100 protein-coding genes, 1 other RNA gene and 2 pseudogenes (1 of these 103 only partly in view) are annotated in these 114,036 nt (G+C 60.6%); 67 read left to right on the plus strand and 36 right to left on the minus strand.

What is annotated here, in order from left to right:
- The first annotated feature begins 66 nt into the window (after positions 1 to 66).
- The 4 genes from FHW75_RS03665 (at position 67) to FHW75_RS03680 (ending at position 6,140) form a co-directional block, all read left to right on the plus strand.
- On the plus strand, positions 67 to 2,055 hold the full coding sequence (locus FHW75_RS03665) for a hybrid sensor histidine kinase/response regulator (protein WP_027610066.1): 1,989 nt from the start codon (positions 67 to 69) through the stop codon (positions 2,053 to 2,055).
- Between the two features lie 154 nt (positions 2,056 to 2,209).
- Positions 2,210 to 3,862: an acyl-CoA dehydrogenase family protein gene (locus tag FHW75_RS03670; protein ID WP_089229909.1), complete on the plus strand. Its 1,653-nt coding sequence runs from the start codon at positions 2,210 to 2,212 to the stop codon at positions 3,860 to 3,862.
- Positions 3,863 to 4,037: 175 nt separating this feature from the next.
- A complete protein-coding gene (gene amn, locus FHW75_RS03675) occupies positions 4,038 to 5,501 on the plus strand; it encodes an AMP nucleosidase (protein ID WP_016712161.1) in 1,464 nt (487 codons plus the stop codon).
- Positions 5,502 to 5,507: 6 nt separating this feature from the next.
- Positions 5,508 to 6,140, plus strand: a complete 633-nt coding sequence (locus FHW75_RS03680; RefSeq protein ID WP_019098010.1) for a pseudouridine synthase — start codon at positions 5,508 to 5,510, stop codon at positions 6,138 to 6,140.
- Positions 6,141 to 6,152: 12 nt separating this feature from the next.
- Here the strand turns inward: FHW75_RS03680 and FHW75_RS03685 are convergent, their stop codons facing one another.
- Complete coding sequence (locus FHW75_RS03685) at positions 6,153 to 6,356, minus strand: DUF2788 domain-containing protein (protein ID WP_003249787.1); 204 nt, start codon at positions 6,354 to 6,356, stop codon at positions 6,153 to 6,155.
- A gap of 54 nt (positions 6,357 to 6,410) precedes the next feature.
- Positions 6,411 to 6,887 (minus strand): Lrp/AsnC family transcriptional regulator, encoded by a 477-nt coding sequence (locus FHW75_RS03690; RefSeq protein ID WP_016712159.1) that lies wholly within the window; start codon positions 6,885 to 6,887, stop codon positions 6,411 to 6,413.
- 396 nt (positions 6,888 to 7,283) lie between these two features.
- On the opposite strand from FHW75_RS03690, the gene FHW75_RS03695 reads away from it, so the two are divergent.
- On the plus strand, positions 7,284 to 8,114 hold the full coding sequence (locus tag FHW75_RS03695) for a DUF6515 family protein (protein ID WP_019098009.1): 831 nt from the start codon (positions 7,284 to 7,286) through the stop codon (positions 8,112 to 8,114).
- A 3-nt stretch (positions 8,115 to 8,117) separates the two neighbouring features.
- Here the strand turns inward: FHW75_RS03695 and FHW75_RS03700 are convergent, their stop codons facing one another.
- Positions 8,118 to 8,987 carry a cation diffusion facilitator family transporter gene (locus tag FHW75_RS03700; RefSeq protein WP_025754314.1) on the minus strand — a complete coding sequence of 290 codons (870 nt, stop codon included), beginning with the start codon at positions 8,985 to 8,987 and terminating at the stop codon, positions 8,118 to 8,120.
- Positions 8,988 to 9,011: 24 nt separating this feature from the next.
- On the minus strand, positions 9,012 to 9,431 hold the full coding sequence (locus FHW75_RS03705; RefSeq protein WP_019097005.1) for a hypothetical protein: 420 nt from the start codon (positions 9,429 to 9,431) through the stop codon (positions 9,012 to 9,014).
- Positions 9,432 to 9,548: 117 nt separating this feature from the next.
- Here FHW75_RS03705 and hrpB point away from each other — a divergent pair.
- Positions 9,549 to 12,076 (plus strand): annotated as a pseudogene (gene hrpB / locus FHW75_RS03710) (ATP-dependent helicase HrpB).
- 18 nt (positions 12,077 to 12,094) lie between these two features.
- Here hrpB and FHW75_RS03715 read toward each other — a convergent pair.
- Both FHW75_RS03715 and FHW75_RS03720 read right to left on the minus strand, forming a co-directional pair.
- Entirely contained in the window at positions 12,095 to 12,586 is a 492-nt protein-coding gene (locus tag FHW75_RS03715) for a hypothetical protein (RefSeq protein WP_019097500.1), read from the minus strand.
- Positions 12,587 to 12,670: 84 nt separating this feature from the next.
- On the minus strand, positions 12,671 to 13,327 hold the full coding sequence (locus FHW75_RS03720; RefSeq protein WP_016712138.1) for a YciC family protein: 657 nt from the start codon (positions 13,325 to 13,327) through the stop codon (positions 12,671 to 12,673).
- A 167-nt stretch (positions 13,328 to 13,494) separates the two neighbouring features.
- Here FHW75_RS03720 and FHW75_RS03725 point away from each other — a divergent pair, with 167 nt between their 5' ends.
- The 5 genes from FHW75_RS03725 (at position 13,495) to FHW75_RS03745 (ending at position 17,858) form a co-directional block, all read left to right on the plus strand.
- Positions 13,495 to 14,253, plus strand: a complete 759-nt coding sequence (locus FHW75_RS03725; RefSeq protein WP_027614889.1) for a DUF2076 domain-containing protein — start codon at positions 13,495 to 13,497, stop codon at positions 14,251 to 14,253.
- A 65-nt stretch (positions 14,254 to 14,318) separates the two neighbouring features.
- Complete coding sequence (locus tag FHW75_RS03730) at positions 14,319 to 14,810, plus strand: NYN domain-containing protein (protein ID WP_020371263.1); 492 nt, start codon at positions 14,319 to 14,321, stop codon at positions 14,808 to 14,810.
- 9 nt (positions 14,811 to 14,819) lie between these two features.
- On the plus strand, positions 14,820 to 15,425 hold the full coding sequence (locus FHW75_RS03735) for a PolC-type DNA polymerase III (RefSeq protein ID WP_019097498.1): 606 nt from the start codon (positions 14,820 to 14,822) through the stop codon (positions 15,423 to 15,425).
- Between the two features lie 125 nt (positions 15,426 to 15,550).
- Positions 15,551 to 16,471 carry a drug/metabolite exporter YedA gene (gene yedA, locus FHW75_RS03740; RefSeq protein WP_016712134.1) on the plus strand — a complete coding sequence of 307 codons (921 nt, stop codon included), beginning with the start codon at positions 15,551 to 15,553 and terminating at the stop codon, positions 16,469 to 16,471.
- A 55-nt stretch (positions 16,472 to 16,526) separates the two neighbouring features.
- The gene (locus FHW75_RS03745) at positions 16,527 to 17,858 is read left to right on the plus strand and encodes a DEAD/DEAH box helicase (protein WP_016712133.1); all 1,332 of its coding nucleotides are present in this window, start codon (positions 16,527 to 16,529) and stop codon (positions 17,856 to 17,858) included.
- Between the two features lie 35 nt (positions 17,859 to 17,893).
- Here FHW75_RS03745 and FHW75_RS03750 read toward each other — a convergent pair whose 3' ends face one another.
- The 3 genes from FHW75_RS03750 to FHW75_RS03760 form a co-directional block, all read right to left on the minus strand.
- Positions 17,894 to 19,135: a TIGR03862 family flavoprotein gene (locus tag FHW75_RS03750; RefSeq protein WP_084296665.1), complete on the minus strand. Its 1,242-nt coding sequence runs from the start codon at positions 19,133 to 19,135 to the stop codon at positions 17,894 to 17,896.
- A gap of 148 nt (positions 19,136 to 19,283) precedes the next feature.
- Positions 19,284 to 20,198 (minus strand): histone deacetylase, encoded by a 915-nt coding sequence (locus tag FHW75_RS03755; protein WP_019097496.1) that lies wholly within the window; start codon positions 20,196 to 20,198, stop codon positions 19,284 to 19,286.
- Between the two features lie 38 nt (positions 20,199 to 20,236).
- Positions 20,237 to 20,923: a histidine phosphatase family protein gene (locus tag FHW75_RS03760; protein ID WP_019097495.1), complete on the minus strand. Its 687-nt coding sequence runs from the start codon at positions 20,921 to 20,923 to the stop codon at positions 20,237 to 20,239.
- A gap of 180 nt (positions 20,924 to 21,103) precedes the next feature.
- Here FHW75_RS03760 and FHW75_RS03765 point away from each other — a divergent pair, with 180 nt between their 5' ends.
- The 4 genes from FHW75_RS03765 to FHW75_RS03780 all read left to right on the plus strand — a co-directional run bounded on the left by FHW75_RS03765 (position 21,104) and on the right by FHW75_RS03780 (position 24,340).
- Positions 21,104 to 21,673 carry a GNAT family N-acetyltransferase gene (locus FHW75_RS03765; RefSeq protein ID WP_019097494.1) on the plus strand — a complete coding sequence of 190 codons (570 nt, stop codon included), beginning with the start codon at positions 21,104 to 21,106 and terminating at the stop codon, positions 21,671 to 21,673.
- Between the two features lie 97 nt (positions 21,674 to 21,770).
- Positions 21,771 to 22,640: an acyl-CoA thioesterase II gene (gene tesB / locus FHW75_RS03770; protein WP_027610071.1), complete on the plus strand. Its 870-nt coding sequence runs from the start codon at positions 21,771 to 21,773 to the stop codon at positions 22,638 to 22,640.
- A complete protein-coding gene (locus FHW75_RS03775; protein ID WP_027610072.1) occupies positions 22,637 to 23,227 on the plus strand; it encodes an HAD family hydrolase in 591 nt (196 codons plus the stop codon). Before tesB ends, FHW75_RS03775 begins: the two co-directional genes overlap by 4 nt.
- A 102-nt stretch (positions 23,228 to 23,329) precedes the next feature.
- On the plus strand, positions 23,330 to 24,340 hold the full coding sequence (locus FHW75_RS03780; RefSeq protein ID WP_183673137.1) for an NAD(P)-dependent alcohol dehydrogenase: 1,011 nt from the start codon (positions 23,330 to 23,332) through the stop codon (positions 24,338 to 24,340).
- Between the two features lie 40 nt (positions 24,341 to 24,380).
- On the opposite strand, the gene FHW75_RS03785 is transcribed toward FHW75_RS03780, so the two are convergent.
- Complete coding sequence (locus tag FHW75_RS03785; RefSeq protein ID WP_019097491.1) at positions 24,381 to 25,082, minus strand: FadR/GntR family transcriptional regulator; 702 nt, start codon at positions 25,080 to 25,082, stop codon at positions 24,381 to 24,383.
- A 260-nt stretch (positions 25,083 to 25,342) separates the two neighbouring features.
- On the opposite strand from FHW75_RS03785, the gene FHW75_RS03790 reads away from it, so the two are divergent.
- Both FHW75_RS03790 and gudD read left to right on the plus strand, forming a co-directional pair.
- Entirely contained in the window at positions 25,343 to 26,695 is a 1,353-nt protein-coding gene (locus tag FHW75_RS03790) for an MFS transporter (RefSeq protein ID WP_016712123.1), read from the plus strand.
- Between the two features lie 19 nt (positions 26,696 to 26,714).
- Positions 26,715 to 28,070, plus strand: a complete 1,356-nt coding sequence (gene gudD, locus FHW75_RS03795; RefSeq protein ID WP_019097490.1) for a glucarate dehydratase — start codon at positions 26,715 to 26,717, stop codon at positions 28,068 to 28,070.
- A gap of 47 nt (positions 28,071 to 28,117) precedes the next feature.
- Here gudD and FHW75_RS03800 read toward each other — a convergent pair whose 3' ends face one another.
- The gene (locus tag FHW75_RS03800; protein ID WP_028699928.1) at positions 28,118 to 29,005 is read right to left on the minus strand and encodes a LysR substrate-binding domain-containing protein; all 888 of its coding nucleotides are present in this window, start codon (positions 29,003 to 29,005) and stop codon (positions 28,118 to 28,120) included.
- A gap of 99 nt (positions 29,006 to 29,104) precedes the next feature.
- On the opposite strand from FHW75_RS03800, the gene FHW75_RS03805 reads away from it, so the two are divergent.
- The 25 genes from FHW75_RS03805 (at position 29,105) to FHW75_RS03925 (ending at position 56,287) form a co-directional block, all read left to right on the plus strand.
- Entirely contained in the window at positions 29,105 to 30,055 is a 951-nt protein-coding gene (locus FHW75_RS03805; RefSeq protein ID WP_025754304.1) for a 2-hydroxyacid dehydrogenase, read from the plus strand.
- 114 nt (positions 30,056 to 30,169) lie between these two features.
- Entirely contained in the window at positions 30,170 to 31,513 is a 1,344-nt protein-coding gene (locus tag FHW75_RS03810) for an MFS transporter (protein WP_025754303.1), read from the plus strand.
- A gap of 382 nt (positions 31,514 to 31,895) precedes the next feature.
- On the plus strand, positions 31,896 to 33,287 hold the full coding sequence (gene gabP / locus FHW75_RS03815; RefSeq protein WP_019097486.1) for a GABA permease: 1,392 nt from the start codon (positions 31,896 to 31,898) through the stop codon (positions 33,285 to 33,287).
- 996 nt (positions 33,288 to 34,283) lie between these two features.
- Positions 34,284 to 34,550 carry a hypothetical protein gene (locus tag FHW75_RS03820; protein ID WP_019097485.1) on the plus strand — a complete coding sequence of 89 codons (267 nt, stop codon included), beginning with the start codon at positions 34,284 to 34,286 and terminating at the stop codon, positions 34,548 to 34,550.
- Positions 34,540 to 35,304: a DotI/IcmL family type IV secretion protein gene (locus tag FHW75_RS03825; RefSeq protein WP_183673139.1), complete on the plus strand. Its 765-nt coding sequence runs from the start codon at positions 34,540 to 34,542 to the stop codon at positions 35,302 to 35,304. Before FHW75_RS03820 ends, FHW75_RS03825 begins: the two co-directional genes overlap by 11 nt.
- Positions 35,305 to 35,306: 2 nt before the next feature.
- Entirely contained in the window at positions 35,307 to 36,320 is a 1,014-nt protein-coding gene (locus tag FHW75_RS03830; RefSeq protein ID WP_019097483.1) for a DotH/IcmK family type IV secretion protein, read from the plus strand.
- Complete coding sequence (locus FHW75_RS03835) at positions 36,317 to 37,747, plus strand: DotG/IcmE/VirB10 family protein (protein ID WP_027614895.1); 1,431 nt, start codon at positions 36,317 to 36,319, stop codon at positions 37,745 to 37,747. Before FHW75_RS03830 ends, FHW75_RS03835 begins: the two co-directional genes overlap by 4 nt.
- Positions 37,748 to 37,757: 10 nt before the next feature.
- On the plus strand, positions 37,758 to 38,381 hold the full coding sequence (locus tag FHW75_RS03840; RefSeq protein WP_019097481.1) for a hypothetical protein: 624 nt from the start codon (positions 37,758 to 37,760) through the stop codon (positions 38,379 to 38,381).
- Positions 38,382 to 38,395: 14 nt separating this feature from the next.
- Positions 38,396 to 38,980: a hypothetical protein gene (locus FHW75_RS03845; RefSeq protein WP_019097480.1), complete on the plus strand. Its 585-nt coding sequence runs from the start codon at positions 38,396 to 38,398 to the stop codon at positions 38,978 to 38,980.
- A 37-nt stretch (positions 38,981 to 39,017) separates the two neighbouring features.
- Positions 39,018 to 39,398 (plus strand): hypothetical protein, encoded by a 381-nt coding sequence (locus tag FHW75_RS03850; protein ID WP_019097479.1) that lies wholly within the window; start codon positions 39,018 to 39,020, stop codon positions 39,396 to 39,398.
- Positions 39,399 to 39,470: 72 nt separating this feature from the next.
- Positions 39,471 to 40,217, plus strand: coding sequence for an HNH endonuclease (locus FHW75_RS03855; RefSeq protein ID WP_027610075.1), 747 nt, complete (start codon positions 39,471 to 39,473; stop codon positions 40,215 to 40,217).
- Positions 40,218 to 40,280: 63 nt separating this feature from the next.
- Positions 40,281 to 43,343 (plus strand): type IV secretion system protein IcmB/DotO, encoded by a 3,063-nt coding sequence (locus tag FHW75_RS03860; RefSeq protein ID WP_019097477.1) that lies wholly within the window; start codon positions 40,281 to 40,283, stop codon positions 43,341 to 43,343.
- 11 nt (positions 43,344 to 43,354) lie between these two features.
- Positions 43,355 to 46,288 carry a type IV secretion protein DotL gene (locus FHW75_RS03865; protein WP_183673141.1) on the plus strand — a complete coding sequence of 978 codons (2,934 nt, stop codon included), beginning with the start codon at positions 43,355 to 43,357 and terminating at the stop codon, positions 46,286 to 46,288.
- A gap of 117 nt (positions 46,289 to 46,405) precedes the next feature.
- Entirely contained in the window at positions 46,406 to 47,023 is a 618-nt protein-coding gene (locus FHW75_RS03870; protein ID WP_019097475.1) for a hypothetical protein, read from the plus strand.
- 2 nt (positions 47,024 to 47,025) lie between these two features.
- Complete coding sequence (locus FHW75_RS03875) at positions 47,026 to 47,550, plus strand: transglycosylase SLT domain-containing protein (protein ID WP_019097474.1); 525 nt, start codon at positions 47,026 to 47,028, stop codon at positions 47,548 to 47,550.
- A 59-nt stretch (positions 47,551 to 47,609) separates the two neighbouring features.
- A complete protein-coding gene (locus FHW75_RS03880) occupies positions 47,610 to 48,110 on the plus strand; it encodes a DotD/TraH family lipoprotein (protein WP_232062836.1) in 501 nt (166 codons plus the stop codon).
- Between the two features lie 14 nt (positions 48,111 to 48,124).
- Positions 48,125 to 49,069, plus strand: a complete 945-nt coding sequence (locus tag FHW75_RS03885; RefSeq protein ID WP_232062834.1) for a type IV secretory system conjugative DNA transfer family protein — start codon at positions 48,125 to 48,127, stop codon at positions 49,067 to 49,069.
- Entirely contained in the window at positions 49,066 to 50,265 is a 1,200-nt protein-coding gene (locus FHW75_RS03890) for an ATPase, T2SS/T4P/T4SS family (RefSeq protein ID WP_019097471.1), read from the plus strand. Before FHW75_RS03885 ends, FHW75_RS03890 begins: the two co-directional genes overlap by 4 nt.
- A gap of 102 nt (positions 50,266 to 50,367) precedes the next feature.
- Positions 50,368 to 50,586 (plus strand): hypothetical protein, encoded by a 219-nt coding sequence (locus FHW75_RS03895; protein WP_019097470.1) that lies wholly within the window; start codon positions 50,368 to 50,370, stop codon positions 50,584 to 50,586.
- Positions 50,587 to 50,635: 49 nt separating this feature from the next.
- A complete protein-coding gene (locus FHW75_RS03900; RefSeq protein ID WP_183673143.1) occupies positions 50,636 to 51,946 on the plus strand; it encodes a type IV secretion protein in 1,311 nt (436 codons plus the stop codon).
- A 132-nt stretch (positions 51,947 to 52,078) separates the two neighbouring features.
- On the plus strand, positions 52,079 to 53,056 hold the full coding sequence (locus FHW75_RS03905) for a hypothetical protein (protein ID WP_025754295.1): 978 nt from the start codon (positions 52,079 to 52,081) through the stop codon (positions 53,054 to 53,056).
- 12 nt (positions 53,057 to 53,068) lie between these two features.
- Positions 53,069 to 53,866: a hypothetical protein gene (locus FHW75_RS03910; protein WP_183673145.1), complete on the plus strand. Its 798-nt coding sequence runs from the start codon at positions 53,069 to 53,071 to the stop codon at positions 53,864 to 53,866.
- A gap of 114 nt (positions 53,867 to 53,980) precedes the next feature.
- The gene (locus FHW75_RS03915) at positions 53,981 to 54,823 is read left to right on the plus strand and encodes a hypothetical protein (protein ID WP_019097465.1); all 843 of its coding nucleotides are present in this window, start codon (positions 53,981 to 53,983) and stop codon (positions 54,821 to 54,823) included.
- Positions 54,823 to 55,401, plus strand: a complete 579-nt coding sequence (locus FHW75_RS03920) for a hypothetical protein (protein ID WP_025754292.1) — start codon at positions 54,823 to 54,825, stop codon at positions 55,399 to 55,401. Before FHW75_RS03915 ends, FHW75_RS03920 begins: the two co-directional genes overlap by 1 nt.
- 37 nt (positions 55,402 to 55,438) lie before the next feature.
- On the plus strand, positions 55,439 to 56,287 hold the full coding sequence (locus tag FHW75_RS03925) for a hypothetical protein (protein ID WP_084296672.1): 849 nt from the start codon (positions 55,439 to 55,441) through the stop codon (positions 56,285 to 56,287).
- A gap of 86 nt (positions 56,288 to 56,373) precedes the next feature.
- Here the strand turns inward: FHW75_RS03925 and FHW75_RS03930 are convergent, their stop codons facing one another.
- On the minus strand, positions 56,374 to 56,727 hold the full coding sequence (locus FHW75_RS03930) for a hypothetical protein (RefSeq protein ID WP_019097462.1): 354 nt from the start codon (positions 56,725 to 56,727) through the stop codon (positions 56,374 to 56,376).
- 12 nt (positions 56,728 to 56,739) lie between these two features.
- The gene (locus FHW75_RS03935; protein ID WP_232062831.1) at positions 56,740 to 57,303 is read right to left on the minus strand and encodes a hypothetical protein; all 564 of its coding nucleotides are present in this window, start codon (positions 57,301 to 57,303) and stop codon (positions 56,740 to 56,742) included.
- Positions 57,304 to 58,148: 845 nt separating this feature from the next.
- On the opposite strand from FHW75_RS03935, the gene FHW75_RS03940 reads away from it, so the two are divergent.
- The 5 genes from FHW75_RS03940 (at position 58,149) to FHW75_RS03960 (ending at position 64,576) form a co-directional block, all read left to right on the plus strand.
- The gene (locus FHW75_RS03940) at positions 58,149 to 61,091 is read left to right on the plus strand and encodes a DotA/TraY family protein (protein WP_183673147.1); all 2,943 of its coding nucleotides are present in this window, start codon (positions 58,149 to 58,151) and stop codon (positions 61,089 to 61,091) included.
- Positions 61,092 to 61,216: 125 nt separating this feature from the next.
- Positions 61,217 to 61,612, plus strand: a complete 396-nt coding sequence (locus FHW75_RS03945; RefSeq protein ID WP_019097458.1) for a hypothetical protein — start codon at positions 61,217 to 61,219, stop codon at positions 61,610 to 61,612.
- A 112-nt stretch (positions 61,613 to 61,724) separates the two neighbouring features.
- Positions 61,725 to 62,177: a hypothetical protein gene (locus FHW75_RS03950; RefSeq protein WP_019097457.1), complete on the plus strand. Its 453-nt coding sequence runs from the start codon at positions 61,725 to 61,727 to the stop codon at positions 62,175 to 62,177.
- A 27-nt stretch (positions 62,178 to 62,204) separates the two neighbouring features.
- Positions 62,205 to 64,010: a DUF2235 domain-containing protein gene (locus FHW75_RS03955; protein WP_183673149.1), complete on the plus strand. Its 1,806-nt coding sequence runs from the start codon at positions 62,205 to 62,207 to the stop codon at positions 64,008 to 64,010.
- A 131-nt stretch (positions 64,011 to 64,141) separates the two neighbouring features.
- Positions 64,142 to 64,576 (plus strand): hypothetical protein, encoded by a 435-nt coding sequence (locus tag FHW75_RS03960; protein ID WP_027610084.1) that lies wholly within the window; start codon positions 64,142 to 64,144, stop codon positions 64,574 to 64,576.
- A gap of 40 nt (positions 64,577 to 64,616) precedes the next feature.
- Here the strand turns inward: FHW75_RS03960 and FHW75_RS03965 are convergent, their stop codons facing one another.
- Together FHW75_RS03965 and FHW75_RS03970 are read right to left on the minus strand one after the other, a co-directional pair.
- Positions 64,617 to 65,858, minus strand: a complete 1,242-nt coding sequence (locus tag FHW75_RS03965; protein ID WP_183673151.1) for a DUF6685 family protein — start codon at positions 65,856 to 65,858, stop codon at positions 64,617 to 64,619.
- Between the two features lie 36 nt (positions 65,859 to 65,894).
- A complete protein-coding gene (locus FHW75_RS03970; protein WP_019097453.1) occupies positions 65,895 to 66,428 on the minus strand; it encodes a hypothetical protein in 534 nt (177 codons plus the stop codon).
- Between the two features lie 303 nt (positions 66,429 to 66,731).
- Here FHW75_RS03970 and FHW75_RS03975 point away from each other — a divergent pair, with 303 nt between their 5' ends.
- Entirely contained in the window at positions 66,732 to 67,223 is a 492-nt protein-coding gene (locus tag FHW75_RS03975; protein WP_019097452.1) for a hypothetical protein, read from the plus strand.
- A complete protein-coding gene (locus tag FHW75_RS03980) occupies positions 67,220 to 67,873 on the plus strand; it encodes an OmpA family protein (RefSeq protein WP_025754286.1) in 654 nt (217 codons plus the stop codon). The genes FHW75_RS03975 and FHW75_RS03980 overlap by 4 nt, the downstream gene beginning before the upstream one ends.
- Positions 67,874 to 67,894: 21 nt before the next feature.
- Here the strand turns inward: FHW75_RS03980 and FHW75_RS03985 are convergent, their stop codons facing one another.
- The gene (locus tag FHW75_RS03985) at positions 67,895 to 68,242 is read right to left on the minus strand and encodes a hypothetical protein (protein WP_019097451.1); all 348 of its coding nucleotides are present in this window, start codon (positions 68,240 to 68,242) and stop codon (positions 67,895 to 67,897) included.
- 114 nt (positions 68,243 to 68,356) lie between these two features.
- Here FHW75_RS03985 and FHW75_RS03990 point away from each other — a divergent pair, with 114 nt between their 5' ends.
- Both FHW75_RS03990 and FHW75_RS03995 read left to right on the plus strand, forming a co-directional pair.
- On the plus strand, positions 68,357 to 68,968 hold the full coding sequence (locus FHW75_RS03990; RefSeq protein ID WP_019097450.1) for a hypothetical protein: 612 nt from the start codon (positions 68,357 to 68,359) through the stop codon (positions 68,966 to 68,968).
- Positions 68,969 to 69,037: 69 nt separating this feature from the next.
- The gene (locus tag FHW75_RS03995; protein WP_161990164.1) at positions 69,038 to 69,790 is read left to right on the plus strand and encodes a hypothetical protein; all 753 of its coding nucleotides are present in this window, start codon (positions 69,038 to 69,040) and stop codon (positions 69,788 to 69,790) included.
- 41 nt (positions 69,791 to 69,831) lie between these two features.
- Here FHW75_RS03995 and FHW75_RS04000 read toward each other — a convergent pair whose 3' ends face one another.
- The 10 genes from FHW75_RS04000 to FHW75_RS04045 form a co-directional block, all read right to left on the minus strand.
- The gene (locus FHW75_RS04000) at positions 69,832 to 70,266 is read right to left on the minus strand and encodes a hypothetical protein (protein WP_019097448.1); all 435 of its coding nucleotides are present in this window, start codon (positions 70,264 to 70,266) and stop codon (positions 69,832 to 69,834) included.
- Between the two features lie 14 nt (positions 70,267 to 70,280).
- On the minus strand, positions 70,281 to 70,706 hold the full coding sequence (locus tag FHW75_RS04005) for a hypothetical protein (protein WP_019097447.1): 426 nt from the start codon (positions 70,704 to 70,706) through the stop codon (positions 70,281 to 70,283).
- 78 nt (positions 70,707 to 70,784) lie between these two features.
- Positions 70,785 to 71,987, minus strand: coding sequence for a hypothetical protein (locus FHW75_RS04010; protein WP_183673153.1), 1,203 nt, complete (start codon positions 71,985 to 71,987; stop codon positions 70,785 to 70,787).
- Between the two features lie 144 nt (positions 71,988 to 72,131).
- Positions 72,132 to 73,223 (minus strand): M23 family metallopeptidase, encoded by a 1,092-nt coding sequence (locus FHW75_RS04015; RefSeq protein ID WP_232062873.1) that lies wholly within the window; start codon positions 73,221 to 73,223, stop codon positions 72,132 to 72,134.
- 55 nt (positions 73,224 to 73,278) lie between these two features.
- Positions 73,279 to 74,448, minus strand: a complete 1,170-nt coding sequence (locus FHW75_RS04020; protein ID WP_019097443.1) for a hypothetical protein — start codon at positions 74,446 to 74,448, stop codon at positions 73,279 to 73,281.
- Positions 74,449 to 74,455: 7 nt separating this feature from the next.
- On the minus strand, positions 74,456 to 75,592 hold the full coding sequence (locus FHW75_RS04025) for a hypothetical protein (RefSeq protein ID WP_025754281.1): 1,137 nt from the start codon (positions 75,590 to 75,592) through the stop codon (positions 74,456 to 74,458).
- A 1-nt stretch (position 75,593) separates the two neighbouring features.
- A complete protein-coding gene (locus FHW75_RS04030; protein WP_019097441.1) occupies positions 75,594 to 76,349 on the minus strand; it encodes a hypothetical protein in 756 nt (251 codons plus the stop codon).
- Positions 76,350 to 76,361: 12 nt separating this feature from the next.
- A complete protein-coding gene (locus FHW75_RS04035; RefSeq protein ID WP_183673155.1) occupies positions 76,362 to 77,207 on the minus strand; it encodes a hypothetical protein in 846 nt (281 codons plus the stop codon).
- Entirely contained in the window at positions 77,200 to 77,718 is a 519-nt protein-coding gene (locus tag FHW75_RS04040; RefSeq protein WP_183673157.1) for a type IV secretion protein IcmW, read from the minus strand. Before FHW75_RS04040 ends, FHW75_RS04035 begins: the two co-directional genes overlap by 8 nt.
- Positions 77,719 to 77,954: 236 nt before the next feature.
- Entirely contained in the window at positions 77,955 to 78,725 is a 771-nt protein-coding gene (locus FHW75_RS04045) for a nuclease-related domain-containing protein (protein WP_028614213.1), read from the minus strand.
- A gap of 206 nt (positions 78,726 to 78,931) precedes the next feature.
- On the opposite strand from FHW75_RS04045, the gene FHW75_RS04050 reads away from it, so the two are divergent.
- Entirely contained in the window at positions 78,932 to 81,325 is a 2,394-nt protein-coding gene (locus FHW75_RS04050; RefSeq protein WP_183673159.1) for a TonB-dependent siderophore receptor, read from the plus strand.
- Between the two features lie 66 nt (positions 81,326 to 81,391).
- Here the strand turns inward: FHW75_RS04050 and FHW75_RS04055 are convergent, their stop codons facing one another.
- Positions 81,392 to 82,267: a WYL domain-containing protein gene (locus FHW75_RS04055; RefSeq protein WP_027614904.1), complete on the minus strand. Its 876-nt coding sequence runs from the start codon at positions 82,265 to 82,267 to the stop codon at positions 81,392 to 81,394.
- 119 nt (positions 82,268 to 82,386) lie between these two features.
- Here FHW75_RS04055 and FHW75_RS04060 point away from each other — a divergent pair, with 119 nt between their 5' ends.
- The 13 genes and pseudogenes from FHW75_RS04060 to FHW75_RS04115 all read left to right on the plus strand — a co-directional run bounded on the left by FHW75_RS04060 (position 82,387) and on the right by FHW75_RS04115 (position 101,347).
- A complete protein-coding gene (locus tag FHW75_RS04060; RefSeq protein ID WP_183673161.1) occupies positions 82,387 to 82,644 on the plus strand; it encodes a hypothetical protein in 258 nt (85 codons plus the stop codon).
- A gap of 281 nt (positions 82,645 to 82,925) precedes the next feature.
- Positions 82,926 to 85,346: a dynamin family protein gene (locus tag FHW75_RS04065; RefSeq protein WP_183673163.1), complete on the plus strand. Its 2,421-nt coding sequence runs from the start codon at positions 82,926 to 82,928 to the stop codon at positions 85,344 to 85,346.
- Entirely contained in the window at positions 85,343 to 86,251 is a 909-nt protein-coding gene (locus tag FHW75_RS04070) for a diguanylate cyclase regulator RdcB family protein (RefSeq protein ID WP_183673165.1), read from the plus strand. The genes FHW75_RS04065 and FHW75_RS04070 overlap by 4 nt, the downstream gene beginning before the upstream one ends.
- A complete protein-coding gene (locus tag FHW75_RS04075) occupies positions 86,248 to 87,327 on the plus strand; it encodes a patatin-like phospholipase family protein (RefSeq protein ID WP_183673167.1) in 1,080 nt (359 codons plus the stop codon). Before FHW75_RS04070 ends, FHW75_RS04075 begins: the two co-directional genes overlap by 4 nt.
- Before the next feature lie 645 nt (positions 87,328 to 87,972).
- Positions 87,973 to 89,907 carry a class I SAM-dependent DNA methyltransferase gene (locus tag FHW75_RS04080; protein WP_183673169.1) on the plus strand — a complete coding sequence of 645 codons (1,935 nt, stop codon included), beginning with the start codon at positions 87,973 to 87,975 and terminating at the stop codon, positions 89,905 to 89,907.
- Positions 89,897 to 91,222, plus strand: coding sequence for a restriction endonuclease subunit S (locus FHW75_RS04085; RefSeq protein ID WP_183673171.1), 1,326 nt, complete (start codon positions 89,897 to 89,899; stop codon positions 91,220 to 91,222). The genes FHW75_RS04080 and FHW75_RS04085 overlap by 11 nt, the downstream gene beginning before the upstream one ends.
- A 74-nt stretch (positions 91,223 to 91,296) precedes the next feature.
- Positions 91,297 to 93,780, plus strand: coding sequence for an AAA family ATPase (locus FHW75_RS26720; protein WP_260308730.1), 2,484 nt, complete (start codon positions 91,297 to 91,299; stop codon positions 93,778 to 93,780).
- Positions 93,777 to 95,096, plus strand: a complete 1,320-nt coding sequence (locus FHW75_RS04095) for an McrC family protein (protein WP_183673173.1) — start codon at positions 93,777 to 93,779, stop codon at positions 95,094 to 95,096. The genes FHW75_RS26720 and FHW75_RS04095 overlap by 4 nt, the downstream gene beginning before the upstream one ends.
- A gap of 169 nt (positions 95,097 to 95,265) precedes the next feature.
- Positions 95,266 to 96,543, plus strand: coding sequence for an AAA family ATPase (locus FHW75_RS04100; protein WP_183673175.1), 1,278 nt, complete (start codon positions 95,266 to 95,268; stop codon positions 96,541 to 96,543).
- The gene (locus FHW75_RS04105) at positions 96,540 to 97,142 is read left to right on the plus strand and encodes a hypothetical protein (RefSeq protein WP_183673177.1); all 603 of its coding nucleotides are present in this window, start codon (positions 96,540 to 96,542) and stop codon (positions 97,140 to 97,142) included. Before FHW75_RS04100 ends, FHW75_RS04105 begins: the two co-directional genes overlap by 4 nt.
- Positions 97,143 to 97,242: 100 nt before the next feature.
- Entirely contained in the window at positions 97,243 to 100,344 is a 3,102-nt protein-coding gene (locus FHW75_RS04110) for a type I restriction endonuclease subunit R (RefSeq protein ID WP_183673179.1), read from the plus strand.
- A gap of 100 nt (positions 100,345 to 100,444) precedes the next feature.
- Positions 100,445 to 100,594: pseudogene (locus FHW75_RS27080) on the plus strand (HNH endonuclease); the annotation flags it as partial.
- Positions 100,595 to 100,705: 111 nt separating this feature from the next.
- On the plus strand, positions 100,706 to 101,347 hold the full coding sequence (locus FHW75_RS04115) for a hypothetical protein (RefSeq protein WP_260308732.1): 642 nt from the start codon (positions 100,706 to 100,708) through the stop codon (positions 101,345 to 101,347).
- Between the two features lie 339 nt (positions 101,348 to 101,686).
- Here the strand turns inward: FHW75_RS04115 and FHW75_RS04120 are convergent, their stop codons facing one another.
- The 8 genes from FHW75_RS04120 to FHW75_RS04155 form a co-directional block, all read right to left on the minus strand.
- Positions 101,687 to 101,962, minus strand: coding sequence for a hypothetical protein (locus tag FHW75_RS04120; protein ID WP_183673183.1), 276 nt, complete (start codon positions 101,960 to 101,962; stop codon positions 101,687 to 101,689).
- Positions 101,959 to 102,939, minus strand: coding sequence for an integrase domain-containing protein (locus tag FHW75_RS04125; protein ID WP_183673185.1), 981 nt, complete (start codon positions 102,937 to 102,939; stop codon positions 101,959 to 101,961). Before FHW75_RS04125 ends, FHW75_RS04120 begins: the two co-directional genes overlap by 4 nt.
- A gap of 941 nt (positions 102,940 to 103,880) precedes the next feature.
- Positions 103,881 to 105,137 carry an integrase domain-containing protein gene (locus tag FHW75_RS04130; RefSeq protein ID WP_183673207.1) on the minus strand — a complete coding sequence of 419 codons (1,257 nt, stop codon included), beginning with the start codon at positions 105,135 to 105,137 and terminating at the stop codon, positions 103,881 to 103,883.
- 187 nt (positions 105,138 to 105,324) lie between these two features.
- Positions 105,325 to 105,723, minus strand: a transfer-messenger RNA (tmRNA) gene (gene ssrA, locus FHW75_RS04135).
- A gap of 99 nt (positions 105,724 to 105,822) precedes the next feature.
- Positions 105,823 to 106,113, minus strand: coding sequence for a hypothetical protein (locus tag FHW75_RS04140; protein ID WP_012274266.1), 291 nt, complete (start codon positions 106,111 to 106,113; stop codon positions 105,823 to 105,825).
- Positions 106,114 to 106,493: 380 nt separating this feature from the next.
- Positions 106,494 to 109,304, minus strand: a complete 2,811-nt coding sequence (locus FHW75_RS04145) for an FAD-binding and (Fe-S)-binding domain-containing protein (protein ID WP_025754270.1) — start codon at positions 109,302 to 109,304, stop codon at positions 106,494 to 106,496.
- A gap of 75 nt (positions 109,305 to 109,379) precedes the next feature.
- On the minus strand, positions 109,380 to 110,525 hold the full coding sequence (lldD, locus tag FHW75_RS04150) for an FMN-dependent L-lactate dehydrogenase LldD (protein ID WP_025754269.1): 1,146 nt from the start codon (positions 110,523 to 110,525) through the stop codon (positions 109,380 to 109,382).
- Positions 110,526 to 110,588: 63 nt separating this feature from the next.
- Entirely contained in the window at positions 110,589 to 112,259 is a 1,671-nt protein-coding gene (locus FHW75_RS04155) for a lactate permease LctP family transporter (RefSeq protein ID WP_019098165.1), read from the minus strand.
- Positions 112,260 to 112,514: 255 nt separating this feature from the next.
- Here FHW75_RS04155 and FHW75_RS04160 point away from each other — a divergent pair, with 255 nt between their 5' ends.
- Positions 112,515 to 113,282, plus strand: coding sequence for an FCD domain-containing protein (locus tag FHW75_RS04160; protein ID WP_019098164.1), 768 nt, complete (start codon positions 112,515 to 112,517; stop codon positions 113,280 to 113,282).
- A gap of 70 nt (positions 113,283 to 113,352) precedes the next feature.
- On the opposite strand, the gene smpB is transcribed toward FHW75_RS04160, so the two are convergent.
- Complete coding sequence (gene smpB / locus FHW75_RS04165) at positions 113,353 to 113,835, minus strand: SsrA-binding protein SmpB (RefSeq protein ID WP_012274261.1); 483 nt, start codon at positions 113,833 to 113,835, stop codon at positions 113,353 to 113,355.
- Positions 113,836 to 113,998: 163 nt separating this feature from the next.
- Here smpB and FHW75_RS04170 point away from each other — a divergent pair, with 163 nt between their 5' ends.
- On the plus strand, positions 113,999 to 114,036 hold the beginning of the coding sequence (locus tag FHW75_RS04170; protein ID WP_016712097.1) for a type II toxin-antitoxin system RatA family toxin. The gene runs 397 nt beyond the window's last position; only the first 38 of its 435 coding nucleotides appear in the window; the start codon lies at positions 113,999 to 114,001; its stop codon lies off the right edge, out of view.

The raw sequence follows: 114,036 nt of genomic DNA on the forward strand, positions 1-114,036 counted from the left end.
GATCACGTCGTCTCAAACGGATGGGAGGCAACCGCGACGCGACCGAGCAGGCCATGCTGGGGCTGTATGCGCTATTTGCTGATTGTGCTTCTGGGCTTGCTGCCCGTGCTGGCTGGAGCGGTCGATTTCGACAGCGCTACGCAGCACCTTCCATTGGGCAAGGCCATGCAGGTGTATGAAGACCTTGATGGCAGTGCCAGCATCGCCCAGGTCAGTGCCCCCGGGTTTGCCAAACATTTCCGCCCCCACGATAAAGACGTGCTGAATGCCGGTTATTCCACCTCGGTGTTCTGGCTCAAGGTCGAGCTGCGCCCGGTTGCCGCGCCCGGCGCTGCCCCTCGGCAGTGGCTACTTGAGCTGGCTTACCCGCCGCTGGACCACCTGGAGCTGTACTTGCCTGATAGCGGCGGTGTCTACCGCCTGGCGCAGCGCACCGGCGATGCCTTGCCCTACGACAGCCGGCAGATCCGGCAGAACAACTACCTGTTCGAGCTGCAGTTGCCGCCAGGCGAGGTGACTACTGCCTACCTGCGCCTGCACAGCCAGGGCTCGGTGCAGGCACCGCTGGCGCTGTGGTCCCCTGAAGCCTATATGGAAGAGCAGCCCACGCGCCTGTATGTGCTGGGGATGATCTACGGCGTGTTGTTGGTGATGCTGGTGTACAACCTGTTCATCTACCTCAGCGTGCGGGACGTCAGCTACCTCTATTACATCCTTTACATTGCCTCGTTCGGTTTCTATCAGGTGTCGGTGAACGGTGCGGGTGTCGCTTATTTCTGGCCGGACAGCCCCTGGTGGGCGAATGCCTCGACACCACTGTTCATCGGTGCGGCAGGCTTGTTCGGTTGCCAGTTTGCCCGGCATTTCCTGCAATTGGGCAACATCAGCCGCGGCTTTGACCGTTTGCTGCAACTGCTGATGCTGGGTGGCGCGCTGGTCATGGTAATGGCGGTGAGCGTGCCCTATGGCATTGCCCTGCGCATGGCCACGCTGCTGGCCTTGCTGTTTACCGTGAGCATCTTCAGTGCGGGGCTGTACGCCTGGTGGCGGGGCTTGCGCGTGGCGCGTTGGTTCATCATCGCCTGGACGGCCTTCCTGCTCGGTGGCCTGGTCAACACCCTGATGGTGCTGGGCTACCTGCCGAACCTGTTCATCACCATGTATGCCAGCCAGCTGGGTTCGGCGCTGGAGGTGGCACTGCTGTCGCTGGCGCTGGCCGACCGCATCAACAGCCTGCGCGAGCAGCAGGCGCAAACCTTGCGCGAATCCGGACGCACGCTGGAGCAGTTGAACCTGCAACTGGCCAGAAGCAACCGGTTGAAGGATGAGTTTCTGGCCAGTGTGACCCACGAACTGCGCACCCCGATGAATGGTGTGATCGGCTCGCTGGAACTGATGCACACCCTGCCGATGGAGGCCGAGATGGCCCAGTATCACCGCACGGCGGTGGGGTCTGCGCAGGGGATGATGGACATGGTCGATGCCATTCTCACCTTGTCTGAATTGCAGGCCGGTCGCCTGCGTGCGCAGCCGGCGCCGTTCAGCCTGCGCACACTGCTGCAGGGTTTGCGCGCCGGTTATGCCGGGCAGGCCTTGGGCAAAGGCTTGTACCTGAGCCTGGATATCCCGGCTGACCTGCCGGATGCGCTGGAGGGCGATGGAGAGAAATTGGCCCGCTGCCTTGGCTGTCTGGTGGAGAACGGGTTGAAGTTCACCCACCAGGGCGGGGTGATGATCCAGGTGCGCGGGCGCCGGGTAGGGCCGGGGGATCTGGCGTTGACCTTTACGGTCAGTGACAGCGGGATTGGTTTTGACGACCTTGAGCAGTCGACCCTGTACCAGCGGTTCTTCCAGGTGGATGGGTCGATGACCCGGCGCTATGGCGGGTTGGGGATTGGCTTGTCGATCTGCCGACAGATGGGGGAATTGCTCGGCGCGCGGTTGGCGCATGAGTCGACGCGCGGGCTGGGGAGCCGGTTCGAGTTGAGCTTGAACATGGCGATTTCGCAGGTGCAGGTGAGCCCGAGCATGCTGCAGGCGCGGCGTTCGCTTTGAAGGTGTGGGATTGGGGCAGGGCGGACACCTGTCAGCCCTGACACATCCTCAAACCATGCTCCCACCCCACGTTTAGTCATTAATGCCCCTTTGACTCCCCCGCAACCAGTGCTTCACTGGGTCTCTCAAGCCTACCCGGATCCAGGAGCCCCCGATGAACCTGCACCAGTACGCTGAAACCCACGAAGTCACCAACCAGCCTCCGCCCCTCGACGGCGCCAACCTCTACCGCCTCGACCTGCCGCTGCAGGACTGGTCCCGGCGTTTTGGCGCAGGCTGGGCCGAGTCGCGGATCGACGCCTATGGTGCCTTGGCTGGCGGCCCGCTGATGCAGGCCGGTTTCCTGGCCAACGCACACAAACCCGAATTCGTCAGCCACGACCGCTATGGTCATCGCATCGACCTGGTCGAGTTTCACCCCGCCTACCACGAGCTGATGCGCACCGCCGTCGAACACGGCCTGCCTTCTTTGCCCTGGGCCGAGGCCCGTGCTGGCGCCCATGTGGCGCGGGCTTCCATGACCTACCTGCACAGCCAGGCCGAGGCCGGGACCGGCTGCCCGCTGACCATGACCTTCGCCGCCGTGCCGGCGTTGCGCCTGCAACCCGAGCTGGCCGAGTACTGGCTGCCGAAAATCCTGGCCTGCGAATATGACCCTCGCAACATCGGCGACCGGCACAAGGCCGGGGTTACCCTGGGCATGGCCATGACCGAGAAGCAGGGCGGCACCGATGTGCGCGCCAATACCACGCGGGCCTATCCGGTGGGCGCTCCCGGCCCGGGCCAGGCCTACGAGCTGGTGGGGCACAAGTGGTTCTGCTCGGCGCCCATGTGTGATGCCTTCCTGACTTTGGCCCAGACCGAAAAAGGCCTGAGCTGCTTCCTGCTGCCGCGTCATCGCCCGGACGACAACCGCAATCAGTTCTACATCCAGCGGCTGAAGAACAAGCTCGGCAACAGCTCCAATGCCTCCAGCGAGGTGGAGTTCCGGGGGGCGCTGGCATGGATGATTGGCGAGGAAGGGCGGGGCGTGCCGACCATCATCGAGATGGTGGCCATGACCCGCTTCGACTGCATGGTCGGCTCCAGCGCCTTGATGCGCCAGGCGCTGACTCAGGCGGCTCACCACTGCGCGCACCGCAAGGTCGGTGGCCGGGTGTTGAACGAACAACCGCTGATGCAGAACGTGCTGGCCGACCTGGCGCTGGAAAGCGAGGCCGCGCTGGCCCTGAGCCTGCGCATGGGGCAGGCGCTGGAGCAGCTCGACGACCCGCAGCAGGCGCATTTCGCACGGCTGGTCACGGCCGTGGGCAAGTACTGGATCTGCAAGCGAGCGCCGGCCATGATCAACGAGGCAGCCGAATGCCTGGGCGGTGCGGGTTATGTGGAGGACAGCATCCTGCCGCGGCTGTACCGCGAAGCACCGGTCAACTCGACCTGGGAAGGCTCGGGCAATGTGCAATGCCTGGATGTGTTGCGGGCGTTGTCCAAGGAGCCGGGTGTGCTGGACGCGTTGTTCGCCGAACTGGGCGACGGGCATGGCGACCCACGGTTGGCCGCGCACATCGGTAACCTCAAAGGGGCGTTTGCCGACACGGGCGACATGCAGTACCGGGCGCGGCAGTTGACTGAGGACATTGCCCTGGCGTTGCAGGCCAAGCTGTTGCTGGAGGCGGGGAATGCGGTGGTGAGTGATGCGTTTATCGGAAGCCGGCTGACAGGTGGTGGCCGGGTGTATGGCGCATTGCCGCGGGGCGTGGATGTGGAGGCGTTGGTGGCCAGAGCAACACCAGTCTGGGAGGGCTGAGTTGGCTTCTTCGCGGGCGCGCCCGCTCCCATAGATACCGTGCTGATCTCAGGGTTGCGCATATCCTGTGGGGGTGGGTGTGCCCGCGAAGAAGCCAACACCGATCAATGGGGATGTTTTTACCCAAGAAGGCAGGCAAGATGGTCCACATGCATGTCCAGACAGGAAGCACAGTGTGAGCCACGCTTTTGTAGTCGTTGATACTCCCGAACAGGCCGTCGACCGTCTGGCGGCCTTGCATGAACAGGCCACCGGGGCCCTGAGCCAGGCCCTCAAGCGTTACCTGAAGGACCGTACCGAGCCGGGCGCCGATGAGCGGGACCTGTTCCGCTACCCGGCACTGCGCCTGACCTACCACAGCCACGGCGAAGTGGCCGCCACCACGCGGGCCTATGCCAAGGTCCAGGTGGCCGGCACCTACAGCGTTACCGTCACCCAGCCAGCCGCGTTCCGTAGCTACCTGCTGGAGCAATTGCGCCCATTGATGCACGACTACACCGTCACGGTAGAGGTCGGCGTCAGCGAACAGAACATCCCTTACCCCTACGTGGTCGACCAGGGCGACGAGCTGGCCGGCAGCGGTATTACCGCCGCGCAACTGGCGCGGGTGTTCCCCAGCACCGACCTTTCGGCCGCCACCGACAATATCGCCGATGGCCTGTACGACTGGGACCGTGCCGAAATTTTTCCGCTGGCACTGTTCGACGCCGCCCGCGTCGACTTCTCGCTGCGCCGCCTGGTGCACTACACCGGCAGCGACTGGCGCCATGTGCAGCCATGGATACTGCTGACCAACTATCACCGCTATGTCGACCAGTTCATCAGCCATGGCCTGGAGCAGCTGCGTGACGACCCGCGTTTCGTGCGCATGGTGCTCCCGGGCAATGTGGTGATCGAAAAGGGCATGGACCACGGTGAAACCCAGGCGCTGGTGGCCAGCGTGATCTGGCACCGCTACCAGATGCCGGCCTACCACCTGATCGCCGCCGACGGCGACGGCGTTACCTTGGTCAACATTGGTGTCGGCCCGTCCAACGCCAAGAACATCACCGACCACCTGGCCGTGCTGCGCCCGCACTGCTGGCTGATGATCGGCCACTGCGGCGGGCTGCGGCAATCGCAAACCATCGGCGACTATGTGCTGGCCCACGCCTACATGCGCCGTGACGGCATTCTCGACCGGGTGGTGCCGCCGAACATCCCGATTCCGGCCCTGGCCGAAGTGCAGCTGGCCTTGCAGGAGGCGGCTGCGCAGGTTACCGGCGAGCGTGGCGAACAGTTGAAGAAGCGCCTGCGCACCGGCACCGTGCTGACCTACGACGACCGCAACTGGGAGCTGCGCTGGGCTCAGGAACGCCCGCTCATCAACCTGTCGCGTGCCGTGGCGGTGGACATGGAAAGCGGTACCATCGCCGCCCAGGGTTACCGCCTGCGTGTGCCGTACGGCACCTTGCTGTGTGTGTCCGACAAGCCGCTGCACAGCGAGATCAAGCTGCCGGGCTCGGCCAACGCCTTCTACAACCGGGCGGTGAGCCAGCATCTGAAGATCGGCATTGCCGCCCTCGACCTGCTGCGCACCGAGCTCAACTCGCTGCACTCGCGTAAACTGCGCAGCTTCGATGAGCCGCCGTTCCGCTGAGGATCCATGTCACTGCCACCCCGTAACAAGCCGCGCCGTCCCCAGGCGCGGCCTGCCGCCGGCCCACGTCGCCAGCCGAAGGCGCCACCGGCCGAGCCGCGCCTGATCCTGTTCAACAAACCGTTCGACGTGCTGACCCAGTTCAGCGACGGCGACGGGCGGGCGACGCTCAAGGACTTCATCGACATCCCGGGTGTGTACCCGGCAGGGCGGCTGGACCGCGACAGTGAAGGCTTGCTGTTGCTCACCAACGATGGCGGGCTGCAGGCGCGCATTGCCGACCCCAAGCACAAGCTGGCCAAAACGTACTGGGTGCAGGTGGAGGGGGAACCGAGCGACGAGCAGTTGCAGCGCTTGCGTAATGGCGTGGAGCTGAACGATGGGCCTACCTTGCCCGCCGAGGCACGGCGGCTGGACGAACCCGAGCTGTGGCCGCGCAACCCGCCGGTACGGTTTCGCAAGAGCGTGCCAACCAGCTGGCTGGAGCTGGTGATACGCGAAGGGCGTAACCGCCAGGTGCGGCGGATGACGGCGGCGGTGGGGCTGCCGACCTTGCGTCTGGTGCGGGTACGGATCGGGGATTGGGCGCTGGATGGGTTGGAGCAGGGCTGCTGGCGCGACGTCCCCGCCAGGCTTTAGGCCCTGAAGGTTCTACACGCCTTCCAGAAACCCCACCACCACGCTCTTGATGATAAAGGCCAACACCCCCAGCCCCAACACGAAGAACAGGATCAACGTACCGAACTTTCCGGCCTTGGACTTTTTCGCCAGGTCCCAGACGATGAAACCCATGAAACCGATCAACACGGTGACCAGGATGATCATCATCCATTCTTCGAATACGGCGGGATCCATCGGTGTTCTCCAGGCAGTCTGAGCAGCCGATCATACGCCGGCTGCCATGGGCAATTAACGCAGGTGGGTCAATGGCATCTCGGTACTGGCCAGCACCTGGTTGAGCACGAAACTCGAACGCACGCTGGTGACGCCTTCGATACGCGTCAGGCTGCCTAGAAGCAGTTTCTGGTAGTGGTCCATGTCGGGTACCACCACCTTAAGCTGATAGTCGGCATCCATGCCGGTGACCAGGCTGCATTCGAGCACCTGTGGCAGGTTGCGGATGGCTGCCTCGAAGGTTTCGAAGCGCTCCGGGGTGTGGCGGTCCATGCCGATCAGCACGTAGGCGGTCAGGCTCAGGCCCAGCTTTTTGCGGTCGAGCAGGGCCACCTGGCGCGAGATGTAGCCGTCGTCCTCCAGTTGCTTGACCCGACGCGAGCATGGCGAAGGCGACAGGCCGATGCGTTCGGCCAGCTCCTGGTTGGAAATGCGCGCATCGCGCTGCAGTTCGGCGAGGATGCTCAGGTCGTAACGGTCAAGTTTGCTCATGGCATTTGCCCTTTTCTGTTCGTATTGCGGCGAATTATCAATCCAGGGTGAAAAATTGCGCAAGTGCTATTTATCCGAGCAATCTTCGCAATCCTCTGCCGCAACCTGTCCGGTATCTTTATCACCAGAATCACTGCCCGGACATCAGTCCACGGCGACGCGCCCTAGGCGGGCGGTCGCGGCCAGCCATCCAACAGGATCTGCAGGCCCCCGGGCTACACACCCTCCAGAAGACGGTGTGAGGTGAGCCGGCGCCACAAGTGCCGAGCACGGACGACAATTCCTGAAGGGAGGCCCTGCGGCCTCCCTTTTTTCATGTCTGGAAATTTAATTGGCCTGTGTGACGGGCGCGGTAGACTGGCTGTGGTTGCTGTATTTTCTACCGAGAGGAATACCATGAAGTCGCGCATCTGGCAGTTGGCAGGTGTTGGTTTGCTGGGTTTGAGCATCAGCCTCGGGGTACTGGCCGAGGGGCCGGGCGAGGGGCATGGCGAACGCGGCCAGCAGGTGCAAGGCGAGGGCGGGCCAGGCCGCTCGCTCAACTCGCGCGATGAAGTGCGCCAGACCCAGCCGCCGCGCCAGGGTTATTACCAGGACATTCCCCATCGCCATGGCGACGACCACCACTGGCAAGCCGGTGGCCCACGGCCCGGCGGTGACTGGCAGGGGCGCCCGGATGGCCATGGCAATGGCTGGGGGCCTGGGCCGCAGTATCGCCCGGGCCACACCATTGATCATTTGCCCGACCGTTACTGGAAGGTGCCCTACCGTGGCGCGGATTACTTCTATTCTGGTGGCTACTGGTACCGCCCACACGGTGGCAGTTACATCGTGGTGGCCCCGCCCTACGGCGTACGGGTCAGTTACCTGCCTTCCTATGCGCGTGAGGTCTGGCTGGGAGGGGCGCTGTTCTTCCTGGTGGCCGATACCTATTACCAGTACCTGGCGGACAGCCAGGAGTACGTGGTGGTCAACCCGCCGGTCGGCGTACCGGCGCCCGTGCCGGTGGCACCGGCAAACGGCGGCTATGACGTGGTGGCTTACCCGATGTATGGGCAGGGGCAACAGCAGCAGGACCAGGACCGCTACCAGTGCCATCGCTGGGCGGTGAGCCAGTCTGGCTTCGACCCCGCGACGGCGACGTATGCGCCACCTGCCAATGTGCTGGACAACTACCGGCGGGCGCTGGGGGCTTGCTTCAGTGGGCGAGGCTACAGCATCAACTGATCGCTATACCGGGTCTGCGTGCACCATCACATCCGCCTGTGGATAACGCTGGCGGATTACCTTTGATGCCTCAACGCACAACCCGTGCGCCTCATGCAGCGGCAGCTGCCCCGGCAGCTCCAGGTGCAACTGCACGAACCACTGGTTGCCCGATACCCGCGTGCGCAAGTCGTGCACGCCTTTCACGCCGGGAATGGCCAGTACCAGTGCGGCCATGCCTTCACCAACATCGCCGGGCAGTTCCTTGTCCATCAGGATCGCCGTACTTTCGCGGGCAATCTGCAGCGCGCTCCAGAGGATGTAGCAGGCTATGCCAAGGCCGAACAGCGCATCCAGTTGCGGCCAGCCAAAACGCGCCAGCAACAGGGCCAACAGGATGCTGCCGTTCAGCAGCAGGTCCGAGCGGTAGTGCAGGGAGTCGGCCCGCACGGCGGTGGAGCCGGTCAGGCGAATGACCTTGCGCTGCAATGCCAGCAGGGCAAGGGTCAGCACCAGTGACAGCAGCATCACGGCAATGCCGATACCGGTATCGCCCAAGGGTTGCGGTGTATGCAGGCGTTCGGCTGCCTGCACGCCGATCAGCACCGCACTGACGGCGATGAACAGCGCCTGCGCCATGCCTGCCAGCGCTTCGGCTTTGCCGTGGCCAAAGCGGTGGTCGTCGTCGGCCGGTCGCAGGGCGTAATGCACCGCCAGCAAGTTGAGAAACGAGGCAACGGCATCCAGTGCCGAGTCGGTCAGCCCGGCCAGCAAGCTCACCGAGCCGCTCAGCCACCAGGCCAGCGCCTTGCTCAGTACAAGGATGCTGGCCACCGTCAGTGATGCGCGGGTGGCCAGGCGTAGCAGGCGCTGGTGTTCAGCCGGGGTGATCATCCGTGGTCAATGTCCGTGGGGGTTTCAGGCTGCCGGCACCAGGCCAAGGCTGGCCAGTTGCTCGACGCTGCCGCGGTGCTGGATCAGCCTCGGGTCGTTCAGCGGCAGGCGTTGGCCCAGCTCGCTTTCAAGAATGGCCTGCAGCTTCAGGTTGTCGACCTTGCCGTCGGGGCTGACGGCTTCTTGCAGTTTGGTCGGGTCGACCTGGGCGGTGCGGCCACCCGGGTAGTAGATGGCGCCCGTGGCGAAGTCGATGCCGAAGGCGATCAGGCCCGGGATCACGTAGAACAGGATGCCAATGGCGTCCATTGCGGCAACCACAGGGTCGATCTTGCCGCCGATCTGGCCGCGCCGGTCTGGATAGAAAATGGTGCCGCAGGCCGTCAGTTGGGTCAGCAGGGTGGCGATGAGGGCGCCACCGATGACGCGGGTCGAGATGCGCATGTAAATCTCCGAGAAGGTATTCAGCAGGGCAAGCGAAGCGCCTGCGCCTGAAGCTTAAGACCATGATAGAGCAGGCTGGGTTCGCCGTTATACTCGCGAGACTGTTCGAGGACCACCATGATTTCATTACCGATCGATGCCGTCTTGCCCGCCTTGCGCCAAGCCCTGGAAAAACGTGACGAAGCGGTGCTTGAAGCACCACCAGGCGCCGGCAAGACCACCCGCGTGCCGCTGGCGCTGCTGAACGAGCCGTGGCTGGCCGGGCAGACCATTCTCATGCTGGAACCCCGGCGTCTGGCCGCGCGGGCGGCTGCCGAGCGGCTGGCCAGCGAACTGGGCGAGCAGGTGGGCCAGACCGTGGGCTACCGCATTCGCCTGGACAGCAAGGTCGGGCCGAACACCCGCATCGAAGTGGTAACCGAAGGTATCCTCACTCGCCGCCTGCAGGCCGACCCGGCGCTGGAAGGCGTAGGCTTGCTGATCTTCGATGAGTTTCATGAGCGTAGCCTGGATGCCGACCTTGCCCTTGCGCTGAGTCTTAATGGCCGCGAACTGCTGCGTGATGACCGCCGCTGAAAATGCTGCTGATGTCTGCCACCCTGGAGGGCGAGCGGCTGTCGCGGCTGCTGGACGATGCCCCGGTGGTTCGCAGTGAAGGGCGCATGCATCCGGTGGACATCCGCTGGGGGCGGCCGTTTCAGCCGGGCGAATTCATCGAGCCACGGGTGGTGGACAGCGTGTTGCAGGCGCTGGCCGACCAGGCTGGCAGCGTGCTGGTATTCCTGCCCGGCCAGGCGGAGATCCGCCGGGTGCACCAAAGCCTTCAGGAGGCGCTGGGTGAGCGCCCCGAGATCCTGTTGTGCCCGCTGCACGGCGAACTCGACCTCAATGCCCAGCGTGCCGCCATCGACCCTCCGCCCCAGGGCCTGCGCAAGGTGGTGCTGGCCACGAACATCGCCGAAACCAGCCTGACCATCGACGGCGTGCGGGTGGTGATCGATGCCGGCCTGGCCCGCGTGCCGCGCTTCGACCCCGGGAGCGGCATGACCCGCCTGGACACCCAGCGCATTTCCCGCGCCAGTGCCACCCAGCGCGCCGGGCGTGCCGGCCGCCTGGAGCCTGGTGTCTGCTACCGCCTGTGGTCCGAGGCCCAGCATGACCAGCTGGCCGCCTATGGCAGTGCCGAGATCCTTCAGGCCGACCTGGCCGGCCTGGCCCTGCAACTGGCGCGCTGGGGCGTTACCCCCGAGCAGTTGTGCTGGCTCGACCAGCCGCCGCCTGCTGCATTCGCCCAGGCCCAGGACCTGCTGGCGCGGCTCAATGCCTTCAAGCCCGGCAGCCGTGACAGCCTCAGCGAACATGGCCAGGCCATGGCCGAACTGCCAGCTCATCCACGCATCGCGCATTTGTTGCTACGGGGCCAGAACCTGGGCCTGGCACAGATGGCGTGCGATGTGGCTGCGTTGCTGGGGGAGCGGGATATCCAGCGGGGCGGTGGCGCCGACTTGCACAGCCGGCTGGCGCTGGTGAGCGGCGAGAGCAAGGCTGCGCGTAGTGGCCAGGGCGGCGTGCAGCGTGCCCGCCAGCTGGCTCGCCAGTACCGCGGCCTGCTGCGTGGCAAGCCTGGGGCTGCGGTCGCCGACCCCGAACACCCGCGTTGGCTGGGCGCGCTGCTGGCGCTGGCCTACCCCGACCGTGTCGCCCAGCAGCGCCGCGAGGGCGGTGCGGAGTACCGGCTGGCCAACGGCCGTGCAGCGCTGTTCGCCGAGGTCGATGCATTGATGAAGTGCCCATGGTTGGTGATCGCCGACCTGGGGAGCCGCCAAGGGCAGCGCGAAGAGCGGATCTACCTCGCCGCCGAGTTCGATCCAGCCTTGCTCGACGGTGTGCTGGCCGAGCAGGTCGAGCGGGTCGATATCCTGGATTGGGACGAGCGTGAGCAGGTGTTGCGCGCAGAGCGTCAGGTCAAGGTTGGTGAACTGGTGCTCAGCCGTGAGCCGCTGCCGGGGCTGGATGATGACGCCAGGGCAAGGGCGCTGCTTGGCCTGGTCCGGCGTAAAGGCCTGAATCTGCTGACCTGGACCCCGGAGTTGCGCCAGTGGCAGGCACGGGTGGCACTGCTGCGTCAGCTCGACGTGGAAAAGACGGGCAACAGCGAGTGGCCCGACCTGGGGGACGAGGCGTTGCTCGCCAGCCTGGAAGACTGGCTGCAGCCTTATCTGGGCAAGGTATCGCGCCTTAGCCACTTCGCCGCACTGGACCTGCCGTCGATGCTGCGTAACCTGTTGCCCTGGCCGCTGCCACAGCGGCTGGAAGAACAGGCACCTGCGCACCTGGCCGTGCCTTCCGGCTCCCACATTCGGCTGGACTACAGTGAAAACCCGCCGATTCTCGCCGTGCGCCTGCAAGAGCTGTTCGGCCTTGCCGATACCCCACGCATTGCCAATGGCCGCCAGCAGGTCAAGCTGCACCTGCTGTCACCGGCCCGCCGCCCGGTGCAGGTGACCCAGGACTTGGCCAATTTCTGGCGTACGACTTATGCCGAGGTGAAGAAGGACCTGAAAGGGCGCTATCCAAAGCATTATTGGCCAGATGACCCGCTGGTGGCCGAGGCCACCGCGCGGGCCAAGCCTCGCGGAACCTGAAGGCCTGGTTGACTGCGGTCAGCCAATCGGTTTGAGAAGGAACGTAAGTACCACACCTTGCTCGACGTTCAGCAGCGCCACAAGGTCTCCGTTGATGTGGGGATCATCCATGATGCCCCCCACCCGGTAGCCTCGATGGTCGCGCAGATGGCAAACCAGGCCTTCCTCGGTCAATTGCAGCGGTTCGATTTTCCAGTCGTCGGTGACTTGGGCAAACCAGTAGAAACCCAGGTAGCCATTGAGGCTTACACCCAGCTTTTTGGCCTCTGGGCGCCCTGGAATGCTGATGTGGTAGTGCAGGCGGTTTTCGCTGCCTGACTGGTAATGAAAGTCCATCGTCGGCGAGTCCTGTTTGCCGCCGGCCTGCAACCAGTCATCCTCAGGGGTGACGCCCCAACTGAACTTGTCGGTGCTGCGGCTCAGGCGCAGCGGGATGTTGCCTTTGGCGCCGCGCACGTACAGCTTGCCGCGAAACGATCTGGCAAACCCGGTTTGAATGGCTTCGTTCATGGTGTGCTCCACGATTGGCATTGAGGGGGCACCCTAATGCCAAGTGCGCAGACCACAGCAGATCGAAGGCCTTCCCGTGTTGGTTCAAGTGCTGGCTTCGCTCTCCAGCAGCATGAACAGGCGGTACAACACCACCGTGCTGAACAGCTGCAGGAAGCCGCTGAGGCTGTCCATGGCCAGCTCCATGCCGGGCGATGGCTCGGGGAAGGCCATCAGCAGCAGCCCGTCGATCAGCCAGATCGGTGCCAGCACGGCCACCACGCAGATCATGATGCGCATGAAGTGCCCGGTGGTCATGGCTGCGCTTTCGCGCATCGCCTGCACCACGGGGCGGCCGCGCAGTACCAGCAGGTACTCGGCGAACACCAGGTTGATCATGATCCACACGCCCGGGAAGATGAACAGCGCCAGGCCCGCCATGATCAGCAGTGAGCTGATGAGGATCAGCAGGGCCAGCTGCGGCCACAGTTGCAGGGCGCGGGCGAACAGGTCGCGCTTGGCGATGTCCTGGCCGTTGCTGCGGGTGTGCAGGTAAAGGATCAGCGCGGCGCTGTACAGTGGGTAGAACAGCAGGCTGACCAGCATGCCGTAGGCCGGTGATGCCTGGTCGCCCAGCTGCCGGTACAGCAGTTGGGTGAGCAGGGCTTCCAGCACCACCAGCGGCAGGCACAGCTGGAGGATGTTCGGCAGGTGGCGGCGGAAGAAGTACAGGGAGTCGCGCAGAACGCTCAGCGGATTCATCAGTCAACATCGCATGGCAGTTAAAACAGGGGCCTAACTTTAGCCCAAAGCGGGCTTGCGGCTGTCACTTGCTGAAAAAAGTTTCACCGCAGCGGTGATTGAATCCCGCGCCTGTACGCCCCATCTTTGACGCTGTCCGTTGTCCCGCTACCCCACGAGGTCGCCCCATGAACACTGAAGAACAAACCCTGATCGACGGCCTGTTCGGCCGCATCAAGCAAGCCGAAGACCCGAGCCAGCCGCGTGACGCGCAGGCCCAGGCGTGTATCGAGCAACACCTGCGCCAGCAGCCGGCGGCGCCTTACTACATGGCCCAGGCCATCCTGGTGCAGGAGGCGGCAATCAAGCGCCTCGACGAGCAGAACAAGCAACTGGAGGCCGAGTTGCAGCAGGCCCGGTCTCAGGCCCAGGCCGCACAAGCCGCCACCAGTGCGCCAAGCAATGGCGGTGGTGGTTTCCTGTCCAGCATCTTTGGTTCGGGTGGGCGTAACGCGGCCCCGGCTGTGCAGCCTCAGCGCCCTTCCGCGCCGCCTGTAGCGTCCGGTGGTGGCTGGCGCGAGCCGTCGGCACCTGGCTTCTCCCAGCCGCAAGCGCAACAGCCCGGCTTTGGCGCGGGGCCAGCGCGCAGTGGTGCCAGCAGCTTCTTGGGCGGCGCCATGCAGACAGCAGCAGGTGTAGCCGGTGGTGTGTTGCTGGCGCAGGGCATCAGCAGCCTGTTCAACCACAACTCGCAGCCGCAAGAGGTGGTCGAGGTGATCAAGGAAGAGCCGACACCGGCCAGTGACAGCGGCGGCTGGAACGACCAGGGCGGGCAGCAGCAAGTGGCTGACAACGGTGGTTGGGGCAATGACCAAGGCGGTTATGCCGACACCGATTACGGCAGCGATGATGGCGGGTTCTTCTCGGACGACGATTCGTACGTCTGACAGGTCTGGCATACTGCTGGCATTTCTGGGGGCTGCTTTGCAGCCCTCTGTATTCCAGGCCGACCATGAGGTTCAAGGTGAAAAAGATCGCGCTGTTCGCCGATGTGCAGAACCTCTACTACACCGTGCGCCAGGCCCATGGCTGCCATTTCAACTACACCGAATTGTGGGCCGACGTCAGCCGTGAAGGCCAGATCGTCGAAGCCGTGGCCTATGCCATCGACCGTGGCGACAGCAAGCAACAGCAGTTCCAGCAGATCTTGCGCAACCTCGGTTTCGATGTGCGCCTCAAACCCTTCATCCAGCGCAGCGACGGCTCGGCCAAAGGTGACTGGGATGTGGGTATCACCCTGGATGTAATCGATGCAGCCAGCCGGGTCGACCAGGTGGTGCTGGCCTCTGGTGATGGCGATTTCGACTTGCTGCTGGAGCGGGTGATCCAGCGCCATGGCACCGAGGCCGTGGTATATGGCGTGCCGGGGCTCACCGCCTTGTCGCTGATCCGTGCCGCCACCCGTTATGTGCCCATCGAGGGTAAGCTATTGCTCAAACATTGAGGCCCTTGCATGGAACGTATTGCTGTCATCGACTTTGAAACCACCGGTATCACCCCCAGCGCAGGTTGCCGTGCCACCGAAGTGGCGGTGGTGATGCTGGAGGACGGGCGCATCGTCGAGCGCTACCAGAGCCTGATGAACGCGGGCGTGCCGGTACCGGCCTTCGTTGCCGGGTTGACCGGGATCACCACTGCCATGCTGCGCAGCGCGCCGCCGGTGGACAAGGTAATGAATGAAGTGGCCGAGTTTGTCGGCGACACCCCGTTGCTGGCACACAATGCGGCGTTCGACCAGAAGTTCTGGGATTACGAACTGAGCCGCATCGGTCGTAGCCGCCGCCAGTCGTTCGCCTGCTCCCTGCTGTTGTCGCGGCGCCTGCTGCCAATGGCGCCGAACCACAAGCTGGGCACCCTGACCCGCTGGGCCGGGCTGCCGGACACCGGTACCGCGCACCGGGCCATGGCCGATGCCGAGATGGCGGCCAACCTGTTGCAACACCTGGCCGGTGAACTGCGTCAGGCCCATGGTATCCAGCAACTTTCACACGAGTTCCTGTGCCGCTTGCAGAAAGTGCCCGCCGCGAAGATTCGCGAAACCTTGGCCAAATCCCGTTAAGGCTTCCCCCCACCCAAACCGAACGCACCAAAAGTGTGCCGCTCATTTGCGCCGGTTCTGTAACGTATCTTCACTCAGGCAGGCCGTTAAACTGAGTCACCCGTAAACGGATTTCGAGTTTTCCCATGCCTGCCGCCCGTCGTTTCCCACTGTTGCTCATTGGTGCTTTCCTGGCCTTGTACCTGGTCTGGGGGTCTACCTACCTGTTCATTCGCATCGGCGTGGAGAGCTGGCCGCCGATGCTCATGGCCGGCGTGCGCTTCCTGATTGCCGGGGGCCTGCTGTACGGTTTCTTGCGCTGGCGTGGCGTGCCGGCACCGACTTGGCCGCAATGGCGGGCAGCGGGAGCGATCGGCTTTTTGCTGCTCAGTTGTGGCAACGGCGGTGTGACCGTGGCCGAACACGCTGGGGTGGCGTCGGGTGTGGCGGCGCTGGCAGTGGCGACAGTGCCGTTGTTCACTTTGCTGTTTGGCCTGCTGTTCGGGCACCGTAATTCGAAGCTGGAGTGGGCGGGCATCGCTTTGGGGCTGGTGGGCATCGGCATGCTGAACATGGGGTCCAACTTGCAGGCGAGCCCGATTGGTGCGGCGCTGATCATTTTCGCGGCGGCGTCGTGGGCATTCGGCTCGGTGTGGAGCAAGACCTTGCCGTTGCCTCAGGGGCCGATGGCCAGTGCTGCGGAAATGCTGGTGGGTGGTGCGGTGCTGTTGCTGGGCAGCGTGCTGTCGGGCGAGCGCATGACGCAGATGCCGACTGCCGCTGGCTGGGGAGCGCTGGCCTACCTGGTGTTCTTCGGCTCGATCCTGGCGTTCAGTGCCTACATGTATCTGCTCAAGCATGTGCGCCCGGCTGCCGCCACCAGCTATGCCTACGTCAACCCGGCAGTGGCTGTGCTGCTGGGCATTGTCTTTGCCGGTGAACAGATTGGTGCCGAAGAGTGCGTGGCCATGGCAGTGATCATCGGTGCAGTGGTGCTGATCGGCCTGCCACAGTGGCGCAAGGCGCCCCAGCCCCCTCAGCCGTTGAAAGGCGAAATCTGCAAGTAGGCAGGGGCGATGCGGTAAACTTGCCGCCTTCGCTGAACCCCCTGACGGTATTGCCATGAATTTCGCCAAACTCGGCCTGATCGAACCGCTGCTGCGCACGCTGCAGCAACTGGACTACACCACCCCGACCCCGGTGCAGGCCAAGGCCATCCCTGCCGTGCTGGCTGGCCGCGACCTGATGGCCGCAGCCCAGACCGGCACCGGCAAGACTGCGGGCTTTGCCTTGCCTGTGTTGCAGCGCCTGGCGCTGGAGGGTGAGAAAGTGGCCAGCAACTCGATCCGTGCGCTGGTGCTGGTGCCCACCCGCGAGCTGGCCGAGCAGGTGCACAACAACGTGCGCGAGTACGCCGAGAACCTGCCGCTGAGCACTTACGCGGTGTACGGCGGGGTCAGTATCAACCCCCAGATGATGCGCCTGCGCCGTGGCGTCGACCTGCTGGTGGCCACCCCGGGCCGCTTGCTCGACCTGTTCCGGCAAAACGCGGTGAAGTTCAACCAGGTGCAAACGCTGGTGCTGGATGAAGCCGACCGCATGCTCGACCTGGGCTTTGCCGAAGAACTGCAATCGGTGTACGCCGCGCTGCCACGCAAGCGCCAGACGTTGCTGTTTTCCGCCACCTTCTCCGACCAGATCCGCATGCTGGCGGGGCTGGCGCTGAATGACCCGCTCAGCATCGAAGTGAGCCCGCGCAATGCCACGGCCGCCAGCGTCAAGCAGTGGCTGGTGCCTGTGGATAAAAAGCGCAAGGTCGACCTGTTCTGCCACCTGCTGCGCAAACAGCGCTGGAAGCAGGTGCTGGTATTTGCCAAGACCCGCAATGGCGTTGACCAGCTGGTAGAGCGCTTGCTGGCCGAGGGTGTGAATGCCGATGGTATCCACGGTGACCGGCCGCAAGCCACCCGCCAGCGCGCGCTGGACAGCTTCAAGGCCCGCGAGGTGCAGGTGCTGGTGGCGACCGACGTGGCGGCCCGTGGCCTGGACATCGATGATCTTCCGTTGGTGGTCAACCTCGATTTGCCGATCGTGGCCGAGGATTACGTGCACCGCATCGGCCGTACTGGGCGAGCCGGCAACAAGGGCGAGGCCATTTCGCTGGTGTGCGCGGATGAAGTGCAACTGCTGGCGGCCATCGAAGTGCTGACTCGCCAGACACTGCCGCGCCATGAAGAGCCGGACTTCATCCCCGATCACCGAGTGCCGATGACCGATGCCACTGGCCAGGTGATCAAGAAGCCGAAGAAGCCCAAGAAGCCGAAAGAGAACAGCGCCAAGCGTGGGCTGGGGCGCTGGATGGACAGCACTGAAGCGGGTAATGCGGAGCCGGCGGTCAAGGCGGTGCGCAAGGTGCCAAGCTTCAATGGTGGGCCGCGTAAGCGTAAGCCTTGAGATTTTTGGGGCCGCTTTGCGGCCCCGGCAATCTATCAGGAATCCCGTGCCAGCCAATCCGCCGCCGCCCGCCCGGCGCGCAAGCCGCTGGCAAAGCACGCCGTCAGCAAATACCCCCCGGTCGGCGCCTCCCAGTCCAGCATCTCGCCGGCACAGAACACCCCCGGCATGCCCTTGACCATCAACCCCTCATCCAGCCCCTCGAAGCGCACCCCGCCAGCACTGCTGATCGCTTCATCCAGCGGCCGCGTACGCACCAGTGTGATCGGCAATGCCTTGATCGCCTGAGCCAGCGCCTGCGGGTCGGCAAAGGTCGCCTGATCGGTCAGCTCGCGCAGCAACGCAGCCTTCACTCCGTCAATCCCCAACTGGCTGTGCAAGTGTTTGGCCATGGAGCGCGAGCCGCGTGGCTTGGCCAGTGCCTGGGCAATCTTGTCCACAGGCTTGTCCGGCAGCAGGTCGAGCAACAGCAGCCCACGGCTTTCGCGATTGATGGCCTCGCGCACCAATGCCGACCAGGCATATACCAGGCTGCCCTCCACCCCTTGCGCGGTGAGGATGAACTCGCCCTTGCGCGGTGCGTTGCCCGGAACGCTGAGGGCAATGTTCTTCAGCGGTGCGCCCGCGAACTTGTCCTTGAGCAGTGCGCTCCAGCCCTCAACTTCAAAACCGCAGTTACTCGGCTGCAAAGGCGAGATATCCACAGCCCGTTCGGCCAGCAGCGCTTGCCAGCTGCCGTCGGAGCCCAATCGCGCCCAGCTGCCACCGCCCAGCGCCAGCACTACGACCGCAGCCTTCACCGCACGCTCGCCCTGTGGATAAGCAATCCGTAAGGCGCCATCCGCGTCCCAGCCCAGCCAGCGGTGTCGGGTGTGGATAACTACCCCGGCGTCGCGCAGGCGCTTGAGCCAGGCACGCAGCAGTGGCGCGGCTTTCATGTCGGTGGGGAACACCCGGCCCGAGGTACCGACGAAGGTCTCGATGCCCAAACCGTGAATCCACTGGCGCAAGGCGTCGGCATCGAAGTCGCGCAGCAGCGCATCGATTTCGCCCTGACGCCCGGCATAGCGGGCAACGAAGGCCGGGTAGGGCTCGGAGTGGGTGATGTTCATGCCGCCAACACCCGCCAGCAGGAACTTGCGGCCCACGGAAGGCATGGCATCGAACACCTCGACCGCCAGGCCCGCGTGGGCCAGTGCTTCTGCGGCCATCAGGCCGGCAGGGCCGCCACCGATGACGACAGCGAGGGGAGAGGAGGCGGGGTTGAGATCGGGCATGGTGGGCAGCAGGCTGTGGAAAAGAGGCGCATTCTAGCGCAGCGCTGCCCATGGAAGCACTGGTCAAAAAATAATCAGTATCCTGCAGGCCTTGCCCGCAAAGGGCTACAGCGCCTTTCCCGCAGGTTATCCACAAGCGGCTCCACAGTCATTGTGAACAACCGATGACCCGTGCAGCGCTGTGGTGAAGAATGCCGTGGCGCCTGGCCAAGGCCTCGCGGTCCTTGCTGTAGCCGCCGCCGATCACACCCACCACCGGGATATCGCGGCCCAGGCAATGGCGCAGCACTGCTTCGTCACGGGCAGCAACGCCAGCGTCGGTCAGTTGCAGGTAACCCAGCGCGTCGTCCTTGTGCACATCGACGCCAGCGTCATACAACACCAGGTCGGGTTGGTAGAGGGGCAGCAGGTAGTTGAGGGCGTCGTCCACCACCTTCAGGTAGGCTGCGTCGCCCATGCCGCGTGGCAGGGGGATGTCCCAATCGCTTTGTGCCTTGCGCGCCGGGAAGTTTTGTTCGCAATGCAGCGACACGGTGATGGCCTCGGGTGTGTCTTGCAGAATGCGTGCGGTGCCGTCGCCCTGGTGCACATCGCAGTCGAAGATCAGCACCCGGTGTACCCGGCCAGCCTCCAGCAGGTAGCGGCTGATCACGGCCAGGTCGTTGAAAATGCAGAAGCCGGCGGGGTGGTCGTAATGGGCGTGGTGGGTGCCGCCAGCGAGGTGGCAGGCGATGCCGTGCTGCAGCGCCATTTCGGCGGTCAGCAGCGAGCCACCTACGGCGCGTACGGTGCGCCGGGCCAGGGCTTCGCTCCAGGGCAGGCCGAGGCGGCGCTGGTCCTCGCGGGACAGTTCGCCGTTCATGTAGCGTTCGATGTAGCTGCGGTCGTGGGCCAGGGCGAGGATGTCGTTGGGGCAGATGTCCGGGCGCAGCAGGGCCTGATCAGTGGTCAGCCCGCTGTCGACCAGGTGGTCGTGCAGCAGGCGGAACTTGTCCATCGGGAAGCGGTGTTCGGCGGGGAACTCCGGGCTGTAGTCTTCGTGGTAGATCAGCGGCAGCGGCATGGGGTGTTCGCAATCGGGGCCAGTGCTGATCTTGCCAGTTATCGCCCTGCGCTGGCCAATACGCGTTGCCAGTCCGGCTCGTTAAGGCGCCCGAGGATACGCGCCTTGCCGTTGCCATCCACCGACACGAACAGGGCGCTGGCATAGCCGCTTTCACGCTCGCCCCCCACAACGTTCTGCTGGCGGGCGAAATGGTCGATGCAGCCGTTGTGGGTTACCAGCACCAGGTTATGCCCGGGCCGTTTATGGGCCAATGCCTCACTGGCGAATTGCTTGTCGCAACCTTCCAGCCAGTCCTCGCTGGCCACCGCCTGGCCGAGGATGAAGTGCGCGGTTTGCCGGGTACGCAGTTTCGGGCTGCTGAGCAGGTCGGCATTGTCCAGGCCCAACTGGTGCAGCCCCTGGCCAACGCGGCCAGCGGCCTGGCTGCCGGCCACGGTGATGCCGGTGGGGTCGTCCAGGCAGGGGCCGGGCGCGCTGTCGCAGCGTTCGGCGTGGCGGATCATCACGATCACTGCGCCATCGGCCCAATCCTGCAGCAGGCCGCTGTCACTCAGTTGTTGCTCGTTGCCAAGGTCCACGATATGCGTCCTCGTCGCCAGCCAGGTGGTCAACGCCGCCACGACCATGCACAGGCCAAGGGCGGCACCGAGGGCTTTGCGGGACAGGCGTCGCTTGCGCCGGGCGTGGATGGCAGGGTGCCCCAGGGTATTGCTCGATAGCATGCGTTGCTCCATTTGGCATGGCCGCGCCTGGCGCGGCAGTGATGGCGGCATCCTGCCAAGCGCCCTGTCGGGAGGCAGTGAAGGGCATGTGAAAATTGCATTCGGCTGATGGCGGCTGGGTGAAACCTGCGCCCGCGCCTACGCTGTAAACTGCAACACGGCAAAACCGGAGCAGGCCCGATGACCCCCATTCTTGAACTGGAAAGCGCACGGCTGGTGCTGCGCCAATGGCATGACGACGACCTGCGCGAGTTCGCCGCGCTGTGTGCAGACCCCCAGGTAATGCGCTACTTCCCGGCGCCGCTGACGCGCCTTGAAGCGGCTGCACTGATTGGCCGCGTGCGTGGGCACTTCAACGAGTACGGTTTTGGTTTATGGGCGCTGGAGCGCAAGGACAGCGGTGCGTTCATCGGCATGACCGGGTTGTTGCATGTCGGCTTCGATGCCGATTTTGCGCCGGCTGTGGAGATTGGCTGGCGCCTGGCACGGCGGCACTGGGGCCTGGGGTTCGCCAGCGAGGCGGCGTGGACCTGCCTGCGTTGTGCTTTCGCCCAATTGCGCCTGGAAGAGGTGGTGTCGTTCACTAGCGAGAGCAACCTGCCGTCGCAGAAGGTGATGCAGGCCATTGGCATGCAGCAGGACCTGAACGGCAGCTTCGAACACCCCCGCCTGCCCGAGGGCCACCCGCTGCGTCCGCATGTGCTGTACCGCATCGACCGCGCGCACTGGGAAAAGACCCTGCGTGCCTGAATGCACGGCCATGCCCGGCGCGAATGACAAACCCTGTATCATTTGCCCTTATCAAAGAGCGCTGTAGAGACGTGTTGCCTTGCGAGGAGAACCCCCAATGAGTCATGTGTTGGACGACCTGGTCGACCTGTTGAGCCTCGAAGCCATCGAGGAGAACCTGTTCCGTGGACGTAGCCAGGACCTGGGCTTCCGCCAGCTGTACGGTGGGCAAGTGCTGGGCCAGTCCTTGTCGGCGGCCAGCCAGACGGTAGAGGACGCTCGCCATGTGCATTCGTTGCACGGCTACTTCCTGCGCCCGGGCGATGCCAGCCTGCCGGTGGTGTACTCGGTTGACCGCGTGCGCGATGGCGGCAGCTTCAGCACCCGGCGGGTGACGGCGATTCAGAAGGGCCAGACCATCTTCACCTGCAGCGCGTCGTTCCAGTACGACGAGGAAGGTTTCGCGCACCAGGCGCAGATGCCAGACGTGGTCGGCCCGGAAAACCTGCCCACCGAGGTGGAGCTGGCCCGCGCCATGGCCGACCAGCTGCCAGAGCGCATTCGCGACAAGGTGCTGTGCGCCAAGCCGATCGAAATTCGCCCGGTCACCGAGCGCGACCCGTTCAACCCCAAGCCTGGCGACCCGGTGAAGTACGCCTGGTTCCGCGCCGACGGCAACCTGCCCGACCTACCTGCCCTGCACAAATACATGCTGGCCTACGCCTCGGATTTTGGTCTGCTGACCACTTCGCTGTTACCGCATGGCAAATCGGTGTGGCAGCGCGACATGCAGATCGCCAGCCTCGACCATTCACTGTGGTTCCATGGCAACCTGCGTGCCGACGAGTGGCTGCTGTACGCCACCGACAGCCCGTGGGCCGGTAATTCCCGTGGTTTCTGCCGTGGCAGCATCTTCAACCAGGCCGGGCAACTGGTGGCATCGTCGAGCCAGGAAGGCCTGATTCGCCACCGTAAGGACTGGGCATGAGCCTGGGCGAGGTACGCAACTGGGTGTTCGACATGGACGGCACCCTGACCGTGGCCGTGCACGATTTCGCTGCCATCCGCGTGGCGCTGGACATCCCGGTCGAGCACGACATCCTCACCCACCTGGCGGCCTTGCCGGCAGACGAAGCGGCGGCCAAGCATGCCTGGCTGCTGGAGCACGAACGCGACCTGGCGCTCGCCTCCACGGCGGCCTCCGGGGCGGTGGAGCTGGTGCGTGAGTTGGCCGAGCGTGGTTGCCGGCTGGGTATTCTCACCCGCAATGCACGTGAGCTGGCGCATGTGACGCTGGAGGCCATCGGCCTGGCGGACTGCTTCCCGGTGGAGCACATTCTGGGACGTGACGAGGCCGCACCTAAGCCGAGCCCGGATGGGTTGCTGAAGATTGCCAGTGCCTGGGGCGTGGCGCCGAGCGAGCTGGTGATGGTGGGGGATTACCGGTTCGACCTGGACTGCGGGCGCGCGGCGGGCGCGCGGACGGTGCTGGTGAACTTGCCGGATAACCCATGGCCGGAGCTGGTGGATTGGCATGCTGCCGATTGCCGGAAATTGAAGGTGATGCTGGGTTGACCGTTGTGTCGCCTGTACGGGCCCTTTGGCGGGCATGCCCGCGAAAGGACCTGACCTGTCTATGCTGAACTCCACTCTTTCCCCTGATACGGAGACCCACCCATGACCAGCAAAGCCATCTACGTACAACCCGGCGGCGGCTACGACAAGGTAGAGATCGGCACCCGCGAGGCTGCCGCGCCCGAGGCCGGCGAGATCACCGTGCGCTTGCACGCCAGCTCCCTCAACTACCACGACTTCGCCGTGGTCAGCGGCATGTGGGGCCCGAGCGAGCGGCGCATCCCCATGGCCGATGGCGCCGGCGAAGTGGTCGCGGTGGGGGCTGGTGTCACCGAGTTCCAGGTTGGCGACCACGTGGTCAGCACCTTTTTCCCCGACTGGCTCGACGGCCAGGCCAATGTCGAAGGCTTTGCCAGAGTGCCCGGCGACGGCATCGATGGTTATGCCCGTGAACAGGTCACTGCCCGCGCTACCGCGTTTACCCTGGCACCCAAGGGCTTCAGCCACGCCGAGGCGGCTACGCTGACTACAGCCGGCCTTACCGCCTGGCGTGCGTTGATGAGCGATGACCACCTCAAGCCGGGCGACACGGTGCTGGTACAGGGCACGGGTGGCGTGTCGATCTTCGCCCTGCAGTTCGCCAAGCTGGCCGGCGCCACGGTAATCGCCACCTCGTCCAGCGATGCCAAGTTGGAGCGCCTCAAGGCCCTGGGTGCCGATCACCTTATCAATTACAAGAGCACCCCTGCCTGGGGTGAAAAAGTGCGCGAGCTGACCGGTAATCGCGGCGTCGATCATGTGATTGAAGTGGGCGGCCCGGCGACGTTGGAGCAGTCGATGATTGCCGCGCGCATTGGTGGGCATGTGTCGCTGATCGGCATCCTCACCGGTGTGGCGGGGCAGTTGCCGCTGGTACAGGCGCTGGTGCGACAAATTCGCCTGCAAGGTGTGCTGGTGGGCAGCCGCGCGCAGCAACAGGCGATGGTGCGGGCAATCGATGCCAACGGGCTGCGGCCAGTGGTGGACAAGCACTTCGAGCTGGAGCAGATCGTCGAGGCGTTCCGTTACCAGGAAAGCAACCGGCATTTCGGCAAGATTTGCCTGACCTGGTGAGGTGAGCCGGCCGAATGTAACGGCCGGGTGGGCACAACATCTAATCCGGCAGCAACCGGTCACGGCTGTTGGACAGGTGCAGGCAGATCGCCGCCCGCGCTGCATCCGGGTCTTGCCGGCGGATGGCATTGAGCACGGCCTCATGCTCCAGGTTCGCCAGGTAAGCCTGCCGCGCCAGCTTCGCCCCACCGCGTTCGGCCAGCGCCATGCGGTTGCGGGGGATCAGGCTGTTGCCCAGTTGCAGCAGCATCTCGGTGAAGTACAGGTTACCCGTGGCCTCGGCAATCAACAGGTGGAAGCGCCGGTCCGCCTCGATGCAGCTGTCACCAGCCGCCGCCAGGTCCTGGTAGTCATCCAGTGCCTGGCGCATGCGAGCCAGGTGCCCCTCGTCACGGCGCAGCGCGGCCAGAGCAGCGGCCTGGCCTTCCAGGCCAATGCGCAGCTCCAGCAGGTCGCGCACATTGGCTGCGCTCTCCGCGCCGATGCGCAGCCCCGCCTGCGGCTGGCGCTCCATCACGAAGGTACCGATACCGTGGCGCGGCTCCACCAGCCCCGAGGCCTGCAATTTCGACAAGGCTTCACGCACCACCGTGCGGCTGACGCCATGCTCGCGCACCAGGGTGTTCTCCGAGGGCAATTTGTCCCCAGGCCTGAAGGTGCCCAACAAAATCTGTTGGGTCAGGCTGGAGACCAGGTCATGGGCGCGGCTATGGCCGCGTTTGTGCGTGTGTTCGGGTTCCATGGTGTGAGCCACTTCTTGTTGTGCTTGTACGACAAGTTAAACCATTAAAATATTTTTTGCCGTTTTTTCCTGTCGCCAATCCCACGAGTAGCCACTTTGATTTTGCACGATCGCAGCAATTTGGCATTGTGACAGCTTGTATTTTGCCTATTTGTCGACTTTGTTGATCTTGTCGTACAACTTCGCTGGGCATATGCTCATCCCACTGCCATGTCAGACAACCCAGACCCGCACAAAAACAATTAGTGGGAGATTCACAAGTGAACGACACCCTCGCTCCGTCTGCCCGGACTGAAGGCGACGCGTTGGCCAGTGCCGTGGCCAAGGTCAAGCGCCACGTCCTGCCGCTGTTCGTCATCATGTTCATCGTCAACTACCTCGACCGCGTCAATATCGGTTTCATCCGCCCGCACCTGGAAAGCGACCTGGGTATCAGTGCCGCGGCTTATGGCTTTGGTGCCGGCTTGTTCTTCATCGGCTACGCCCTGTTCGAAGTGCCTTCGAACATGTTGCTGCAGAAGGTGGGGGCGCGGCTTTGGCTGACGCGCATCATGTTCACCTGGGGGCTGGTGGCCACGGCCATGGCGTTTGTGCAGAACGAAACCCAGTTCTACGTGCTGCGCTTTTTGCTGGGTGTTGCCGAAGCGGGCTTCTTCCCCGGTGTGATCTACTACTTCACCCGCTGGCTGCCAGGTGCGGAGCGCGGCAAGGCGATTGCCATCTTCCTCAGCGGCTCGGCGCTGGCCTCGCTGATTTCCGGGCCGCTGGCCGGTGCGCTGATGCAGATTCAGGGCCTGGGTATGCATGGCTGGCAGTGGATGCTGTTCATCGAAGGCATGGCCTCGGTGGTGCTGTGCTTCTTCGTGTTCTTCTGGCTGGATTCCAAACCACAGGATGCCAAGTGGTTGAGCCAGGCCGAGCAAGACGCGCTCGTGGCTACCATCGACCGCGAGCAGCGAGAGCGCGAAGCGGTGGGGGCGGTCAAACCATCGGCCTGGAGCCTGCTGAAGGACCGCCAGATTGTCCTGTTCTGCCTCATCTACTTCTGCATCCAGCTGACTATCTACGCTGCCACCTTCTGGTTGCCGAGCATCATCAAGCGCATGGGTGACCTCAGCGACTTGCAGGTAGGCTTCTTCAACTCGATCCCGTGGCTGATCTCGATCCTGGCCATGTATGCCTTCGCTGCCGGTTCTGCGCGCTGGAAGTTCCAGCAGGCGTGGGTGGCCGGGGCGCTGGTGGTCGCTGCCATCGGCATGTTCGTGTCCACCACCGGCGGGCCGGTGTTTGCCTTCGTGGCCGTGTGCTTCGCCGCCATCGGTTTCAAGTCGGCGTCGTCTCTGTTCTGGCCGATTCCACAGGGTTACCTGGACGCCCGCATCGCGGCGGCCGTGATCGCCCTGATCAACTCGGTCGGCAACCTTGGTGGCTTCGTCGCCCCTACCACCTTCGGTTTTCTGGAGCAGCAGACCGGCTCGATCCAAGGCGGCCTGTATGGCCTGGCGGTGACCTCGGTGCTGGCGGCCATAGCCATCTTCTTTGTACGCACTCGCCCGAAGGGCGCCCCTTCTGACGACCTCAAGGCCCGTTCGGCCCTGGGCCAGACCCACTGATGACTGCGAGACAACAACCATGAATATGCAGACCAATCCCGCCGTTCACACCAGCACCCCAGTGGTCACCGACCTGCGCGTGATCCCTGTGGCTGGCCATGACAGCATGCTGCTCAACCTCAGTGGCGCCCATGGCCCATTCTTTACCCGCAACGTAGTGGTGCTGCGCGACAGCGCTGGCAACACCGGGCTGGGTGAAGTGCCGGGTGGGGAAAAAATTCGGCAAACCCTGGAAGACGCCCGCAGCCTGGTGGTCGGCCAGCCGATCGGCCATTACCAGCGCGTGCTCAATGCCATGCGCCAGAGCTTCGCCAACCGCGACTCGGCGGGGCGCGGGCTGCAAACCTTCGACCTGCGCATTACCGTGCATGCGGTAACCGCCATCGAATCGGCGCTGCTCGACCTGCTCGGCCAACACCTCAACGTGCCGATGGCGGCATTGCTGGGTGAAGGGCAGCAACGCGATGCCGTGAAGATGCTGGGTTACCTGTTCTACATCGGCGACCGCCAGCAGACCGACCTAGCCTACCGCAACGAAGCCGATGCCGAGGATGACTGGTTCCGCGTGCGCCACGAAAAGGCCCTGACCCCGGAAGCAGTGGTGCGCCTGGCGGAGGCCGCCAAGGCGCGTTATGGATTCAGTGACTTCAAGCTCAAGGGCGGTGTACTGCGGGGAGAAGAAGAGATGGAGGCGGTAACGGCCCTGGCCGAGCGCTTCCCCGAAGCCCGTATTACCCTCGACCCGAACGGTGCGTGGTCGTTGAAGGAAGCCATTGCCCTGTGCCGCGACAAGCACGACGTGCTGGCCTACGCCGAAGACCCGTGCGGTGCCGAGAACGGTTACTCGGGCCGCGAGGTGATGGCCGAGTTCCGTCGCGCCACCGGCTTGCCGACCGCCACCAACATGATCGCCACCGACTGGCGGCAGATGGGCCATGCAATCCAGTTGCAGTCAGTGGACATCCCGCTGGCCGACCCGCACTTCTGGACCTTGCAGGGTTCGGTACGGGTGGCGCAGATGTGCAATGACTGGGGGCTGACCTGGGGTTCGCATTCGAACAACCACTTCGACATTTCGCTGGCGATGTTCACCCAGGTGGCGGCTGCGGCGCCGGGCGAGATCACTGCGATCGACACCCACTGGATCTGGCAGGATGGCCAGCGCCTGACCCGCGAGCCGCTGCGCATTGTCGACGGGCATGTACGGGTACCGGCACGGCCGGGGCTGGGGGTGGAGCTGGATGAGGATCAGCTGGCCAAGGCGCATGAGTGCTACCGCAACATGGGCCTGGGCGCGCGGGATGACAGCGTGGCGATGCAGTTCCTGATTCCGGGGTGGAGCTTCGATAACAAGCGGCCTTGCCTGGTGCGTTAAAGCTGCCGGCCTCTTCGCGGGCTTGCCCGCGAAGAGGCCATCACCTTTTATCCTGCTTCAAAGAAGGTCCGCGCCATCTCTACAAATGTCCCCAGCACCGGGTTGGGGTTATCCCGGCAGTAGGCCAAAAATATCTCTGCCTGCTGCTCCATCCCCACCAGCGGCCTGAACACCACCTGTTCCAGGCGCAGCGCCTGCGCCGAGGCCGGTACCACCGCGCACCCCAACCCCACATTGACCAGGCCCAGAATAGAATGCGTCTGCCCCAGCTGGTGCAGGTACTTCGGCTGCACTTCGTGCCGCGCAAACAGGTTGGCAATGCGGTCATGGAAGTAGCGCCCTTCGTTGGCGCTGTACATCACGAAAGGCTGCTCATCGAAGTCGCTTGGCCTGATCCGCTCGCGCGGTGCCAGCGCATGCCCGGCGGGCAGGGCGGCGACGAAGGGTTCGCGGTGAATCGGCAGGTACTCCACGCGCGCACTGGGCAGCACCTGGCGCACCAGGCCGACATCGATCAGACCGGCTTCCAGGTCGTGCACCTGGGTACTGGAAACCCGTTCGCTGAGCACCAGTTCGATATCCGGCAGCGTCTGCCCGGCATGCACCAGCAAGCGCGGGATCATGCTGTAGGCCCCCACCGCAGTGAAGCCCAGGGTCAGCCGGCCTGCCTCGCCATGGGCGATGCGCCGTGCCGAGTGGCTGGCCGAGTCGGCGATTTGCAGGATGCGCCGGGCGTCTTCAAGAAAGCTCTGGCCCGCCAGGGTCAGCCGCGCCTGGCGGTTGTTACGCTCAAGCAGCAGTACACCCAGGGAATGTTCCAGCAGTTGTATCTGCCGGCTCAAGGGCGGCTGGGTCATGTGCAGGCGGGTGGCGGCACGGCCGAAATGCAGCTCTTCGGCAACGGCCACGAAGCAGCGCAACTGGTGCAACTCCATGATTCAATTCCTGAATTATTCGATCCAGTATCTATATTAGACCTGTATCAATTGCAGGCCTAGCATCGAGTCATGTCTTCGAACTGCCGGATGCTCGACATGAACGAAAATGCCATCGAAGTGCTGCTGACCCAGCCAGTCCCCGAGGCCATCGATGCCCAGCTGGTCAGCGCTTATCAGGTGCATCGCCTGTATCAACAGCGCGACCCGCAACAGCTGATCAACGACGTTGGCCCACGCATTCGCGGTGTGGTCACTGGCGGTGCCAAAGGGCTGTCCAATGCGCTGATGGATCAGCTGCCCGCGCTGGAGATCATCGCCATCAGCGGCATCGGTACCGACGCCGTGGACCTGCGCCATGCAGCCAGCCGCGGCATCCATGTCACCACAACACCGGGTGTACTCACCGCCGACGTGGCTGACCTGGCGATGGGCCTGATCATCAACACCTTGCGCCGTTTGGGCGAGGGCGAACGGCTGGTGCGCGATGGTTTGTGGGGCAAGGTCGACCTGCCGCTGGCGCGGCGGGTCAGTGGTATCGACCTGGGCATTGTCGGGCTTGGCCAGGTGGGCAAGGCGATTGCCCGGCGTGCGGCGGCATTCGACATGCGCATTGCCTACAACGGGCGGCGTGAACAGCCGGAAACGGGCTACCGCTATGAGGCTGACCTGGTCGAGCTGGCGCGGTCGGTGGACGTGCTGGTGGTCGCTGCCTCCGCCGATGGCGGGCAGGTGTTGGTAACGGCCGAGGTGCTGGAGGCACTGGGGCCGAATGGTTACCTGATCAACGTGGCGCGCGGCAAGTTGGTGGATGAAGACGCGCTGGTCGAGGCATTGCGCGAGCAGCGTATCGCCGGCGCCGGGCTGGACGTGTTCGTCGATGAGCCGCAGGTGCCGCCGGCCTTGCGTGACCTCAACCAGGTCAGCCTTCAGCCGCATCGGGGTAGTGCCACGTTGCAGACTCGGCTGGAGATGGGGGGCATGGTCTTAAGCAATCTGGAGGCTTGCTTCCGGAGTGAGATGCCGCCGAATCGGGTGGTTTACCGCTAGGGCCTCTTCGCGGGCGTGCCCGCGAAGAGGCCAGTACAAGCAGCTCAAAGGCCCAAGGGCCACACCTTCTCTTCACAAGAACAATCGCTTCCATCGAGAAGCAAGAGGGTCCACATGAACAGCAAATCCGCCGTCGCCGCACCGCAGGCCGTGGCCGGGATCGGTCGCCATCGCTTCCTGGTCCTGGCGCTGATCTTCGTCATCACCGTCATCAACTATGCCGACCGCGCCACCTTGTCTATCACCGGCACCGAGGTGCTCAAGGACCTCGGCCTGGACCCGGTCATGCTGGGCATGATCTTTTCTGCGTTCGCCTGGGCCTACGCCCTGGGCCAGGTGCCCGGGGGCTGGTTGCTCGACCGCTTCGGTGCCCGCCGCGTGTATGGCATCAGCCTGATCCTCTGGTCGCTGTTCACGCTGCTGCAAGGGACTGTCGGCTGGATGGGTTTGGCCGGTGTGTCTGCTGCGGTCGCGCTGTTTTCCATGCGCTTCATGCTGGGCCTGGTGGAGTCGCCTGCGTTCCCGGCCAACTCGCGCATCGTCAGTTGCTGGTTCCCCACCCGTGAGCGTGGAACCGCCTCGGCGCTGTTCAACTCGGCGCAGTACATGGCTGTGGTGGTATTTGCCCCGCTGATGGCGTGGATGACCCATACGCTGAGTTGGGAGCACGTGTTCATCTGGATGGGGGTGTTGGGGCTGGTACTGAGCGTGGTGTGGTTCCGCCTGTACCACGAACCGCACAGCGCGCCAGGCTTGAGCCGCGAAGAGCTGGATTACATGCGTGAAGGCGGCGCGCTGGTCGACCTGGAAAAGGAACGCAAGGCGACCCAAAGCAAACCGACCCGTGCCGAAGTGATGCAACTGTTCACCAGTCGCAACCTGTGGGCGGTGTACCTGGGCCAGTACTGCATCACGGCGTTGACCTACTTCTTCATCACCTGGTTCCCGATCTACCTGATCAAGGGCCGTGGCATGACCATCATGGAGGCAGGCTGGGTGGCTGCGTTGCCGGCCATCTGTGGCTTCACGGGCGGCATCCTTGGCGGGTTCGTGTCCGATTGGCTGATCCGCCGTGGCGTGCATCCGTCCAGGGCGCGCAAGACGCCGTTCATCGTTGGCATGGCGCTGTCCACCAGCCTGGTGCTGGCCAACTACATGGATAGCAACGCGGCGGTGATTGCCATGATGACCCTGGCCTTTTTCGGTAAGGGCCTGGCAGCGGTAGGTTGGGCAGTGCTGTCGGATGTGGCGCCGAAGAAGATGGTCGGCCTGTGCGGCGGTGTGTTCAATGGCATCGGCAACGTTGCCGGTATCGTCACCCCGCTGGTGATCGGTTATGTGGTTGCCAGCACCGGCTCGTTCCATAACGCACTCTGGTTCGTGGCCGCCCATGGCGTGCTGGGGATCCTCGCTTACCTGTTGCTGGCCCGACGCTTCGAGCGCACCGGGCAGGCGTAGGCAGACGCCTTGGCAACAGAGGCCCCGGGAGACCGGGGCTTTTTTGTGGCCGCTCAAACGTGGGCAGACCAAGTGACACATTCAAATGAAAAACAAAAGCTTCAGACGGCCCGATGGCGCGATCGGGCATGCCATTCGCGCCATCTGGCGTTAATGGAATTGCCCTGTCGTGATCGAACAGTTCCGGGGCGTTCTCGTGTAATTTCCCACAGCCCTACGGGGCTTAAATGAAGCCCGAACCGCAATGACACCTTGCTCTGTGATGCGTGCCAAATATCAACAACAGCGCGCGAGCAACCTGTCGACTTATTGATTTGAAAGGAGATATTTTCGCCTACGCCTGCCCGTCCATCCTTGTGTCAGCAAAAAGAGAACAACATCAATGAACACCGTGGGATCTGATGGCAACCTTGCACAAGGTTTCAAGCCACGTCATGTAACGATGCTGTCCATCGCCGGCATCATCGGCGCCGGACTTTTCGTAGGCTCTGGCCATGCCATCGCGGCGGCCGGGCCAGCTACCATAATTTCCTATTTCGTGGCCGGGACCCTGGTGGTTCTGGTTATGCGCATGCTCGGCGAAATGGCCGTGGCGCACCCTGACACCGGGTCGTTTTCCACTTATGCCGACCAGGCCATCGGCCGTTGGGCCGGCTACACCATCGGCTGGTTGTACTGGTGGTTCTGGGTGTTGGTGATCCCCATCGAAGCGCTGGCCGCCGGGCATGTGTTGAACGCCTGGTTCCCCCAGGTGGACAGCTGGATCTTCGCCCTGGCCTCGGTACTGCTGCTCGCTGGCACCAACCTGTTCAGCGTGGCCAAGTACGGTGAGTTCGAGTTCTGGTTCGCCATTCTCAAGGTAACGGCGATTCTGGGTTTCATCGGGCTGGGCTTTGCCGCGCTGATGGGCTGGCTGCCTAACCGCGAGGTCAGCGGCCTGAGCAGCCTGATGGCCGAGCACGGCGGCTTTACGCCGAAGGGTTGGTCGGCAGTGGTGGGCGCGTTCATTACCGTGATGTTCAGCTTCATCGGCACCGAGGCGGTGACCATCGCTGCGTCCGAGTCCAGCGACCCGTCGCGCAACATTGCCAAGGCCACCCGCTCGGTGATCTGGCGTATCAGCACCTTCTATATCCTGTCGATCTTCGTGATCATCTCGGTGGTGCCATGGAACGACCCGCAATTGGCCGTGGTGGGCTCGTACCAGCGTGCGCTGGAAATCATGAACATCCCCAATGCGGCGTTCATGGTCGACCTGGTGGTGCTGGTGGCCGTGACCAGCTGCATGAACTCGTCGATCTACATTGCTTCGCGCATGATGTACTCGCTGGCCAAGCGCGGTGACGCCCCGGCCTTCCTCAACAAGACCTCCAAGGTTGGCGTGCCACGTGCTGCAGTGTTTGGCAGCACCCTGATCGGCGCGGCCATCGCCATCCTCAATTACTTCGCGCCGAAGGGCGTGTTCGAGTTCCTGCTGGCCAGCTCTGGCGCCATCGCCCTGCTGGTGTACATGGTCATCGCCATCTCGCAGCTGCGCATGCGCCGCCGCCTGGAGCGGGAGAACACCGAGCTGAAGTTCCGTATGTGGCTGTTCCCGTACCTGACCTGGGCGGTGATCATCTTCATCGCCGGGGCGCTGGCGGTGATGATGTACACGCCTGAGCACCGGGCGGAAGTGAGTTCGACCTTGGGCCTGGCGATCGTGATTTCCTTCCTGGGGATCGTGACTTCGCGGGGCCATGCGCAACCGGTGGGGGCGCGTTCGATGGGGTGATTGAGTTCACCTGGCTGTAAAACAAAGGGCACCCGAGGATGGGTGCCCTTTGTTTTTTTAAGCGCTCGCCCGGCGCTGCTGCTTTTCCGAAGTGCTCTGACTCAAGCAAGGCCAAAAGGTGGTCTATGAGTATCAAAAGCATGGCGTTTTGCAATTATTTTTACCCGGCTCACAACTATTTCAATCGACCAGTGTCATTCACTGCAGGCCGGAGAAGTCGTGCCCGGTAGGCTGCCCTGCACGGGTGCTGTCATGGGATTTGGGTGTGGTTCGCAGGCATGGTGGCAAAAAGCTGCTATCGCAAAAAAATGTGTGGATGGTGGAAAATCACATTTTTGCCATGTTCAGTCACTATCGTGACCGACTGAAGTAGCCTCAAGGCAGGTGATGGCTCACCCGTCTTGCACACTTCGAGCGCTGAATCAGATGGATTCAAGGAATGCTATAAAGCCCTTGTTTTAAAAGGGTTTTATTGAAATTGCCCCAGCGTGATAGGGCCGTTGAGGAGAAGGGCTGGACCAGGTTCCCGCCTTGTCATGGAGGATATGCTGCAAACCCCGCTGTCAATCTCGCCGATTTTACCCGGAAATATGCCGGAAGCCCCGTCTGCTATGGCCTGTGCGGCCGTTGCCTGAAACCTGACCTTTAATTTTGGTGCTCGCCGAGAGCGCCGAAAGGGTTGTGTTTTGACTATCTAAAATATCGGTGACGTACATTTTTTTGATATCAATGTGACAGCATGCTTGTGCTGTTTCCAGATGATGCTTTGCAGTCAGTTTTATCCCTTGAGTGCCCGTAAATAGCGGCTTTCAGCGCTACTGGAGGCGCGCGATGGCGCTACCGCTTGCGTAAAAATCTGTATGGCATGACTGACTGAAGGCTGACGTAGGCGTGTCAAAATACGTCGCGCATTGCGTGTATTTCTTCTCTATGTCAAAATTTCGCTGTTGCACCTTTCTAAGTTTTAAATGAAAATGCTGCTTCATGGAGCGAGATATGGACGAACTCGGATCAACCACAACGTCATGGGGCAGCGGGACAGGCGATGACGTGGATGTGCGCGCATTGCGGCGCTACAACCGCATGCTGGGTGTAATGCTGGATATCGGTGAGTGGGCTTGCCTCGCCTTGCTCCCCTGCGTTGCCGTTGCGGCCATCTGGCTGGTGACGCAAACGAATTTTGAAAATGTCGTGTTCTATGACGGAACCGACTCGATTTGCATTTACGACGGAACGACAGGGGAAATCCGCAATGTCGAGTAAGGAAACCCAACGCGGAACCCCTGGTGGTGAGGCGCCGAAGGCCCGGCAGGGCACTGATGAAGAAAAGCTGCTTGAGCTGGTGCTGGATGATACGCCGGGCGAGGCAGCCGCCACCGTTCGCGAAGTCAAACGCCTGCAACTGGAATGCCTGGACCTCAAGCGCCGCAACAAGCGCGTCTGGGGGCAACTGCTTGCCCTTACCTGCGTATTTGGCGTGACCATCGCTGCCGTGGTGTTCTGGTACCCGAAGTACCGCTGGATTCCGACCATCGACAACCACGCCATCTGCGAGGTCTCGACCGAGAGCAACCCGCGTGTCACCCCGGCGACACTGGCCGAGTACGCCAAGGACGCAGTGGTGAACTCGTATTCCTACGACTACGTGAACTACCGCTCCAACCTCAATGCCGCGGGTGCCCGCTGGTACACGGATGAAGGGCGCAAGGCGTTCCTGAAGACGCTTGACGACTCTGGCAACCTGGAGCGTGTGCTGAAGGGGCGGATGATCCTGCGTGCCATGGCCACGCAAATACCTCAGGTTGAAGAAAGCGGTGCGCTGGCAACCGGGCAGAACTACTGGCTGGTTCAGGTACCGATTGCCATCGAGTTCTACGTGGGCGGTGATCAGCAGGCTCGCTCGCGTCAGGACTTCCTCGCAGCCGTCACCATCGTTCAGATCCCAGCCTCGGCTACCAACACCAAAGGCATCGCCGTCGATTCTGTTCAGCTGTCGCCGTACACCTCAAGGAAGTGACCATGAAGAAGCATCTGATCGCATCGTTGCTTGCGAGCGCTATCGCCATGCCCGCATTTGCCAACGAGGCGCAAAATGCGCCTGCCGCCGAAGGTAGCGTGGGCCAGGTTGACGCAGCGCAAGGCAGCGACGCGCCGCCCTTGCCGCCGATGAATGGCCTGGGCCGGCAGGTCTCCAGTGTTGCTCAAGTGGTGTACCCGCGCCCGGAAGATGTCATCAGTGACACGGTCCAGGATGTGCAGGACTCGCAGCTGACGTCGTCGCAGGTAGAGCTGATCAAGCAGCTGTGGCTCGAGCGTGAAAAGCAGAAGGCCACGGCCTACGTAAGCCCGGCCAAGCCGGTGACCCGCACGCTTGCACTGAACCTGGATCCGGGCGTTTCCCCGCCCATCGTTCGCCTGAGCAAGGGGCAGCAGTCGTCGATCGTGTTCTCCGACTATGCCGGGCAGCCATGGATGATCCAGAACGTGTCGATCAACCGCGAGCTGTTCAGCGACGGGCGCGAGCGTGGCGGCCAGAACGGCCAGGGCGGCAATGTCGCGCCGACCAATATCCTGACACTGGACCCTGCCACTGCGGCCGCATACGGCAATGTGACCGTCACCCTGCGCGGCCTGGCCACACCGATCATCCTGATCCTGGCTGCCGGGCAGGAAGAGGTGGACATGCGCGTGGATGCCAAGGTGCCTGGACGTAACCCGGATGCCGAGGCCACTGTGGCCATGTTGGGGATGCCGAGCATCGACGATGCGCTGACCTACTTCCTGGATGGCGTACCGCCCAAAGAGGCCAATCGCCTGAAGGTGACCGGGCTGGAGGGCGTGGAAGCCTGGAGCTATGGCCCGAACATGTATGTGAAAGCCAAGGCCGATGCGCAATACCCCGCGTACACCAACGCTGCCCGTAGCACCACGGGTGTGGCGGTTTACCGCTACGCCGGTTTGCAGAACAGCGTCACGTTCACGACTGGCGGGCAGGCCGTAACCGTCTTCATCGAGCAAGGGAATCTGCAATGAGTGATCACAACATGCCGCCGAGCGACTCGGGCTTCGATGAAGACGACGAGCACCTGGTGGCCGACCGTGACGGGCCGGCGGGCTCGCATGTGAAGAAGGCGCGCAAGTCCGATGAGATGCAGCGCAACCTGAAGGCCGTGTTTGGTTCTGGCGTCGGCAAGGTTTCGCTGATTGCCGCCGGCCTGGTGGTGCTTGCGCTGGGTGCGCTGGCCTACAACGGCATGACCGGCAAGGACGAACCGGCCGGCAAGGCATCCACCGTGGATGTGCCGCGTGCGCCGCAGCCCGAGGTGTCGGTCGACCCTATCTCCGCTGCCGAGGCGGAGCGTCGCGCCCAGCGCAGCTCGCTGGAAGCCGAGCAGGCTGCCGAGCGCGGTATGTCGTACCAGCCGGGCTTCGATCCCAACATCGTTCAGTCTACCGGCAAGGAACTGGCCCGTGGCCAGAACGCCCAGTTCAATGTGCCCGGGCAGCCGTACAGCGACGCAAGCACGCAACCGCCGCCGATTTATGTCGGGGCCGGACAGCCGCCCCGCGAGACCGCGCAGGTTGCACCGCGCGCTGGCGTGAACAATGCCCAGGCCGACGAGCAGGAACGCCGGCGCTTGGAGGAAGAGCTGAAGAAGGCCGAGCAACAGCGCGACCTGTACGTTAACGAACTCAAGACCGAGACGCTGAAGTCGATCAAGCAATTGATGGGCGAGTCGGAAAGCGCGAAGGGCTTTGCAGATAAAAGCGGCTTCAGCACCGTCAGCTACTACCCGACCGAACGTGCGGGTAACGGCGACCGTGATGTCGCGCTGCGCACGGCCAAAGACAAGAAAGACCCCAACGATATCGAAGCCGTGGGCGACACCGACCGGGAGCTGCTCATCAAGACGGGCACCATCATGTATGCCACGCTGGATGCTGAGGTCAACACCGACGATGGCGGTGACGTGCTGGCAACCATTCGTGGCGGCAAATGGAATGGCGCCAAGCTGATCGGCAAGATCGAGCAGGCGCCGGACAACATCCGCGTGAAGTTCACCATTCTGGCGCCGCCGGTGAACGATCCCCGTCCGACCATGCGCATCAGTGCCGTGGCCCTGCGTGAGGACGATGCCAAGCAAGGTATCGCCGAAACCAAGGACCACCACACGATGTCGCGCTATTTCGCCCTGGGGGCTGCCTCGCTGTTGTCCGGCTACGGTCGTGCCTACCAGCAGACCGCGGGCACCACGATCATCAGCCCGAGTGGTGTAGTGGCCCAGACCACTACCGAGCCTTCGACCAAGCAGGTCATCGGTTCGTCGGTGGGCGAGATGGGTACCGCAATCGCATCGGAAGTGCGCCGCGGGTTCAACCGTCCGGCTACCTATGCAACGCCTGCGAACAAAGGCTTCGGCCTGTTCTTCCTGCAAGACGTTCACGATCAATCTCGATAAGGAGTTCGACATGAAGAACTGGTCGTTCGGAAAACTCATCGGCGTTTTTGCCGGTAGCTTCGTGGCGCTCATCGTGGTTGCCGTGGTCGTGATGAAGGCGACATCGTCGCCAGCAGCCAAGGCCAGGCGCATGGCGCAAAACCCGACTCAATCGGTGCAACAGCCACGCATGGATGTACTGAGCATCGAGCTGGCCAAGTCCAGGGAGCAAGCGCAAGCGGCGTTGCAGGCCCAGGAGAACAGCGAGAAGCAGTTGAAGATCGTGCGCGAGGAATCCCAGCGTAATACCCAGCTGCTACTGAGCCAGATCAAGGCGCTGGACAACAACCTGACCGGGTTGAATCAACGCATGGACTACTTCGAGCAAAGCCGCCAGCGTGTGGAGATCGTCAAGCCGCCGCGCAGGGAGCCGGCACCTGTTGTCTCGCAGGCGCGCGCCAGAAGCGTCCACCCGATCCCGCAGTCGAGTGGCTACAAAGTGCAGGCCGTGGTCGGGCACCGGGCCTGGGTGAAGAATGGCGACAGTGAGGACAGCATAAAAGCTGGCGACACGTTGCCACCGGTTCAACGCGAATTGAAAGTGCTTTCGGTTGATCGCGACAGCGGCATTGTAGTGACTGCACCTGCTCTTTAAACAAGGACGTTCTCATGGCGGCCGGATTTGCCGATCTCGTAGATGTAATGGTCAATATCGGGAAAGTGATCCCGACGGCGATCATGATGTGCCAGGGTATTGCCGCGCTTATCGGTCTTTACCTGACAGGTGCTGCATTAATTGAAATATGGGGCGTTACCCATGACAACGCATTGAAGTATGTGGCCGGGCGACAGCGTTTCTCTGTCGGCTCTGCCTGTGTGCAGTTGGTCATTGGCTCGATCTTGCTGGCCATCGGCACTCTGGAATGGATGGGCATCATGTCGCGCACCTTGACCGGGGATTATGCCAACTCGCGCATGCTGTCTTATTCCTCTACCGGCACCACGTTGCAAGAGCAGGCACAACTGGCCACGCTGGCCCTGCTGGGCATCATGCAGGTGGTTGGCCTGATTGCCATGGTGAAAGGCTGGTTGACGGTAAACGGTTATTACAACAATCAGACCCAGGCCGGCCTGGGCACCGCCAGCGGATGGATCATCGGCGGTGTGCTGGCGTGGAACTTCAAATGGTTCAGCGATGTACTCAACAACACCATCGGATTCAATCTGGTGGGTCTTTTCACGCCGTGGTCGTAACGGCTTTTCGAACTAAGAAACCCAAGGAGCGTCACTCATGAAAGCACTCAAAACCCTGAAAGCTGCTTACGATTCGGCCAAAGTACGTGCGACCACAGCAGTTATCGGTGCCCTGGCAGCACCGTCGGCATTCGCCATTACCAAGACTGACCTGACCCAGGATACGTCGGGCGGCAAAACTGCTGACGACGTCATGACCAACATCGACAACACCGCCCAGGGCGGCGCCACGCTGTTGATCTCGCTGGTGTCGATTGGTGGTTTCGTGGTTGTCGCCATTTCGCTGTACACCCTGTGGAAAGCCTCCAAGGACGAGCGTGAGAAGCCGATGTCGGCCATTGTCGGCCTGTTCATCGGTGGCCTGATGGCCGCTGTCGGCACCGTGATGTGGATCATGCGCAACACCGTGGTCAACTAAGGCTGCCCGCCGCTGACCCTAGGGCGGGGCGCAAGGCCCCGCATTCTCAACACGGTTTCGGGATTATCGGACATGAGCGAAACAAACTCGGCTCAGGGCGGGGCATTCACTGTGCCTACGCTGGCGAGTGGCTATGTAAGCCGTACTGCCAATCAACCGGTATTTGGTGTACGCCGGCCACTGTGGCGCTCGGACGATGATCAACGCAAATTGTGGCGGGACGAGCACAGTAAGGTTCGCACTTCGGTGTGGCAGCGTGATAACTACACGTGCCGCTTCTGTGGTTTTAAATCCGCCAAGTATCAGGAACTTCATGCACTGGACGGTAATGCCGAAAACTGTACAAAGGAAAACCTGATTACCGCCTGTAACTTGTGCCGTCAGGTTCATCATCTTGGTGCATGCGCCATGAATGGCACGGGTTTTTTCGTCGCGGTTCAAGAATTGACGCAAACCGAGATCAATAACATTGCCCGGTGCATCTATGTCAATGAGCTGCTGGGGGATGTGGCTGTCAACGAAAAGCTGACCAGTCTGCTGGCCGCTTTCCGGTTTCGTGGTAGCGACACACTCAAGGAAATATTCGGTGGGGAAGTCATCACCGTGTTAGGTGTGGCAGAAACCCTGGCCAGCAAAACACTTGTCAGTGATGAAGAATATGAACGACGCGCCGAGTGGTTGGCCCCCTTGCGGCTGTTTCCAACCAAGAGCGCGTTCAAGGACGGGCAGCTCGACTATTACGCGGCTAATAACCGTGCACTGTTTCTGCCCGACAACTGGTCGGCATTGACCGGCCAGTTACTCAAGAACTTTGCTTGATGCACAAGCACGCAGCGCTGATCAGCCTCGCCGTTGAGCACGTTATCAAGGGAGAACAAGGACATGTTTAACAAACTCGAGGCGGTGATCCTGACGGTTCTGAGCCAGCTCAAGGCCGACGTGCAGGACTATTGCGACCTTGAAACGGTCGATGGCGGGCAATCCATCGTCGCCAACGACGGTTCGCTGGCGTCCATCGTGCGCTTCAACGGCACCAAGAGCGTATTGGGGCGTGAGCAGTTCGAACGGCTTGTCAGCCTGTTGGAGGCCTCACTTTCCGTGTACTTCAAGGTGCGCGGCCATCACCTGCAGATCGTTTTCAGCCGCGACCTGGATGCCACTGCGCCACTGGAGCAGAACGCCCAGCAGCAGGCGGCCACCGCCGAACGGCTTAACCTGAACGTCCGACACCTGATCAATGAGGGTGTCAGCAAGTATGCACAGTATGTGTATGACGAAGAGTGCTACCTGGTGTTCTGGTCGCGGCCCGCACTGCTTGACCAGACCGAAAGGGCAATGGCCCGCGAGGCCCTGAACGAGTTCAGGAAGGCGTCGGAGTGGCCGGCCACTGCGGATGCGCAAAACCTGCTGCGTCCCATTTCCTACCTCAAGGACCGCCATCTTTCTTTCGTTACCAAGATTTCCGAGGATCTGACGTCCCCCGAATTCGGCTGCTCGGTGGATGTACTCGACGTCAGCGAAGCGATCCGCGCCATCCGCGCCAAGGTTAACCCCGATATCACGCCGCGTACCTGGAAGCCCTATATTCCAGGCAGCCCCATTCCCATGCGCTGGAAAACCAGCAAGCGCGGTGGCGACATGTCGGAGTTCATGTACCCGACGCTGCCCAGCCAGATCATGGTTACCTCGGCTGAAATCGGCAGTGGCGAGCGCACCAGTCTGCTGCCAGACCCTACCAGCGTACGGGTAGGCTCGCGTGTGTATGCGCCTTTGCTGATGTCGATTCCGCCGGCAGAACCGCAATATTTCAACACCTTGTTCAACAGCCTCAACCGCGCCGAAACCCAGGAAAACGGGGTGTCGAGGGCCTTGCCATACTCGGTTTCGATCATGCTGTCTTCCGATGGCATGAGCGTGCTGGCCTGGAAGAGCCTGTTCGCCCAGTTGCTGTCGGTAACGTCCGAGCAGAACCGCAACATCAACCTGGCCACCAAGGAGCTGCGTGAACGGGTGCGCGACGGTGAGTGCATGGTCAAGCTGCAGGTTGCCGCGATGACCTGGGCCAGCCCGGACGAGAAGGGTGTGAAGGAGCTTGCACTGCGCAAGTCGAAGCTGTGGCGCACGCTGGAGGCGTGGGGGCAGCCGGTGTTCATCGAGCGCACGGGCAACCCGATGCAGGCGTTCCAGTCCAACTGCCTGGCCTTGACCACCAAGCACCTGGGTGACCCTGCCGCCGCCCCGCTGGGCGATGCCGTGGCCATGCTGCCGCTGACCCGGCCGGCTTCGCCGTTCCAGGAAGGTTCGACCATCTACCGTAGCCTGGACGGGAAGATCCTCAAGTACCAGCGCTTCTCGTCGCAGCAGACCACCTGGATCACCCTGATCGCCGGCAAACCGGGCTCGGGCAAGTCGGTGCTGATGAACAACAACCACTTCGAGTCCTGCCTGATGCCTGGCCTGACCGGCCTGCCCTACATCGGCATTACCGACATCGGTATTTCCTCGTCCGGCTTCTGTGACCTGGTGCGCGACAACCTGCCGCCACGGCTTCATCACCTGGTGGTGTACAAACGTTTGCAGAACGCCAGGAAGGACTGCATCAACCCGCTGGATACCCCGTTGGGCCAGCGCTACCCGCTGCCGAAGGACCGTGAGTTCAACAAGAACTTCCTGACCATCCTGGTAACGCCGCCCGAGCGTGAGAAGCCCTATGAGGGCATGAGCAACTTCGTCGGCCGCATGGTCGACCTGGCATACCGGCGCAAGGACGACAAGATCGAGCGGGCCAGCCCGGAAACCTACAAGCCGGGGCACAACGATGTGGTGGACACTGCCGTGGCGCAGCTTGGATACCGCATTCTGCCGGCGACCACCTACTGGGAGCTGGTCGATGCGATGTTCGACGCCGGCATGGTCTACGAGGCCGAGGTCACCCAGCGCTACGCAGTGCCGACCCTCAACGACTTGGTGGCAGTCGCATCGACCGAAGAGGTTCGCGCCGAATACGAAGGCTCCGGCGAGGTCGGGCGTAGCCTGGTTGACGCGTTCATCCTCGGTATTCGTGAGGCTGTCGGCGACTTCCCGGTGTTCTCCGATCACACCCGCTTCGATGTAGGCAGTGCCCGCATCGTGGCGCTCGACCTGCAGGACGTTGCGCTGCAAGGTTCTGCGTCGGCCAAGAAGCAGACGGCCTTGATGTACATGATCGCCCGCCAGTGCTTCATGAAGAAGGTGGCGTTCTCGAAGGAAGACTTCCCGTTCTTCACCGAGAAATACCTGCCGTTCTATGAGCGCCTGGTGGCGGACCTGGTGGATGAATACAAGGTCATGTGCATGGACGAATTCCACAAGACCGGTGGCCACGTGGGCCTGCAGGAACAAATGCAGACCGACGGCCGTGAGGCCCGTAAGTGGAACATGGAGATCATCCTGGCCTCCCAGCTGATGGAAGACTTTGGCCAACTCACCAAGATCGCCACCGCCACCTTCATCCTCGACTCGGGGACCAAGGAAACCCGCGACTGGCTGAGGAAGAACATCGGCCTGTCCGACACCGAAGAACATGCGCTGGTCAACTTCGTCCACGGTGCCAACAAGCACGGCTGTACCTTCCTGGCGCGGTTCGAAACCAAGAACGCCACCTACAGCCAGCTGTTCACCATGTCGGCCGGGCCGATGCGCTTGTGGGCACTGACCACCACCGCCGAAGACCGCAAGCTGCGCACCATGCTCTACGAGCATATGCCACGCCCCGATGCGCTCGCGTTGCTGGCCCGCCGCTTCCCGTCGGGTGGCTGCAAGGACATGGTGGAGCGGCTCAAGCGCGAGACGTTCAAGGACGTCGAGTTCGTCGATGACGACATGGAGCAGTCCGTGATTGCGCGCATCGCCAAGGATCTGGTCGCTGACTACATCAGCGCCAGTGCATACGAAGACGTAGTGTAAGGGAGTGACAGATGGCTCAGTACAAGGGCGCATCCCGTCAGCATGAAGTCAGCAGCAGCCGGCGGCGCAAAGATACGCGCCTGGCTGGGCAGCGCTTCAGTGATTTTTTCCAGTCTGCTGACGGCGCAGTCTTCGGCACGTTCGCGCTGCCGATCCTGGCGCTGATTTCGATCAAGGTGCCCTTTTCGGGTGAGCTGCTGTTGCTCTTGGCCTGGGCGTTCAAGCGCAAGTTCGTTGATGTGGACAATCGTGCATTCGACTTCCCTTATCGGGTACCCAAGCTGGCGGACGTCAACGACGGCTCGTACAAAGGCAAGAAGAAAGGCGAGGGCGTGACCCTGTTCGGCAATGACCTGGAGACCCGGGAGCAGATCTACGCCGGCGACAGCGACCTGAGGACGCACCAGCTGGTACTGGGCACCACCGGCTCCGGCAAGCCGCAACCCAAGCACGCCAAGGTGCTCACCCCGAAGGGCTGGGTGCAGATGGGGCAGATAAAGGTCGGGGACAGTGTATGCACGCCCGACGGCAAGCAGGCGGCGGTACTGCGGGTGATCGAGCAGGGTATCCAGCCGATCTGGACAGTTGCCACGCGCGACGGCCGCCGGGCCCAGTCCACCGGTGACCACCTGTGGCGGGTACTTACCCGCGGCCAGGACGGCAACGAAGAAGCGCACACGGTGACCACCGATGCCATCCGCGAGCTGATGGGGCGTGGCGTGGTGGTGATGCTCCCCAAGGTGCGCAAGAAGCGTGGCTCTGCCAAATTCAACGGCTGGGTCGAGGTGTGGAAGGTGACGGCTGCCGGTCAGGCGTCTTGCCAGTGCATCGAGATCGACCACCCGCACCACCTTTACATCACTGACGACAGCCTGGTTACCCACAACACCGAGCTGCTGCTCGGCATCGTGTTCAACGCACTGGTGCAGAACACAGGCTTCATCTACGTCGACGGCAAGGGCGACCCCAAGCTACAGAAGGAGATCTTCCGCCTGTCCCGTTACCTGGGGCGCGAAGATGACCTGCTGATCATCAACTTCATCACCTCCGGCCGCGACTTTGTGGAAAAGCAGGTCGACAAGGTGACCAACAACATGAACATGATGGGGAACACCTCGTCGGGCATGTTGATCGAGCTGATCGTATCGCTGATGGACGACTCGGGCGGTGGCGGCGATATGTGGAAGGGGCGGGCGATCATGTTCGTGGCAGCCTTGACGCGGCCGCTGACCTACCTGCGTGACAAGGGTCACATCAATTTGTCGCCCGAGAAGTACCTGGAGTACTTCGAGCTGAACGTGATCGAAGAGCTGGTGTGGGAGCACGGCGGCAAGTACGGCGAGATGTTCGATGTGATCGTCGCCCCGCTGCGTTCTTACCTGCTGACGCTGCCGGGCTACCAGAAAGCCAAGTACAAGCAGCAGGAAACCAAGACCCTGGAGCAACACGGCTACATCGTCATGCAGCTGGGGCGGATCTTCAACGACCTGACCTTCAACTACGGGCACATCTTCAAGACCCGCGTCGGCGATGTCGATTTCTATGACGTAGTGATCAACCGCAGGCTGCTGGTGGTACTGCTGCCAGCGCTGGAGCGTGCCCCGGACAGCATGCGCATGCTCGGCAAGATGATCGTCGGCAGCATCAAGCAAATGATGGCCGGCTGCCTGGGCAACCGGGTGGAGGGTGTGGTGCGCGAAATCATCGACAGCCGACCGACCGGGTCGAAGTTCCCGTTCTATACCATCCTGGACGAATACGGCTATTACGCCGTGGTCGGCTTTGCCGTGGCGCCAGCTCAGGCGCGTAGCCTGGGCTTCAGCGTCACCTTCGCCGCGCAGGACTTCTCCTCGCTGAAGAAATCCAGCGCCGAAGAGGCGGATGCCACCTGGGAAAACACCAACATCCGCGCCGTCGGGCGCTTGACCTCGGGGACCGAGTCGGAAACCTGGCGACGCGTGCAGGGCGCGGCCGCCGAGTCTTCACAGGCCATGCTGGGCAACTTCGAACGTATTGCGGGTAACGAAAAGCTCAGGCAGTCGGACAACATTGCCATCGAGCAACGCAGCCGGCTGAACTACGACGACGTCGCCATGCAGGAAAACGGCGAGTTCACCTTCCTGGTCGGCAAGAAATCGCAGAATGGGCAAACCGGCGGGGTTGCCCTTATCCGGGGCATGGGCTTCTACACCGCCGGGCCGGCACCGAAAGAAATGCGCATCAACGATTTCATTCCGGTCGAGCCGCCCGAGCCGTCGGACCTTCCGCAAAACAGGCAGTCGCGCCAGGTATTTGTGGACAGCCTGAAAGACGGCTCGTTCGCCAGGCGGGTGCGGGCGGTGGTGAAAGGGGATCCTGTGTTCGCGCGCATGCACAGTGCGTTTGAACACAATTATGCAGACCCGGACCGGCCGCTGCTGGGGCGGCTGGACACGTCGTTCGCCGTGCTTGGCGCTTACCTGACTGGCGAACTGAAAAAACCGACTGCTCCTGCACCGCTGCCGCAGAAGCAGGTGCCGGAGACGGTGCCCGCTGCCCCCGCCGTTGCAGTGCAGGAGAATCCGCCAGGCCCGGCTGCGATCCAGGCCAGCCTGCTGGCTGTGGCTGACCTGATCGTCGGGAACATGACTGCGCCCGTGGCGCCGGCGGTTGCTGCTGCAGAGGCGCCTGCGCTGGATGATGAGTGGGCCCGTGAGCTGGCCATCGTCATGCCGCAGCAACTGCTCGACATGCAGGTGATGGCGGCCGGTGAAGGGTTTGCATCGCTGTCGGACAAATGGGCGGCCGAGGAGCGGATCAAGGAAGTCTGCGATGCCATTGCCCGCGAAACGGCCTATCACGTATCGCCTGAACCTGAGCCGCAGGATGTGGCGGGTATGCGTAAGCGGCTGAGTGACCTGCAAGCGCAATGCCGGGCAATGGTGAAGGATCGACCAGGCGAATAGCCGTCTGGCCCCTCGTCCACTGGTCGGAAGTGGATATAAGTAGCTGTCATAAATTGACGACGATAGATATCTAACAGATAATCAGAAACTAGAATTTTTGCATGCCAGGGTGATGTGATGGGGTTGTTCGATTCAGGGAAGAAGGCCGCAAAGTTCGCGTTCATCACCATGCCGATGGCGGCGCTGGGCGTGAACCAGTTGCGCATGGGCAACCAGCACATCAAGTCGCTGTGGCGGTCGAACTTCAGCCCCACCTGCCCTGAGTGCGAGCGGGGCATCCTGCTCAAGACCGAGGGCGGCCATCAGGAGCTGGAGCAGAGCCCGGCAGGCAAGATGCGAGTGCTGCACAGTTGGGGTTGCAACCATTGCGACTTTGCCTTGTTCGAAGAGGACGATGTCAGGAAGGTCCGTGAACATGCTGCGCGCTACCGCAACGAGCGGGTGAAAGCGCAGCTGACGACCATCGAACGGGACGAGATCGACCGTATCGCACGCAACCACAAGCTGCATTCCAGGGCGTTTTTCATTGCCAGCTTGTTCGCCGTTGCCGGGTTCGTGTACATGCTGGCGACCGGCGCAGGCATCATGATCGCCCTCAACTGGTTGTCGATTGGTTTTGCGCTGTGGGTATTCGGCATGAAGAAGTCCTACCGCAGCTGGCAGGTCTCGACGGGGCAGCTGTTTGTCGAAGGCGCGTTCTGGTTCTGGTTCCAGCATCAGAAATGGATCATCTGAGCATGATGCGCAACAGGCTCCAATGGCCAGTCGCGTTGCTCGCGCTGTGGTCTGCTCAGGCGCTGGCCGATGACTTCTATGCGGTGCGCCCGGCCGATATCGATTGCGTGGTCCAGGCCGCCCAGCGCCAGGGTGTGCCGGCCAACGTGCTGCTTGCCATCTCCAGCAAGGAAAGCGGCAAGAACGGGCAAAGCGTGTCGAACAGCAACGGCACCTTCGACCTTGGCCACTTCCAGATCAACACCACCCACTGGGGGCCCAAGGGCGTGTTCGCCTCGTACCCGGCCATTACCAAATCCGATGTCGCCTGGCGCGGCTGCTACAACGCGGAGCTGGCGGCCTGGTTGCTGCGCCAGAAACTTGCCGAAAACAATGGCCAGGACTTCTGGACACGCGCTGCCAACTATCACTCGCGTACCCGCAAATACAACGACATCTACAAGAAAGACCTGATCCCGCTGGCGGTGAAATGGGGCAAGTACCTCGAACGGCAACGCCATGACCGGCTGGTGGTGAGCTACCAGTAACGGGCCGCCGCAGGCCCCGGCACAGGGTCGATCAGAATGACAACTTCAGGAGTTTTTACATGAAAGGAATGCTCATGGGTGTTCGCGGCTGCAAAGCTGGCAGCGTGCTGCTGGCGCTGGTCGCATTGGGGGGCTGTGCAAGCTCGGCCAAGCCGACCACGGAAGACACCGAGGCGTTTGCCAGCCGGATCATCGCAGACAAGGTGTCGGTGGCGGTCAACTCGCAACACAACTACGTTTCGCGGCTGAATGCTGACCGGGTGCAGGCCGCCTCACGGCAGGCTGCGGTCGATACCGACCAGGTGGATATCGACTTCATCGGCAAGCCGCAGGAGTTGCTGCAGACTTTTGCCAGCCGTTACGGCTATGCCTATGTCGAGAGCGGCAAGCGTGTAGACCTCAAGCCCATCAACGTGTGGGTACGCAAGGCCACCCCGATCAACGTGCTCAAGGATGTCGGTGCACAGATCGACACCGGCGCCGACGTGGTGCTCGACAAGAGCACCAACACCCTGCGCCTGATCTACAAACCGGTGCCATTGGCGCTGGGGAGGGGCTGAACATGGCGATGGACATGCCCCCGATGACCCTGGAGGACGCCGAGCGCCTCTATGACAAGCCCGCCTACGTTCAGCAGCAGGGCGACAGCGGCGATGCCAGGTCGGCTGTCGAAGCCATGCGGGAAGAGAAGAACCAGGCCTCGGCGGCGCGCGGCGAGGCCATTCTGGATGCTGCATTGCAGGTGGGCGTGAAGGCGGGCCTGGCCTGGCAGCTTACCAATATCAACAAGGCGCTGAAGTTGCGCGAGCGCGAGTTCGATACGGTCTACGACTTCAGCAGCCTGATGATCCAGGACCGCGTGGTGCCACCGGTAATTACCGAGGCGCGCCACCTGTACAACCAGGACGGTAACTACACGTTGCGGCTCTCCGGCGCCGCCTACAAGATCGAGTCGCAGGCACGCTTTTCTTCCGTTCCGCCAAGCTGGCGCGAATACCTGAGCTTCCCACTGCCCACTTTCGATCGCACATCACTGGTTTCTGCGCTGGTGCCGCGCTCTGATGAAGAAGAAAAGGTGTGGAAACTGGCTGTGCGTGAAGGCTGGAAGCAAGGTGTCGAGCAGGCAAACCTGATGCTGACCTACGGCTTCGACCGAATGAACCGCGATATCGATGGCATGCGCCGTTTCAGTGAGTTTGCCCGCCACGGCCAGGTCACCCTGCCGATTATCTCCGGTGCCTCGATCCCGGTTACCAAGGAAGGGCGCTCGATGGCGGTAGATGAAACCCTGCTGCGCATCACGGCGCTGCCCGACTTCAATGACAACATGAATGTGTGGCGCAGCTCGATTGCCACCTCCACCACTGCCGACCCGGTGCGCCGTGCTGTGCCAACCCGGGCAACCAGCCCGACGCCGTCGCCCGCCGCTTACCCTCAGCCTGCGGCTGCCAAGGCATTTGCGGCACCGGGTGGGAGTGGCTTGCGCGCCCAGCCTGGCGCTGAAGGCGGGGCGCAATGAAGCAGGACTTCCACGATGACGTGATGATGCTGGAACCGGGCGCGCTGATTGAGCGCCTGGAACGGCTGACCAGCTACGAAGACCCGTTTCGCTTCGACCGCGCCGACCAGTTCAAGGCGATGATGCTGGAAACCCTGACCCATGGCGTCAGCGATATCTTCATCCAGCCTGCGCTGCCGGTGGTGGTGAAGAAGTACGGGCGCTTGTATGCAGTCACCCGGCGTGCGCTCGATGTCGGGGAAGTCAACGAACTGCTGAAGATGGCGGCCAACCGCGACACCGCCACCACCGATATCGTCTCCGGCACGGCGGTCAACGAGCGGTATGAGTTGTTCGACCCTCAACGCAAGGACGCCCGAGGGGCTCGCCTGCGTTACGCCTACCGGGTGAACGCTTCGCCCATCGCCTGCCATGGTGATACGTCCTGCCAGATCGTCATCCGGGCCATTCCTGATGATCCGCCACGCATCCAGGATGTTGGCCTGAGCGAGGACATCGTCAGGATGGCGACGCCGCGCGATGGCATAGTCTATGTGGCCGGGGCTACCGGCCATGGCAAGACCACGACGTTCGCCGCCATCAACCGCTTCATCCTGGAAAACGAAACGCCGATCAAGGGCAACCTGATCAGCCATGAAGAGCCGATCGAATTCACCTACGACAAGATCCAGAGCAAGCATTCGATCTTCGTGCAGTCGCAGATTCCTACGCACTTCAAGGATTTTTACCGGGCGAACCGCGAGGCCATGCGGCGTGCGCCGGGTCTGTGCGTGATTGGCGAGTTGCGTGACCAGGAAACCATCCGCGCGGCGGTGGAGTTGTCGCTCACGGGGCACCCGGTGTTTGGCACGGTCCACGCCAAGGATGTGGCGGCCATCATGCGCCGGATGATTTCCCGCTTCCCCGAGCAGGAGCGGGCGACCGCCATCTATGACCTGGTCGACACCAGCCGTTTCATGATGGCGCAGAAACTGGTGCCAACGGTGGATGGCAAGCGCACCGCTGCGCGCTCATGGTTGAGGTTTACCGAGCAGGTGCGTGACACCTTGATGGACCTGACCGACATGGGGCGTGTGACCCAGCGGGTCGCCGAGTTCGTGCGGGATGAAGGGCATACCTTCGCGGCCGAAGCAGACCGCCTGCTGGCGGCAGGCTTGATCACAGAAGCGACTGCCCGCGATCTGCGCCACGGCTGAGCCGGCGCATTCAGGTGGTGGCTGTCAAAGCGAATTTAGGGAGAGGTTATGGCAACAGGTCGGTATCACTGGAGCAGATGTGCTCCACCCGCACGGTTCTTCGTGATCAACGCGAGCGCCGCCCTGCCTTGGTTGACATTGTTGCTGGTGCCGTCGTTGTGGAAGTTTCTGCTGCCGCTGGCCTTGGTCATGACGGGCGGGCTGGTCTACATCGAGGTGGTCAGGAAGATGACCGTGCGGGCTGTCGTTCGTCAGGTCGCGGTGTTCATGGTGGGGCGCGTGCGCACCACGCACAACATCCTCAAAGAGCTGGTCAGGTAGGGCAGTCATGACCGGTAAATATCTTTGTGGCGGCGAGAGGAGGCATTGAATGAAGCAGCAAGGAGGCGGGCAAAAGAGTTTCACCTGGGATGACCCGGCCATATTGCTTGGGATCATCGCGGTGCTTTACCTGAGTGGGTGGGGTGCCTGGTATTTTGCCCACGAAAAGATTTCCGCCACCTACACCTACATTCGTTATGTGGAACTCTGGTTGCCGAGCGTGCTGGGCGATGTTGCAGAAATCCCGGGTGTTTCCTCGATCAGTGAATGGGTCGGGCGCATGTGTGCGCCTGACGGTATCGTCGGCGCGTGCCAGCGCGACTTTTCCAGGGTGGCGTGGGGCGAAATCACGTCCTCTTCGCTGCTCATGAACGGGTTCTTGCTGGTGTTCATGGTGATTTTCTCGATCCGCATGTTCATGCGTATCAACAAGACCCACCCCAAGCTCAGGTTCACCAGGACGCACAACATCCAGAGCTATGTGCAAGAGAACAAGGTGCAGTACCCGCACCTGCGCATGTTCGCCGAACTCGACCTGATCGCCCAGCCGCTGGATCACCCGGTATTCGGCATGTCACAGACCTCTCGCCAGTTTGCCTATGAGCATCTGTTGATCAGTGGCTGGCAGGCGCAGCCTGACCGAAGCTGGGCGCCGACCCTCGACCGCGAGAAGGCCACGGACGTGATGCGCCAACAGCTGGGCCAGCACTGGACCCGGGTTGGCAACCTGTCGCCGGCAGAAACCCTGCTGGTGGCAATCGCACTGCCACGGGTGGTCGCCACGGACACATCGCTGGACGACAGTGCCTTCAAGGCGGCGATGGCTGACAGCGACGACATGATTGCGTGGTGCTGGGACCAGTTCAAGGCACCTTCGGGCAAGGGGGCGGGTTCTGCTGAGCCTTATGCATGGCTGAAGCCTGACATACCGCTGGAGAAGCCGAGGGCAATCATCCAGAAATACATCAAACACCCCAATGCCAGTGCGATCCTGCATGCTCACGCGTTCGTCAGGACCATCATCTTCGCCATGTTCTTCCAGGCCCGGCGCCTGGGGGTGCTGCCGCCTGCCGAGATGCGCTGGCTGCGATTCTTCGACCGGGACATGTGGTACGCCCTGCAAACGATCGGGCGCCAGGCTGGGTTCCCCGAGGCGCCGGGCATCCTGTCGCACTTCCTCTATGAGTGCAAGGCGGGCGTATCGCTGGCGGAGCCTCAGTTGGACAAGGCAGTCAATGGCCTTGAGTTGGCCATGTCGGCATACAAGTACTCCGACGCGGACAAGAAGCGCTATGAGGACTTGCAGCAGCAAAGGCATGCCTCGGCTGAGGCGGCGGCGCGCGATGCAGGGCCGTCATGAAGCGTTGATTTCTAGCTAATGGGCGATCACCCAAGGCCATCTAGAAGATGGCCTTTTTTTATTTTTTGGTGCCTTTTTCTACATTCTTGTTAGAATACGGTCGTATTGGATTCTTAATAAGGACATCGAGCCATGAAAGGTGTGATTGCAAGACCTATTGCCGTGCTGGCGGCGCTTGCGGCGGGGGTTTCAGTCGCCCATGCCGCCCCCACGCAAACGGCAGATCTCTCGTCTTTCATCACCGCTCAAGCTGCTGCGCCAGCGGCCCCGGCCCAGCAGGAACTCGATGACCTGACCGCGCAGCGGGTGTCGCGCTATGGCCGTATCGTCAATGCCCGCCCTGTCGGCCTGGGTGGCTTGACCGCCTGGACCGTGGAGAAAAACGGCCACCAGGTGGTGCTGTTCAGCACCCCGGACTCTGCGGTCCTGTTCACCGGCGTAGCCTGGAATGCGGAAACGGGCACCAACATCTCCGACGCCTTCCTGCCGGGTGCTGCCCAGGCAGCAAGCCCTCTTTCAGCATCTCCTCCAGTGGCTGCCGCGGCGGCCGCACCTGTCGCGCCGATGATGTCGCCGGTTGCCGCGCCGAATGTGCGCGAGGCCGCAGCCATGGACGGTAGCTTCAAAGGGGCTATCCCCGAGTCGATGAAGACAGTTGACACCCTGGCTGGGGTCAAGGAAGGCAAGGGCGGCATTGGCGATACCGTCTACATCATCATCGACCCGCGCTGCCCGTACTGCCGCGAGACGTACAACTTAACAAGGGCTTACGCGGCAAAGGGCCACTCCATCAAGTGGATTCCGTCCGCTGCGCTGGGCAACCCGGCCGATGGCGTGCCGCTCGCCGCCACGATCCTGCAGGCCAAGGACCAGAAAACGCTGGCGCGGGTGCTGGGCAAACATGAGCAGATCCGCTCCGAGCCAACACCGGAAACAGTTGAGCATCTCAGCACCAACCTGGCGTTCCTGTTTGCCGCATTCGAAAACAACGGCAAGGAACAGGCGGGTGTGCCGGCTGCCTTTTTCATCGATCACCGTACAGGGAAGCCAAGGATGATGACGGGCCTTTCGCAGGCCGTCGTACTTGAAGACATCTTTGGAAAACTTTAAGGAGCAAAGTACATGAAAGCCAAAGCGCCGAACTTCGAGTTCGATCCCAGCATTCGCATCTTCGGTTCGGGCGAGCACTTGCTGGTGGTGTTCGACAGCCAATGCCCCAACGATGTACTGCGTGCAACGCGGACGGTGCGCATTCCCAAGGGGTTCCAGCAGTTGACCCTGGTGGTTGGCGGTTTCGACATGGCTGAAGACGACGGCCATCAGCGTCTGTTGAAGGGCAGCGTCAGCCTGGCAATCCAGGGCGAAGCTGGCGTGCAGGCGAACCACGAGTTGGCCGCTCTGCAGCTGGTGTTCCATGCCGAAGCCGATCGCAAGGGCGCGCTGGCCCCGCACATTGATCCGGCGCTGGTCGCCTACACCGTGCGTCAGGCGCTTTCGGAATGCTTGAACGAGGCACTTAACAGTTACTTCCAGCGCGACGAAGCCGAACGGATGGTCGTGCTGCCTGAGGCCTCCCAGCCTGTTGCGGTGGGTGCGTCGCAGTATGCTGCTGCAGCCCCCCAGCCGTCGCGCAAAGCCATGCGCGAGCAAGCCGCCAGTGATGCTGCACGGCAGGCCAGGTCGCGCCGGCGCAAGACGGCTTTGGCTTGGCTTGTCCCTCCATTAGTCGTGGTTGCGGTCATGGCGACCCTGTCTAACCTTGCTTCCTCTCGGTCGCCGATTGAAAATGCTGTCGCGCAGCAGATGGCGAACGACCCGGAGTCGATCAAGGCGCAGGTGGAGCTGACCAAGCAGACACTTCAGTCCATGGGCCTTGACCCAGGTCAGGGGGGTGATCTCGGGTGCCTGGCGCCGCAATGATTACCTGCTCCCATCCCCAAGGAAGCCTTCGGCTGCTGTTCTGCTTGAGCGGGGTGTTTGCTCCCCCGCAGGCACTTGAAGACTATTTTGGATTGGAAAACCTTAGGTACGTATATGCGACCAGCGAATGAAGTGAAAGACGGGGCCAAGTTATTGTCGCTGGCCCAAGGGCTGCGGTCCCTGCTGGTCCCCTCGCCGGATGTATTGGCAGACACCGTCAAGGAGTTGCACCCGCTGGTCAACTTGTCCGACAAGGTGCTGCCGCTGAAGTCGTATTTCAACATGGTCCAGGACATCCAGCGGACCAAGCATACCCATGCGGCCATGCGTGCGGCGGGCGAGCCGCTGAGCCGCGAAGCCGTTCAGCAGGGTGTGTCGCGCAAGCTCTGCACCGAAGACATCTTCATGGTTGCCTGTTCTTTCCTGGAGGTGGAAATCGGCAAGCAAGGCTCGGTCTACTACCTGAGCGGCGAGTCGCCTGATTTCAAGGAGACCAAGAAGAACCGAAACCCGCTCGACTTGTCCGATGAAGTCGTGCTGAAGAGCCTCTCAAGTGGCCTGGCCCGCCCGGACACCGATCGCGGGGCAGTGGAGCGAGGCCAGATCGACAGCGGTTTCAACCACCTGGTGCGTCTGAACCAGCTGCATAACCTGATGCTGGAGTCGGTTCGCCTGATGAAGGCGGACGAACGCCTGACCAAGGTTGATATCCGCAAGAAGTTCAACATCTCGCACACCGATTACGAGCGCATGATGTCGATGGCGCGCCGTTCGGGGCTGATTTCGTTCCGTAACCGCAAGAAGGATCCGTCCAACGCTTACACCTTGCGCAACGACAATCACGAGCGGGTTTCGGAGCACGCCAAGAACTTTGGCCACACGCCGCAGAAAATGCTGAACAAGATTCTTGATGACTTCTTCGGGATGCTGGAAAAGCGCAAAAAACACGAGGACTGATGTTGATGGGGACCCAGGGCCATAAGGATGTCGGGCCGGCAATAGGTGCAGAAGAACGGGCTCGTGTAGCGCGGGCCGCCAGGCAAGTGGTGGCGTACGCCAATTTTCTGCGCTGGACGGCAAACTTCAAGCGGGACGAAGTGCTGCGCCATCCCGAACACGATCGTGTGATGTTGCTCTCGCCCATGCAAAGTGGGCGATTCAGCTTTGCGCTGGAAGGCGACACCCTGTACGTGGGTGTCCAGCCATTCGAGGCCGCCTGGGCTTCGTGCATGCCTTTCGAGGCCGCCTACGTTTCCGATCGGCTGTACCTGTCGGTCGAGGGTGTCAGCTTCATGGACTCGCGCATGCCGCCACTGGCGCTCGGCATCTTTGTCGACGAGGGCAGCAAGCGTGCGCTCATGGCCAATGCCAGGTTCGTGCAGTTTGTGCAGGTGGGCGTACGTGATGGCTACGTGGTCGAGGTGGGTGAGCCCTGTGGCGACCCTGTCGAGATGCGTGCAGGTGACGTGGTGCGCCAGCTGCGCGAGACTCGCCAGGCGAAGGTCAGGCAGCAAGACATGGGGCGGTTCTTCTGATCGCGCTCAAGCAGATTTTTCAAGTAAGGACACGAGCATGACCAAGTGCAAACTCATCCTGCCCCTGCTGGCGGCTGCGGCAATGGCAGGCTGTGTAACCACCGAGCAGATGCCGGACGGGACCACCAAGATTCGCTTTTCGGACGAGGCTGTCAGTTCGCTGACTTCGATGATGCCCAATGCCCTTGTGACCGGGGTTGCGGGAGGGGCCGGTGGGGGGGCGGTCAACCTTATTCCCACTATAAGTCCGTTGGGGACCGGTGAGCCACTGTACCTCAACGGGCAGTTCGAGCTGCAATGCGCATCTGCTTTGCTTTACAGCGCAAAGTCTGGTCGGCCGCTGGAGGCGCAGATTAGTAACAAATGCCGCTCCAGCTACTTCTTGCGCCAGGAGCAGCTCAGGATGGCGGGCAAGCCCTATGATCGAGGGGCGCCAGCGTATGAGCCGTCCAATCCGCCAAATGAATACTGGGCCAAAGTGGTGGGTCGCACGGTAAGCCAGTTGGCGGCTACGGATAAGTTCACTGCGCGGTTTGCCGGGTATCCGCGGATCGAGAACGGTGGCGCTATCACGATTGCCGTACGTTTGCTGGGGGAAACCCAAGGGACTTACGCTGCATTGGCGACCACGCCAGCGCGTACGCCGGTTGTTCTGGATGATGCGCAGTTCGAGCTGGGGATGCGCCAGCGTGCGGCTAGTGTCAGCAACCAGGTCGTGGATGCTATCGCGTGCGATGCGGTGCTTGCGTACAGCAAGACCGTGGACAAGGGGCCTAGGCCATCGAGCATTTCTGCCAGTGCATACACGCGGTATGAGGTGTTGTTCACTGTTGCATCCATGGGGTGCAAGGACAGTACCCGGCAGTTCAAGACTGCTTCGCGATAGGGTGCGGGTTCGCCGGCCTTTTGCTGGTGATGGCAGGCACAAAAAAACCGGACGCTGGTCCGGTTTTTTTGTGCCTGCATTTGTGGCTAGGGGTTCATGTTCCAGGTGTCGTCTGCTGCTGCCGCTGACTCATTGATCCCTGTACCGTGCGCATCGGCAGCGGTCAGCCAGTCCTGGCTGACGTCTGCCTGCTGGGCAGCGCGTTCGTGGGCAAATTCGCGATCCAGAATGGAGCCCTCGATTGACGTTATGAGTGCTGGGGATGCCTGGCCATATTCGCCCAGTAGCGATCGTGTTGCTTCTGGCGGCAGTTGGCTGATGGCGTTACGCAGTTCGCGGCCGTATTCGGCCAGTACGGGTTGCTTGGCGATGACGGTTTCCGTCGATTGAGAAGGAAATACGGAAGCGGTGAAGCTCTGAAACGCCTGTGCAGTCGGCATGGCCTGTGATCCTTACATGCTGTAGTCGTTGCTGCTCTCGCTGCGTGGCAATGATGCGTTGGCATAGCGGGCGAAGGTCTTGTCCAGGTCGGCCGCCAGGTAGCGTTGTTCGCTGTCGCGCAGCATTCGCTTCATGCCGTCGGCATCGGAAGAGGCTGCAATTACCTGCTCGCGCACGCTGGCAAGCAAGCCTTCCCGATCTGTCCGCGAGCCAGGCGTGTTGTCGATCGCCTCGAATGCGTCGAGCAGTGATTGGTGCAGATCGGCCTCTGCGCCACTTTTCCGTGATGGGCTGGCCGCTTCGAGGTTTACGCTGCCGATCACGGCACGGTGGATAGCGGTGAATACGTTCACTTCGGCTTCCCGGCTTTGCATCACCCGATCTGAGCTCAAGGTGTGGGGAGGTGTAGCGCGCAGGTATGCAGACTCCTGGTCGGCCAGTGTGTCGATCGTCTGGCGGATTTTCTGGCCGTCGGGGCCTTGCCGCAGAGCGGCTTGCGCTACGTTGCCAAAACTGATTGCAGGGTTGCCCGAGGCCTCGATCGCTTTTTCGCGCATTAACCCGGCGCCGATCACGAATCGGCTCGCATCACGTATTGATAGCTGCATCTATGTCCGTCATTTGTTCACAGGGCTTGAGCGTGCCCGATTCAGTCGCCAGTCCGCCGCGAGCCTGGAGGTTCGCTGCTTGAGTGACCATAGCATTTTTACTGTTATTTTTCTTGTGCTTGAGTCGGATAAATCGGTTTTCTGGCGGTTTAAGGTATCCCTTGGACGGCTGGGTGCCTTGTGCCTGGAAAATGTTCGTCAGGCGATGGGTAAGCTCATTCGCCCATTAAATGGGGGGTTGACGCCAATCATGCCGCTCGCCTGCTGCGCTGGCCAGTAGGTGAAATGTCTATTTACACAACTTTACAAAGCCGATTGAGCGGCTTTTTGAGGGGTGTCACGCGGAATTTTCCAGAAAAGGTCGAGTGATAAGCACCTCTCCAGGTATCGAAAAGTTACTTGTGCTGACGAGGCGAGCGCTATCCGCGGAAAACAGGTTGTCTGGATTTTTCCACTTTTATCGTGTTTTTGACGCTTTATTGCGTCATTTTTTTGGATTTTATCGCTTCCCGAATTTCCCTTTCAGTTCCCGCCTAGTCGTGATGATCAAGTCTTTACCGTTTCTTGTTAATTTTCTTTCGTATCAATATTTTGATTTTTTGGCGATTTGTGGTTTAAGATTGCCATGTTTTTTATATCTGAAGGATCATGGTTCGTAGGTCAGCACCATGGCTCAGGCTGCAAGCCCCTGTGCAGGCCAGCACGCGCAGGGCTGATGCCGCTCAACTCAAGGACGACGGAGCATTCCAAAGGAATTCGTCGCGAACGATTTAGATCAACCGTCCGCTATTCGATTCAGGTAGGTATTCCCAATGGCTCAGATGCCGTTTTCACCGTGCAGCGATCCAAGCGACTGCAGCGACCAGTCAGTCAAGATGCTTGGCAGGATTTTTGGCCCGGTAATCGATACCTTGGTCAATGGCACCGACCCCAACACTGTGCAGGCAAGCGCAAACATCCTCGCGACGATGTTCGGCTTCTTCAATAGCGGAATCCTCATCATCGGTTCGCTTATCGTTTCCTACGTTGCCGTGATGGGTGTAACCAACACGGCCAACGATGGGGAGGCGATGGGCAAGAGCTGGTCCTCGCTCTGGACGCCTGTGCGGATCGTGGCGGGTGGCGCTGTGCTGCTGCCGACGACAAGCGGTTTTTCATTCATTCAGCTCATTGTCCTGATGTTTTCCCTGTGGGGCGTCGGCTTTGCCAACGGCACCTACAAGGCGGGGATGGCCATGGGCGTCCTGTCGCCGAACGGTATCGTCGAGGGGGTCAACTCACCGGGCAACTTCTATGGGTTGCGCGATTTTGCCCGCAGCTACCTGGCAGCGACGTACTGCGCCACGGCGGCCAATTCGATCTATGCGAACAACCCGGCGTCCGGTGCAGCCCCTGAGGTCAGGGCTGAGTCGTCCCAGGACAAGCTCGTCACGACAAATGGCCGCACCGAGTACATCTTCGAGATCAAGGACCGCAACAAAATTACCAACCTGGCAGGCGGTGCGCCTTTTTGTGGCACCGTGAAGGTGGCGGTTTACGCGGCACAGCCCCAGACAGAGGCGATGGAGACGGCGCTTGAGTCATTGCGGGTGAACGTGCAGGGCAAGAAGCGTGAAGCCGCGACGGGCATGATGAAACAGTTGGACAGCTGGGTGAGTACCTGGCCTGCGACTATCAACGACTCGGGCTGGGACGCAGTGGACTCCGACCAGTTCAATGTCATCGTGAACGAGGCTGAACAGAAGGTCGCGACACAGCTGTACTCCCAGGTGAACAGTGACAAAGGCGATGTGGAAGGTGGCCTCAAGGACTTCCTGGATACACTCACGAATGATGGCTGGGCTGCGGCGGGCGGATGGTTCCAGCGTGTTGGCATGGTCCGCGGCCAGATTGCTGGCGTGCTGTCAGAGCCGGTCGGTTCGGTCAGCGCTCCCTCCCTTGGCGCATTGCCTGCCGACGCTCGGGCGTCTTTGCTGACCCACAGCGTAACCACGGTCACCGAGGCAATCGACAAGAAGGCGGAAGAGAAGCCCGGGTACAAGCAATCGACCACGTCCAAGCCGGAGGACATAGCCAGCCTCATTCCCAAGGACCCCAACAGCGATATCAATGTCGGCTCTTTGAAAGCTGACATGGACTCCAAGATGTCATCGTTCGTCAACGGCGTAATGCTGAACGTGGTGGAGATTGCAACGGGGGCGGGCAGCAACGGGCAGACGCCATTGTGCGGCACGGCCGGGCAGATGGGTGGCTCGATGAACCGCATGAAATGTGTGGGAGATTACTTGACCGTTGCGCGCGCCGGCATTCTTGTGGCCGATGTGGCTATCAAGACGGCCGGCACAGCGATACGGGTGGTTGCAGGCGCGCTTTCATCGGTCAAGGGCTTGGGTAACGGGCTTGATCTGGACAAGGTCGTCACCCCTCTCTGGGACTGGGTATTGACGGTGCCAGTCAAGCAACTCGCCCTGATGGCATCCTATATCGAACCCTTGGCGTTCTACTTTGCAGTCTTTCTCCCTAGCTTGCCTTACACGCTGTTCATGATCGTCTTTGTTGGATGGGTACTTGCTGTACTGCAATCGATTATTGCTGCGCCGCTGTGGGCGGTGATGCACATGACGCCGGATCGAACGTTCGTGGGATCCCAGACGCAGGGCTACCTGTTGCTGCTTTCGCTGTTCGCTCGCCCTGCGCTGGCTGTTCTTGGCCTGTTTGCTGCGGTGCTGGTGTCTGACCCGGTGATCGACTACATCGCCCAGGGCTTCTTCGCCATGCGGGGTGCTGTGGTGTCCTCGTCAGGTGGTGTGGGTGCCATTTCGGAATTCCTGACCTTTGCCTGGTGGTTCATGGTCTTCGGGCTGACGTTGTTGCCCGTGCTGTACATGATCTTCGGCTTGCCCCAGACATTGCCTGACCAGGTGCTGCGCTGGATTGGTGCAGGCATAGGTGACCTGGGGGAGACCAATGCCGTGGGCCAGATGCGTGGTGGCATGGCTTCGGTGGGTGCTGGAATACAGGGGTCCGGTACAGGCATGCGCCTGGGGCATGACAAAGGCAGGCTGCCACCGCCAGACGGCAATTCACCAGGTGGTGGGCCTAAAGGGGGCGGGTCTCGCGGTGGTTCGGGTGGTAATGCGGCGCTGGTCAGCGCGAACGGGCAGGGTGTCGGGGGCTCGTCTTCCGGCTCGTCTTCCGGTGACTCGGGCGCGAAAGCCCAGGCAGAATCGGGTGACAAGCGCACGCTGGGTGAAAAGCGCAGTGAGGCAGCCGGTGTAGCGTTGGGGCGGGCAATTACGGGGGGTACTGCCGCTACCGGCAGGACACTGGGCAGGGCAGGTAGCGTCGCCTTGTCCGCCGGGCGTGCTGGCGTGGAGTCATTCCGCGAATCAGGTTCGGCCTCCCTGGGGGGGCGAGTGCGTGATGCTGTTGCCAATGGTGCGCTGACAGCGGGGGCAGGCATGGCTTCTACTGCAGTTGCTGCGGGAGCCGACTACAAGCAGGCCTTTTCGACGGCAGGTGCCGAAGGCAAGGCCGCTTACAATGAAGGCGCAGACGCTCGAATCCAGGCATTCAAGGATTCGCTGAAGGGGGGCTCGGCGCCTGCAGGGAGCCGTGCAAATGACGGTCAGACTGCCACGTCGGAGGCAGGGGCGGGCAGTGCCGGCTCCGATAATCGACAGTTCAATGACACCTCGCTCCCCGCGGGTGCCGGCTCGGAAAGCGCCAAGGATGGCGATGAAGAGGGCCAGTGAAGGGCTGGCTGGCACATCGCCATCGGTCGGCGGGAATTTTCCACGCCACTGGTTGTCTTGGACGAAGACGCGCAATCGTGTGCGCACCCTGATACGCAACCCGGATCGCTTGGCGGAGACTTCGCATGGCTGAGAATCAACTGGAAGACCAGCTTCGACGGCTTCTCACCGGCCTGGCCGACCAGGCCATCGTGCGTGGTGAGCAGTTCATCTATGACGGCGGGGAGTTATATGCCGATGATGTAGCGGAAATTGGCCTGGTGGCGGTGTTGTGCATTGCCCAGTCGCTGTCCGAGCGCGTCGGTTTGGGTAGCTTTGGCTATGCGTTCCAGTTGGCTGCGCCCGCCAACCCGATTTTCCCCATTCACGCCACTGCACCCGCGGTGCTGCCTGACTTTTTCAGGGTGGCCCCCTTTGTTTCTGCGGTTTTTCATGGCGAAGTACTGGAGGCGAAGGGCGACTTCACGCTCCTTTATCATGCTGCAGCGCGACGTATGCAGACGCCTTCGAATGTGCCCTAGAAACTTGGATTTCTGAAAGCACACCGTTTTTGAATATGGATTGACCTGGCATGCAATCAACTTCCTTTTCCCTGCGCTCATTTTCATGAGCTGATCTGTTCTGGAGCCCTTCATGCAAGATGATGAAAACACCGGCCAAGACTCAGGCGCCGATACGGAGTTGCCGGATGGCGTTTTTGCGCCGATGTCGGGCTATACCCACGAAGACCTGCTGGCGGTTGCCCAGATACCTACCCAAGCCTTCCTGGAAGCACAGGGCGTCGACCCTGGCCTGATTCGCGAAACCATCATTGCCCTGGTCTCTCATCTGTACGCCAAGTTCGAAGAGCAGGGTGTCGAGTACCAGATCGCGACGTGGTATCAGAAACCGTATGACAACCTGGACAGGCGCAAGCGCAGCATCATCAGTATGGCCGAAGAGTTCGGGGTGCTGGCACTGCGTGCATCGGCAGACGCTTTGCGAGGGTCGCCGTTGATGGCCAGGGGGCGTGAGTTCTGGGAGCCGCTCATCGACCAGGCCGGGTTTGCCATACGCGATCACATTCTGAAGTTGAATGCGGACTGATCCGACGTTTGTTCATAGGGATATGGCATGAGCGATTCATTGCACGTCACGGTGTACTTTGATGGTACGGGCAACAACAAGGACAATGACCAGCCCAAGGGTACCCATACCAATGTTGCCCGGCTTTACGAGCGGGACCGTGCGCAGGGGACCAACCTTGCCCGCAATTCGGCTCACGTGGCGCTGAAGTACGAGGGCAGGCAGCATTATGGGCTGTCGGAAAAGATCTACTTCGACGGGGTTGGAAGCCAGAGAGTCCAAGGGCCCAAGGCCATGTTCGAAGGTGCCACGGGCAGCGGCAGCCAGAACCGGATCGAGCAGGCCTATGAAACCCTTGTCCGGTTTCACAACAAGAACCCGGAATTCCAGGTCGATGTGAATGTGGTTGGCTTCAGCCGTGGTGCCGCGCAGGCCCGTGCCCTGGCCAATGTGTTCATCGAGCGCGGCGTGCCGATGCTCAATGACCAGTGGAAAGCAACGGGCGAGTACCTGATCCCGCCCGGAGAGGCGCGTATCAACAAATTGGGGTTGTTCGATACTGTCGCGTCTTATGGCAACCCGAAAACGGAAAGCCATGTGGCGAAGAATCTGGCTATTCACGAGAACGTCGCTTCGACCACACACCTGATCGCGATGAATGAGTACCGCGATACGTTCCCGTTGACCAGCGCGTTGCGAAACAGCGACAACTCCCGGATAACAGAGCTCAAATTCGCAGGGGCACATTCGCAGATAGGCGGCGGTTATCGTAATGACGTGCTGGCGGCCGGGCCACTGGCGGTCATGTACGAGGCGCTGGTGTCTGCTGGCGTGGAGCTGCAGCCGCTGCTGCCAGAAGATAGGCAGCGAGTCGAGCAATACAATGTGCTGATCAAAGACCTCGAACGGGTGCAGGAGGCCTTGATCGATTCGCGGCTCAGAAAGGGCAATGAAGCATTCAGGCGAAACCCGGATGGCTCGCTTGAGGTGATTGACAATACGCCGTTCTTCTTTCAGCGCGGTACGTTTGACAAGTCCAAACGGCAGAGTCAGCCGTTCGCGCAGGCTGTAGAGGGCCGAAAAGTCATTTTCGAAAACGATGACAGTCTCGGCAAGCTCGCTGTCCAGCGGGTGGGCAAGCAGGTAGGGCAGTTGCTCTGCGGGCTTGGAGACAAACTCAAGGATGCGATGTTCGAGCGTGCCGAGGCTCCAGTCACCCTTGAGCAAGCGCGGGCGGAACTGTTCGATGAGTTGGCCGCGGAGGGTGTGAAGCCAGAAATTGTGGCCTTGGCTCAGGTATCGGAACTTTCCGAGTTAATGTCGAACTCGAAGCCTGAAAAGGAATACCTGCAAACGCTGGGGCTTGAAGCGGTTGCTGTGCCGAAGCCGGGGCTGACGGCCAGCCACGCAGTTGTGAAAATCGACTCCAGAAGCTCATCAGCATTTGCTGATCTGGGTTTTGAATACGAGGCCAGCCGTATTGTCGCTGATGCCGCAATAGGTGCACTTGCCAGGGCGCCTCTGGATATTGATGATCCATTCATGCTGCACGACACCAACGGCAATGTGGTGGGTACCTTGGAGGCCGTGCACAAGGTGCCTTCGTTCGACATCGAGAGCGGCGTGTTGATTGCGATAGATATGCAGCATGTTGCGCCGGCGGCACAGGCCGGATTCCTCTACGACGGCTTCAGGCAGGCTGCGGAGTGGATTTCCGGGCGACCGGAAGGGCTGTTGAAGGACGGCTACGAGCTTGTAGGTGCGGATGGACAATCATCGGTCCGGTGCGTGGTTGCCCGCCCTGAATCTGCTGAGCTGGAGCGCACTGCGCACTGGAGCGCTCCCGAGCCGTGAGTAAGCGAAGCTTGGCACTGTTGTAATACGGGTGTTTGCAAGCATTGGCCTTAAGGTTTTTTGTTGCCCGCTTGCTTAGAATGCACCTGTTGCCGACGGTGGTCGGTCAGTCAATCGGTAAGGGCTAGAAGATGAAAATCCACAAATACCAGCCAGGCACTTTCATCGAGGTCGATGACATGGCGGGTGGTCGCCGCGTTGGGATGGTCTGCAAGGACGGCGTGACGTTTTGGGATTTGCTCGATTCCGAGCGCTGCACGCCGCTGACCATTCATCCTTCCATGAAGCCGGAAGAACTGGGAAATCTGGTCCAGTTCAGTCAGGCTAAAGCCTTGGGCAAGGCGCTCCAGGCGTTGGTCAGCCACCTGCAGGCAGTGGATGATCAGCGGCTGGGCAGTGATCCGCTGTTTGTCATGCGTGCGCTTTGGTTCGTGGGGCAGAAGGCGAGCGGTGAGGCATATGTGCCCGATGCCGGGACGCTGCTATGGGCCTGCGAGCAGGCCCAGGCCCAGGCGCAATCGGCGGAGCACATTCACCAGTTGGCCGGCCAGTATTGCTCGGTGTAGGCCGGCATGACATTGCTCGCTCGCGCCTTGGTGAGGCCTGTCAGTCAGGGGTCGGTGCGTCGGGCGTTGCCTGTTTGGCAAGTTTGCGCTCGTGAAGCCTGGCATAGCCGTCCACAGTAGCGCGCAGGGTGTTCAGCGCGTGCCCGGAGGTGGCCCCAGGGCTGTGTCGGGCCAGCGCATCGTAAACGCTCTGGGCGTCGAGCCGATGAACGCCAAAGGCTTCGTCCATGGTCGCTTGCTCCACGGCTTGCCAATCCACTTGCGTTGCCAGCTCGTTGCGAAGACGGGCTGCGGCGTGCTTGCCGAACAGGTGCGCGACACCGGCTTTCGCCTCCAGCTCAGGCAAGGCTTCAATGCGCAGGCGCATCTCATCCTGACGGGGCCGGCGCTCTGCTGCTGCGCCCTGGGAAGCAAGTTCCACCACCACGTCGCCCACATTGGTAAAACCTTCTCTGGCGAAGACTTCTGCCACTTTGCGTGAGCGCGCTTCGTCTCTTGGCAGGAAGATCGCCAGGCCGTTGTCGTATGGCTGCGGCAGGTCTGCCCAGTAGTGGGTGGCCCTGAAGTCGCGCAGGGCATCGAGCGCTTCAGCAAAAAACGCATCTTTGGCAATGGCGTAGATGGCGTACTGATCATTGAGTTGAGCCGCAGCCTCGGCATCCAGGCCGTGGCGAACCAGGCGACCTTGCAGCGCAACGGGTTGCTGCAACTGGCCGGCGATATGCCGGGCGGCGACGAAATGGTGCGAGCCACCGCTGTTGGCAAGGTACAGCCCATCGTCCCAGCTGTACTGGAGCAGGAAGTCGCTACTGCCACGAACAATACCGATCTCAGGCCAGCGCAGGTTTTGCGCAAGCCCTTCCTGGCTTACATCCCGGATGAACGGCTGGCAGGCCTGTTCAGCCATCTGCTGCATGGAGAAAAAACGGTACAGCTCGGATTTGGAGGCGGACAGGCCAGTGACGTCACCAATGTCGCAGTTGAATCCTGCCGAGGTTTCGGTCTTGCCCAGTCGGGCCAGCGCCGGAATGTGCCGGTGCTCGCTTTGATAATGGCCGCCGCTGGTGCGCCAGCCCCTGACTTCGCCGCGTTTCTCGCTGCCTTGGCCATGAGGCCATTCATGCCAGCGCACCACGCTGGATGAGGCGATGACGGCAGCGGTGTCATCCACTCGCATCCGAATACCCGGCGTATCCGCAATCACCTTGCCTAGCCGGGCGGGGATGCCCAGGTCGTCCTTGACTGTTTCCAGGAACTTTGCAGCCAGTGTTCTGAAACTCATGGTGTGACTCCATTCGGCGCCAGTCGGCGCTGGGTATTACTGTGTGACGCGTTTTACGGCGTCCGCCGCCTCGCGTGCCGTGCGTTTCAGTGTTTTGGCTACCGTGCGCATGTTGTTCGAGCAACTGATGTAGGTGTCGTTGCCATCGACGTAGAGCCACAGGTCGTGGTTGCCAACTTCCTTCTTGTAATCGCCGAACTGGTCCTTGGGGATGTCGGCCAGCCTGGCGACGGTCTGGATGCTTTCACCAGTGAATGCGCCGGCGTAAGTATCGAAGTCGCCTTCACCATTGGAGCCGGGGTGCATCGATAGCCGAGTGATGGCGCGGCCGAAAACATCCACTGGGTTGGGAACGGTGTATTCGCCGTCGGACAAATCCGAAGCCTGCACGATGGCCTTGCCGTCGGCGGCGTGGATCAGGGTTTCGAACTGCTCGGGCGATACGCTGCGCTCGCAGGTAAGCACCTGGGAAAGACGTGCCCTGGCCTCCGACTGGTCGATCTTTGCGGCATGAGCTGTAGAGCAGGCGAGCGAAACCAGCAGCGGCAGGGCGAGTTGCAGGGCTTTCATGCGTCAGATCCTTATGGAAGACAAATTGCTATCAATTTAGCTTGTTAGAAAAACGTTTTTTGTATGGTGTGAGTTTGCGCTGCGTCTTGCGTATGGTCAAGTGAGCGCCTCCCTATGGCAGGGATTCAAACCTTGACGGCACAGGGCCTCAAACTCATACTAGCCATTAGAATAAACATTTTTCTGATAGGTCATTTTGACAGTTGACAGGATGTCGAGCGCTGGCGAATACCCTTCGTTACCGGTTGCACAGACGTTTGTACTGGAACCTGGCGTTCTGGCCCTTACAAGGAGTTTCATGGCATGTCCTACCCGCTACCTCCACTTGCCGTGGTGCCGGGCCTGAGGCTGGTTGGCGATCGCCGCGCCGCCTTGTGGCTGTTGTCGGTGCCTTTGCTGGTGGCACTTGTGGCGTTTGCCATCGCAGTCGTTGCAACCCTGATGGGTGAAATGGCCGAAGGTTCGCCACGCTTTTATGCCGCTGCGCTTTCCCTGTCTGCACTGTTGCTGAGTGTGATGCTGCTGCCCGCCTACCTGCTCAGCCTGGGCTGGTACGCATGGTGGACGCGCGACGGTGACCACCAGAGGCTGCGTCTGGGCCTTTGGCTTGCACCGCTGGTGGCGCTTCTGTTCGCTTGGTTCCCGGCCACGCTGGTGCCCGGTCTGCAGCCACTTGGCCAGGATGCCGTCGACCCGCTGCGCACCTATTTGCTGGCAGGCATGCTTACCCTGATGCTGGGGTATGCCTGGTCCGTCATCGTTTACCTGATCTTGCGGTACTGGAGAGATGTATGAGCACCATTATTGCCACCCCTCGCCGGGTGCTGCCGCTGATGCTGGCCGTGATGTCGGCAGTACTCGCCCCGAGGGCTTTGGCGGGGTTCGAGGTAGTAGAAAGCGCTGCTGCGCCGGTCCCCTACCACTCATCTACTGTCCAGGGCGGTGATACGGCGCAGATGCAGCAAACCATCCATGCGTTGAACGTCGAGATCCAGAGCCTGCGGGTTCGCCTGGCAGCAGCAGAGGCCGATGCCAATGGTAGCCGTCAGGAGTTGCTGGCGATTCGCGCGCGGCAGGACCAGATCCAGTCTTCGATCAACCACATGACCCTGAACTTCGCCTTTGGCCACTCGCGTTTCAACCCCAGTGCCGAGGATGGCGATATTCTGGTGCGCTCTGCGCAGGACGCGCTACAGGTGAAGATCATTGGCTTCACCGACAGCGTCGGCACGGTCGAGGCGAATCGGCGTGTTGCCTTGCTGAGGGCACAAGCCGCAAAAACGTATCTGGTGCGGCGCGGTGTGGCGGCAGCGAAGATCAGTGCCGAGGGACAGGAGGGCGACTACATTGCCTCAAATGAGACCGCGAGTGGCCGCGCCGCCAATCGCCGGGTTGAGTTCGAGTTTTTCGGCCAGTATCAGGCAAGTGCGGCCCCTGCTCGATAGCGGCGGGGCCATGCCTGCAAGTCAGGCCTGCAAGCGCATGTCGTCGAGGAACAGTCGCGCCTCGGCGGCAGCGGCAATGGTAGCGTCTGCAGGTGCCTCCCAGGCTACGCCGTTGTAACGCAGGCTGTAGCTTTCGCGGCAGGAATGAAAGCCGATATGGGCCCAGTCAATGCTTTCACTGCCCGTCCATTCACCCAGAATCTCTGATCGCGCCGGGCCGGCTGCCCGCCGTTTTTCGATCTGCGCGACCACGTTGGCGAACAGGCGCAGGTTTTCGAGGTCGATGCTGACCGAGGCGGGACCAATGTTCAGCACGCCACCGACATTGCCGGGCGCTGGGTGAAATGCACAGTGAAACGGATGGGTCATGAGTACTTCCTATGAGGTCTGGGCTGCACACATACAAAAAACAAACAACGGAAAGTTGGACCTGTCGGCAGGTTGAAGTTCAGTCTAGTCCAGACGGTGTGAGGGAGTTTGAGCATGTATTCGCTGTACGAACTTGAAGCTTTTGTGGCGCAGGCCATCAGTGGCGATGTCTTCGAGCAATCGGGCGGTGGTTTCGTCGGGGTAATGGCCAAGAGTGTGCCTGCCATTCAGAAAGACATTCCGGCAGCGTTCGAGATGTACACACTGCTGGGGCATTTTCTGAAGTCGCTCCCGCTTCGCCAAGGTAGGCTAACCTTCGACGCCGCAACGCTCATGCTGGAGCCAGGTATCGTGGTGGACAGTGAGGAAGGCAAGGTGGTGGCATTGCTGCCAGTCCAGGCCCATCAGTTGAGTGAGGTGGCGTTCTGGCTGGCCGACGCACTGCCTAGTCGAGAGGTCAAGGCCATGCCCGGAATGCTTGCGTTGATGTTCACTGTAGAAACCCATGACGAGGTGAAACACCTGCTGCCGGAATGGCTGGCTGCATTTTATGTCCAAGGTGACGGCAGGCACTGCGTTCCAATCCTTGCCCTCAAATCGGTGTTGGAAGATGAGCGCTTTGGCGGGGATTGGGTTGCGGTTGCCCTTCACAGGCTGACTGAATTCGCCCTGCCCCAGGCAGATGCCCAGCAGGCTGCCGGGGCCGAAATCAGAACAACCAGGTAACCGCACTGCCCTGTACCAGGCTTTGCCGGTGGGCATGCATGACGACATGCGGATCGAAGGAGGTAGCAAATGGATCACAACTGGGGTGCGGGCAGGCGCGGTGGCGGCCTGGACGGCGGTTATACCGGGTCGCTTGACCATGCGATCTCCAACCTGCATGTCGGGCGGAGCCAGGGGCGTCAGGAAGGGCGCAAGGAGGGTTTCGATGAAGGGCATTCCCACGGCTATTCGCAAGGGTGGGACGCCGGTGCGGCGTGTGCCAATGAAAAACTGGAGCCGCTGAGGGGCTACGTCCGGCAGTATTTCGAGGAGGCAGTGCAGCTAAGGGCCGTTGTCGAGCGCCAGGAGACAATGATCGACCTGATGTACCAGCAGCTCTCCCAGGTCGCCAAGGCAGGCAAGCACGCCGCGAGCGGGCAGGGGACTGGAATGTCGGAAGCGCTCGGGGCGTTGCAAAGCACCAATGACTTGTTGCAGGCAAGGGTTGAGGTAATGGATGAGCATTATGCAGCAGCGCTCGAGCAGTCCAGGTTGCGAGACCAGCAGTACAAGCGCAGCTTGGTGTTCATGCAGGCGGTGCAAGGGCTGCTCGAGGAGCTCGTCGCCGACGATACCCCTGAGGCACTGCACATCCGGCAGCGTTTTGTTGAGCGTTACCAGAACCAGGTTGCCCATGGGTTACGAGGCGGGGATATCCAGGTTGCCCCGGAACTGGACGAGGTGTTCCAGAAGCTGTTGCCCGAAACCCAGCAATTCATTTTGAGGATGCAGCAGTCCGTCGCCCCAGGGCAGGACGCTGAGGGCTCCGATCCAATGCTTTAGGCCCTCGGGCAGGGCCAGCACTTATCGAGGGCCTTGCCAGGCTATGGGAGCGGTTGATCCGCGGGTGGGGTTGCTGGAGGCGGGTAGGGCGACTCGTGGCCAGGGTTGGCTGGCGCGTCTGGGCTACCTGGGGCGTCGACAGGTGCGCAGACCAAGGCAGTGCGCACCTGCGCCGGATACTGCTGCACCTGATACCCGTAGGCAGGCGGTTGGCGTACCTCGGGCGCCTGGCACGTGCCTTCGATCACGCCCTGCTGCGGCGTGGAAAAATCACAGCTTTCACCTTCATAGCGATTGGCACACGAACGGTAGGCAGAGACCGGCGTCACCTGCTTCGGCACGGGCACATAGATAGTGGTGTTGCGCGGTAGCTCTTGCCATTGCTCTTCAGCCCCTGCGGGAGGGGCCTGAGTTTGAGCAGTACTTGCCAGGGCCGATGCACTGAACGCCAACACCAGTGGCAGGATCGCTTTCACGGGCGCCTCCAGGGTCACATGCCAGGTTCGTAGTCCGAACCACTACGGTGCGAGGGGGCCGGGTCGCTGTGGTCCAGGCCGGCATTCACTTCCACGCCGCGTTCTTTCATTTCGCTGATCATGTACTCGTAGCCGACGGTGAAGTGAGCCAGGTCGTACCCTGGGTCGGCATCCTTGATTTTCGAGGTCAGCTGGACGATTTCAAGCTTCACCGGGTCCGGGGTCTCGTCGGTATCCCAGTTGGTCGAGTGGTTTTCCAGGTTGTTCAGGTGGAAGGCCTGGCTGAAGGGCTTGCCGTCCACGGTGATCTCCTTCGCCAGCTTTTCATACAGGTTTTTACCGCCCAGGCCTTCGTCCAGCTTGGCATCGACTACCCGCAGGAAGTCCAGGTGGGCCTCCGGTGTGGCGGTGATTTCTTTCCAGCTGCTGTACTCGGTCATTCCGTTCTCCTTGCTTGGATGAATGCGTTTGCCTTCATGGCTCATTTCGGCATCGACTGGCCTGGCAGCATGCGGGCCTCATGGCGCCATGTCGTTGTCCTGCGAACCACCACCGGGCCTGTTGCGTACCAGGTTGACGATCCCTTTCACCATTTCTTTCAGTCGCTCGAAGATGCGCTGCATGGACTCTTGCAGTCGCTCCAGATGCGATTGTGTTTCCCCTTCGAATGCAGGTGTGTCCGCCGCATTGCGATGGATGCTGTCACTGGACGTCTCGAGACGATGCTTGAGCTTGTCGTAATGCGGATTGCCTTCGGTTTCGGGGTTCAGCAACTCTTCCTGCGCACGCCCGTATTGCCGGGTCCAGCCGGTGAGGGCCTTGTCCATGGCTTTTTTCTGGTCTTGGGCGTCAGGTGACTGCCCGACGGCGTCCACAAATGCCTCGTGCAAGTCGGTGAATTCACCGTCAGGCTTCATCTTCTCGATCACTTCGGGCACGGTCAGGCCGGCTTGCTCGGCACGTGCTTCGATCTGCTCACGAACCTGCGGCATGTTTTGGGCATTCCAGAAAGCCGTGTGGGCCTTTTCGTAGTTGCTGGCGGCTTTTTCGACCTGGTCCACCCGGTATTCGGACAGGCGAGGAAGGACCTGCACACGACCAGTCAATTCGTCGGCAACCGCTGGCGCCGGTGCGGTGTTGGCATCCTGGGTTTTCGCCCCCCCCTGCAAGGCATCGGCGAGGGCGCCTGCACCCTTGCCGATCCCTTGCAGGGCGGCCCCGGTCAGCGAGGCTACGCCACTCACAAGTTCGGCGCTGCCACGCAGCAGGGACTCTGTGCCGTTTGGCTGGTGCTGTGGCTGTTGGGCCTCTTTCGCGCTTGCAACATCCTTGTGCTCATTGAGCGACTCATTGATGCGCCGCACTTCCTCGGGGTCGAGTGAAGCACCTTTGGCCTTCATCTCGCCTACTACCTTCATCAGCGCATCGAGCGCGCCTGGATCAATTTCAGCAGCAGCTTGTGAAGCGGTGTTGACGGGTGATTGTGCAGTCCCCGGCGTTTGCTGTTTGCCCGCCTCGGCGTTGAATGCCTTCAGGGCTGCAGCATCGATCGTTTGCACGTTCCAGGTTCCTTGCCTGTGATCCAGGCGCAGGGGGGCGCCCAATTGCGCGGGCGTGCTACTCATGGCCCGCTCAAGCGCAGGGTCCTGGAAGGTCAGGTTACCTTCAGCGGTTTTCAGGGTGATGCTGTAAACGTTTTCGCTGACACCGTCTTTGTTCAAGGGTGCTGCGCCATGATGGACCAAAATGCCTGCATAACTCCGCCCTGGCTGGGCTGTTTGCCCGGCAGCAGAATCAGCGACGGCTTGATCAGGCTTATTGAGGTCTTTGGGTTCCATCTGTGTTTACCTTTCGTGGGCGCCGCGTTATTCAATGGATCTGGACACAGCTCCTTGCTGGGCGCGGTCATGCGCCCAATCGGTCTGTGCCCTTTGACCTGCCAATTTCTGCGACGCGTAAACGGCAAGTAATGCTTCAACTTTTTCCTTCTTGCGATAAATCGCTTCCGCCAAGTAATTGCTGACACCTGTCGCCCGGTTGTAGTCCACCCACAGGGCGCGGCTGGAAACATGCGTGATGCTGTTGTTCCACTCGGCATCGCTGAACCGTCGGGTGGCTTCGGTCATTATCATTTCCGAAACCGACATGGCGTCGTAACCACCGATGGGGGCTGTCGGCAAGGCACCATAGCCATCGGAGTCGGACAAGTACATCGCAGGTGTTTTTCCATCTGCTTCTGCCAGCGCTGCATCGGCGTTTGCCGCTGCCACTTGCACGGGCTCGGCGGTGGAGTCTGGCGCAACGCCGCCAGAAGGTACATTGCCGAAAAGTTTTTCGTGCTGCGCCTTGGTGTCCTTGCCCAGAATAGGGTAGTGCTCCGGGTGACCGTCCTGAATGGCGTAAGTTTGGCAGAAATAGGGGGCCGGGTCAGTCTTCCAGCCAATCCCGTCCTGGCGGTTGAACACCGGCGGTAGCTGGGCTGGGTTGAAGGGGCCGCGTTGTGCGTTTTCGGAAAACGCCTTGGCCCGTGCTGTGTCCTTGCTGGATGTGCCGTAGGTGAAGTGCAAGTGCTTGGTCATCGAGCTGCTGGGGGTGTTGCCCGAAAGACCCAACTGTTGGCCGGGTTTTACCTTGGCCCCGCGTTTGACCCCATTGGCAAAGCCGCTGAGGTGGTAGTAGGCGACGATATCGCCATTGTCCCGCTTGATCAGTACGGCGTTACCTGCAGACCCACGCAACCCGGCGAAAGTGATTTCACCTTCGGTAGTGGCGTACACCGGCTGCGAAGCCCCGCTGGTGGAGAAGTCCAGGCCATCGTGCATATGCGCTTTCTTGTTGGCCGAGCCAAAGTTGCCGGCGCCGCCGCCCCGAAACTTGCCGAAACGGCCAGAAACAATTTCCTTGTCGGTCGGCGATACCATGCAGGTATCTGCAACAGCAATGTGAGCGCCGGCCATCAGCCCCAAGGTCACAACGCCACGCAAGATCGTTTTTCTCATCCCTGGTGCTCCGTCACTTCACGCTTTGCTGCATGTTTTGCCTGGCCGCATCTGTCGATGCTTTGCTGGTCTGTCCGCCAGCCGTGCTGACGTTCATCGACACCAGCGATGCCAGCTGGGCCTCCATGCTTTCGTACTGGCGGTACTGTTTTTCCTGGATGGCCAGGTCCAGTGCCTTGATCTTCAGCAGCTCGACCAATGCGCCGCGCTCGTTCTGTGCGGCCATCACCCGTGCCCAGCTGTCGTACTCGGCCGTGTTGCCGGAGTAGCGCTTCACTTCGTTACGGAAATGCACCGCCAAGGGCAGGTCGGTGCCTGTTTCCTTGCCTTCAACGCCCGAGTAGTCGAGCTGGATTGCCTTGAGGCTGGAAAGTGCAGGTGAAATCAGCGCGTCCTTCCGGGCCTTGGAAAGGGCGTAGTCCTCGGCGGCGGACGATTGGCCCGCCGATGTCGGCACCGGGCCGTCAGGCAGGCCGGCAACGTTGTTCACGAACCCGACCTTGGCCTGATACAGGGTTTCATTTTCCATGGCAGGCTCGAACAAGGTGGCCACGGTCAGGTCGGCGCCCGGCATCGTACCCACCGATTTGCACAGGCCCGAATCTGCCTGGTCCTGGGTGCAAAATGGCTTGCGCGCCTCTATCAGCGCTGTCTGGGCGCTGATCGGTTCGGCGTAGGTCCCGGGGGCGGCCACGATCTCTGCCTTGACCCGTTGGCGAACCTCGGTGCCCATGTCGGCATCGCGGTTGCTGATCAGTGTTCGGGTCGAGAAGACTTTGCAGGGCGAGAAGCCTTGGCCAAATTCGCCGCCATAGTCGAACCGCGCCTGCTTCACCCGTTGCGTCTGGGCCAGTATCTTGAGGCCGGTGGCTGTCTGCTGGGCCGCATTGCGCCCGGCCTCGGCGACGGTGTTGGCTGCCAGTGCCTTCTGCTTGGTCATGACTGCAATGGCGGAGGTCAGGCGCTGGCTTTCGGTTTCGAGCAGGGCCGAGAGGGATGCATCGACCGCGGACACTGCGCCGTTAAGCGCCTGGGTGGCAGCCGTGAACGCCGGAGCCACGGTGTTTTCCTGGTACTGAGGAGGGCAATAGGCCCAGGCGAGTGTGGAGGTGAGGGCCAGTGAAGCGCCGAACGACACCTTCCATTTGCGCGCCTCGCGCGTTTCGTCGAATTCCTTTTTCATGGCGACCTCACTTCACCGACCGTGCAGCGGTTTCAGACAATACCTTCTGGTACCGCGCTTCCAGCGTGGCGTCGAGGCTATCGGAAGAGGCAACTACCAATGTTGCCAGGTTGGCCAGTAGGCGCTGGTTCTGCTCGTACTGCTGCTGATGAATCCAGACCTCGAGCCCACCCATCTTGGCGGCCTCCATCAAAAGCCCACGCTGGGTCTGGCGCGCCAGGTTGCCCGACCACTGCTCCGCTTCCTTGCCGCCGAAGTACTGGTTTACACGCAGCTTGAGCACCTCATTGGGCGATTTGTCGCCGAATGCCTTGCTACGGGTGTTGGCGGCATTGATCATCGACAGGCTGTAGGCTGGTATCGACAGCATCGAGTCCTTGCGGTTTTTCTGCATCATGTAGGTTTCACCGGCCGGTGTCGCGCCGGCGTCCTTGGTCAGTGCCTGGTCGGGCGGGCCGATGACATGCTGGATATAGGCCGTGCGTGCTTCGGTGGTCAGCGAGTTTTCTTCCGCAGGTTCGAACAGCAAGGCAGCGTTCGTGTCCCCGCCGGGCAACGTACTGAGTGAGCACAGACCGGCGTTTGCCTCCGCCTCGGTACAGAACTTGTCGCGATGCTGTTTGAGGCGTTGCTGCATGGCCTGGCCCGTCGAGCTGACCAGGCGCCCCGGGGACGCATCCAGTTCACCCACCGATGCCTTGGCCTTGGCCGCCATGGTGCTGAAGGCAATGTCCATCGACTTGTTTTTCGCCACAGTTCCGCAAGGGTCGAAGCCCTGGCCGGTCGCGGCGTTGAAGTCGAGGTAGGCTTGAGCAACGGCTGAGTTCTGTTGCTGGGCGCGGACAGCGTTGACCAACTGCTCGGAGGTTTGCCGGTTGTTGTCTGCAACCACGTTCGCAGACAGCGCCTCTTGCTTGGTGGCAATGGCCACTGCCGAAATGATTTGCTCGAACTTGTACGTCATCTGACTGCCGAAGCTCGTGCCAAAAGCACCAATGTTGGCAGAGACCGTGCCAGTCAGGAGCTCTATCTGCGCAATCGTCCAGGCTTCTGCCGGGCCGAAACCGTACAGGGCGCCGTAGGAAACACTCGAAAGCATCGTCGACCCTACGACAATGCTGGCCAGTTTGAGCCGAAAATTCATATCACTGCCCTGTGAGCATTGGCACGCGACGGTCCGTCACTTGCCCTACAAGAGAATTGGCCGCCATCGCACTCATCGCCGAATCGGCAAGCTGTTGCGACTGGGCTGCATTGCACGCCACCGAGGTGCAGTCGATGTGCGCTTCTGCACGTTGATCGGTGATCATCGCGGTGTAGGCATACGCTGCAGCCTCGCCTTCAGGGGCGAGGGTTTTCTCGCTGAAGGGGCCGGCGTAATCGGTGTCCCACCCCTGCATGCCGTTGGCATTGAGTGAGCACATACCCTGCCTGGCCTCGGACACGGTGCAATAGGTATCGCGGTGCATGGCCAGGGTTGCTTGGTCCGCAGCGGCCTTGGAACCGACACGCTGGGAAGCGTAGGTGGCCATCAGCCGCGCGGTATCCTTGTCACGCTGTGAGACAGCTTCGACGAACAGCTTGCCTTGCTCCTGGGCTGTGCACTTGATGCTGACCGGCTGCCCGACTGCGGAGTCGAACGTGGTTGCAGCCTTCATGACCCGGTCGGACATGTCGATGGCCCCTACCGCGTTGGCCAGCTGTTTCTTCGAATCGCTGTCCACCTGCGATACAACGTTGGCCGACAGCGAAGTTTGCTTGACCGTTACCGACCAGGCACTCATCTCGGTCTGCATGGTGCTGATGAACGTCAGCACCGAAGCCCAGGACAGTGCCTGTGCAGGCAGTGCCGTAGCGCCAAGGCCAAGACCAACGGCCAGAACAGCCGCGACTTTCTTCATTGCCTGCCCCTCTTAGTTGAACAGGCCGGCAGCCGAGCTGGAGGACCCGCTGCTCGAACTGGAAGGCGCGCTACTGGTGCTGCTTGAGGAGGTGCCGGACGAGGTGCTGGCTGCAGGCGCTACGGTATTGGTTGTCGCTGCGTTGCTTGTAGCTGTACCACCGCCAGTGCTGGCTCCACCGCCGAAGTCGGTCTGTACATAGTTGAACGGGTTTACATCCACTGTGTAGGTAGCCTCGTAACCGGCAGCTGCGTTGTGATAGCTGCTGCCCAGGTTCGGGTCGAGGGAGGTCATGCCCTTGCTGACCAAACCGTTGGTCAGGCCATTCAGGTCGCCCAGCGAAGTGCCGCTGCTGACCTTGCCAATGGCCTGGTTGATCGGGCTGGTGACCATCGACGTAACCTGCTGGATTGCCGTACAGACCTTTTTCTGTGCGTACTGCAGAACAGCAGCCTGTGCAGAAGCCAGGATGCTACCCAGGCTCGGGATAGAGCCGGACAGGTCGAACAGGCTGCTCAGGCCGCCGAAGCAATCTGCCGTGGCGCTGAACAGAGACTCGACATTCGGTGTTGCCGATGCCAGCTCGGTATGAATCTTCAGCGCATCGTTGATGGAGGCGCCAATCGTCCCTTGCTTCGTGCCATCGGCGCAGTCCTGCGCATCGGCCTTGATCGCATCGGCTACCACGGAGTCTTGCTGCGAAATCAGGCTGCTCGATGTATCGCCCAGGCTGCTGGTGGCGGCGAACGCTGGGCCGGCCAGCATCAGCCAGGCCCCCAGCACGCCACCCAGGACTGCGCGTTTGCCCACAGATTTGCCTACCGCCACAGCGACAGGGTTCAGCCGTCCGTTATACATCTGTGTAACTCTCCATGATCTGTGATATCTCGCGCAGCCGCTCCCCGGAGAAAATCTCGCTGAGCAGGTGAGCTTTGCTGAAGGCATCCAGCCGGTGACGAAAAGCCATGAGCGCTGCGGGTTGCGACAAATCGCCCGCCAGCAGTGGCGCCAGCGCCCCAGTGAATGCTTCGTTGCGTTGCGCGACATACCGGACCAGGTACATGCAGCGCGAAGAGGTGAGGTGGGCCAGCAGTTCGGCGAAATGCTGCGGAACCTGGTGCAGCGCGCGCGCGTACGCTTCGACGAAGGCCTGGATCTCCTGCATCAGTAACTGGATTTCGAACTGCTGAGCGGGGGCATCCTCATCGAAATCCACTGCCCACCGGTCAAGGCGGTCCATGGTCATCAGGAAACTCACCAGCCGGGCATTGCGCGACGACTTGGCGAAATGCCCAAGAACGCCATGTGCCGTGAGGTCAAGCTGGTCGATCGGCGGTGTGCCCGCGTCGGAGGTTGTGTATTCGTCCATTCCCTGCACTCGATTAAAGCATACTGAAATACGCTAAAATACATCCTGTTTCTTATTCTCTATCAAAAATGTTGGCGTATCAACTTTTTGACAGGCTGAAAGCAAGAAAAGCCGAGGGCAATTGGCCATTATTTTCGAGTGATTGTGGGGAGGCGCCAGCACATGGGGATGTAGCGGCAGCTTGCGAAGCGCTACCAGTATCAGGAGCCGACGAAATAGTGTGAGGGGGGTTACGGTCAGAAACCCTGCATGGTTCGGCATTTGGGGAATGCCGAACAGCCCCAGAATTGCTGGCCAGCTTTTGCGCCTGATTTGAAGGTCCTGACAATCAGCGCATTGCCACATTTTGGGCATTGCCGTTCTGCGTCCGGGTCGCTACGGCGTTTTAGGTTCTGCACATGCTCGCGATGAGTCGCAAGGGTAGGGGCTCGACGTCCGGTTTGCAGTGCTTGCAGCATGGCATCAACCTCGGCCTCGCTGAAGACCGGTTGCTGGAACGACTTCATGTAGCGAATGAATTTGCTGCCCTGGGTAACATTCGGCGGCATTTCGGTCTTGAAGGTGCTATCGCCAACAAAGGTGATCACCGAGTGCAGGTGCTCGGCACTTATGCCTAGTGTCGCTTCCAGTGCTTTGAGGTGCTTGTAGTTCTGTCGCAGCGGGTTCTGGAACTTGAAGGTGCGTTTGTACAGCTTCTGCGTCCACTGTGCCTGATTCTCGCTGCCAAAAATCCAGCCCGCCATGTTTTTCGTCTCCAGCACGAAGATGCCGTAGACCGAGACGAAGACATGGTCGATCTGAGTGGTGCCGTCCGGTGTGTCCAAGGTGATGTTGTGCAGTCGGCGGTAGGTGTGTTCGTCCAGTTTCAGCCATGCGAAGTACCGCACCAGCAACTCGCCGAGGTAGCCTTTGGTTTCCGGTCTTTTGAGGATTAACAGAAGAATGACGAGTGGGACGAACCAGCTCAGGGTTGCCCAGTTCTGGCTAATGATTGCGTTAAAGTCCATTTTTTGAAGCTCCAGAGATCCTTGAGCCTGCGGACTTTACCGAATCCGATGGGGTGGCACGATGAGATTTGTTCCCGAATGATGTATGCGATGCTACAAAGGCGCTCCTTTAAAAATTAATGAGGTGATTTCTCATTCTCGTTCGGCTTGTGTAGATAAGGCCGGATTACAGGCCAGTCAGCCGACCCCCGACACGGAGCGAGAGAATGAGTTTTTCCCCGGTTTCACAGCGCACCCCATTGAATCGTGCCCTGCACGCCGCACTCTTTGGTCTGGTTGTCAGCACTTACGCGCTACCGTCGTTGGCGCAGCCTTCGAGCGCTGACCACAGCAACCTGCTCAAGCAGTGGAACATTCCTGCCGGCCCACTGGCGCCGGCACTCGACCGCTTTGCGCGGGAGGCGGGGATCAGCCTTTCTTTTGAAGCGCATAACGTGGCCAACCGCAACACCCAAGGGGTGCAGGGCGCGCTGGATACCCAGTCGGCATTGTCGTCGTTGCTGCAAGGGACCGAGTTGCAGCTTGAACAGCAAGGCCCTGCTGCCTACCTGGTGGTGCCGCAACCAAAGCCTGTCGGCCCTTTGGAGCTCGGTGCGACCGAGGACTATCGCCTTGCGCCTATCATCATCAACTCCAAGGTCAAGGCCAGTGCCGATGACGACATCAACTCGGTGGTTGCCAAGGAACTGTGGGTAGGTGGCAAGGTGGCGACCAGCATCCTCAATACGCCAGCCTCCGTGTCTGTGGTCACCAGCAAGGAAATGCAGCAGCGCAGTGTCAGCACCACGGAAGAAGCGCTGCAATACACCCCTGGCGTGGTCAGCGACTTCTACGGCTCGGACGACCGCAACGACTACTTCCAGATTCGCGGCTTTCAGGCCACCACGTACCGTGACGGCCTGACCTTGAGCTCGATGCGGGGTGTGCGCGAAGACCCTTACGCATACGAGCGCATCGAAATTCTGCGAGGCGCCAACTCCACCCTGTTCGGCCCGGCAGACCCGGGGGGCTCGTTGAACTTCGTGACCAAGCAGCCGCGCTTCGAAAAGTTTGGCCAGGGTTACGTGACCTATGGCTCCTATGACCATGCCGAGACCGGCATCGATGTGGGTGACGCCCTGAACGACGAACAGACTTTGGCCGGCCGCTTCACTGCCAAGATGCAGAACAGCGACCGCGAGTACGACCATTCGCAGGACGACAACCGCTTCGTGATGGGTGGCCTGACCTGGGCACCTACCGACTTCACCTCGGCCACGGTGATCCTCGACTACCTGAAGACCAACAGCTCGCCAAACAGCGGTGGCTACCCACTGGACAAGGAATACGACCGCAGCGATTTCTACGGCGAGCCCGGCTACAACTTCCACGATGTCGAGCGCACCAGCCTCAGCGGCAACATCACCCACGACTTCGACAACGGCTTTACGCTGCGCAGTAACCTGCGCTACAGCGAGTTGAGCGATGACTTTGGCTATGTCTACCTGAGCGACAGCGCTTCGCGGGTGGGTACCACCATACCGCGCTATGTATTCGGTACTGACAGCGATGCCGACCAGCTCAACGGTAACCTGATGCTGCAATACGATGCCCAGTTCGAGCACATCGACAGCAGCACCCTGGTGGGTGTGGAATACCTCGACTCGAGCACCAAACAGAGCTCCGTCTACAGCCTGGCCCCCTCCATCGATATCGCCAACCCGGTATTCACCGGCGTGCCGGGCGGTGTTACGCCCTATACCCGCAAGAAAAACGACGCCACCACCAAGGCCGTGTTCCTGCAGCAGAACCTGTCCTTCTACGACCGCCTGATCGCAACAGCGGGTGTGCGTAATGACTCCATGGACCTGTCCAGCACGGAGTACGTCGGCGGGGTGAACAAGCAAAGCGACAACTTCTCTGAAACCTCCTACCGTGGCGCGCTGACGTACATCGTCAACGATGAAGTTTCCACTTACGTGAGCATGGTGGAGTCGGTTTCGCCTCCGCAGGTTGGCGTAACGCCGCAGACCGGCAGGCAGTACGAAGTGGGCGTGAAGTACTCGCCACTGGGCATGGATGCGTTGTTCTCTGCTGCCGTTTATGACCTGACCCAGGAAAACGTCACCATCGCCGTCGTGCTGCCGAGCGGCATCATCGAGCAGCAGACGGTGGGTGAGTCACGTGCACGTGGCCTGGACCTGGAAGCCAAGGCGCAAGTCACGCAAAACCTCAGCCTGATCGGTGCCTATTCCTACATGGAAACGGAGGTGCTGCGCGGTGCGCTGTATGACGGCACTTCGCTCAAGGGCAAGGAATTCACCGTGGCGCCGAAGCATACGGCTTCGCTGTGGAGCTACTACGACATTGCCAACACGGATGTGAGCGTTGGTCTGGGGGCTCGGTACGTAGGTGGCTATTACATGGATGCTGCCAACACCAAGAAAAGCGACGGCACCACACTGTTCGACGCGGCGCTGAACTACAAGATTGCCAAGGGGACAGACCTTGCACTGAATGTGAGCAACCTGTTTGACGAACAGCATGTGGTGGGGTCGGGGACGGCGAACTATTACAACCCGGGGCGGGAGGTTACGGCCAAGTTGAGTTATAGCTGGTAAGGCGAGGGGCAATGCTGTAGCGCCCGCAGCGTGGCGGGCATTGCCCCTGCTCCCGACATCCGGGCGCTAGTACTTCATCAACCACGGGTCCAGCGCCTGGAGGTTGCTGACCACCAGTTGCTGGGCCTCGGGCAGTATCGCCATGTTGCGGTGATCGATCTGATACCGCTGCAACACATACTTCACCAATGCCCTGCGGCTGGGCACCACCAGTTGCCCATCCGTCATGCCGTAGTCGGTTTCGATGATTGCCTTCTGCGCCGCGTTCAAGCGCCAATCAGGCTCGAAGATGATCGGCACTTCGACATTCCAGTCTTCATCCTGCTCGCGTGTGTTCGGCGATGCGTCGAGCAAATCGGGCTGCCCACGCAGGCGGCTGAGCACGAAGTCGCGATACTGACCGTTCTTTTCGCAGTAGGCCCGCACATGCCAGCGCATGCCGGTGTACACCAGCGTGTGCGGGGCGATCAGGCGCACCTCGACGTTGGGAGTGTTGAAGGACACGTATTCGGTTTCCAGCCGCCGGCCTTCGCGGCAGGCCTTGAGCAAGGGGCGTAGCACCTCGGGCCGAATGGGGCGATCAGGCACTTCCAGCACCCGAGTATGCGCATAAGCCAGCGCCAACCCGTCGATGTGCGGGGCGCGTTCATTGTTCTGGTACAGCAGGTGCAGATAAGCGCTGGCGCTGTTGTCGATGAACAGCGGCTCGAACTGTTCGCTAGGTACATAGCCCTTGATCTGCTTGTCATACGTCAAGTTTTCGGGCGCATGCTCGGTGATGTAGGTATTGATGTCCTTCGACGCTTGCTGGCGGCTGATGCCAAAGCTCTGCATCAGGTGGCCCGTAGTCAGCCGGCCTTCCCACCAGGCAACGGTTTCGATCAGGCGATAGCGAAGTGCCAGGTCCCAGCGTACCTGCTCGATGGATTGCTTGCGTTTCATACCCTCTCCATGTGCGCGATTACTTTACCTGTATAAGTCTACATTCTGGACGTGTAATTTTGCATTACATATCTTTGGCTCGTCTTCGGAATACATCGGGGGCTGCAAAGGATATGAGCATGACAATGCCGGAAGTGGCTGCGACGGGGGCCCTGGTGGCGATGGGGATCATTCTGTTGGTGCTGATTCAGCAGGGGTTGAGGCTGGGTGAGCTTGGGAAGAAGGTGGAGCACTGCCAGCGGGATTTGCGCTGGTTGCAGATTTGGGAGATGGAGAACCGTGAGCTGAGGGCGGCGGTGCGGGCGGAGCGGGAGCATGTGGCGCAGTTGCGGCGCAAGGTGGAGTTGCTGCAGGGGGTGGTGCCGGTTGTGGAGTAGTCAGCTGCGGTAGGTCAAGAAGCATGCTGCTTACGGCGTTGTACAGCGGTCACCTGTAGTCGTTACTGACGGTATGTAAATTTGGGTCGTAGTCATGTTTCGGAAGATGCGGCCGACGGTTTGGCCACTCATGGTTTACCGCGATAGCCATGTTGAGTTGAGTTCATAGTAGGTTGCTGTCATTTTGATATTATTGGTGTGACGATGATAGACCGCTTGCCTGCGGTAGACGTTCTAAGGATGACAAGAGGCCATAGGCGCCTCGAGCAAGGAGATTTTTGATGCAGGAACAATCGATTGATCTGCTACGTGAAGAGGCTCGCAGACTTCTCAGCTTGGAGTTGGGCTTGCTACACCATGTGCAGGAAGGCGCGGGAGTGCTGGCCGACGATCAGGGTGATGAGCATCAGACCTTCAGTAAGGCAAATGTCGCCAAAGAGATTGGGTACCTTGAAGGCGAACTGATCAAGGTCGGCGAGTTGAAGATGGTCCTGGCTGTGGTAGGCACCATGAAGGCCGGTAAATCGACCACCATCAATGCCATCGTTGGGCATGAAGTCCTGCCTAACCGAAACCGTCCAATGACTGCGCTGCCGACTTTGATTGAGCATACGCCTGGCCAGATTGAGCCAGTGTTGGAGCTGCAAAACTGCAAGCCGATCAATGACCTTATTTCACAGCTTGGCAAAGTAGTCTCATCTGACCGAGGCGACGCGGCGCTGCAGAATCTCGAGCGTACCGACGACATGCTTGATCTCCTGAAGCTGATTGATCAGCGAGGCAGTTTCAAAGTGTCATATGAGGGTTCGGAGAATATCTTTTGGTTTCTCAAAAGCCTGAACGACCTGGTACGGCTTGCGGCGCATCTGGAAGTAGAGTTTCCCTTTGGCAGCTATTCCAGCATTGACGATTACCCTGTCATCCGTATCGAATTTTCTCATCTCGGCCAAGCAGCGGGCCAAGGCAAATTGGCATTGCTCGATACCCCCGGCCCCAATGAAGCAGGCCAGCAGCACCTTCGTAAAATGCTCAAGGAACAGCTGAAAAAGGCTTCCGCTGTGCTGGCTGTAATGGATTTTACGCAGCTTAAGTCTGACGCCGATGAGCAAGTGCGAAAGGAACTGGATGAAATTGCCGATATTGCCGAAGGGCGACTGTTTGCACTGGTGAACAAGTTCGACCAGAGGGATCGCAACGGCGACACTGCTGAGCAAACACGTACCTTCGTGGCCGAGTCGCTGATGAATAGAAGGCTCAATGCGGCAGATGTCTATCCAGTGTCTTCGCGCTGGGGATACCTGGCCAGCCGTGCCCAACAGGAAGTGGTCAATCACGGCAAACTGCCTGAACTCAACGGAGCCAAAAATGCCTGGGTTGAAGACTTTGGCCAGTTGGTGCTGGGCATGGATTGGGAGGATGCACTACAAGACACCGAGCATGTCCAGCGCGGTGCCAGCCACCTCTGGAAGAAATCGAATTTTGCCGAGCCTTTAGAAAAAGTGATCTTCAAGGCCCACCGGCAGGCTGCGGTCATGGCATTGTCTTCTGCTGCCTCCAAACTGGTTGACACGGCAACCCGCTTGGCACGTTTCCTGGAAGTGCGTGATACCGCACTTGCCAAGAGTGCGGAAGAGCTTCAGGAGCAGATTGGCTCTTTGCGCGATGACATTGCAATGATCGATCGGCTGGAACAGGACAGCGAGGCGTCTTCGCAGAACGCGCTGGCGGAAATCAAGTGCGAAATGAGCATGACCTTCACTGAATTGGCGGAGGCTATCAAGCATGAGGTCGGCGAAGGGTTCAAGGCGGGAAAGCGGCAAGAGCAGCAACAAGCCGTCGCTCGAATGCAAGACCAGCCCACGACGACCATGGCAGGGCTCCTCAAGGGCGTTTTTAGCACTTGGTTGGGGGGGGAGCGGGCTCGTCGCGCGCGTACCGGCTTCGACTTCGAATATGACGAAGAAAGCCCTGTTATCAATTTCGATAAGCAATCTCAGGCTGAAGCACTGCTGAAAAAAATCGAAGACGGTGTGCAAAGCATCATTAGCGATGGTGAAGTTGAACTGGTCAGGCGTATGGGCGAAATCCTCAAGGATTTCCGCATCACTTTCGCAGTAGATATCGAAGACGAAGCCAACAAGCTGATCAATGGCCTGAATGAGCGTCTCAATCGCAGCGGTTTTGCAATTGATGTGAAAATCCCGGACACGGCACCGCTGACTCTCAAGTACACCGCTGGCGAGATTCTGCGTGATTCGGTGGATAGCAAACACCGTAAAGTCACGCGCTCCCGCCGCAGTAAAGGGGCATGGGGCACCATTTGTAGCTGGTTCGGTACCTCCGATTGGGGTTGGGAAGAGTACACAGTCAAGCAGGGCTATTACGCTGTCGATATCAACAAGGTCCGCAAAGCCATCGACGCATCGATCGAGCAGCTGTTCAAAGACTTGGAGGCCTCTGCTGCGGACACGATTGCTCAGCCGCTCAATGAGGGGCTTCACACTTTCTTCGAGCAACTCAAAGGCAGCATTGAAAGCATTAGAAGCGACTTGCAACAGAGCATTCGCGATCAGGAGCGCAGCCAGGATGAGCAAATTGCATTGGCAAGCTTGCTCTCCAGTTACAAACGCGAGGTCATGCCTATCAAGCGCGATAGCGAAGAGTTGCTGCGCGATGTGAGCCCTGCAGGGGTGGCAGCATGAGCGAAGCGCAAAACGATGAGCTGATTGGTGAAATGAGCCGTTTGTTTACCTGCCTGCCGGAAAAGTTTGTGGTGGACTTTGCCAACGGTATCGATGTGGTGCGCGAGCGCCAGCGGCATATGTCGACGCGGACCGGGATGTTCGACCGCCTTTACGATGGCTTCACTGGCAAAACGGCTCAGAACCAGGCAGAAATCAATGCAAGCCTCACCGATAGCGTCGAGGGGGCACTGGATTGGTTGGTCGATTTGACTCAATCGTTGGCCAAGAGTAATCGCGCGATCTATCAAGTGCAGATGCGGGTCAACGGACTGAAACAGGACTTGGCAGCGGTCGCTAACTATTCAGCTGATACCCGCTACGCCTTGGAGCGGCTTTCGCAACTCTTGGGTGACCGGTGCAGTGCCTTGGAGCTAAAGGTTGCGAAAATTGATTGTACGCAACGTGCCCAGCTACACCTTGAGAGTGTAATGGGCAAGTGGGGGGCGGGCCGGTTCGCTGGTCTTAGTCTGACTGGCCGCTGTTATGCCGCTCTGGAAGAGCTGCGCTGGGGGGCATTCGGTGACCACTGTGTAAGTATTTCGGGTACTGAGCGCCAGCAAATGATGGAGGACCTGGCCAACCGGGCAATCATACAGATGAGCCACGACGCTCAGGTGGGGCAAGGGGAGCGTATCGCTACCCGAGATCGCTGGCTGGCGAGGCCATCGCCTGACGAACCATGGAATGCGGGCGAAGAGACGCTTGCTTATCTTGGAGATTGGTCGCGCCCTGAGCATTCGCCAATGACCTATGCAGTTTCTCAGTCACCGGAAGAGCTGCCGCTCCAAGTGCCTTTGCTGGGTTCTGCACGGCGTATGACTGAAGGCTTGGTCAGTGAGTTGTTTCTGGAGGCCTCAGTATGAGCGCACCCTTGAAAGTGGGTTTGGTGCTGTCCGGTGGAGGGGCGAAAGGTGCATACCAAGTGGGTGTGCTGAAAGCCTTGCGTGAACTAGGCACTCGCATTGATGCAGTTTCAGGTGCCAGTATCGGAGCACTTAACGGCGGTGTTCTCGCGTCAGCGCCTTCGCTGGATGTTGCCATTGAGCGTCTGGAGCAACTGTGGGGGCGCTTGAGTGAAAGCTCCCCTTTGAGTGTGAAAATGCCGGGCTATGTCTCGTTACTGGTGGCTGCAGGATTACGCATGAACGGCGCGCCAGCCATTCTTGCTGCAGCACATGGTGCCAAGCAGTTAGCCCAGCGCTTTGATGTCGAATTTCCCGAGTGGCTGGATGGTTGGGAAGACGGCTTTCTAGACGACAAGCCGTTGCAGCAATTGATGGATGAGTTCTTGGTCAGTAAAGATCTGGAACGTGGTCTGCCACTGTATGTTTCTCTGTACGAGAGCCAAGGAGGGGTCGAGGATATAGCGCGTGCTGTCTGTGCTGAACTTGGTTTTGGTGACACACCACATTCAGAGTTTTTCCATGTTCAGTCGATTGCTGATGAAGCGGAACAGAAACGCATTTTGCTGGCCTCCGCGGCGTTACCGTTGCTTTTCAAATCACGTCGTCATGAAGGGCGAAGCTGGTCAGACGGAGGGCAGGGTGGCTGGCAAACCATGCAAGGTAATACGCCGATTACTCCCTTGTTGGAAGCTGGTTGCAACCTGGTCATCGTCACACATCTGAGTGATGGGTCAGCTTGGAGCAGGCAGCGATTCCCTGATGCGACCATTTTGGAGATTCGCCCGAGCAAGAGTTTGGCGCGTGCGACTGGGCCTTTGGCGGGGACTCGCGACTTGCTAGGTTTTGATAGCGAGAAAATTCCATCGTGGATCGAGCAGGGCTATCAGGACACGCTCCAGTGTGTCGGCCGCGTGCTGAATGCACAAAAGGCGCGCAATGAGTTACGCACTTCGGAAGCGGCGCTGGTTAGCATTGAACGTGAGTCCAAACGAACTGATCAGGTATTAGCAGACGCGATGTCGCGGTTGAAGTGAGTGTCGCGGGGGGGGCTGGTCATTTGTCCAGTCTCTCGCTGATCAAAGGTATCCGCGTGTGGGCTCTCCTTCTCGAGCACTTCGCCGAAAATATGGTATCCACTTGATTTGAGTGGATACCTTTTGGGGGGGCGAGTGGATGGTTGTTGCGGGTTCGGTAGCGTAACTACAGTGATGCTTTCGAGCCGGGGTAATCTGAAACGAGTGGGTACCTAACTGTTTTGTCTAATTAGTAATTGATTGGTCAACTTGCGTGGAATACCAGTTGGAACGCTGCGTGGTCTGGATTCCGATGGACGGTGCGTTTTGAGAACCGCCCCCAAAAACGAATCGGGGCCGAATCTATCAAGCAAATGGACGCGCTGCTGATTGTTGCCCCTGGGCTCGCAGGTCAGGGGCTCCTAGTGTGGTGTTTCAGAAATACCCCTGGAAATCAGGTCACCGCTTTACGCGTGCTCTGCCAGCCGATAAGGTGGCGCGCATTGCAAAATGATGGCAGCTTGCGTGGTCGAGGGATGGCTCTCTGAATGAAGCGGTGCATTAAAGCGCTGTTTTGAGGCTTTCTCAGGTTCCCTCTCGTTTGTTCATTGCCCGTTTGAGTATTGGCCGGCCCATCTGATGGTGGACGGTATGGGAGTGTTATGCATGAGTGAATTGGCCCAGGCGTTGCTGGCAGCAGTACCGGAAGATGGCGGCAGCATCGGCAATCAGGCCCTTTATGAGCGACTCAAGAGCCAGTTCACCGGCCTGAGTGAAGAGCAATTCTGGGAATCGCGCGACGCGCTAATCGGTGAGGGTGTGCTGGTCAAAGGCCGCGGGCGGGGTGGCTCCGTGCTGCGCGCCCAGGCCGCAGGTGCCAGCCTGGCGGCGCAGGCGCTGAGCAAGGCGCGGGAGCGTTTCGAGCCGGCGGTGGCCGAAGTATCCGCCAGCTATGGCGTCGAGGCGGCAGCCAGCAAGGCCAAGGTGGTCAAGGTACAGGCTGCCACCAGCATCGAGGCCATGGAGAAAACCCTCTGGGCCACCGCCGACAAGCTGCGCGCCAATATGGATGCTGCCGAGTACAAGCACATCGTGCTCGGACTGATCTTCCTCAAGTACATCTCCGACAGCTTCGCCGGCCGCCGTGCCGAGCTGGAACGCAAGCTGACCGACGAGAATGACGATTACTACTTGGGCGAAGACGACTCAGAGGCGCTCAACGCCGAGCTGGAAGACCGCGACTACTACCGCGAGGTCAACGTGTTCTGGGTGCCGGAAGTGGCTCGCTGGGAGGCGATCCGTGCCGCCGCCAAACAGGTGGATATCGGCAAGCGCATCGACGAGGCCCTGGCCGCCATCGAGGCGGAGAACCCCAAGCTGAAGAACATCCTTGACAAGCGCTACGCCCGCGCCCAATTGCCGGACGGCAAGCTTGGCGAGCTGGTGGATCTGATCTCCACCATCGGTTTCGGTGACGACGTGGGCCGCGCCCGCGACCTGCTCGGTCAGGTCTACGAATACTTCCTCGGCCAGTTTGCCAGCGCCGAAGGCAAGAAGGGCGGGCAGTTCTATACGCCGGCCAGCATCGTGAAAACCCTGGTGGCGGTGCTCAACCCGCACCACGGAAAGGTCTACGACCCCTGCTGTGGCTCGGGCGGCATGTTCGTGCAGTCGGAGAAGTTCATCGAGGCCCACGGCGGCAAGCTGGGCGACGTGTCCATCTACGGTCAGGAGTCCAACCCCACCACCTGGCGCCTGGCGGCGATGAACCTGGCCATTCGCGGCATCGATTTCAACCTGGGCAAGGAGCCGGCGGATACCTTTATCCGCAACCAGCACAGTGATCTACGCGCCGACTTCGTACTGGCCAACCCGCCGTTCAATATCAGCGACTGGTGGCACGGCAGCCTGGAAGGTGACCCGCGCTGGGTCTATGGCACGCCGCCGCAGGGCAACGCCAACTATGCCTGGTTGCAACACATGCTCTACCACCTAAAGCCCAATGGCCGCGCTGGCATCGTACTGGCTAACGGCTCGATGAGTTCCAGCCAGAACAGCGAAGGCGAGATTCGCCGCGCCATGGTCGAGGCCGATGTGGTGGAAGTGATGGTCGCCTTGCCCGGGCAGCTGTTCTTCAACACCCAGATTCCTGCTTGCCTGTGGTTCCTTGTCAAGGACAAGCGCCATGCCCTGAGCACTGGCGGCATCGACCGCAGCGGCCAGGTGCTGTTTATCGATGCACGCAAGCTGGGCTCCAGCGTCAGTCGTGTGCAGATCGAACTGACCGATGCTGATATCGAACGTATCGCCAGCACGGTGGCAACCTGGCGCGGCGAAGCGCTGGATGAAGGTGGGCAGGTTGGCGAGTACGTCGATATCCCCGGTTTCTGCCGCAGCGTCACCCTGGCGGAAATTGCCGAGCATGGGCATGTGCTGACGCCGGGGCGCTATGTTGGCGCTGAGGAAGTGGAGGATGACGGCGAAGCTTTTGCCGAGAAGATGCAGCGTCTGACCCAGCAACTGGGTGAGCAAATGCAGAAGGGCGCGGAACTCGATCAGTTGATCCGGCAGAAGCTGGGGGGGCTGGGGTATGAGTTCTGAGTGGCCTTTAAAAGAGCTTGAACTTATTGCTAATGAGGTAACGGTTGGCTACGTAGGCCCAATGGCTTCTGAGTATGTTGAGAATGGTGTTCCATTCCTTCGCTCGCTGAATATTGAGCCATTCCGGATCAATACCAATGAGATAAAGTACGTTACGCCTGAGTTTCATAAGCAAATCAAAAAATCGGCTCTTCGTCCTGGGGACGTAGCCATCGTTCGTACTGGAAAGCCTGGTACGTGCGCGGTCATCCCAGATTGGTTACCTGACGCTAATTGTTCTGATTTGGTGATTGTGCGGTGTGGGGAGCAAATTCGCCCGCGTTTTCTGTGTTACTGGGTTAACTCAGTAGCAGCTCATCACATCAGCTCACACACAGTTGGCGCTGTGCAACAGCATTTCAATGTTGGGGCAGCCAAGAAGATGAAGGTGGCTGTTCCGGATATATCCACGCAAGATGCTGTTGTTGAGGTTCTGGGCAGTATTGACGACCGCATCACCCTGCTACGCGAAACCAAGGCCACTCTGGAGGCCATCGCCCAGGCGCTGTTCAAGTCCTGGTTCGTCGATTTCGACCCCGTGCGCGCCAAGGCCGAAGGCCGCCAGCCGGAAGGCATGGACGCCACCACCGTCACCCTGTTTCCCGATAGCTTCGAAGAGTCCGAACTGGGATTGGTGCCGAAGGGGTGGCGGGTTAGTAGCCTTGACCGGATATCGGATGTTGGTATCGGGAAGACGCCGCCACGAAAGGAGCCGCAATGGTTCAGTGAAAGCTCTAACGATGTGCAATGGGTTTCTATCCGTGACATGGGGGCGTCAGGAACCTTTTTGACTGATACAAGTGAATACCTGACTGTTGATGCAGTTAGCCGATTTAATGTCCGGATGGTTCCTGATAATACGGTCTTGCTGAGCTTCAAAATGACGATTGGTAGGGTCGCCATTACCTATGGCGAGATGACTACGAATGAGGCTATTGCTCACTGTAAGATCACCGAGCAGTCACCGCTTTCTAGCGAGTATATTTATTTGTATCTGCGGCAGTTTGATTACTCGGCGTTGAGCAGCACATCGTCAATCGCTGACGCAGTGAACTCGAAAGCAGTTAAGGCTATTCCGATCATAGTGCCTAGTTCCGAAGTGGCTTCGGCGTTTCAGCAGGCTGTCAGTTCAATATTTGAACGAATCAAAACGATTCAGCAGCAAGCCAAAACCCTCACTCAACTCCGCGACACACTCTTACCCCGCCTGATCTCCGGCCAGCTTCGCATGCCGGAAGCACCGGCTGTGCTAAACGATATGGATATTGCCCAATGAACGAACCCATTGCCGAGCGCGAAGCGCTGTGGTCGCAGTTTCTCGAACGTTGGCCGCTGGAAAGCCTGCAGCAGATGACCCTTGAGGAATACAACCAGGCTGGCTCGGACAACCATTTTTGCCGTTGGCTGGAGAAACATACCGAGTCGTTGGGTTCAATCTGGGGTGGGTCGTCCTTCAAGTTCGGCGTTTTTTCCCGGCTGGACAAGCAGGAAAAGAGCAACCCTCATCGTGTATTCACCGATGATCACGCCTGGCTGAAGAAGTACGGCAACAGTGCGGAGCAGGCTTTCGCCAGCGTGCGCCAGCATATCGTTACGGTGGCTGAGGCGGCGCGTGCGGGCGATCTGGAGAGGATCGAGCAGGTTGACCTTGGCCCGGTGGTTAAGTGGAAAATCGCGTTCCTTTATCAGAACCAGCAAGACCCCTGCATCCTTTGCGTGTTCGCGGCCCGCGACCTCTGTGCAGCAGTGGGGCGCAAGGCCAGCCAGAATGAGAAGTTGGCGCCTTTGCAGCGTCAGTTGATGGCTCAGCGGCAGGGCCAGAGCCTTTTTGCCTACTCCGATCAGGTATGGGCGCAGGCGCAGGAATGGCATCGCAATCACAGCTTGGCCGAGCAGGCGCTGGATTTTTTCAGTGCCGACCCTGAGCGGTTCACCGAGATCAATGTCACCAAGAAAATGGCTGGCTTTCGCCTGAGCAATGACCGCGAACTGGCCTTGCTGCGCGAAAACGGCAAGCTGAGCCTGTTCGTTGCGCCTGGTAACTGGCAGCAGGCCATTGCGGGGCTGGACTGCGAAACATACTCACCCAAAGACACACGCCACAGTGGTCTTGCTTCCTGCGCGCCAGCATTGGCCGTCGGCAACCCGGCGCTGTCCATCAAGCTCGCCGATATGGCGGCGCTGGAAGCTTTCTGTTTGGCCTATGAGACTGACTCTGTGGATGAAGTGACTGCAGTGCAATCGGTAACTCCAAGTGGTGAGCGGCAGGTCGCGCCGCTCAATCAGATTCTGTACGGCCCGCCGGGCACCGGCAAGACCTACGAAACAATCGACGTCGCGCTTGAAGTTCTCGCGCCGCAACTCCTTGCGCTGCCGCGTGAGCAGCGCAAGCGGCATTTCGATGAGTTCGTTGCCCAGAAGCGCATTCGCTTCGTCACCTTCCACCAGAGCTTCAGCTACGAGGATTTCGTTGAGGGACTGAGGGCTTTGCCACCGAACAGCGAGGGTAACCCTGGTGGAATGTTGGCTTACGATGTGGCCAAGGGGGTGTTTGTCCAGCTGTGTTTGGATGCCAGTGGCGATCCGGTGCTGGAGCAGAAGCTGGGGCTGAAGAAGGATCCGACCATCTGGAAGATTTCTATCGAGGAGGCTAGCAGTGACGGGCGAACCCGGCGCTACTGCTTCCAGCATGGTGAAGCCCGTATCGGCTGGCACAAGGTGGGTGATATTCGCCAGGCCGATCTGGCCGATCCTTCGCTCAAGCTTGGCAGCAATGACCAGAGCTCACTGGCCAGCTTCGGGAATGAGATCGAAGAGGGTGATGTGCTGGTCTGCCTGGGTACTCGCAAGAGTATCTGTGCGGTGGGGGTGGTTACCGGCGAGTATGAGTACAACCCCGAGGTGCCGGAGGGGGTGCGCAAGGATTATGTGCATCGTCTGCCGGTCAACTGGCTGCTGACCGATATTGACTTCGACATCACCGAGCTCAATGGCGGTCGTGGCCTGACGCTGAAAACCGTGTACCCCATGAGCCGCATCAGTTGGCCTGAATTGCAGCAGGGGTTACAGCAGGCCGGCCTCAGCCTGGTGGGCGAGGCTAAGCGGCCCGTGGTTGGGCCGAAATTGCCGCATGTGCTGATTATTGACGAGATTAACCGCGGCAACATCTCGCGCATTTTCGGTGAGCTGATCACGCTGATCGAGCCGTCCAAGCGTGCCGGTGCCTCGGAGGCGCTTGAGGCCGTGTTGCCATACTCGAAGCGGCATTTCAGTGTGCCGGACAACGTCTACCTGATCGGCACTATGAACACCGCCGACCGCTCGCTGGCGGGGCTGGATATTGCCCTGCGTCGACGTTTCGTGTTCCGCGAGATGCCGCCACGGCCCGAGCTGCTGGATGACGTTGAGCTAGCTGGGCTGAATATCGGCCAACTGCTGCGGGTGATGAACCAGCGTATCGAGGTGCTGCTGGATCGGGATCATTGCCTGGGGCATGCCTACTTTATGCCGCTCACAGGTGACCCGACGTTGGCGCGGCTTGAAAGCATCTTCCGCAACCAGATTCTGCCCCTGTTGCAGGAGTACTTCTTCGAGGACTGGCAGCGTATTCAGTGGGTGTTCAACGACCACCGCAAGCCGATATTCGACCGCTTTGTGGAGCAGGACAAACAGGATGTGGCGGCACTATTCGGCAACATCAGCGTGCCGGCCCAAGGTGGCTTATGGCGAATCAATGATGCAGCGTTCAAGCGGCTTTCTGCGTATGCGGGCGTCATCGCGGTGAATACCAAGGCCGAGGAGCCAGCAGAAGAATTAGAGGAGGCGAGTGCTTGAGCGCATTCGTCAGCGTTCGTGAATACGCTCGCCTGACCACGGCTGCCGTCGCACCCGGCAACCTCGACTGTGCGCAGATTTCTGAATCAGCCTTTGACTGGCTCTGTGAGCTGAGTGCTAGCTTCAATCGCAATGGCGCCACGTTGCTGCAGGTAGAGGGGCGGCGCTCGCTGAAATGGGACAGCTACGTGGGTGTGCTGGAAACGCCCTGCGGTACGCGCCTGGAGATTCTGCCCAAGCACCATGAGCAGGGCGATTGTCTGGTGAAGGGGCGTGCGCTTCTGCGCAAGCTGATTCAGCGGGCTTTGCAGCTCAAACCCCGCGAGGCCTCGGTGGCGAGCCTTGAGCTGTTCGATGCACCGCTCAGTGAGTGGGTGATGGGCCAGTTCCTTTCGGAGCTGGATCTGCTGGTCAAACGTGGGGTGCGCTTCGACTACCAGCGCATCGAGGAGGAACAGCGTTTTCTCCGAGGCCAGCTCAATGTGGTTGCACAGATGCGCCAGCCACCGGGGCGCCAGCATCACTTCCAGATTCGTCACGATGTGTTCCTGCCGGACCGTGCCGAGAACCGCTTGCTCAAGCTGGCGTTGGAGCAGGTGGCCAAGAGTACGGAGGATGCCGCCAACTGGCGCCTGGCCAACGAGCTGCGGGCGATGCTGGCCGAGGTGCCGGTTAGCAAGCAGGTGAGCCAGGATTTACGCGCCTGGAGCCGCGACCGGCTGATGGCGCATTACCAGGCGATAAAGCCCTGGTGCGAGCTGATCCTCAACCAGCAGATGCCTATTGCCGTGAGTGGCGAGTGGCGCGGCATGAGCTTGCTGTTTCCGATGGAGAAGCTGTTCGAGTGCTATGTGGAGGGCTGGCTCCGGCAACGCTTGCTACCCGGTGCGAAACTGACCTCACAAGCCAGCCGGCACCACCTGTGCAGGCATGACAGCGGAAAGATGTTCTGCTTGAAACCGGACTTGCTGATCGACACGCCGAAGCAGCGCTGGATTCTCGACACCAAGTGGAAGCGCATCGATGCCGGTAAACCTGAGAAAAACTACGACCTGAGTCAGAGCGATTTCTATCAGCTGTTTGCTTATGGCCACAAGTACTGCAATGACACTGGCATTCCGACGCTCGTGCTGATTTATCCGTGGTGGTCTGGTTTACGCAAGGCGCTGCCGGTGTTCGACTACGGTGAGGGGATGAAGCTTTGGGTGTTGCCGTTTGAGCTGGATGGGGAAGGCTGTCTGGTGGATGCCGAGGCGGCCGGTCTTGCGCTATGTAGTGATAGAGTCAGTCGAAATCCGCTGTGGCTGAGCGGATGAGACAAATTCAGCGATTAGATCCGGTAGCAGATATTCATGACGTGATGCGTTGCTTGTCCCTCATAAGTTGCAAGGACACTGTTCGAAGTGCCTCTGGCATGATCCAATCCGTTTATTTGCACGGCGTGGCTGATGGCATTCCCTGCTCGCTAGTTAATGGAGATTACACATGCTGAAAAGCCTGTTGCTTGAAGGCGTAGGCCCAGCCAAAACCTTTGGCCCGGTAGACTTTGCGCCGCGGCTTAACTTCATCACCGGTGATAACGGCTTGGGCAAGAGCTTTTTGCTGGATATCGCCTGGTGGTCTCTGACTCGCACCTGGGCGCGGGGCGTGCCTGCGGTGCCGCCGACCAGCAGCAAGAAGAGCAGCATTACCTATGCCTTCAGTAAATCGACATCAGGTGACTTTGCAGAGACCAGCGTATTCAAACGCAGTGATCAGCTATGGCCAACAAAGCAGGGCCGACCAGCTATTCCGGGTGTGGTGATCTACGCCGGGGTCGATGGCAGCTTTTCCGCTTGGGACCCCGCGCGCAACTACTGGCAAGGCAATGATGCGGCGGAGCGCCCCAGGGCATTCAACTTCACCCCGGAGCAGGTGTGGAACGGGCTTGAGGGGCCGAACGGCATTCGCTACTGCAACGGGCTGATTCACGACTGGGTGCTGTGGCAGAAGGGGCGGGATGAGGCTTTTTCAGACCTGATCAAAGTCTTGGCTGCACTGTCTCCCTCGGGCGTTGAACATCTTGAGCCGGGCCAGCCTGTGCGGCTGGGGCTAGACGTTAAAGACTACCCTTCACTACGCATGAGCTATGGACAGGATGTGGCGTTGGTACATGCTTCAGCCGGTATGCGCCGAATCGCAGCATTGGCTTATTTGTTGGTTTGGACCTGGCGCGAACATCGCCTTGCGTGTGAGCAGACCGGGCGTAAACAGGCCAAGGAAATCGTCTTTCTAATCGATGAGATCGAATGCCATCTGCACCCGCAGTGGCAGCGTCGGGTGGTGCCTGCATTGCTGCGGGTAATGCAGGCGCTGACCGGCAAGAAGGTGCCGGTGCAGCTTATTGTGGCCACCCATTCCCCGCTGGTGCTGGCATCGGTCGAGCCAGAGTTCGATGAAGCGACGGATGTTGTATTCAACATCGGCTTGTGTGATGGACAGGCTGAAGTCAGTAAAGAGCCCTGGGCCAAGCAAGGGGATGTGGTGAACTGGCTAGTGTCAGACTCGTTTGGCTTGCGCCAGGCTCGATCTGTCGAGGCGGAGCAAGCCATTGAAGCCGCTGAAGCCTGGATGCGAGGAGATAAAGCTGCTCTGCCAGAAAAGTTGCATTCTCAGGGCGCCATCCACAAGGAACTGATGCGTGTACTCCCGGGACATGACGAATTCTGGCCGCGCTGGCTGGTTGAGACTCGGCAACTACCGCGCAGGTCGGGTGATGCATGATCGAAATTGATCAGAGGCTTATGGCCGAGCCCGCTGAGTTCGATGAAAAATGCCGCAGGAAGGGTGCTCAGTGGCTCGCTGCGCATCCCAAGGCGAGCAGGAAGCCAGGGAGGACGCGGCCCAAAGACATTTGGACCCCGTTCAAGCCTGCGCTGGCAGATGCGTTTCGAGAGCTGTGTGCGTATGGCGCTATGTATGAACCAGTTGGCACCGTGGATCACTTTCTGCCAGTCGATGCCGATGAGGCGTTGGCCTACGAATGGAGCAACTACCGCTTTGCATCGGGCTGGATCAACAGCAGTAAGAACAAGGCTGTCACAATCCTCGACCCACTTGATGTGCGTGAAGGCTGGTTCGAGATGCTGTTGCCTTCGTTGCAGCTCGTCGTGGTGCCCGAGCGGGTGCCCGAACCATTGCGTGAGTTGGCGGTGAAGACCCTTGAGCGCCTGCATCTGCAGGATGATGAGCGAGTACTGCGACAGCGTCGTGGCTGGTATCGCAAATATCAGGAGGGCAAGCTGACGCTCGACGGGCTGCGTGAGGTTGCGCCTCTGATTGCTCGAGCCGTAGAGAAGCAGAATGCTGCAGTTCTGCCATAAGCGAACAAGCACCGATCAAGTAACCAAGCATGTAAAGCTCGCTCTCCGCGTGGTCGTGCCACGCCATCCGAGTGATGCTCCCGCCAGGTAAGGCAGTGAAATGACCGAAGATCAGCTAGAAAAAGAAGCGCTCGAATGGCTCGGAGAGCTGGGCTACACGCACCTCTATGGCCCGGATATCGCCCACGACGGCGATAACCCTGAGCGCGAGAGCTATCGCGACGTGCTTTTGAGCATGCGCCTGCGCTTGGCCATCGCCCGACTCAACCCGCAGATCCCTCTGGCGGTGCGTGAGGACGCCTTGCGCCAGGTGCTGGAGCTGGGCGTGCCGGTGCAGCTGTCGGCCAACCGCCTGTTCCATCGTTTGCTGGTCGGCGGTGTGCCGGTGCAATACCAGAAGGACGGCGAGACCCGCGGCGATTTCGTGCGGTTGATCGACTGGGCAAATGTGCGGGCCAACGAGTGGCTGGTGATCAACCAGTTCAGCATCCAGGGGCCGAAACATACGCGCCGGCCGGACATCATCCTGTTCGTCAACGGCCTGCCACTGGTGCTGCTGGAGTTGAAGAACCCGGCGGATGTGAATGCCGATTTGGTAAAGGCGTTCGACCAGCTCCAGACCTACAAGGAGCAGATTCCGGACGTCTTTCACTACAACGAGATTCTGGTGATCAGCGATGGCAGCGAGGCGCGCATGGGCTCGCTGTCTGCAGATATCGAGCGCTTCGCCCGTTGGCGCACCATCGATGGGGTCACGGTGGATCCGCTGGGTGAGTTCAACGAGCTGGAGACGCTGGTGCGTGGCGTGCTGCAGCCGGCGATGCTGCTGGATTACCTACGCTACTTCGTGCTGTTCGAGGATGACGGAAGGCTGGTGAAGAAGATTGCCGGCTATCACCAGTTCCATGCCGTGCGTGCGGCGATCCAGCAGGTGGTCAGCGCCTCGCGCCCTGGCGGCACGCACAAGGGCGGGGTGGTCTGGCATACCCAGGGCTCGGGCAAGAGCATCACCATGACCTGCTTCGCCGCCCGGGTGATGCAGGAAGCGGCGATGGAGAACCCGACCATCGTGGTGATTACCGACCGCAACGACCTGGACGGCCAACTGTTCGGCGTGTTCTCGCTGTCGCAGGATCTGCTGCGTGAACAGCCAGTACAGGCGCTTACCCGCGGCGATCTGCGCGAGAAACTGGCCAACCGCCCCAGTGGCGGCATTGTCTTCGCCACCATCCAGAAGTTCATGCCGGGCGAGGATGAAGACAGCTTCCCGGTGTTGTCCATGCGCTCGAATATCGTGGTGGTGGCCGACGAGGCGCACCGCACCCAATACGGCTTCAGTGCTTCGCTGAAGGTGCCGGACCTTAAGGTGGCCGAGGCCGGTGCCCGCTACCAGGTGGGTTATGCCCAGCATCTACGCGACGCTCTGCCCAACGCTACCTTCGTGGCCTTTACCGGCACGCCGGTGTCCAGCGAAGACCGCGACACCCGTGCGGTGTTCGGCGACTACATCCACGTCTACGACATGCAACAGGCCAAGGAAGATGGCGCCACCGTGGCCATCTACTACGAGTCGCGGCTGGCCAAGCTGTCGCTCAAAGACTCTGAGCTGGAGCATATCGACGACGAGGTCGACGAGCTGGCCGAGGATGAGGAGGAGGATCAGCAGTCACGCTTGAAGTCGCGCTGGGCCGCGTTGGAAAAAATCGTGGGGGCCGAGCCGCGTATCAAGAGCGTGGCGGCCGATTTGGTGGCGCACTTCGAGGAACGCAACCAGGCGCAAAACGGCAAGGCCATGGTGGTGGCCATGAGTCGTGAGATCTGCGTGCACCTGTACAACGAGATCATCGCCCTGCGCCCCGAATGGCACGATGAGGATCCGGAGAAGGGCGCGGTGAAGATCGTCATGACCGGTAGCGCATCGGACAAGGCACTGCTGCGCCCGCATATTTACCCGGGGCAGGTGAAGAAGCGCCTGGAGAAACGTTTCAAGGACCCTGCCGATCCGCTGCAATTGGTGATCGTCCGCGACATGTGGCTGACCGGTTTCGATGCGCCCTGCGTGCATACCCTGTATGTCGACAAGCCGATGAAGGGCCATAACCTGATGCAGGCCATCGCCCGGGTGAACCGGGTGTTCAAGGACAAGCAGGGCGGCCTGGTAGTGGATTACATCGGCATTGCCAACGAACTGAAGGCGGCGCTCAAGGAGTACACCGCCAGCAAAGGCAGGGGGCAGCCCACCGTCGATGCCCATGAAGCCTATGCGGTGCTGGAGGAAAAGCTCGATGTGCTACGTAGCCTGCTGTATGGCTTCGATTACGGAGACTTCCTGACTGGCGGACACAAGCTGCTGGCCGGTGCCGCCAACCATGTGCTGGGGCTGGAGGACGGAAAGAAGCGATTTGCCGACAATGCTCTGGCCATGAGCAAGGCGTTTACCTTGTGCTGCACCCTGGACGAGGCCAAAGCCGTTCGGGAGGAGGTGGCTTTCCTACAGGCCATCAAGGTGCTGCTGATCAAGCGTGACATCAGCGCCCAAAAGAAAACCGACGAAGAACGTGAGCTGGCGATCCGCCAGATCATCGGCAATGCTGTAGTCTCCGGCGAGGTGGTGGATGTGTTCGAGGCGGTCGGTCTGGACAAGCCCAATATCGGCCTGCTCGATGATGAGTTCCTTGCCGAGGTGCGCAACCTACCGGAGAAAAACCTGGCGGTTGAGCTACTGGAGCGCCTGCTGGAGGGTGAGATCAAGAGCAAGTTCGCCAGCAACCTGGCCCAGGAGAAGAAGTTCTCCGAGCTGCTCGATAGCGTGATCAAGCGCTACCAGAACCGCTCCATCGAGACCGCCCAGGTCATCGAAGAGCTGATCGAGATGGCCAAGAAATTTGCTGCAGCGAGCAAGCGTGGAGATGCGCTGGGCCTGAATGATGACGAGTTGGCTTTCTACGATGCGCTGGCCAATAACGAGGCCTCGGTGCGAGAGCTGGGCGATGAGATCCTAGCCAAGATCGCCCATGAGCTGACCGATAGCCTGCGCCAGAACGTAACCGTAGACTGGAGTAATCGTGACAGTGTGCGGGCCAAGCTGCGGCTTCTGGTCAAGCGCATCCTGCGTAAATATAAGTATCCGCCGGATCAGCAGGAGGAGGCGGCACAACTAGTGCTGGCACAGGCTGAGACACTCTGTGAGGCATGGATGTAGGGCTGTACAAATGCCATAACGGTCACCTCATCGCTCGCTCGCCAACTTGGGACTGGCTGAAGCTGGTCCTCAAACATTAGAAGTCAGTTACTAAAAGCCTATGCGATGTATCTTCTGCAAAAGCGACTCAACAAGCTCACGTAGTGTTGAACACATCATCCCAGAATCAGCTGGAAACACAAAACGTGTATTGCGGGCTGGTATTGTCTGTGATAAGTGCAATAACTACTTTGCGCGCAGAGTTGAGCAACCGGTTCTAACTCACTCATGGATGAGAAATGTCCGTGCATGGGAGCAAGTTCCCAATAAGAAAGGAACATATCCATCTCTGGTTGGCCACATTGCTGGTACCGATATCGCAGTGAATATGCGCCGCTCGTCAAGTGGGATGGTTCACCTAAATACGGAAAAAAGTAACGATATGCCTGCTCTTTCTGAAGTCATTATTAATGAATTTGAGCAGCCACTGTTTTTCACAATCAACGATGATCCACCACAACGGGAAATGTCGAGGTTTCTTTGCAAAATGGCTTACGAGGCGGTTGCAGAGTTGTTCTGCGAAAGCCCCCAAGGCCCATCTCATTTGAGCAACGAGCCTTTCTTTGACAATGTTCGCGAATACGCTCGGTATGGAAACAATTTTAAGGAATGGCCATTTTCGCAGAGACGCGTGTTCCCCCACGATACATTGATGCAACACCCTCTCACGAATGAATGGGTTCAAGCCGGCTTTGGCTTTGGACTTTTTATGAACAGGCGGCAGGAAACACTTTTTTGCTTTCTTTTCTATGGCGTCGAGTTCGTCATAAATGTAGGCGGACCATCAATTGCTGGCTATAACGAGTGGATCGATGAGCATGAGGGAATCAGTCCATTGGTTGAGCGCTTAGGTTGTCGCTTAGCACAAGGAGAGGATCGCAAGCACTATCTCCACGGCAACTTTGAAATATCCCAAGGTCTTGAATTTGATAAAAAGCATGGCTATTGTCCTTTCCTCCTGTAGCTCATTGACGTCTAACAACTGGTTCAAACCGTTCGCCTCGCTCACTGGGACGTGCTAAAGCCCCTCTTAATCAAACATAAGCTGTCTGAGGTGAGCGACCCTTCTGGTCGATTGCTGCCCTTCGCGAGAGGCGCTATGGGTCCAGGCTGTGTGAAAACCCCTGCTGCATTTGGATGATCGCGCTCGTACGTGAAATCTGAAAAGAGATGGCGGCTCAGCCCCAGATTTTGCGTAGACGCGCAATTTTTAGGATGTTTTTTGAACAGCCACATCGGTCGAGAGGTTTTCACACAGCCTGGGTCGGTTGCGGTCGGTCGTGATTATCAAAGTCAGACCTTCTTAGCACTTGAAGACCCAAGCTCTTTCTAAACGGCGAGCCAGCAGCCGGATGGTCAGCAGGTAGTAATATCGAGTTGCTTTGCATCGCCTCGCTAGTCGGTGGTCGCGAAACCAAGCAAGATGTTTTTTCTTCCAACTCCAAGGTGTTTCTAGCTGCCAGCGTTCAGATATCTCTGCTTGGATGAGCCTAGCTTGCCGTAAATGGCGCTGCCGCGTTGCGTACGATCCCGTCAGCACCGCAGCCAAGAACAGTTCCATATCGAATGGCTTGCTCATATGCGTCCTCCAATGTAGGCCGCGACCACATCGATTCGACCGTGCCCTAGCTCATAGCTGATTAGCCTCCGGGCCTCACGATCTAGGTTGCTGTCTACCTGGCAACATAAGCCGCCGTTGATAGGCGCAGGGTGTTGCGTAATTTGCTCATAGCGTTCACATGCGTACGCCGCTCGTAGCTCATGGAAGCCTTTGAGGTTGTGTGCATGCAGGACGTCCCGCGCTGGGCGGATGATTTCCTGCAGAACAGTCAGATAGCTTTCGTCTGGCGCAATCAGGTTGCTGCTACTCGCAGGCGACACCTGCCGTGCAAACCCAAGTGCGTCTTGAACATGGTGGTCCATCGCAATCCATCGTGGCGCTGAGGCGCCAGCTCGGCCACCTTTGGTGCCATCCTGGATGTTGATCCTGCCTAGGTCGTTAGCCTCACGGCTCAGCCGTGGCAAGTCGGCTAGGATGGCCTCACGCAAGCGCATGCCGGTGGCTCGCGCCAATAAAACGATTGCAGCAGCCCGTAGCTGATGATCGCGGCAAAGCACATCGACAATCTGTTTAACCTGTTTGCGGTCTTGGCCCTGCGGCACTGAGTGTCGAACTCCGCTGCGCTTCATACCCAATGCCTTACTCGGGCTTGGCAACTTCACATACTGATCACCGCGAAGCGCTGCCATGGTCCTGTTAACGCTGGATAGGCGGTTTTGTGCGGTGCTGACGGCGAGATCACCGCGCCTAACCACGTCGCGTAGATAATCCGCATAGTCGGCCAACACCTTCCGATCAATCTGCCGCGCATCATTGATACCGGGCCCCTGTTCGGAACGGCACCACCAGACGAATGCCTGCCACCGATCACAGTGCGCTTTGACCGTGCCGTAATGACCGCCGCCGAACATGTCTTTCAGCGCTTGCGGCCCTGCGTAGCTCAATTGTCTGCCGTAACCGAAATTGCGGCCATTGCGTCTACCCACCAATGCCATGTCAGTCACCTCATCATCCGCTCTCCGATCCTCGCCCCACGTCATCCCGCTAAGAATGCTGAGTGTTATCAGGGATCAAGGCCCCTGCGACCTGTGGGGAATGTCCTCTACGCGGGACTGGCGGCTCCTTACGTCCGGGAGCAAGGGCATCTCATGATCTGGCCTCCTGAGCACCGTTACCGGTGGGCGGGTGGAGGCAGCACTGGCTGACGAGACCAGCGCCTGAAGATCCTGAGCCAGGTGCAAGCAGCACTGCGATGACCGGGGCATGCCTGACTGTCAGTCAGGTGCAGTCCATTCCTTGGTCTGCGGCACCATCATCTACATGGCTGTTGCTGGTGACATCGGCGTTTGTCACGCCGATTGTCACGAGGGGGAATGCCGCAAAGCCCTGTGCGATCAGGGCTGCAGCAGTGGTAGAAGTGCCCGTCTCTTTCCACAGAAAGAGACGGGCACAGGTTGGCGCAATAGTCGGCCAAGCGGATAGGTTGCTGCAGGGCAGCGAGGTACGGTGTATCTGGCGCACGAGCGCTATATGTGTAAGAGCATCCATCACATGGGGCGTGACCGTACGAGCTGCCGGATGCGAATCGTACTTGGGCTGAACCACCGCGGGAGCGGCGTGACCTTTAAGGCTCGGGTCACCTGGGGTGCTGTCATCGACAGCCTTTGCACGGCCAGTTCTACGCCTGTGGATGAACCTGGTCAAGGGCCGAAATTAAGCGCCCTTGAGGACGTGAAAAGCGGTTATCCATCGGTGGAATTACTTGGTAAATCCCGGACAACGTCGTGGCTTTTAGCTCTTCAAAATGAGGTCCATCCAAACAGGGCGGCTTTGCAGCCCTGTTTGGATGGACCCGCGCTGATAAGCAGATAAGCGAGGCTGCTTGCCCCGAATCTTGGGCGTTCAGTTGTTTCCGCAATTCTTGCGCCGTACAGAGCTAGCGTATCGGCACCACGTTCTTGTCTTTGACTTGGCCGTATGCTGATGCAAGCAGACTGCCGGTGGCGGCCTTCTGGATGTACTCACTCCACCAAGCCATCATCGGACGCCGGCGCTCGATGTAGTCGGCTCGGTTGTAGGCGCTGCGCACCTCATCCTTGTCGACATGCGCCAGTGCGACCTCAATGAGTTCGGGGTCCCACCCATGTTCATTCAAGATGGTGCTGGCCATCGAGCGCATACCGTGGCTGACCAATCGATCCTGAAAGCCCATGCGTTTCAATGCCATGTTGGCGGTCTGGCTGTTGGCATGGGTACGCGGATTTCTGTCAGCCGGAAAGACGTATTCGCGATGGCCGCTGTGAGTCTTCAGTGATTCCAGCAGCGCGACAGCGTGATCACTCAACGGGATGCTGTGTGGGCGGCGCTTCTTCATCCGCTCCGGAGGGATAGTCCAGACACGCCATTCAAAGTCGATGTCTGCCCAGCGAGTGGTCGCCGCCTCGGCAGGGCGAGTCATGGTGTGCAACTGCCATTCGATCAGGCAACGGGTGGTGCGTTTGATGCTGGCGTTCGCGATCTCCAGCATGAGCTCGGGGAGCTCTTCGGGTGGTAGCGCAGCCATGTTCTCTTTCTTGGGCTTCTTGAAGACTGCCCTGATGCCACTGAGCGGGTTGGCGAAGATCAGGCCGGAGTTTACGCCGTAGGTCATGATCTCTTTTAGCCGCTGGCTAAGTCGCTTGACCGTCTCAAGGCTGCCTTTCGCTTCGATTGGACGAAGCAATGCGATCACCATCGGCGCGGTGATTTTCGTCAGTGGTGTCGTCTTCAAATCGGGGAACACGTGCAGTGTGAGCGACCGCCAGATGTCCTCGGCGTAGGCTGGGGTGACCGAGTGTTTCTTGAGCTCGAACCAGGTGGTGGCCACGTTCTCGAAGGTATGTTCCGTTTCTGCGCGCTTGGCTTCATTCAACGTATTGCGCTGCACCTTCGGATCGATGCCTTGGGCGAGCAGCTCGCGCGCTTCGACTGCCATCTTTCGTGCATTCGCCAGCGACAGTTCGGGATAGGTCCCGAAGCCAATGTTGATGCGCTTCTTGGTCACCGGTTCGCGGTAGTTGAAATTCCACAGCAACGAGCCGTTGCTGCGTACGCGGAGCTGCAAACCGTCGCCGTCCGTGAGGACGTAATCCTTGGACGCGGGTTTGACTCCCTTGAGTTGTCGATCGGAGAGGCGGAGGTTTTGAGCAGGTATGAGATTGTCCTCAAGCACTGATTCGGTATTCCAAAGATTAGCACCGGGTGAGCTGGAATACCGCCTGGAATACCCGAATGGCTGGAACTCAAAAACTCTTGAAAGACCGCAAAAGCGCTGGAGGCCGCGTATTTTCTGGGTTTCAGGCACAAAAAAAGACGTCCGTGGACGTCTTTTTTTGATCATTTGGTGGAGCCGGGGGGATTTGAACCCCCGTCCGCCAGTACTCCGCTGTCGGTACTACATGCTTAGCCGTGTCTACTGATTTAATCCGCAGCCGCCCGACGGGCAGGGTGCTTTGGATGAGTTGTGTAAGTTTTAGTCACTTCGCCCACAACGTGCTACGCGACGATCCTGTTCTGTATGACAATCAGTTCGGGTTTACAGGCATCCCCTAGTGATTGCTGGAGCCGAAGCTACCAGAAGCAACGGGTCAAGAGGGCCGCTTACGCAGCCAGCTTGTACTCCGCGCCGTAGTTTTCGTCATTGGCAACTATAAAAGTTGCAACAGTGGATTTACGAGTTCTGTTACCAACTCGGCATGCACCTAGAGTTTCGCTACCGGCGTCGAATCCTAATCGGCCCCACACTAGCGCTTGGCTAACGCACCTTACGGCACGTGAGGTGGAGTATACGCCATTGCGCGGGCGACGTCGACAGCCGGTCCTGTCGCCCGCTTTCAGGCTCACGCACCGCCGCTGCCGGTGCCGCTGCCTTTCTCGGTTTTCTCCAGGCGTTCCAGCACTTTGCTGGTGATGGCGATGCATTCCTTGGTGTCGCCGGAGGCCTGGGCGGCCTTGGCTTTGTCGACGTGCTCGGTGATGGCCTTGTCCAGGCCTTCGGAGGTGGCGCCGGCGGTGGCCATGCTGTCGTCGATCTTTTGCAGGTTGGTGGTGCAGAGGTCTTCGGCGGCAAATACAGGCGAAGCCAGTAGGGTGGCGGCCGCGAACAGGGCCGAAAGCGCGGTACCTTTCATGGGTGTCTCCTCTGGGGCCTCTGGAAGGTGGGCCTGTAAGGTGGACTGTGGGGGATTGGCGGGGGTTCAATCGGGATCGGGGCTGCTGGTGCTCGCCTTTGTTTCTATAGCACCTGGTAGACCGAGCGCCGCCCGCGCGGCGCATCGCGAGCTGCGCTCGCTCCTACGTTTGTTTCGGGCCAGTTATGCCTGCGACAGGCTCGCGCGACCGCCTTGTTTGTACGGCGCGATATCCAGCCATGCGCCAAGGCGTTCGCGTGCAAATGCCACAGGCAGGATTGGCCCTAAACAAAGGTAGGCGCGAGCGCAGCTCGCGATGCGCCGCGCGGGCGGCGCTCGGTCTCACCGGCGCCGCAAACCTAACGGCGACCCCCTCCAGCCTAAATGCTGCGCGGCCGGGTAACGCGGTCTACCAGGTAGACCAGGCCGTGATAGTCGATGCCGCTGTGGCTCGACAGGCCAATCTCGCAGGTGCGGCTGGTGGAGATGCCTTCGCTGCAATACTGCACCGCATCCTTCAGGCTGCGCAGCGAGTGGGCATTGAGCTCGGGGGTGGTGAAGCCTTTGTCGCCGGCAAAGCCGCAGCAATGAATGCCTTCCGGGATCACCACCTGTTTGCTGCAACGTCGCGCAAGGTCGATCAAGGCCTGGCTCTCACCCAGGTGCTGGGTGCTGCACGTCACGTGTACAGCCACCGGCTCGTCCTGGGGGGTGAACTCCAGGCGGTCGAGCAGGTGGGTGCGGATGAAGCGCACGGGGTCGTACAGGTCCAGCCGTGTTTCGCCCAGGTCTTGCACCAGGCGCAGGGTGCAGGGGCTGGTGTCGCAGTAGATCGGGTCAAGGCCGCCGCGGCTGGCGTGCAGCAGGGCGGTGATCAGTTCCTGGCGTTTGTGTTCGGCCTGTTCGGGGTAGCCCTTGGAGGCGAAGGGCTGGCCGCAGCACAGGCTGTCGGCGTTGTCGGGGAACACCACCTGGTAGCCGGCCTTTTCCAGCAGGGCGCGGGTTTTGTCCAGCAGCGAACTTTGCTCGCGGTCGGCATAGGCCGGGCCCATCACCCGTGAAACACAGGCGGCCAGGTACACCACGCGGGGGCGGGCGTCGTTGCTGGCCGGGCCGAAGTCCAGCGGGCGCAGCGGCTGTGGCATCGCGGGCGTCCACTGGGGCAGGCGGCCTTTGCTGGCTTTGCTCAACGAGGCGGTCAGGCGGCTCAGGCGGGGGGCGCCGAGCAGCTTGCGTGCGGTGTTGGCGGCGGTCAGGGTCAGGCGGGCGCCGCCCAGTGCGGTGTGGAAGTGATCGGCCAGCCAGTCGGCGGTCTTGCCGTGGTCGGCAGCTTGGCTGCGCAGTTTTTTCACCAGTTCGCCGGTATTGATGCCCACCGGGCAGCGCTGGGCGCACAGGCCGGTGGCGGCGCAGGTGTCGATGCCTTGGTACTGGTAGGTTTGCATCAGTTCGCGGGTGTCGATGCCGGCGCGCTGCTTGGCCTGAATGTCACGCCACATGACGATGCGCTGGCGCGGGCTGAGGGTCAGGCCTTTGGACGGGCACACCGGTTCGCAGAAGCCGCACTCGATGCACTTGTCGACGATTTCGTCGGCGGCAGGCAGCGGCTTGAGGTTTTTCAGGTGGATGTCCGGGTCTTCACTCAGCACCACGTCGGGGTTGAGGATGCCATTGGGATCGAGCAGGCGCTTTAGCGTCCACATCAGCTGGTAGGCGTCATGGCCCCATTCCAGCTCTACGAACGGCGCCATGTTGCGCCCGGTACCGTGTTCGGCCTTCAGCGAGCCGCCGAACTCCACGGCCACCAGTTGCGCCACGTCGTCCATGAACGCCTGGTAACGGGCGACTTCCTCGGCGCTGTTGAAGCCCTGGGTGAAGACGAAGTGCAGGTTGCCTTCCAGCGCGTGGCCGAAAATGATCGCTTCGTCATAGCGGTGCTTGTCGAATAGCTGGATCAGGCGGTTGACGCCTTCGGCCAGTTGCTCGATGGGGAAGGTCACGTCTTCGATGATGACCGTGGTGCCGGTCTGGCGCACGGCGCCGACAGCGGGGAAGGTGTCCTTGCGGATTTTCCACAGCTGGTTGTACACGGCCGGGTCTTCGCTGAAGTCCACCTGTTGTTCCAGCGGGAAATCGGCGATGGAGGCCATCACCTGTTGCAGTTGCTCATGCAGCAGGCTCTGGCTGGCGGCGCGGGACTCGATCAGCAGGGCGCAGGCGTTGTCCGACAGGCCTTTTACCCACAGCGGCATGCCGGGCATGTTCTGCACCGAGCGCAGGCTGCGGCGGTCGAGCAGTTCCACAGCGGAAACCGGCTGGCGCTTGAGCACGGTGACCGCGCGGCAGCAGCTTTCGACACTGGGGAACACCAGCAGGGCACTGGCCTTGTGCGGGTGGTCGGGCACGGTGTCGTAGGTGACGGCGCTGATAAAGCCCAGAGTGCCTTCGGAACCCACCAGCAGGTGTTGCAGGATGTCCAGCGGCTGGTCGAAGTCCACCAGTGCGTTCAGCGACAGGCCGGTGGTGTTCTTCAGCCGGTATTTGTGCCGAATGCGCTCAGCCAGTGCCGTGTTGGCGCGGGTTTCGCGGCCCAGGCGGGCCAGCGCCTCCAGCAGGTCGGCATGGCTGCGTTCAAAGGCGGCCACGCTGGCCGGGTCTTCGCTGTCCAGGCGGGTGCCGTCGGCCAGCACCAGGCGCAGGCCGGCCAGGGTGTGGTAGGTGTTTTGCGCGGTGCCGCAGCACATGCCGCTGGCGTTGTTGGCGACGATGCCGCCGATCTTGCAGGCGTTGATCGAGGCAGGGTCCGGGCCGATCTTGCGCCCGAAGGGGGCCAGCCAGGCGTTGGCCTGGGCGCCGATGACGCCGGGCTGCAGGCGGATCTGCTCGCCCTGGCCGCGAATTTCTTTACCCCCCCAGCTATCGCCAAGCACGATCAGCACCGAGTCGGTGATGGCCTGGCCAGACAGGCTGGTGCCAGCGGCGCGGAAGGTGACCGGCACCCGCTCGCGCTGGGCCAGTTTGATCAGGCCGACCACTTCGTCTTCGGACTCGACACGCACCACCAGCTTGGGGATCAGCCGGTAGAAGCTGGCGTCGGTGCCAAAGGCCAGGGTGGAAGTGGGGTCGTCGAAGCGGCGTTCGGCGGGTATCAGGCGCTCGGCATCACGCAGGAACGCAGCGGGCAAGCTCATGCAGTCTCCTCGCGGGGCCGTGGCGTCTGTGCGCCACATGCCCCGGGTCAATCAGGCGGTCGTTCTTGCAGGCGGTCAGGCGCCCAGTTCGCGTACCAGCGAGTCGCGGGTGATCTCGCTGATCGACTTGGCGCCGGTCAGCACCATGGCCACGCGCATTTCCTTCTCGAACAGCTCCAGCAGGTTTTTCACCCCGGCCTGGCCATGCACGGCCAAGGCGTAGAGGAAGGCGCGGCCGATCAGTACAGTGTCGGCGCCCAGGGCGATCATGCGCACCACGTCGAGGCCGCTGCGGATGCCGGAGTCGGCGAGAATCTTCAGGTCGCCTTTGACCGCGTCGGCAATCGCCGGCAGGGCGCGGGCACTGGACAGCACGCCATCGAGCTGGCGGCCGCCGTGGTTGGACACCACGATACCGTCGGCGCCGAACTTGACCGCATCGCGGGCGTCATCGGCGTCGAGGATGCCTTTGATGATCATCGGGCCGTCCCAGTACTCGCGGATCCACTCCAGGTCTTTCCAGGAGATGGACGGGTCGAAGTTGTTGCCCAGCCAGCCGATGTAGTCGGCAAGGCCGGTGGGGTTGCCACGGTACTTGGAGATGTTGCCCAGGTCATGCGGGCGGCCCATCACGCCGACGTCCCACGCCCATTCAGGGTGGGTCATGGCCTGCAGAACGCGGCGCAGTGGGCCGTTCTTGCCGCTCATGCCGGAATGCGCGTCGCGGTAGCGGGCGCCGGGTACGGGCATGTCGACGGTGAACACCAAGGTCTTGACCCCGGCCGCCTTGGCCCGCTCCAGCGCGTTGCGCATGAAGCCGCGGTCTTTCAGCACGTACAGCTGGAACCACATCGGCCGGTCGATGGCCGGGGCCACTTCTTCGATCGGGCACACCGACACCGTAGACAGGGTGAACGGGATGCCGTGGGCCGCAGCCGCGCGGGCTGCCTGCACCTCGCCACGCCGGGCGTACATGCCAGTGAGGCCGACCGGGGCCAGCGCCACGGGCATGCTCAGGGTTTCGTCGAACAGTTTGGTCTCAAGGCTGAGCTCGGACATGTTGTTCAGCACGCGCTGGCGCAGGGCAATGCCGGCCAGGTCCGACACGTTGTGGCGCAGGGTGTGCTCGGCGTAGGCGCCGCCGTCGGCATAGTGGAACAGGAAAGGAGGCAGCTTGCGTTGGGCCGCGGCGCGATAGTCGGTAGAGGCAGAAATGATCATGGATTCTCGCAGCGTTGCTTGTGGGGAGTGCCGGGCGCGCCATGGCGCCCGGCCCCTTTCACTTTAGTGATGAACCAGCATGCCGGTCAGCCAGTAAGCCTGGATCAGGGTGATCAGGCCGACGATGGTGGCGAAGAACAGGCTGTGCTTGACGGTGAAGCGGAACAGGTCGGACTCCTTGCCCACCAGGCCGGTGGCGGCGCAGGCCACGGCGATCGATTGCGGCGAGATCATCTTCCCGGTCACGCCGCCGCTGGTGTTGGCGGCTACCAGCAGGGTGTCGTTCACCCCGATCTGGTGCGCGGTAGTGGCCTGCAGCGAGCTGAACAGGGCGTTGGACGACGTGTCGGAACCGGTCAGGAACACGCCCAGCCAGCCGAGGAACGGCGAGAAGAACGGGAACGCTGCGCCGGTGCCGGCCAGTACCAGGGCCATGGTCGAAGACATGCCCGAGTAGTTAGTGACGAACGCGAAGGCCAGCACCATGCCAATCGACAGGATAGGCCAGCGCAGCTCCCAGAAGGTCTCTTTGAAAGTGGTCAGACCAGTTTTGAAGTTGATCTTCAGCACCGCCATGGAAATCAGCGCCGAGAGGAAGATCGCGGTGCCGGTGGCGGAGATCGGGTCGAGCTTGAATACCGCTGGCATGGCGGTTGGCGCGGCAACGATCGGTGCGGTCTTGATCACCAGCTGGTCGAGGTGCGGGATGGCGAAGTTGAACACGAAGTTGTACATCGCGCCGCCCGGGGCGAACGCTGCCTTGAACGGCTTCAGGGTCCAGATGGTGACCAGCACGGTGAGGATCAGGAACGGCGACCAGGCCTTGAAGATCTCGCCAAAGCTGTACGGGCTAGGCTGGCTGCCGCTTGGCTGCACAACCGCTGCGCCGACGCTGCCTTTGGCTTCGCTGAACGAACGCTTGGGCTGCCACACTTTCAGGAACAGGGTCAGGGCTATCAGGCTGGCCAGGGCCGAGGTGATGTCGGGCAGTTCCGGGCCAATGAAGTTCGAAGTGAAGTACTGGGTGACGGCGAAGCTCAGGCCGGCGACCAGGGCGGCAGGCCAGGTTTCTTTCACACCACGCAGGCCGTCCATCATGAACACCAGCCAGAACGGTACGAACAGCGACAGCAGCGGCAGCTGGCGGCCGGTCATGGCGCCGATGTGGAAGGCGTCGATGCCCGTCACCTGGCCGGCCACGATGATCGGGATGCCCAGGGCGCCAAAGGCTACCGGTGCGGTGTTGGCGATCAGGCACAGGCCGGCGGCGTACAGCGGATTGAAGCCCAGGCCCACCAGCAGCGCGGCAGTGATTGCCACCGGTGCACCAAAGCCTGCCGCACCTTCCAGGAAGGCACCGAAGCAGAAGCCGATCAGCAGCACTTGCAGGCGCTGGTCGTCGGTAATCGACAGCACCGAGCTGCGGATCACTTCGAACTGGCCGCTCTTGACCGTGAGTTTGTACAGGAACACCGCCGCAACGATGATCCAGGCAATTGGCCAGAGGCCATAGAGGAAGCCATAACCCGCGGCGGCGAAAGCCATGTCGACAGGCATCTGGAAGGCGAAGATGGCCACCAGGATCGACAACGCGAGGGTGATGCTGCCGGCTACGTGGCCTTTAAGGCGGAACACGGCGAGGGCAAGGAAGAAGAACACGATGGGAATGACCGCCGCCAATGCGGACAGGCCAAGACTACCAAGCGGGCTATAGAGTTGTTGCCAGGTTTGCATATGGGGTGGCCCCTAATTGTTGTTGGTCAGCACTGGCATTGGATAATTGGTAAGACCAATTTACAATGACTGGGCGCTAGGTTAAAAGCGCTGTCATGGGTGTGTCAATTTGTCCCGTGCAAAACTTTGGTCGCGTGCCGATGAGCGGGCACCTGATGTGCTGGGAAAATCGCGACTTGATGGGTGTTTGCGCGGCCTGGATCGGCGAGAATAGGCGCCCCCTGAAATTTGCCGGGGGTTTGTGGAGAGCATGTGATGGTTTTTGATCAGGTCCGCCAACGGCGCCTGTCCGACGACATTGTCGATCGTCTGGAAGGGATGATTCTGGAAGGTACGCTGACCTCGGGGCAGCGGCTGCCGGCCGAGCGCGTCCTTGCCGAACAGTTCGGCGTGTCCCGCCCGTCACTGCGTGAGGCGATCCAGAAACTGGTGGCCAAGGGGCTGCTGGTCAGCCGGCAGGGCGGGGGCAATTTTGTTGCCGAGTCGTTGGGGTCCACTTTCAGCGACCCGTTGCTGCAGTTGCTAGAGCACAGTGCCGAGGCCCAGCGTGATTTGCTTGAGTTCCGCCACACGTTGGAGGCGTCCTGCGCCTATTACGCTGCCCAGCGTGCCACCGAGCCGGATCGGGCGCGGTTGAAGGCGGCCTTCGATGCACTGCAGGACTGCTATGCCCGGGTCGATGAAGTGACCCGTGCGGAAGAGGGCGCAGCCGATGCAAGCTTCCACCTGGCGATTGCCGAGGCCAGCCACAACGCGGTGTTGCTGCATACCATCCGAGGGCTGTTCGACCTGCTCAAGCGCAACGTGGTGACCAACATTGGTGGCATGTACCAGCAACGCACCGAGACCCGGGACATGCTGATCAGCCAGCACCGGGAGCTGTACCTGGCCATTGTCGAGGGCAGGGCGGAGGATGCGCGGGAGGTGTCCAGCCGGCACATTTTGTATGTGCAGGAGGTGCTGGAAGAGGCGCACGAAGAAGCGCAGCGCGTGGCGCGGGCGGAGCGGCGCAGCGGGCGTTGAGATTTGTATGGGCAGTGCTGGCCTCTTCGCGGGTAAACCCGCGAAGAGGCCGGAACAGGCTGAAGAAGAGCTAGTCTTCCTTGCCCTTGTTCCGTACAGCCCGCTGCAGCTCGCGGTTGGAATCGCGTTCGCGCATGGTGTCGCGCTTGTCGAATTCCTTCTTACCCTTGCCCAGTGCGATTTCGCACTTGATCAGGTGCTTGCTCCAGTACAGCGCCAAGGCTACGCAGGTGTAGCCTTTTTGCGCCACGGCGGCCTCCAGGCGCTCCAGCTCGCGCTTGTTCAGCAGCAGCTTGCGGGTGCGGATGGGGTCGGCGATGACGTGGGTGCTGGCGGTGGTCAGCGGGGTGATGTGGCTGCCGAACAGCCAGGCTTCACCGTCCTTGAGCAGCACATAGCTGTCTGTCAGGTGTGCCTTGCCGGCGCGCAGGCTTTTTACTTCCCAGCCGGACAGGACCAGCCCGGCCTCGAACTTGTGTTCGATGAAGTAATCGTGTCGCGCTTTCTTGTTTTGCGCGATGGTCCCGGTCGGATGTTTTTTTTGCTTAGCCATAGGGGCGGCATTATAGGCAAGTCCGCGCGTCGTCCGCTATGGGATTTCGGTGTGCTTGAGCCACTGGAATGAATACCGGACAATACAAACCCTGTCATACGCACAGAACCTGTTTTCGGCACGCTGCGAAGCGTCGCCACCCAGCCTTGGAAGTGACGCCTGGATGACTACCCATATTCAACGCTCTGCCCTGCTGCCATA

This window comes from Pseudomonas sp. OG7 (genome assembly GCF_014192825.1).
GTDB classification, from domain to species: Bacteria; Pseudomonadota; Gammaproteobacteria; order Pseudomonadales; family Pseudomonadaceae; genus Aquipseudomonas; species Aquipseudomonas monteilii.

What these genes read in the sequence shown, in the direction of transcription:
- FHW75_RS03955 (WP_183673149.1), top strand. Translation starts at nt 62,205, where the DNA reads ATGAGCGATTCATTGCACGTCACGGTGTACTTTGATGGTACGGGCAAC.
- FHW75_RS03970 (WP_019097453.1), bottom strand. Translation starts at nt 66,428, where the DNA reads ATGAAAGCCCTGCAACTCGCCCTGCCGCTGCTGGTTTCGCTCGCCTGC.
- FHW75_RS26720 (WP_260308730.1), top strand. Translation starts at nt 91,297, where the DNA reads ATGACCCTTGAGGAATACAACCAGGCTGGCTCGGACAACCATTTTTGC.
- FHW75_RS04110 (WP_183673179.1), top strand. Translation starts at nt 97,243, where the DNA reads ATGACCGAAGATCAGCTAGAAAAAGAAGCGCTCGAATGGCTCGGAGAG.
- yedA (WP_016712134.1), top strand. Translation starts at nt 15,551, where the DNA reads ATGCCTGCCGCCCGTCGTTTCCCACTGTTGCTCATTGGTGCTTTCCTG.
- FHW75_RS03920 (WP_025754292.1), top strand. Translation starts at nt 54,823, where the DNA reads ATGTTGATGGGGACCCAGGGCCATAAGGATGTCGGGCCGGCAATAGGT.
- FHW75_RS04070 (WP_183673165.1), top strand. Translation starts at nt 85,343, where the DNA reads ATGAGCGAAGCGCAAAACGATGAGCTGATTGGTGAAATGAGCCGTTTG.
- FHW75_RS03835 (WP_027614895.1), top strand. Translation starts at nt 36,317, where the DNA reads ATGAGTGATCACAACATGCCGCCGAGCGACTCGGGCTTCGATGAAGAC.
- FHW75_RS03745 (WP_016712133.1), top strand. Translation starts at nt 16,527, where the DNA reads ATGAATTTCGCCAAACTCGGCCTGATCGAACCGCTGCTGCGCACGCTG.
- FHW75_RS03685 (WP_003249787.1), bottom strand. Translation starts at nt 6,356, where the DNA reads ATGGATCCCGCCGTATTCGAAGAATGGATGATGATCATCCTGGTCACC.
- FHW75_RS04125 (WP_183673185.1), bottom strand. Translation starts at nt 102,939, where the DNA reads ATGGCATTGGTGGGTAGACGCAATGGCCGCAATTTCGGTTACGGCAGA.
- FHW75_RS04145 (WP_025754270.1), bottom strand. Translation starts at nt 109,304, where the DNA reads ATGAGCTTGCCCGCTGCGTTCCTGCGTGATGCCGAGCGCCTGATACCC.
- FHW75_RS03995 (WP_161990164.1), top strand. Translation starts at nt 69,038, where the DNA reads ATGGATCACAACTGGGGTGCGGGCAGGCGCGGTGGCGGCCTGGACGGC.
- FHW75_RS03720 (WP_016712138.1), bottom strand. Translation starts at nt 13,327, where the DNA reads ATGAATCCGCTGAGCGTTCTGCGCGACTCCCTGTACTTCTTCCGCCGC.
- FHW75_RS03990 (WP_019097450.1), top strand. Translation starts at nt 68,357, where the DNA reads ATGTATTCGCTGTACGAACTTGAAGCTTTTGTGGCGCAGGCCATCAGT.
- FHW75_RS03700 (WP_025754314.1), bottom strand. Translation starts at nt 8,987, where the DNA reads ATGATCACCCCGGCTGAACACCAGCGCCTGCTACGCCTGGCCACCCGC.
- FHW75_RS04100 (WP_183673175.1), top strand. Translation starts at nt 95,266, where the DNA reads ATGCTGAAAAGCCTGTTGCTTGAAGGCGTAGGCCCAGCCAAAACCTTT.
- FHW75_RS03925 (WP_084296672.1), top strand. Translation starts at nt 55,439, where the DNA reads ATGACCAAGTGCAAACTCATCCTGCCCCTGCTGGCGGCTGCGGCAATG.
- FHW75_RS03705 (WP_019097005.1), bottom strand. Translation starts at nt 9,431, where the DNA reads ATGCGCATCTCGACCCGCGTCATCGGTGGCGCCCTCATCGCCACCCTG.
- FHW75_RS03760 (WP_019097495.1), bottom strand. Translation starts at nt 20,923, where the DNA reads ATGCTATCGAGCAATACCCTGGGGCACCCTGCCATCCACGCCCGGCGC.
- FHW75_RS04080 (WP_183673169.1), top strand. Translation starts at nt 87,973, where the DNA reads ATGAGTGAATTGGCCCAGGCGTTGCTGGCAGCAGTACCGGAAGATGGC.
- FHW75_RS04040 (WP_183673157.1), bottom strand. Translation starts at nt 77,718, where the DNA reads ATGGACGAATACACAACCTCCGACGCGGGCACACCGCCGATCGACCAG.
- FHW75_RS04025 (WP_025754281.1), bottom strand. Translation starts at nt 75,592, where the DNA reads ATGAATTTTCGGCTCAAACTGGCCAGCATTGTCGTAGGGTCGACGATG.
- FHW75_RS04005 (WP_019097447.1), bottom strand. Translation starts at nt 70,706, where the DNA reads ATGACCGAGTACAGCAGCTGGAAAGAAATCACCGCCACACCGGAGGCC.
- FHW75_RS03825 (WP_183673139.1), top strand. Translation starts at nt 34,540, where the DNA reads ATGTCGAGTAAGGAAACCCAACGCGGAACCCCTGGTGGTGAGGCGCCG.
- FHW75_RS03775 (WP_027610072.1), top strand. Translation starts at nt 22,637, where the DNA reads ATGAGCCTGGGCGAGGTACGCAACTGGGTGTTCGACATGGACGGCACC.
- FHW75_RS03875 (WP_019097474.1), top strand. Translation starts at nt 47,026, where the DNA reads ATGATGCGCAACAGGCTCCAATGGCCAGTCGCGTTGCTCGCGCTGTGG.
- FHW75_RS03975 (WP_019097452.1), top strand. Translation starts at nt 66,732, where the DNA reads ATGTCCTACCCGCTACCTCCACTTGCCGTGGTGCCGGGCCTGAGGCTG.
- FHW75_RS03735 (WP_019097498.1), top strand. Translation starts at nt 14,820, where the DNA reads ATGGAACGTATTGCTGTCATCGACTTTGAAACCACCGGTATCACCCCC.
- FHW75_RS03670 (WP_089229909.1), top strand. Translation starts at nt 2,210, where the DNA reads ATGAACCTGCACCAGTACGCTGAAACCCACGAAGTCACCAACCAGCCT.
- FHW75_RS04045 (WP_028614213.1), bottom strand. Translation starts at nt 78,725, where the DNA reads ATGGACTTTAACGCAATCATTAGCCAGAACTGGGCAACCCTGAGCTGG.
- FHW75_RS03885 (WP_232062834.1), top strand. Translation starts at nt 48,125, where the DNA reads ATGCCCCCGATGACCCTGGAGGACGCCGAGCGCCTCTATGACAAGCCC.
- FHW75_RS03820 (WP_019097485.1), top strand. Translation starts at nt 34,284, where the DNA reads ATGGACGAACTCGGATCAACCACAACGTCATGGGGCAGCGGGACAGGC.
- tesB (WP_027610071.1), top strand. Translation starts at nt 21,771, where the DNA reads ATGAGTCATGTGTTGGACGACCTGGTCGACCTGTTGAGCCTCGAAGCC.
- FHW75_RS03690 (WP_016712159.1), bottom strand. Translation starts at nt 6,887, where the DNA reads ATGAGCAAACTTGACCGTTACGACCTGAGCATCCTCGCCGAACTGCAG.
- FHW75_RS03845 (WP_019097480.1), top strand. Translation starts at nt 38,396, where the DNA reads ATGGCGGCCGGATTTGCCGATCTCGTAGATGTAATGGTCAATATCGGG.
- FHW75_RS03930 (WP_019097462.1), bottom strand. Translation starts at nt 56,727, where the DNA reads ATGCCGACTGCACAGGCGTTTCAGAGCTTCACCGCTTCCGTATTTCCT.
- FHW75_RS03765 (WP_019097494.1), top strand. Translation starts at nt 21,104, where the DNA reads ATGACCCCCATTCTTGAACTGGAAAGCGCACGGCTGGTGCTGCGCCAA.
- FHW75_RS03915 (WP_019097465.1), top strand. Translation starts at nt 53,981, where the DNA reads ATGCGACCAGCGAATGAAGTGAAAGACGGGGCCAAGTTATTGTCGCTG.
- FHW75_RS03960 (WP_027610084.1), top strand. Translation starts at nt 64,142, where the DNA reads ATGAAAATCCACAAATACCAGCCAGGCACTTTCATCGAGGTCGATGAC.
- FHW75_RS03715 (WP_019097500.1), bottom strand. Translation starts at nt 12,586, where the DNA reads ATGAACGAAGCCATTCAAACCGGGTTTGCCAGATCGTTTCGCGGCAAG.
- FHW75_RS04035 (WP_183673155.1), bottom strand. Translation starts at nt 77,207, where the DNA reads ATGTATAACGGACGGCTGAACCCTGTCGCTGTGGCGGTAGGCAAATCT.
- FHW75_RS03985 (WP_019097451.1), bottom strand. Translation starts at nt 68,242, where the DNA reads ATGACCCATCCGTTTCACTGTGCATTTCACCCAGCGCCCGGCAATGTC.
- FHW75_RS03810 (WP_025754303.1), top strand. Translation starts at nt 30,170, where the DNA reads ATGAACAGCAAATCCGCCGTCGCCGCACCGCAGGCCGTGGCCGGGATC.
- FHW75_RS03725 (WP_027614889.1), top strand. Translation starts at nt 13,495, where the DNA reads ATGAACACTGAAGAACAAACCCTGATCGACGGCCTGTTCGGCCGCATC.
- FHW75_RS04015 (WP_232062873.1), bottom strand. Translation starts at nt 73,223, where the DNA reads ATGGCCGGCGCTCACATTGCTGTTGCAGATACCTGCATGGTATCGCCG.
- FHW75_RS03905 (WP_025754295.1), top strand. Translation starts at nt 52,079, where the DNA reads ATGAAAGGTGTGATTGCAAGACCTATTGCCGTGCTGGCGGCGCTTGCG.
- FHW75_RS04065 (WP_183673163.1), top strand. Translation starts at nt 82,926, where the DNA reads ATGCAGGAACAATCGATTGATCTGCTACGTGAAGAGGCTCGCAGACTT.
- FHW75_RS03965 (WP_183673151.1), bottom strand. Translation starts at nt 65,858, where the DNA reads ATGAGTTTCAGAACACTGGCTGCAAAGTTCCTGGAAACAGTCAAGGAC.
- lldD (WP_025754269.1), bottom strand. Translation starts at nt 110,525, where the DNA reads ATGATCATTTCTGCCTCTACCGACTATCGCGCCGCGGCCCAACGCAAG.
- FHW75_RS04120 (WP_183673183.1), bottom strand. Translation starts at nt 101,962, where the DNA reads ATGAGCAAGCCATTCGATATGGAACTGTTCTTGGCTGCGGTGCTGACG.
- FHW75_RS04075 (WP_183673167.1), top strand. Translation starts at nt 86,248, where the DNA reads ATGAGCGCACCCTTGAAAGTGGGTTTGGTGCTGTCCGGTGGAGGGGCG.
- FHW75_RS03860 (WP_019097477.1), top strand. Translation starts at nt 40,281, where the DNA reads ATGTTTAACAAACTCGAGGCGGTGATCCTGACGGTTCTGAGCCAGCTC.
- FHW75_RS03890 (WP_019097471.1), top strand. Translation starts at nt 49,066, where the DNA reads ATGAAGCAGGACTTCCACGATGACGTGATGATGCTGGAACCGGGCGCG.
- FHW75_RS04155 (WP_019098165.1), bottom strand. Translation starts at nt 112,259, where the DNA reads ATGCAAACCTGGCAACAACTCTATAGCCCGCTTGGTAGTCTTGGCCTG.
- FHW75_RS04055 (WP_027614904.1), bottom strand. Translation starts at nt 82,267, where the DNA reads ATGAAACGCAAGCAATCCATCGAGCAGGTACGCTGGGACCTGGCACTT.
- FHW75_RS03940 (WP_183673147.1), top strand. Translation starts at nt 58,149, where the DNA reads ATGGCTCAGATGCCGTTTTCACCGTGCAGCGATCCAAGCGACTGCAGC.
- FHW75_RS03830 (WP_019097483.1), top strand. Translation starts at nt 35,307, where the DNA reads ATGAAGAAGCATCTGATCGCATCGTTGCTTGCGAGCGCTATCGCCATG.
- FHW75_RS03910 (WP_183673145.1), top strand. Translation starts at nt 53,069, where the DNA reads ATGAAAGCCAAAGCGCCGAACTTCGAGTTCGATCCCAGCATTCGCATC.
- FHW75_RS04060 (WP_183673161.1), top strand. Translation starts at nt 82,387, where the DNA reads ATGACAATGCCGGAAGTGGCTGCGACGGGGGCCCTGGTGGCGATGGGG.
- FHW75_RS04030 (WP_019097441.1), bottom strand. Translation starts at nt 76,349, where the DNA reads ATGAAGAAAGTCGCGGCTGTTCTGGCCGTTGGTCTTGGCCTTGGCGCT.
- FHW75_RS03865 (WP_183673141.1), top strand. Translation starts at nt 43,355, where the DNA reads ATGGCTCAGTACAAGGGCGCATCCCGTCAGCATGAAGTCAGCAGCAGC.
- FHW75_RS04105 (WP_183673177.1), top strand. Translation starts at nt 96,540, where the DNA reads ATGATCGAAATTGATCAGAGGCTTATGGCCGAGCCCGCTGAGTTCGAT.
- FHW75_RS03730 (WP_020371263.1), top strand. Translation starts at nt 14,319, where the DNA reads ATGAGGTTCAAGGTGAAAAAGATCGCGCTGTTCGCCGATGTGCAGAAC.
- FHW75_RS03785 (WP_019097491.1), bottom strand. Translation starts at nt 25,082, where the DNA reads ATGGAACCCGAACACACGCACAAACGCGGCCATAGCCGCGCCCATGAC.
- FHW75_RS04020 (WP_019097443.1), bottom strand. Translation starts at nt 74,448, where the DNA reads ATGAAAAAGGAATTCGACGAAACGCGCGAGGCGCGCAAATGGAAGGTG.
- FHW75_RS03780 (WP_183673137.1), top strand. Translation starts at nt 23,330, where the DNA reads ATGACCAGCAAAGCCATCTACGTACAACCCGGCGGCGGCTACGACAAG.
- FHW75_RS04085 (WP_183673171.1), top strand. Translation starts at nt 89,897, where the DNA reads ATGAGTTCTGAGTGGCCTTTAAAAGAGCTTGAACTTATTGCTAATGAG.
- gudD (WP_019097490.1), top strand. Translation starts at nt 26,715, where the DNA reads ATGAATATGCAGACCAATCCCGCCGTTCACACCAGCACCCCAGTGGTC.
- FHW75_RS03665 (WP_027610066.1), top strand. Translation starts at nt 67, where the DNA reads ATGCGCTATTTGCTGATTGTGCTTCTGGGCTTGCTGCCCGTGCTGGCT.
- FHW75_RS03755 (WP_019097496.1), bottom strand. Translation starts at nt 20,198, where the DNA reads ATGCCGCTGCCGCTGATCTACCACGAAGACTACAGCCCGGAGTTCCCC.
- FHW75_RS03805 (WP_025754304.1), top strand. Translation starts at nt 29,105, where the DNA reads ATGAACGAAAATGCCATCGAAGTGCTGCTGACCCAGCCAGTCCCCGAG.
- FHW75_RS03680 (WP_019098010.1), top strand. Translation starts at nt 5,508, where the DNA reads ATGTCACTGCCACCCCGTAACAAGCCGCGCCGTCCCCAGGCGCGGCCT.
- FHW75_RS03695 (WP_019098009.1), top strand. Translation starts at nt 7,284, where the DNA reads ATGAAGTCGCGCATCTGGCAGTTGGCAGGTGTTGGTTTGCTGGGTTTG.
- gabP (WP_019097486.1), top strand. Translation starts at nt 31,896, where the DNA reads ATGAACACCGTGGGATCTGATGGCAACCTTGCACAAGGTTTCAAGCCA.
- FHW75_RS03840 (WP_019097481.1), top strand. Translation starts at nt 37,758, where the DNA reads ATGAAGAACTGGTCGTTCGGAAAACTCATCGGCGTTTTTGCCGGTAGC.
- FHW75_RS03880 (WP_232062836.1), top strand. Translation starts at nt 47,610, where the DNA reads ATGAAAGGAATGCTCATGGGTGTTCGCGGCTGCAAAGCTGGCAGCGTG.
- FHW75_RS03900 (WP_183673143.1), top strand. Translation starts at nt 50,636, where the DNA reads ATGAAGCAGCAAGGAGGCGGGCAAAAGAGTTTCACCTGGGATGACCCG.
- FHW75_RS04160 (WP_019098164.1), top strand. Translation starts at nt 112,515, where the DNA reads ATGGTTTTTGATCAGGTCCGCCAACGGCGCCTGTCCGACGACATTGTC.
- FHW75_RS04140 (WP_012274266.1), bottom strand. Translation starts at nt 106,113, where the DNA reads ATGAAAGGTACCGCGCTTTCGGCCCTGTTCGCGGCCGCCACCCTACTG.
- FHW75_RS04050 (WP_183673159.1), top strand. Translation starts at nt 78,932, where the DNA reads ATGAGTTTTTCCCCGGTTTCACAGCGCACCCCATTGAATCGTGCCCTG.
- FHW75_RS03945 (WP_019097458.1), top strand. Translation starts at nt 61,217, where the DNA reads ATGGCTGAGAATCAACTGGAAGACCAGCTTCGACGGCTTCTCACCGGC.
- FHW75_RS03750 (WP_084296665.1), bottom strand. Translation starts at nt 19,135, where the DNA reads ATGCCCGATCTCAACCCCGCCTCCTCTCCCCTCGCTGTCGTCATCGGT.
- FHW75_RS03850 (WP_019097479.1), top strand. Translation starts at nt 39,018, where the DNA reads ATGAAAGCACTCAAAACCCTGAAAGCTGCTTACGATTCGGCCAAAGTA.
- FHW75_RS03800 (WP_028699928.1), bottom strand. Translation starts at nt 29,005, where the DNA reads ATGGAGTTGCACCAGTTGCGCTGCTTCGTGGCCGTTGCCGAAGAGCTG.
- FHW75_RS03950 (WP_019097457.1), top strand. Translation starts at nt 61,725, where the DNA reads ATGCAAGATGATGAAAACACCGGCCAAGACTCAGGCGCCGATACGGAG.
- FHW75_RS03980 (WP_025754286.1), top strand. Translation starts at nt 67,220, where the DNA reads ATGAGCACCATTATTGCCACCCCTCGCCGGGTGCTGCCGCTGATGCTG.
- FHW75_RS03870 (WP_019097475.1), top strand. Translation starts at nt 46,406, where the DNA reads ATGGGGTTGTTCGATTCAGGGAAGAAGGCCGCAAAGTTCGCGTTCATC.
- FHW75_RS03855 (WP_027610075.1), top strand. Translation starts at nt 39,471, where the DNA reads ATGAGCGAAACAAACTCGGCTCAGGGCGGGGCATTCACTGTGCCTACG.
- smpB (WP_012274261.1), bottom strand. Translation starts at nt 113,835, where the DNA reads ATGGCTAAGCAAAAAAAACATCCGACCGGGACCATCGCGCAAAACAAG.